Raw genomic sequence first — 113,877 nt, 5'->3', positions numbered from 1 at the left:
CCGGCGCGGACCTCACCGGCGCGCTGTTCCTCACCCAGCCCCAGCTGAACGCGGCCCGCGGCGACGCGACGACCCGCCTCCCGGCCGGCTTCGAGCGGCCGGCCCACTGGGCGCGCCCCTGAAGCCTGGCCGCTCACTCGGCGATCCGCTCGCCGGGGCGGCCCGTCAGTCCTCCGGTCCCGCCGGCGTCCTTGCGCAGAGGTAAGGGCGCGCGAGCAGCAGGCCGGCGCCGGTCGTCATGATGCCGAAGTAGACCGGCGCGAGGTGGAGGAAGTCGGTGTAGTGGATCGCGCCGTGCACGACGACCGCCGGGAGGAAGCCCGCGGCCGCGGCCACGGCCAGGGTCCAGAACACCCAGGCCTCGCCCCGCCTCCAGCCCCACGCGCTGAGCAGAGTGATCGCCACGGCGGCGGCCATCAGGGCGCCGCCGAACCCCGCGCGGTCGTGGGCGACGAAGGGCACGAGCCGGGGGTTCACGGCTTCCAGCGTCTGCGCGCTGGTGCCCAGGAAGACCAGGTCGGTCGGCACGAAGACACCGGTCAGGCCGACCACCGAGATGACCGCCCCACCGACGAACAGCCCCGCTCCCGTGACGATCAGCAGGAGTTGGCCTGCCAGAGCCCTCCGGCGTTCCCGCTCCGGCCCCTCGGGCGCCAGGCGCCACCGCGGGGCGTGCGGGGCACGGCGGACCCCGGCCACGAACATGGGGAACAGCACGATGGTGGTGGCCGTGTGCAGGGGTTCCACGAATCCGGTGACCAGGAAGTAGAACAAGGTGGGGAAGCCGATCGCCCCCGACAGCAGATACACCTCGCGGGCCCAAGGCCAGCCGCGTCTGATGCCGCCCACGGCGAGGCCGGTGTAGAGGGCGCCGATCGACACCATGGTGCCGGCCATGGTGATGCGGTCGTGCTGGAGGAAGTGCACGAGGTGGTGGTTGGCGGCATGCAGCTCATGCAGCGTCATGCCGAGGTAGTCCCGGTCGTACCAGAGCAGCACGGGCCCGAGCGTGATCGCCGCGGCGCCGAGTCCGGCACCCGTCATACCGAGCCCGACGAGCAGCGCCCACCACCAGGCGGGCCAGCGGCGGGGATCGCGGCCGACGTCCCGGAGCACCGGAGCGGGCGCGGTGGGCGTGGCCGCCTCGGCGACCCGTGCGAACCAGCCGGGTCCGGCCGCGACGAGCACCCCGGGACGGGCGAGCACGACGGTGTCCGGGTCCTCGAGCGCGGCGGCCGCGGCGGTGACCGACGGGTCGGACACATGGACCACATGCGAGTCGTCGCTGCTGGTGAAGCCGTCGACATGGGGCTTGAGGGCGGCCACGGCCTCCGGGTCGCAGGTGCGGACCACGAGCGGGATCGAGCGGTCGGCAGCGGCCTCGCGTACGGTCTCCACGTCGGCGGCCGAGACGGGCGCCACCTCGACGACACCGGCCCCGAGCGGGGCCATGGCACGTATCGCCTCGCGGGCGAGCGAGGGTGGGACGGATATGCCGAGCCGGACGGTCACGGGTACGCCGGCGATATGACCGGCGAGTCGCTTCGGTGGATGGCGGTGGCCGAACCCCCGGGCGATCAGCCGCGCGCCGGTGGGACGGGAGCCGACGGAGGCGAGCAGCCGCAGTGCGGTGCGCTGCGAACGGCGCAGACCGAGGACGGCGGCGGCCGCCCCGCGCAGCGGGTGATACGTCCAGTCCGGCATCAGTGGCTCTCGCTCTCCGTCGGGGTCACCGGGTCACCGGGCGCCGTCCAGCCGAGCACCGGCGTCATGGAACGCAGCGTCGCCCGCGTCGGCGTCAGCCGGGCGGCCGTGTCGCGCAGCAGCGCCGCGGGCTGCCACGCCAACTGGCCGACCGCGCCGAGCCGGGCGGAGCGGCGCACGATGGCCTGGGTCCGGGGTCGGCGCAGCAGGTCGTACGAGCGGAGCGCGGCGGCCACGTCCGGAGTGGCGTCCAGGCAGGCGGCGAGGGTGACCGCGTCCTCCAGCGCCTGGCACGCGCCCTGGCCCAGGTTGGGGGTCATGGCGTGGGCCGCGTCGCCCAGCAGCGCGACCCGGCCACGGACGAAGGTGGGCAGCGGCGGCAGGTCGTACAGGTCGTGCCGGAGGACGGCGTCAGGGGGGACGGCGGCGAGCAGGACGGGGATGGGATCCGGCCAGGAACCGTACCGGCGCTGCAGTTCGGCGTACTCGGTCTCGGACGAGCCCGAGGCCTCTCCCTCCGGCAGTGTCGCGGTCGCGAAGCAGTACATCCGCCCGCCCGGCAGCGCCGTGTAGCCGAACCTCTCGCCGCGCCCCCAGGTCGCGGCGCCCTCGGAGGGTGGCTCGTCGAGGGGCCCGGTGACCATGCGCCAGGCGCTGTAACCGGCGTACCGGGGGCCGGCCGCATCGGGCCACAGGGCGCGGCGGACCGTGCTGCGCAGCCCGTCGGCGCCGATCACGAGGTCGGTCCGGGACTCGCCGCCGCGGTGCTCGACGACCGGGCACCGGCCGTCGTCGCGGACCGCGGACACCTCACTGCCCGAGCGCAGGCTGTCCGCCGGCAGCGCCTCGGTGAGCACCCGCAACAGATCCGCGCGGTGCAGGACGGTCAGGGGATGGCCGAAGCGGCGTGCCAGCTCGGCGTTCTCCGTACGCGACAGCCAGCGGCCCCGGCGGTCCCGTACTCCGCCCATGGCCTCGACGGCGCCGAGTGCCCGTACGGCGTCGGCCTGCCCCAGCGCCTCGAGCGCGCGCAGCGCGTTCGGCCACAAGGAGATGCCGGCGCCGATCTCGGTGAACTCCGGTGCGCGTTCCAGCACTTCGACGCGCCAGCCCCGACGGTGCAGGGCGATGGCCGCCGCAAGCCCCCCGATCCCGCCGCCGACGATGGTCGCGGCGCGCTGCGGCATGGGTCCTCGCTCTGGATTTCGGGGCACCGCTCGGAAGGCGGTATCGGTGAGCCGCCCCGACCACGTGGTCACCGTTCCGGTGCCGCTCCTGTCGAGCGACATGGGACGCGGCGCAGGTCAGGCTGGGCGGCGCCCCATAGCAACATGTCGGCCGGAACCTGTCAACGTGCTCCGGCAGGCCCGGGCCGTGTCCCCCTGCGGACGGCTCGGGGCAGGTCGCGCCCGAGGCCGCCGCACGGGTCAAGTGGTCCTAGGGGACGTACACGTAGGGGGTCGTCGTGGTGAGGGGGGCGAAGCCCAGGCGCTGGAGGATCGGGCGGCTGGTGTCGGCCGCGTCGACCTGGACGAAGCGGTGGCCGCGCTCGACGGCGATCCGGGTCCGGAAGGCGACCAGGGCCCGGTAGAGGCCCTTGCCCCGCCAGGGTTCGACCGTGCCGCCGCCCCAGAGGCCGGCGAAGTCCGTGCCGGGGTACAGCTCGAGGCGCGCGGCGCTGACGGGCTCGTCGCCGGCCATGGCGAGGACGGCGGCGACGGTGTCGGGCGTGGTGGCCAGCTGGTCGAGGAGCTGACGGCCGATGTGGGAGCTGTCGCCGCCGAACGCCCGGTCGTGGACCTCGGTCACCAGCTTCACCCCCGCCGCGTCGGTGACCGGGACCAGTTCGACGCCCTCGGGCAGCGCGACGTCCGTGGGGAGCGTGGCCGCCTCGGCGACCATCAGGGTCTCCTGGTCCTCGGCGGTGAACCCGGCCGCGAGAAGCCTCGCCGCGAGGTCGGCCGGGCCGTCGTGCCCGTACACCTTCCACTCGAAGGGCAGGCCGAGGGCGGTGAAGTGGCGGATCTGTTCGGCGATGGCCGCGTCGGCGCCCGTCTCGTCGAGGCCGGACCAGAGGATGCCGTTCCAGGCGTGGGCCGGGCCGGTCTGCCGTACGACCGGGCCGTCGCGCTCGACCCGGGTGCCGGGCCCGTCGGGGCGGGCGCCGAGGCGGAGCTGGCGGTCGTACCGGGTGCGTATCGCTGCGTGATCCATGCGGTCACTCCAGCACCGGCCGTCGGAGTGCGGCAAGCGGATTTCCCCGCTCCGACGGCGCGGTCCGGGAGTCCACCCGGGGCCCCACATGGCGTCGAAAGGTCAGACTCGATCGGCGACGATCATCAGGTAGTGGAAGCTGCCTTCCTTGTACGCCATGAGGAAGGGATCCTCGATGCCGGTGGCCACCGAAGACTTGGCCCGCAGCTCCCAGTACGGAATCGTCGCCGCCGTCAGGTCGACGACCTCGATGGGGACGAGGTTGTTCTCGGCGAGCGCGCGGAAGTACGCGCTGCGCGGGTGGATGTTGCAGGTGTAGTGCTCGTCGATCCGGCTGACGGCCTTGGAGCGCAGGCCGGTGACGTCGTTGGAGCAGCCGGTGATGCAGACGTAGCGGCCGCCGTGCTCCAGGAGCCGGGAGAACTCGTCGAAGAGCTCGAAGAGGTCCACGTACATCGTGGTCTCGTTGGTCCAGACGGCCTGGCGGGAACCCGTCGCGAAGCCGGTGTCCAGCATGTTCCGGAAGTGGAACTTCACGCGGTCGGCGACCCCGCGCTTCTCGGCCTGCGCGTTGGCGAAACCGACCTGGTACTCGGAGATCGAGACTCCGTCGACATGGCAGCCGAAGCGCTGCTCGGCCATGATGCTGGTGCCGCCGCGGCCCGAGCCCGCGTCGAGGAGGTGGTCGTCGGGCGTGCGCTTGCCCAGACGGTCGAGGAGCAGGTCGGCCTGGGCGGTCTCCAGTCGGTGCAGCTCCTGGATGATGCGGGCGTCACGGGCGTTCTCGGGGCCGGCGAGGACGGCGGGATCGTAGTCGCCGATGCCGTAGTGGTGGTGGTACAGCCCGTCGATCTCGCCGAGCCGCAGGTTCACTGGGTCCTGCTGGTTGGTGTTCCAGTAGCGGGCCACGGACTCCTGATACGGAGTACGCAGCACGGCGGACTGCGTGGACGCGGTCATGCGTGTGGTTCCTTACCTGGTTCTTGTGGGGGGACAGAGGGGAACACGGGGCCTGCCGCGGCGGCCATGCGGGAGGGCACGGACATGCCTCAGCCCCCCCTGCCCGCGCGGTCCGCCGCCCACCCGGAGGTGTGGGTCAGGCACGCGGACGCACCTCGACGTTCTCCAGGATGCCGATGGCGTCCGGGACGAGGACGGCGGCCGAGTAGTAGGTGGAGACGAGGTAGGAGATGATCGCCTTCTCGTCGATCCCCATGAAGCGGCAGTTGAGGCCGGGTTCGATCTCGTCGGGGATGCCGGTCTGGTACAGCCCGATGACGCCCTCGTTGTTCTCGCCGGTCCGCATCGCGATGATCGAGGAGGTCTGGTGCTTGCTGATGCCGATCTTGCCGCAGGGCAGGATCGGGACACCGCGCCAGGCCGGGATGGCGTGCCCGTCCACCTCGACGGAACGGAGCATGAGCCCGCGCTTGTTGCACTCCTTGCCGAAGGCGGCGATGGCCCGGGGGTGGGCGAAGAGGTACTGGGTGCCGCGGCGCATGCTCAGCAGGTCGTCGAGGTCGTCCGGAGTGGGCGGGCCCGAGTGGGTCTGGATGCGCTGGTCGAAGTCCGTGTTGTTGAGCAGTCCGAACTCCGGGTTGTTGACCAGCTCGTACTCCTGTCGTTCGCGCAGCTCCTGGATGGTCAGGCGCAACTGCTGCTGCGTCTGGTTCATCGGCTGGTTGTAGAGGTCGGCGACCCGGCTGTGCACCTTCAGGACGGTCTGGGCGACGCTCAGCTCGTACTCGCGCGGCTTGAGTTCGTAGTCCGCGAAGGCGCCGGGCAGCCGGGCCTCGCCGACGTGGCCGGCGCTGAGTTCGATGGCCGCCTCGCCCGCCTTGTTGGTGCGCCGCTGGTGGCCGTTGGAGCTGATGTCCCGGACGTGGGCGCTCAGATTCTCGTACTGGTCCGCGACGGCCTTGTATGCCGTCTGGGGCAGGGCCAGGATCGTTACCCCGGTCGTCGCCTTGGCCGTGAACTCCCACTTGCCGTCCCCGGCGAGGACGTGGCCGCCGAACGTGTCGCCGTCGCCGAGCCGGCCGAGCAGGGTCTCGTCGCCGTACTTGCCGGTCCCGAGCTTCTCGACCTTGCCATGGGCGATCAGATAGACGTGGTCGGCCTTCTTGCCGGAGTGCACGATGACCTGACCGGGCTCGTACTCCTTCTGCACGAACCGGTCGGCGAGCGCGCCGAGCGCGGTCGGGTCGTCGAAGCCGCGCAGCAGGGGCAGCTCGGCCAGCTCGGCCGGGATGACCTCGACCTTGGAGCCGTTCTTGACGAAGGTCACGCGGCCGTCGCCGACCGTGTACGAGAGGCGCCGGTTGACGCGGTACGTGCCGCCGGGCGTGTGGACCCAGGGCAGCTTGCGCATGAGCCAGCGGGAGCTGATGCCCTGCATCTGGGGTTCGGACTTGGTGGTGGTCGCGAGGTTGCGCGCCGCCGCGGTGCTGAGGCTGAGCTGGACCTGGCGTACCTCGGCGGTGGGGGCGGGCGCGGGCGCCGCCGGCTCTGTGTCGACCGACATGGACTGACTCCGTTTCCTGGGACTCTCTGCGTTCGTCACTCTCCGCATTCAGATGTAACGCATCGTTGCCGACGTCATATGCGGGCGGCGCGCCCGTGCCGCAGCACTCGGCGGCGTGGGGCGCCCCTCGAGCGCCGTGCGCGCTCCGCCGTCCGGGCACCGCCGGGCCCGGGGGTCGCCCACAGGATCAGAAAGTCGCCGCCGCCCCCTTGCCACGGGCCGGGTCCGGCCGGATTTACTGGCTTCGAAAGGATCTACCGAATGATCGGTAGTCCGTTTTCGGATGTTCAGGACGGTCGGACGGGAGTGGGCGGCACATGACGGATCTGCTGGACAGCGGCGAACGGCTCGGACGCGCGGAGCTGGAGGCGCTCCAGCTGGAGCGGCTGCGGGCCACCCTGCGTCACGCGTACGAGAACGTGGGCTTCTACCGGCAGTCCTTCGACAAGGCGGGGATCCGTCCCGAGGACTGCCGCTCGCTCGCCGACCTCGCCCGCTTCCCCTTCACCGCCAAGACCGATCTGCGGGACCACTACCCCTTCGGCATGTTCGCCGTCGACCAGTCGGAGATCCGGCGCATCCACGCCTCCAGCGGCACCACCGGCCGGCCGACCGTCGTCGGCTACACCCAGCGCGACCTGGACACCTGGGCCGACGTCGTCGCCCGCTCCCTCCGCGCGGCCGGCGCCCGGCCCGGTCACAAGGTCCATGTGGCCTACGGATACGGCCTCTTCACGGGCGGACTCGGCGCGCACTACGGCGCGGAGCGGCTCGGCTGCACGGTCATCCCGGCCTCCGGCGGCATGACGGCCCGCCAGGTCCAGCTGATCCAGGACTTCAGGCCCGAGATCATCATGGTGACGCCCTCGTACATGCTGACGCTGCTCGACGAGTTCGAGCGCCAGGGCGTCGATCCGCGGACCACGTCGCTCAAGGTCGGCGTCTTCGGCGCCGAGCCGTGGACGGAGGCGATGCGGCGGGAGATCGAGGAGCGGTGCGCCCTCGACGCCGTCGACATCTATGGGCTCTCGGAGGTGATGGGGCCGGGCGTCGCGCAGGAGTGCGTGGAGACCAAGGACGGGCTGCACATCTGGGAGGACCACTTCTACCCGGAGATCGTGGACCCGTTCACGGGTGAGGTGCTGCCGGACGGCGAGGAGGGCGAGCTGGTCTTCACCTCGCTCACCAAGGAGGCCATGCCCGTCATCCGCTACCGCACGCGCGATCTGACACGACTGCTGCCGGGTACGGCCCGGGTGTTCCGGCGGATGGAGAAGGTCACCGGCCGCAGTGACGACATGGTGATCCTGCGCGGGGTGAACCTCTTCCCCACCCAGATCGAGGAGATCGTGCTGCGCACGGCGGGGGTCGCCCCGCACTTCCAGCTGAGGCTGACGCGCGAGGGGCGGCTCGACGCGATGACGGTACGGGCCGAGGCGCGACCGGAGGCGACGCCCGAGCAGCGCGCGGAGGCGGCCCGGGCGATCGCGCAGTCGGTCAAGGACGGGATCGGGGTCTCGGTCGGGGTCGAGGTGGTCGACCCCGAGACGCTGGAGCGGTCGGTGGGCAAGATCAAGCGGATCGTGGACCTGCGCGGCGAGCGCTGAGCACCCGCTCCCGGGGGTCTGTGCCCGCTCCCGGGGTCTGGGCCAGCCCCGGGTCGGGGCCCGCTCTCGGGGGTCTGGGCCGGCCCCGGGTCTGGGCCCGCTCTCGGGGAACTGGGCCCGCTCGGTCACCCCGGGTCGCGGTCCGGTCACCCACACGGCGTGCCCGGCCCGCTCGACCTGTGGCCCGGCAGGCCGCTGCGTAGCCTGGATGGAGGAGGTGGTTTCGATGCTGTCCGACTCACCCGTTGTCGCGATCATTCCGGTCAACGACCTTGCCCGGGCGAAGCGCTTCTACACCGAGACCCTCGGCCTCACCATGACGAAGGAGACGGCCGAGGACACCAGGTTCGACTGCGGCGGTACGACGATAGGCGTCTATGAGACGCCCTACGGCGGCCAGGCCGCGCACACCCTGGCGAGCTGGAAGGTCGCCGACCTCGACGCCGAGATGAAGGAGCTGCGGTCCAAGGGCGTGGCGTTCGAGGACTACGATCTGCCCGGCCTCAAGACGGTCGACGGCGTCGCCGAGACGGAGACCATGCGGGGTTGCTGGTTCAAGGACAGCGAGGGCAACATCCTCTGCCTGACGGAGGAACGTACGAGCTGACATCGGTCATCGGTGCGGCGGGGCCGGGCCGTGCGGCACGGCCCCACCGTAGTCGGCCGGGACCCGGGGAGCGCTCCGACGAGGTCATGAAGCGGCGAAGCGGTCCCTCAGTTCGCGCTTGAGGATCTTCCCGCTGGCGTTGCGGGGCAGCTCGTCCACGAACAGGACCTTCTTCGGGGCCTTGAAGTGGGCGAGCTTCTCGCGTGCGTGGGCGAGGAGTTCGTCCTCGGTGACCTCGTTCCTGGGGACGACGACGGCCGTGACCGCCTCGATCCAGCGCTCGTCGGGCAGGCCGACGACGGCGACCTCGGCGACGCCCGGATGGGTGTACAGGGCGTCCTCCACCTGGCGGGAGGCCACCAGCACTCCCCCGGAGTTGATGACGTCCTTCACCCGGTCCACGACGGTGTAGTAGCCCTCGGCGTCGCGCACCGCGAGATCGCCGGAGCGGAACCACTCGCCCCGGAAAGCCTGCCTGGTCTCCTCCGGCTTGTCCCAGTAGCCGTCGCACAACTGCGGTGAGCGGTAGACGATTTCCCCCGGGGTGCCGTCCGGGACCTCCTCGCCGTCCTCGTCGACGACCTTGGCCTCGACGAAACGGACCGGCTTGCCGCAGGAGTCCATCCGGCCCTCGTGCTCGTCGGGACCGAGGACGGTGGCGAGCGGACCGATCTCGCTCTGCCCGAAGCAGTTGTAGAAGCGAAGCCCTGGCAGCCGGCCGCGCAGCCGCTCCAGGACGGGCACCGGCATGATCGAGGCGCCGTAGTACGCCTTGCGCAGGCCGGACAGGTCGCGGTCGGCGAACTCGGGGTGGTTGGACAGGCCGATCCAGACGGTAGGCGGCGCGAAGAGACTGTCGGCGCGGCCCGCCTCGACGAGGTCGAAGAGCACCTTCGGATCGGGCCCGTCGACGATGGTGTTCTCGGCGCCGACGGCCAGGTACGGCAGCAGGAAGACGTGCATCTGCGCGGAGTGGTAGAGCGGCAGCGAGTGGACCGGCTTGTCGTCCTCGTGGAGGTCGAGGGCCTCGATGGCACTGGCGTACTCGTGGACCAGGGCGCGGTGGGTCATCCGGGCGCCCTTGGGCAGCGCGGTCGTCCCGGAGGTGTAGAGCAGCTGGACGTACTCGCGGGCGTCGCGGTCGGTGTCGTACGTGTCGGGCTCGGCGAGCGCCGCGAGGAACGAGTCGTCGGTGTCCCGCAGGGCACGGACGGGCAGGTCGGCGGGGACCCGGTCGGCGAGCGCGGGGTCGGCGAGGACGAGTGAACTGCCGGACTGGCGCAGGATGTAGGCGAGGTCCTCGCCGGTGAGGTGGTGGTTGACCGGGACGTGGATCAGATCCGCGCGGGAGCAGGCGAGGAAGGCGATCAGATAGGCGTCGGAGTTGTGCCCGTAGGTCGCGACGCGGGCGCGCTCCTCCAGCCCGTACCGCTCCCGCAGCACGGCGGCCGCGGTGGTCACGGCCGCGTCCAGCTCCGCGTAGGTCCAGGTCCGGTCGGCGTACCGTACGGCGATCCGCTCGGGGGTGCGCTGCGCGCTCATCCGCAGGACACCGTCGACGGTCCGGGTGAGGAGTCGTTCCATGGCTGGATCCTCGGTGGGCCCGGAGGGGCGGGTCAAGTACCGCGACGCACCGCATGGCGCCGGACCTCGGATACCGAACGGCATGTTGACAAAGCAAGCGCTCAGCTGCGTGCATGGTCCAACCCGCAATCACCACCCCTCTGTTGGGAGGCACGTTGCACTTCCGCACCCGCCTGAGACACCTCGTGCTCGCCGGCGCGGCCCTCGCCACCGTCACCGCGTCGCTGCCCGCCGCAGCCGCCGCCGACTCCGGCGAGCGCCACCACCACCCTTCCGACCGGGGCCTGTCGGCCGTCATCCGGTACACCGAGTACGGCATCCCCCACATCGTCGCCAAGGACTACGCCAACCTGGGCTTCGGCACCGGCTGGGCACAGGCCGCCGACCAGATATGCACGCTCGCCGACGGCTTCGTGACCGTGAACGGCGAGCGCTCCCGCTGGTTCGGCCCGGACGGGGCGCCGGACGGCTCGCTCTCCTCGGCCACCAAGAACCTCTCCAGCGACCTGTACTTCCGTGGGGTACGGGACGCGGGCACGGTCGAGGGCCTGCTGCGCACCCCCGCTCCGGCCGGTCCGAGCGCACGGCTCAAGGAGCTGATGCGGGGGTGGGCGGCCGGCTACAACGCCTGGCTGAAGCAGAACCGGATCACCGACCCCGCCTGCAAGGACGCCGCCTGGGTCCGGCCGGTGACCGGGCTCGACGTCGCCCGGCGCGGGTTCGCGGTCTCCGTGCTCGGCGGGCAGGGTCGCGGCATCGACGGCATCACCGCCGCCCGGCCACCGGCCTCCCCCGCGGCCGTGAACGCGCCCGATTCCGGGATCACAAGCGCTCCCGATCCCGCCCGCACGGCCGCCGCGGCCCGCGAGCTGTTCGCGGCGGAGAACGCGACGATGGGTTCCAACGCCGTCGCCTTCCACGGCAGTACGACGGCGAACGGACGCGGGCTGCTGCTCGGCAATCCGCACTACCCCTGGCAGGGCGGCCGCCGCTTCTGGCAGTCGCAGCAGACCATCCCGGGCGAACTCAACGTCTCCGGCGCCTCGTTGCTCGGTACGACCGTGGTCAACATCGGCTTCAACGACAAGGTCGCCTGGAGCCACACGGTCGCGACCGGCGTCACTCTCAATCTGCACCAGCTCACGCTGGACCCGGCCGACCCGACCACCTATCTCGTCGACGGGAAGCCGGAGCGGATGACCCGGCGGACCGTCACCGTGCCGGTGCAGGACGGCGCGCCTGTGACGCGCACCCAGTACTGGACCCGGTACGGCCCGGTGATCACCGGCCTGGGAAGCCAGCTGCCGCTGCCCTGGACGGCGACGACGGCCTACGCCCTCAACGATCCCAACGCCGCCAACCTGCGCGGCTCGGACACCGCGCTCGGCTTCGGCAGGGCGCGCTCCACGCAGGACGTCCTCGACACCCTGCGCCGTACGCAGGGCCTCCCGTGGGTGAACACCGTCGCCGCGGACTCGGCCGGCAACTCGCTGTTCACCCAGTCGCAGGTGCTTCCCCGGATCACCGACGAGCTCGCGCAGCGCTGCTCCACCCCGCTGGGCAGGGCGACGTACCCGGCCTCGGGGGTGGCGGTCCTGGACGGCTCGCGGGGTGACTGCGCACTCGGCTCCGACCCCGACGCGGTGCAGCCGGGTGTCTTCGGGCCCTCGAAGATGCCGGTGATACAGAACGCCCCGTACGTGGAGAACTCCAACGACAGCGCGTGGCTGACGAACGCGGACCGGCCCATCACCGGCTACGAGCGGATCTTCGGCAATGTGAACACCCCGCGCTCGCTGCGTACCCGCGGCGGCATCGAGGACGTGGCGGCCATGGCCGGCAGGGGGCGGCTGACGGTGGCTGACCTCCAGACCCAGCAGTTCGCGAACCGCGCCCCGGCCGGTGACCTGGCCGCCGCCGACGCGGCGAAGGCGTGCCCGACGGCGCTCCCTGACGACCAGGAGGCGTGCCGGGTGATCGGCGCCTGGGACCGGACGGTGAACTCCGACAGTGAGGGAGCGCTGCTCTTCGACCGGTTCTGGCGGAAGTTCGTCGGGTCGGTCCCGCTCGCCGAGCAGTGGAAGGTGCCGTTCTCGGCCGCCGACCCGGTCCGCACGCCGAACACCCTGAACACCGCCTCGCCCGGCTTCGCCAAGGCACTGAAGGACGCGGTGACCGAGCTGCGGGCGGCCGGCATCCCGCTGGACGCGCCGCTCGGCGCGCACCAGTTCGTGGTACGGAACGGGGCGCGCATTCCGGTCAGCGGCGGCACGGAGTCGCTGGGCATCTGGAACAAGACCGAGCCCGTGTGGAACCCGGCGGGCGGCGGCTACACGGAGGTGGCGCACGGAACGAGCCATGTCCAGGCGGTGGGCTGGGACGGCAGCAGATGCCCGGTGGCCCGCACTCTGCTGACGTACTCCCAGTCCTCGAACTCCCAGTCCGCGCACTACAGCGATCAGACCCGGCTCTACGCGGGCGAGCGCTGGGTGACGTCCCGGTTCTGCGAGAAGGACATCCTGCGCTCGCCCGCCCTGAAGGTGGTGCGCGTCAGGGACTGAGCCGGCTCATGGGCTGAACGACAGGAACACGAAGGCGGCGAAGATCGAGAGATGGACGCCGCCCTGGAGGAGCGTGGCCCGTCCGGGCACCACGGTCAGTGCGCTCACCACCGCGGTGAGCACGAGCAGGACCATGTGGACGGGCCCGACGCCCAGGACCAGGGGCCCGGACAGCCAGATGGAGGCGAGCGCGATCGCCGGAATCGTCAGGCCGATGCTGGCGATCGCGGAGCCGTAGGCGAGGTTGAGGCTGGTCTGCATCCGGTCCCGGCGGGCGGCACGTACGGCGGCGAGCGTCTCCGGGAGCAGCACCATCAGGGCGATGATCACGCCGACGACGGCCTTGGGCAGACCGGCCGACTCGACGCCGTCCTCGATGGTCGGCGAGATGAGCTTGGCCAGGCCCACGACGGCGACGAGCGCCAGGACGAGGAGGCCGAGGCTCGCCCACGTCTGCCGGTCGGTCGGCGGATCGGCGTGGTCCTCCTCCGACTCCTGGCCCTCGCGCGCGACCGGAAGGAAGTAGTCGCGGTGCCGGAAGGTCTGGACGGTGACGAACACGCCGTACAGACAGAGTGAGGCGACGGCGGCGAAGGCGAGCTGCGCCCCCGAGAACTCCGGGCCGGGCTGGCTCGTCGTGAAGGTCGGCAGGACGAGGGTCATGGTCGCGAGGGTGCAGACCGTGGCGATCGCGCCGCCGGACCCCTCGGCGTTGAAGACGGCGACGCGGGTGCGCAGGGCGCCCACGAGCAGGGAGAGTCCGACGATCCCGTTGCAGGTGATCATGACGGCCGCGAAGACGGTGTCGCGGGCATAGGTGGAGGTCTTCTCGCCGCCGCCCGCCATCAGGGTGACGATCAGTCCGACCTCGATGACCGTGACGGCGACGGCGAGGACGAGCGAGCCGAAGGGCTCGCCGACGCGGTGGGCGACGACCTCGGCGTGGTGGACGGCGGCGAGCACCGCACCCATCAGGCAGACCGCGATGAGCCCGACGACGAAGCCGGGCAGTCCATGGCCCCACGCGAGCCCGAGAACGACGGCCGCCACGACCGGTCCCCACGTCGTCCACCGCCGGGTCAGGCCTGCCGTGCTCGAACTCATGATCAGCATGCTGCCACAGGCGGGCGGGATTCTTCATACCTGTGCGTCATGTCATTGCGCCGGGCTGCCCCTCGCTGCTGTCACGCTGCCAAAGCACCGTTGATGCACCCAGACAGTCAGGGAGTACGAGCGTCGATGCAGGATCGAACGGAGAAGGCGGGGGCCACATCGCAGCCGCCCGGCAGGGAGGCCCCGGGGATGTACCGCTCACGAGCAGTACCGTGCGCGCTGGCCGTCGCCCTGCTGGCCGTGGCCGGTTGCTCGCTGCCGGAACCCTATGTCCCGCCCCGCAAGAACACCGCCGCGGGATACACGTTCTATGTGAGTCCCGACGGCAACGACGACAACGACGGGCTCGCCCCGGACCGGGCCTGGCGGACACTGCGCAAGGCCGACAAGGTCAGTTACAAGCCCGGCGACCGGCTGCGTCTGCGCGGTGGCGCGCGCCATCGGGGCACTCTCACCCTCGGCCCGAAGGAGGCGGGTGACGCGCGCAGGCCCGTCGTGATCGACTCGTACGGCGGCGGGCGTGCGACCATCGCGGCCGCCGGCACGGCGGGCATCTCCGTCTACAACACGGCGGGGGTCGAATTCCGCGACCTCGCCGTGGTCGGTGACGACCGCTCCTACGCCTGGAGCCCGGGAATCCGGTTCCTCAGCAACCTTCCGGACGACCGGAAGCTGCCGCATGTCGTGCTGACCGGCGTCGACGTCTCGCACTTCCGCAACGGCCTCGTTCTCGCCGGTGAGCGGGGCGGGACCGGCTTCCTCGATGTCCGGGTCAGTGAGTCCAGGTTCCACGGGAACAAGGACGCGGGTATCTCCACCGTGGGCCCCGAGTTCGACGCGGACGATCCGCAGTACGCGCACGAGCGGCTGTCCCTCACCCGTGTCCAGGCGTACGAGAACGCCGGCGACCCGGAGGTGAGCTGGCGCAACACCGGCAGCGGCATCATGCTGGGCAGCGTCCGGGACGCGAAGGTGCAGCGGTCGACGGCGCATCACAACGGGCTGAAGTCGTCGAGCCGGGCCGAGGAAGGGCCCGAGGGGATCTGGACCTTCGACTCCACCCGTGTGGTCATCGAGCACAACGTCTCCTACGCCAACCGATCGGGCTCCCACGTGGACGGCGGCGGCTTCGGCCTGGACAACAACGTCTCCTCGTCGGTCCTGCAGTACAACCTGGCCTACGGCAACGACGGACCGGGCTATCTCGTCTACACGCGCGACGCGAACGGCGCGCACCGCGACAACGTCGTCCGGTTCAACCTCAGCCACGACGACTCGCGCAAGCACCCGCTGTACGGCGGGATCGTCGCGTACGGCGGGCTCGTCAGCGACCTGGACATCTACCACAACACGGTGGTGATGAAGGCGTCGGACCGGGCCTCGCAGGACGCCCCCGCCCTGCGCCTCGAGAGGGGACTGACGCGGGCCAGGATCCGGAACAACATCTTCGTCACGGAGGGCGCGCCCCTCGTGTACTCGAACAAGGCCTTCAGGTCGGACGACGTGGTGCTGCAGGGCAACGACTACTTCAGCACGAGCAGGTGGAAGGTGTTCTGGGGCGACGAAAGCTACCCGACGCTCCAGGCCTGGCGGACCGCGGGCGGCCAGGAGCAGAACGCCTCAGGGCCGACCGGCACGGACGCCGATCCGTGCATGGAGAGCACGACGACCCCCGTCAGAAGTGTGAAGGGGGCCGCCATGATGGTGCCGGGTTGCTCGGAGGAACTCACGGATGCGGCGCTGACTCTCAAGGAGCTGGGCGTCGATCCCGGGGCCGTCGACTACTTCGGCGAGCGCCTCGCCCCGACGGCCGCCGCCGGGGCCGCTCAGCCCGGTCAGGACGAGTAGACCGCCGCCGTGGGGGCCGCCGCCTGCTGGTTCGGCAGAGCCGGGGGCGTCGGCCTCCCGAGCGCGCGCACGGTCCAGCCGGCGGAGCGCCAGAGTGCGGCGTCCAGGGCGTTGCGCGCGTCGAGGATCCTCGGGTGTGACGTCGACACCGCGAGCACCGCGGGGTCGATCCGGCGGAACTCGGACCACTCCGTGAGGTGCAGGACGAGGTCGGCGTCCTCGCACGCCTTCGCCACGTCGTGGACGTACTCGAGCTGCGGCAGCACGGACCGGGCGTTCTCGATCCCCTCCGGGTCGTACAGCCGCACCGCCGCGCCCTCCCGGTGGACGGCGGCGGCGACGGCGAGCGCCGGCGAGTCGCGCACGTCGTCGCTGTCCGGCTTGAACGTGGCGCCGAGGACGGCGATCCGCCGGCCGGCGAAGTCCCCACCGACCATGTCCCGGGCGATGTCGACCGTGCGGCGCCGCTGGCGCCCATTGATCTCGTCGACCTGCCGCAGGAACGCCACGGAATCGCCGACACCGAGGTCCCCTGCGCAGGCCATGAAGGCGCGGATGTCCTTGGGCAGACAGCCGCCGCCGAATCCGAGCCCCGCGGAGAGGAAGCGGCGGCCGATGCGGTTGTCGTGCCCGAGGGCGTCGGCGAGCGTGGTCACGTCCGCGCCGGCCGCGTCGCACACCTCGGCCATCGCGTTGATGAACGAGATCTTGGTGGCCAGGAAGGAGTTCGCCGCCACCTTCACCAGCTCCGCGGTCGCCGGATCGGTGCTGATGTACGGGACGCCTGCCCGCAGCATCGGTGCGTACACCGACCGCAGGACGGCGTCGGCCCGCGGGGACGAGACGCCCGCAACCAGCCGGTCGGGCCGCAGGGTGTCCTCGACGGCGAAACCCTCCCGCAGGAACTCGGGGTTCCAGGCGACCTCGACGTCGGCGCCCTCCGGGGCGAGCGCGGTGACCCGCTCCGCGACTCGGGCCGTCGTGCCGGCTGGCACGGTCGACTTACCCACGATCAGGCAGGGGCGGCGCAGATGGGGTGCGAGGCCGTCGACGACGGCGTCGAGGTGACGCAGGTCCGCGGCCTGCGAGTCGGGCCGCTGTGGGGTGCCCACACAGATGAAGTGGACCTCCCCGAAATCGGCGGCCTCCCTGAGAGAGGTGGTGAAGCGCAGCCGTCCGGAGCCGAGCGCCCGGGTGAGCGTCTCCTGGAGGCCGGGCTCGTAGAACGGGGTCGTGCCCGCGCCGAGCGCCGCGATCTTCCGGGCGTCGATGTCGACGCCCAGGACCTCGTGTCCGATGTCGGCCATGCACACGGCGTGCACGGCGCCCAGGTATCCCGTGCCGATGACGGTCAGCCGCATGTCGATTGCTCCTGTCTTGGTGTCAGTTCGGGTAGCCGGACGGGTTCATCTGCTGGAAGCGCCAGGCGTCCTCGACCATGGCCGTCAGGTTCCGGGTGGTGGTCCAGTCCCAGGCCAGGGCCACGGCCGTGGGGTCGGCGACCAGCTCGGCCACGTCGCCGGGGCGCCGGCCGGTGATCTCGTACGGGATCGGTGTCCCGGAGGCGCCCGAGAACGCCGAGACCAGTTCGAGCACGGAGGTGCCGCGCCCCGTACCGAGGTTGAAGACCCTCATGCCGGGCTCGTCGTCGAGGTGGTCCAGGGCGATGCGGTGGCCTTCGGCGACGTCCATCACATGGACGTAGTCACGGACACCGGTGCCGTCCGGGGTGGGGTAGTCGTCACCGAAGACCTGGAGCCGGTCGAGGCGGCCGTCGGCGACCTGGGCGATGTAGGGCATCACATTGTTCGGGACTCCGTTCGGCACTTCGCCGAGCAGCCCGGAAGGGTGCGCGCCGACCGGGTTGAAGTAGCGCAGGGCCAGCACGGACAGCTCGGGGACGTACTGGCAGACGTCCGCGAGGATCCGCTCGCACAACCACTTCGTGGTGGCGTACGGGTTGGTGGGGCGCGCCGGGTCCCGCTCGGTCAGGGGCACCTTGGTGGTGTCGCCGTAGATCGAGCAGGAGGAGGAGAACACCATTCGGTGCACCCCGTGTTCGCGCATCGCGCCCAGCAGCGCGGTGGTGCCTCCGACGTTGATGTCGTAGTACTCGACGGGCAGTTGCACCGATTCGCCGACGGCCTTCTTCGCGGCGAAGTGGACGACGGCGTCGAAGGAGTGGCGGTCGAACACCTCGGTGAGCGCCCGCCGGTCGCGCAGGTCGGCCCGGTAGACGGCGGCCGGGGGGCGGCCCGCGACCTTGGCGATGCGTTCCACGGCGCCCGGTGAGCTGTTGGAGTGGTCGTCGACGATCACGACCTCATGTCCGTGGTCGAGGAGTTCGACGGCGGTGTGGCTGCCGATGAAGCCGGCACCGCCGGTCACGAGAACGGTGGAGGGCATGGAGCACCTTTCCTGGGCGGTGGGAACCGGGAGGGGATGTCGCCGGTGTGTGGGGCGGGCCGGGTCACCAGTCCACGAATCCGGCCAGGTAGACCGGGTACAGGGCGACGGCCAAGGAGAGCGGGAGGAGCGAGACCGCCCCCGCGAGCAGCGGCGGCCAGGCGGTCACCAGGGCGCGGTGGACCCGGACGCCCGCTCCCCTGGCCGCTTCGACGATGTGGAGGAACGACACGGCGAACGTGACCAGGGTGTACGCCAGGGCGCCGAGGATGCAGAGGAAGACATAGCCCGCCGCGGGGCCGGTGAGCTCGCCGACGACCGCCGCCGACGAGAGCGTGCAGCTGATCAGGGCGTGCGGGAGGAGCAGGCGCAGCGGCAGCGGTTCGAGGCCGTTGCGGGACTTGGGGGTGACCTTGAAGGTGACCGGGCGGGGTCGTAGCCGTTGCACGAGCGCCGCCGTGATGCCCCAGACGGCGAAGGGCCAGCGGGCCAGTCCGAAGAGCCAGTTCTCCCAGCTGAGGGCGGGGGCGTTGTGCGGGCGCAACAGACCGCGGCGGCGGGCGAGCAGCATGAGGAGGATCAGCCAGACCGACGTCCCCCAGAAGCATGCGAGGAAGGCGAAGTAGTTGACGTCGATCCAGGAGTCTCCTGTGACGGCCGCGATGGGCGGGAGGGCCGTGCCGATGACGGTCGTCGTCGCGAGGAGGGGGTAGTACGTGGCGATGACCCCGAACCGCAGGTGGAGCCGGAGGCGCATCCGGCCCAGGTGCTTGGGGAGCATGCCGAAGAGCAGGACGACGAGACTGCGCGACCACTGGAACTCCTGGGTGGCCATCGCCGCGAAGGTGAGCGGTCCTTCTCCGTGGGCCTCGGCGTCGATCGCGAACGCCCCTTGCCAGCCTGCCGAGGTGAGCAGGAAGGTCGTGGAGAAGTCCTCGGCGAGTTCGGGTCCGAGGCCGCCGATGTCACGCAGGGCCTGGGTGCGTACGGCGTAGTGGGAGCCGATGCACAGCGGGGCATACCCGTCGGAGTGACCGAGCTGGAACGGACCGTGGAAGCTCGCCTCGCGGTAGAGCCGGCCGCGGGCCGACCAGGAGGTGCCGGCGTTGGAGTCGCAGATGCTGGGTGCGGCGACATAGCCGACGGCCGGGTCGGCGAAGGGCCGTACGATCTCGGTCAGATAGTCCGGGCGGGGGACGTGGTCGCAGTCGAGCTGGGCGACGACGTCGTAGTGCTCGTATCCCCAATGGTCGTAGAAGTAGGCGAGGTTGCCCTCCTTGCACCGGGTCCGGCGGGGCCAGGTGGCGCGATGGTACGCGGCCACCCCGCGCCGGCAGGACAGCCGGACGCCGTGCTCCCGACACCAGGCGGCGATCTCCTCGGTGGGGTCCTCGTCGCAGAGCCAGACGTCGTACGGATACGGGAACCTCTGGTCCAGCATGGCGCACAGCGTCGTCCGGGCCACGTCCCAGTGCTCCGACGGGGCGCGCGTGACGACGAAGGCGGTCCGCAGGTCGGGGACGGCGACCGTCGGGTTGAAGCGGCGCATCCGCAAGAAGGCGAGGGCGAAGTGGAAGGGCAGGACGGTCAGATAGAGCAGCAGGGCGCTGTTGACCACGAGGCCCACCCAGCCGACGCGGTGCTCGGGCCGCAGCCACCAGACCCAGAACCAGACGATGCCGGCCAGCCAGCCGGCGCTGAGCAACGCCACCCTGAACCGGTCGGCCCGGGAGAACTGGCAGACGAAGCTGTCGGCTCGTGTCGGGACCGTGCGGGGAGGGGCGCCGAACACGGGCCCGTCGGCGGAGATCCGCACCACGTTCCCGGCGGAGATCGCGTGGATCTCGCCGGGAAGCGTCCCGGACGACGGGCGGGTGATCGTGTCGCTCTTGGGGGCAGGGCCTGGCGCGGCCTGCGTCATGGGTGTGCTCCAGGGAGGAGGTCGCCGGGGGGGACTGTCGGGCGGGGCGGGGCTCAGGGAACGGGGACCGTGTCCTGCTGTCCGCCGCGGATCGCCGCGGCCCCCACAGCGATGTCCTCGGGCCGGCTCAGGAACCAGTCGACGGTCCTGCGCAGCCCTTGCTCGACCGTCACCTCCGGGTCCCAGCCGAGCTGTTCCTGGGCCCGGGTGATCACCGGTCGCCGGCGGGTCGGGTCGTCCGTGGGAAGCGGGTGGTACTGAACGTCCGACATCGACCCGGTGAGTTCGAGTACGAGCTCCGCGAGTTCGAGGACCGTGCGCTCCTCGGGATTTCCCAGGTTCACGGGCCCGGTGGCGGACGAGTCGAGCATGGCGACAATTCCGCGGATCAGGTCGTCGACATAGCAGAAGCTGCGTGTCTGCTTTCCGTCTCCGTAAATGGTGAGCGGTTCGCCGGCGAGTGCCTGGGTGATGAAACTGGATACGACGCGGCCGTCGTGCGGGCGCATACGGGGACCGTAGGTGTTGAAGATGCGCACGATCCCCACGTCGACGCCGTGGCTGCGGTGATAGGCCATCGTGACGGCTTCCGCGTAGCGCTTGGCCTCGTCGTAGACGCTGCGGGGGCCGACGGGGTTGACGTTCCCCCAGTAGTCCTCGTCCTGCGGGTGGATCACCGGGTCGCCGTAGACCTCGCTGGTCGAGGCGAGCAGGAAGCGCGCGCCGTTGCGCTGCGCCACGCGCAGCATGTTCTCGGTACCGCGGCTGCCCACCGCGAGGGTCTGCAGCGGTTGGCGCAGGTAGTCGGGCGGTGAGGCGGGGCTGGCGAGATGGGCGACCGCGTCGATCGGTCCGGGCACATGGACGGCTTCGCTCACGTCGGCGAGAATGAATTCGAACGCCGGGAACTCATGCAGATGTGCGATGTTCTCGGGCTTTCCCGTGGCGAAGTTGTCGAGGCAGACAACGGCGTCCCCACGCCGCAGCAACGCCTCGCACAGATGCGAACCCAGGAATCCCCCACCGCCGGTCACGGCAACGCGCATGCTTTTCTCCAGGAGGAGGTGAAGACGGAAAGCGGCTCTTGGAAACCGCGAGAAAAGCATATGGGTGGATAGAAGGAAGACCCGGATGTACTGCCGGGAAATGCGCTGTTCGGTCGCCACGCGAAAGGAGCCTCCGCCGAACCTCCCCACGCGGCCGGACCCAGCCCCGCCGCAGGTCACACCGCGACCGACACCTCGGGCATGCGCACCTGGCCTTCACTCGCGCGTGTGAACGACCGCCGCGCGCGTCGGCGCGGACGGGGCTCCGGGCGAGCGGCCCTCTGGGCGGGCGTGGAACGCGCGCCGGGCATGGAACGCGCGGCCAGGCGTGGAACGCGCGGCAGGGCATGGAACGCGCGCCGGGCTCCCCATGCGGGGCAGTCCCGGCGCGCGGGGTCACAGCTGCCTGTCCCGGCCCTCCCAGTACGGCTCGCGCAGCCGCCGCTTGTAGAGCTTGCCGTTGGGGTCGCGGGGCATGGCGGCGATGAAGTCGACAGACTTGGGGCGCTTGTAGCCGGCGAGGCGCTCCTCGCAGTGCGCCAGGATGTCCGCGGCGAGCGCCTCGCCCGGCTCATGGCCCTCGGCCGCTTCGACGACCGCCTTGACCTCCTCGCCCCAGTCGGCGTGCGGGATGCCGAAGGCCGCGGCGTCGGCGACCGCGGGGTGGGTGAGGAGCGCCGACTCGATCTCGGCGGGATAGATGTTGACCCCGCCCGAGATGATCATGTCGATCTTGCGGTCGCGGAGGAAGAGGTAGCCGTCCTCGTCGAGCACGCCCAGGTCGCCGACGGTGAAGAAATCGCCGATGCGGTTCTTCGCGGTCTTCGCCTCGTCCTTGTGGTACGAGAATCCGCCCGTGGTCATCTTCATGTAGACGGTGCCGAGTTCACCGGGCGCCAGGCGGTTGCCGTCGTCGTCGAAGACGGCGAGTTCACTGATGGGCCAGGCCTTGCCGACCGTGCCCGGCTTCTTCAGCCAGTCCTCGGCGGTGGCGAAGGCCCCGCCGCCCTCGCTCGCCGCGTAGTACTCCTCCACACAACTCCCCCACCAGTCGATCATCGCCCGCTTGACGTGGTCCGGGCAGGGGGCGGCGCCGTGGATGGCATGGCGCATCGACGAGACGTCGTACCGGCTCCGTACCTCCTCGGGAAGCGCGAGCAGCCGGTGGAACTGGGTCGGGACCATGTGGGTGTGGGTGCACGCGTGGGTGTCGATGAGGCGCAGCATCTGCTCGGGGGTCCACTTGTCCATGAGGACGAGCGGATGGCCGATGTGCAGGGCGGCGCCCGCGAATTGGAGCACGGCCGTGTGGTAGAGCGGCGAGCAGACGAGGTGGACGTTGCCGTCGAAGGGCCGGATCCCGAAGATGCCGAGGAAGCCGCCGAGGTACGTCTCCTCGGGGAGCTTGCCGGGCAGGGGGCGGCGGATGCCGCGTGGCCGGCCCGTGGTGCCGGAGGTGTAGTTCATGACCCAGCCGAGGGTGCGGCCCTCGGGCGGGGACTCCGGGAAGCCGTCGAGGAGTTCGGCGTAGGGGCGGAAACCTTCCACGGTGCCCACGGCGTAGCGGTGGGTCTCCTGCAGCCCGGCCTCGTCGGCGGCGGCCGTAGCCGCGGCCCCGAACCGCTCGTGGGCGATGAGGACCTTGGCGCCGGAGTCGGCGACGATCCAGGCGATCTCGGGACCGACGAGGTGATGGTTCACGGGGACGAGGTAGAGGCCCGCCTGGGAGGCGGCGAGGTACGCGGTGAGGAACTCCACCCCGTTGGGCAGGACGACGGCGAAGGCGTCGCCGCGCTCCAGGCCGGCCGCGCGCAGTCCGTGGACGAGACGGTTGACGTCGGCGTGGAGCCGGCCGGCGGTCCACCCCTCGCCGTCGGGCGCGATGAGGACCGTACGGGACGGGTCTGCGGCGGCCTGGGACCAGAAACCGTTGGGCTGCTCGCTCACACCTGGCTCCTTCCGGCGATGCGGTTCAGACGGTCCATGGCGCGTTCGAAACCGCGCGTGAGTTCGTCGAAGACCTGCTGCACGCTGCGCTCGGAGTTCATCCGGCCGACGATCTGCCCGACGGGCGTGCCGAGCAGCGGCTCGACCTCGTACTTCTGGATACGGGAGACGGCCTCGGCGACCAGCAGTCCCTGAAGGGGCATGGGCAGGGTGCCGGGGCCGGCCGGGTCGTCCCAGGCGTCGGTCCACTCGGTGCGCAGTTGCCGGGCGGGCTTGCCGGTCAGCGCGCGGGAGCGGACGGTGTCGCCGGAGCCGGCGGCGAGGAGTTTGGCGGTCAGGGCGCGCGAGTGGAGTTCGGCCTCGGTCGTGGTGAGCCAGAGGGAGCCGAGCCACACGCCCTGGGCGCCGAGCGCGAGCCCGGCGGCGATCTGTTCGCCGCTGCCGATGCCGCCTGCGGCGAGGACGGGCAGCGGGGAGACGGCGTCGACGACCTCGGGGGTCAGGACCATGGAGGCGATCTCGCCGGTGTGGCCGCCGGCCTCGTAGCCCTGGGCGACGACGATGTCGATGCCGGCCTCGGCGTGGTGGCGGGCGTGCCGGGCGCTGCCGGCGAGCGCGGCGACGAGGACGTCGTGGTCGTGGGCGCGCTGGACGACGTCGGCGGGCGGGGAGCCGAGGGCGTTGGCGAGGAGCTTGATGGGGTAGTCGAAGGCGACGTCGAGCTGGTTGCGGGCGACCTGCTCCATCCAGCCGGTGATGCGCCAGCCGGAGGCCTCTCCCTCGGCGAGTTCGGGGACACCATGCTTGGCGAGGGTCGCGCGGACGAACTCCCGGTGGCCTTCGGGGATCATCGCCTCGACGTCGGCCTCGCTCACCCCTTCGACCTTCTTGGCGGGCATGACGACGTCGAGTCCGTAGGGCAGTCCGTCGGTGTGGTCCTGCATCCAGTCGAGGTCACGGGCGAGATCGTCGGGGGCGGTGTAGCGCACCGCGCCGAGCACGCCGAATCCGCCGGCTCTGGTGATGGCGGCGGCCACCGCGGGGAAGGGCGTGAAGCCGAAGATGGCGTGCTCGATCCCCAGTATTTGGCTCAGCTCCGTCTTCATGGGCGGCAGGATGCCGCAGCGGGTCGGCCGAGGGAAGAGATTTTCTGATGCAGTGTCAGATTCTTTGCCCTGTCGCCCGCTTCCTTGACCCACCCCCGCCCCGGTAAGAAAGTTTCAGTCGTGCGCGTGTGACCGAAGGATTCTTTCAGAGGCGTGGGAGAGGGTAGGGATGACGGAGGAATCGGCAGGGAGAGCGGTGGGCCGGGGATTCGGTCGCCGCGCGTTCGGCGGCCGGCTTCTCGCCCTGGGAGGTGCGTTGATGGTCGGCTCGATTCCGGGGGCCGCCGCGGCCTCCGCGCCCGAAGGCGGGCGGACGACTCTGCGGCACGGGTCCGCCGAGCGGGCCGGGCTGCTGCCCGGGCATCTCGACCGGCTGGTCGCCGATACCGAGGCCTTCCTCGCCCCCTCCCCGAAGCATCCCTGGTACGCGGGCGCGGTGCTGCTCGCCGGGCGGGGCGGAACGGTCGCGCTGCACCGTCCGATCGGGATGGCGGTGCGGTACGCCGGATACGACGAGAAGACGGACACCGGCATCGAGCTGTCGCCGGACCGGCAGATCCCGATGGCCGAGGACACGGTCTTCGACCTGGCGTCCGTCTCGAAGCTCTTCACGTCGATCCTGGCGGTCCAGCAGATCGAGCGCGGGGCCCTGGAGCTGGAGGCCAAGGTCACGGCGTATCTGCCGGAGCTCGGGGGCGGCGGGAAGCAGGACATCACGGTCCGTCAGCTGCTCACCCACACCTCCGGGTTCCGCTCCTGGATCCCGCTGTACAAGGAGCCGACGCGGGAGGGGAAGCTGCGGCTGCTGTGGAACGAGGCCCCGGCGAACGCGCCCGGGACCCGCTATCTGTACTCCGATCTGAATCTGATCTCGCTTCAGCTGATCCTGGAGCAGATCACCGGTGACCCTCTGGATGCACTGCTCCGGAGCGAGATCACCGCTCCACTCGGGATGCACCGCACGCGTTTCAATCCCCCGCTCTCCTGGAAACCGAAGATCGCGGCGACGGAGGACGCCCGGCTCCCCTGGTCCGGTCTCGACCGGGGCATGGTGTGGGGCGAGGTCCACGACGAGAACGCGTACAGCCTCGGCGGTGTGGCCGGCCACGCCGGGGTCTTCTCCTGCGCCTGGGACCTCGCGGTGCTCGCCCGGACGCTGCTCAACGGCGGGGCGTACGGCGGCGCCCGGATCCTCTCCCCCGAGTCCGTGGACCTGATGTTCACCGACTTCAACACGGCCTTTCCCGGCGACGAGCACGGCCTCGGCTTCGAGCTCTACCAGCACTGGTACATGGGCGCGATGGCCACCCCGCGCTCGGCGGGCCACACCGGCTTCACCGGCACGAGTCTGGTCCTGGACCCGACCACCGACGCGTTCCTCGTCGTCCTCGGCAACTCCGTCCACCCCGTCCGCACCTGGCGCTCCGGCTCCGCCCCCCGGGTCGCCGCGGCGAACAACCTGGCCCGCGCCGTCCCCGTCCGCCCGGCTCGCGGCCGGACCTCCTGGTTCTCGGGCATGGCGAGCGCGGCCACGGCCACCCTCACCCTGCCCCCGCTCGACGGGGCCCGTCGGCTGGAGTGCGCCCTGTGGTGGGACACCGAGCCGGGCGCGGACGCGGCGGTCCTGGAGTCCTCGGCGGACGGGGGCGGGACCTGGACGCCGGTCCCGTTCACCACCGCTCGACGGGGCTGGGAGCCGCTGGAGCACCCGGGCGGCTCGGTGAGCGGCTGGTCGGGGCGGGTATGGCACAGGCTTGCGGCGGACCTGTCGGGGCGCGAACTCGAATCCGTACGACTGCGCTGGCGGTACACGACCGACCAGCGGTACGTCGGACGGGGCGTGTACGTGGACGCGCTGCGGGTTCTCGACGGGACGGGGCGACCTGTGTTCGACGAGGCCCGGCCGGTGGACGGGGCGAGGATCGAGGCGGTGGGCTGGACAAGATCGGAGGACTGACCCGTCGGCCTGGCGGACCGTCAGGTTCCAGATGCGAACTGGTGATCGACTGAGGTAGCGTCGCCGCATCCACCGCGACCATGCCGGCCGCCCCCGTGGTGGCGGGGACCGAGCCGGTCGACGACACGAACCTCACTCCACCCGGGCAGTTCAACATCCACGTCGGCGCACGGCCGGACTTCCCCAACCAGCCGGCCGGGGTCGAGGACCGCTTCCGCGGCACCCTCGACGACGTCCGCCTCTGCACGACCGCACTGACCACGGACGAGGCCGTCGCCGTCAAGAACGGCGCCCTGGACGTCGCGACGGACAAGGAGAAGCTCCGGCTCGGATTCAGCACCATCTGGTAGCGGCCGAAAGGCCGTAGGGGCGGACTGAGCACGGACCCCCTCAGTCCGCCTCCACCTCGGACAGGAAGCCCGCCACGACCTGGCGGTAGTGCTCAGGTTCCTCGATCGAGGGGAGATGGGCGCTCTTCTCGAAGAGCACCCACTCCGCGCCGGGGATGCCCTCGACGATCGGGCGCACCACGGCTGGTGTGGTGACGTCGTACCGGCCGGAGGTCACCAGCACCGGCACGTCCAGTTCGCCGAGTCGGTCGGTGACGTCCCAGTCCTTCAGGTTGCCGGTGATGTTCCACTCCGAGCCCCACATGGTCGCGTAGACGTCCTCGCGCACCTGGGCCAGGGAGCGCACGAGGTGGTGGGGCCACGGGTCGGTACGGCACAGGAACCGGCGGTAGTAGGCCATGGTGGCCCCGACGTACTCCTCGTCGTCGACGGTGCCCGCCGCCTCGTGCCGGTCGAGGGTCTCCTGTACCTCTGCCGGCAACGTGGCCTTCAGCCGCCGTGCCTCCTCCTGGTAGAGCGGCGCGCTGGAGAGCGGCCCGGCCAGCACCAGTGAAGCCACTCCGGTCGGCTTGCCGAGCATGTACTCGAGGGCCACCTGGGTGCCGAAGGAGTGCCCGTACAGGTGGACGGGGTCGAGTCCGAGCGTCTCGCGGACGGCGGCGATCTCGTCGACGAAGGTGTCCATCACCCACAGGGCCGGGGCGTCCTGGTGCGCGGACCTGCCGCAGCCGAACTGGTCGTAGAAGACGACGGTGCGCCCACCGCCCTCGGCCAGGAGCGCGAGGTCCTGCAGGTAGTCGTGCGGGCAGCCCGGCCCTCCGTTCACCACGAGCAGCGGCGGCTTCCCTCCCCGGCCGGGCGATCCGCCCACGGCCTGGTACCAGGTGTGGAATCCGCGGAACGGCACAGTGCCTTCGGTGACGGCCATGGCTCGACTCCCGACGAGAGCAGCGTCCCCTTCCATCATGGGCGGGACGCCCGAACCTCCGCCAGGGCGGCCGGCCGCGCTCAGATGCCGGGCTCCGCCGCCGCCCGCAGGGCCGCGAGGACCGGGCTGATCAGGGGGTGCTCCTCGGCACCCCGGCGCACCGCCGCGAACACGCGGCGCGTCGGGGCTACGCCGTCGACCGGACGTATCACCACCGCGTCGAGTGCCATGCCGCGCAGCGCGGAGCGCGGGACAAGGGCGACGCCCGCCCCCGCGGAGGCGAGGGCGACCACGGCCCGGAAGTCGTCGGAGGAGTGTTCGAGGCGCGGCGCGAATCCCGCGTACTCGCAGGCCAGGACCGTCACGTCATGGCAGGGATTGCCCGCGGACTGCCCGATCCAGGCGTCTTTGGCCAGGTCGGCGAGGGCGACCCGGTCGCCGTCAGCCAGCGGATGTCCTGGGGGCAGGACGGCGTCGAAGGGTTCCGCGTAGAGCGGTACGCGGGTGAGCCGGGCGTCGTCCTCGCCGGGCGCGCCGCGGTACTCCACCGCCACGGCCACGTCGACCTGCCGGTCCAGGACCATGAGCAGGCTCTCGTCGCCCTCCGCGTCCCGCACGCGCACCCGGATGCCGGGCGAGGTCCGGGCCAGGCCGGTGATCGCCGGGGCGACGACCAGGCCGATGCCGGTGGCGAAGGCTGCCACCGTGACCGTGCCGGCCTCGCCGGAGCCGTAGGCGGCGAGCTCCGACTCGGCGCGCTCCAGCTGGGCGAGCACGGCGTTGGCGTGGCTGAGCAGGATCTCGCCGGCCGGTGTGAGCCGGGCACCGCGGGCGCTGCGCTCGACCAGCCGGTGGCCGGTCTCCTGCTCCAGCGCGGCGAGCTGCTGGGAGACCGCGGAGGGGGTGAGGTAGAGCGCGGCGGCAGCGGCCGTGACCGTGCGGTGGTCGGCCACCGCACGGAGGATGTGCAGCCGCCGCGCTTCGATCATTCCCCTAGTCTCGCAGGGCGGCGCGGGCGTCGACGAACGCGTCCACAGCCCGGTTCACATCATCGGACGAATGGGCCGCCGAGAGCTGGACGCGGATGCGGGCCTGGCCCTGCGGAACGACGGGGTACGAGAAGCCGATCACGTACACGCCGCGCTCCAGGAGCAGCTCCGCCATCCGACCGGCCTCGGACGCGTCGCCGATCATGACGGGCGCGATGGCGTGGTCGCCGGGGAGGATGTCGAAGCCCTCCGCCGTCATGCGGGTCCGGAACAGCTCGGTGTTGGCGCGCAGCCGCTCGCGCAGGTCGCCGGCCGACTCCAGCAGGTCGAGGACCTTGAGCGAGGCGGCCGCGATGACCGGGGCGAGGGTGTTGGAGAAGAGGTACGGGCGGGAGCGCTGGCGCAGCAGGGCGACGATCTCGGCGCGGGCGGCGACGTAACCGCCGGACGCGCCGCCGAGGGCCTTGCCGAGGGTGCCGGTGATGATGTCGACGCGGTCCATGACGCCGTGCAGCTCGGGGGTGCCGCGGCCGCCGGGGCCGACGAAGCCGACGGCGTGCGAGTCGTCGACCATCACCATGGCGTCGTAGCGCTCCGCGAGGTCGCAGATCTCGTCGAGCGGGGCGACGTAGCCGTCCATCGAGAACACGCCGTCGGTGACGATCAGCTTGCGGCGGGCGCCGCCCTCCGTGGCCTCCTTGAGCTGCTGCTCCAGGTCGGCCATGTCGCGGTTGGCGTAGCGGAAGCGGCGGGCCTTGGAGAGGCGGATGCCGTCGATGATGGAGGCGTGGTTGAGGGCGTCGGAGATGACGGCGTCCTCGGAGCCGAGGAGCGTCTCGAACACGCCGCCGTTGGCGTCGAAGCAGGAGGAGTAGAGGATCGTGTCCTCCTGGCCGAGGAAGGAGGACAGTCGCGCCTCCAGCTCCTTGTGCACCTCCTGCGTACCGCAGATGAACCGCACGGACGCCATGCCGTAGCCCCAGCGGTCGAGCGCCTCGTGGGCGGAGGCGATCACCTCGGGGTGGTCGGCGAGGCCGAGGTAGTTGTTGGCACAGAAGTTGAGCACCTCACCGGGCTGCCCACCGGCGGTGACGGCGACGGTGGCGGACTGGGGGGTGCCGATGACGCGCTCGGGCTTGTGCAGCCCTGCGGCGCGGATCTCGTCGAGGGTGGTACGGAGGTCGTCGCGTACGGAGTCGAACATGGTGGGTTCCTTTGAGGAGATCAGCCGAGTGAGGAGATCAGCCGAGGGAGATCAGCCGAGGGAGATCAGCCGAGGGAGATCAGCCGAGAGGAGGTCGGACGCGTGAGGGGCGGACGCGTGGAGATCAGACGGTCCAGTCGAGGATGATCTTGCCGCCCTTGCCGGACGCGGCGTCGTCGAAGGCGGCCTCGAAGTCGGTGTACGCGTAACGGCCGGTGATCACCGGGGCGAGGTCGAGCCCACCCTCCAGGAGGACGGACATGGCGTACCAGGTCTCGAACATCTCGCGGCCGTAGATGCCCTTGATGGTGATCATGGAGGTGACGATCTTCGCCCAGTCGACGGAGAAGTCCTCGCTGGGCAGACCCAGCATCGCGATCTTGCCGCCGTTGGTCATGTTCGCGACCATGTCGCGCATCGCGTGCGGGTTGCCGGACATCTCCAGGCCGACGTCGAAGCCCTCCTTGAGGCCCAGCGTGCGCTGGCCGTCGGCGATCGTCTGCTCGGCGACGTTGAGGGCGAGCGAGACGCCCGCCTTGCGGGCCAGGTCGAGGCGCTCCTCGCTCACGTCCGTGATGACCACGTTGCGCGCGCCGGCGTGCTTGGCGACCGCGGCCGCCATGATGCCGATCGGGCCCGCGCCCGTGACGAGGACGTCCTCGCCGACCAGCGGGAAGGACAGCGCGGTGTGCACGGCGTTGCCGAACGGGTCGAAGATCGCGGCGACGTCGAGGTCGACGGGGACGCGGTGGACCCACACGTTCGAGGCCGGCAGGGCGACGTACTCGGCGAACGCGCCGTCGCGGCCGACGCCGAGGCCGACGGTGGCGCGGCACAGGTGACGGCGGCCGGCCAGACAGTTGCGGCACTTGCCGCAGACGAGGTGGCCCTCGCCGCTGACCAGGTCGCCGACGGCGATGTCCACGACGTCACGGCCGGTCTCGACGACCTCGCCGACGAACTCGTGGCCGAGGGTCAGCGGCGTGGCGATGGTCTTCTGGGCCCAGCCGTCCCAGGACCGGATGTGGAGGTCCGTACCGCAGATTCCGGTGCGCTTGACCTTGATCAGTACGTCTCCGCTGCCGATCTCCGGCTCCGGCACGTCCGTCAGCCAGAGTCCCGGCTCCGCCTTCTGCTTGACCAGCGCCTTCAATGCCATGGCTCCTGACGTACGTGTCCTGTGACCTACGGGGTTCGGGCACGATTTCGCGCCCAAGATCCTTGAAGAGAATCTTCCGTATGACGTGCATCGGGGTCCATCGAGGTTTTCTTAAGCGCTGCCACAGGTGAGCTTCACGCCACTGGCGGGACCTCTAGTTACGTCAACGTCTGAGCGCCGCCATCGCCGCGTTGTGGCCGGGGATCCCGCTCACTCCACCGCCCCTTACGGCGCCCGCGCCGCAGAGCAGGACGTTGGCGTGCGCGGTCTCCACGCCCCAGCGGCCGGTGCCTTCTTCCCCGTAGGGGAAGGAGAGGTCGCTGTGGAAGATGTGACCGCCGGGCAGCCGCAGATCGCGTTCGAGGTCGAGCGGGGTCTTCGCCTCGATGCAGGGCCGGCCCTCGGCGTCGAGGGCGAGGCAGTCGGCGATCGGCTCGTCCAGGACGGCGTCGAGCTCGGCCAGGGTCGCCTTGAGGAGCGTGGAGCGGGCGGTGTCGTTGTCGGCGGCGAACAGCCGGGCGGGGGTGTGCAGGCCGAAGAGCGTGAGGGTCTGGTAGCCGCGCTCGGCGAGGTCGGGGCCGAGGATGCTCGGGTCGGTCAGCGAGTGGCAGTAGATCTCGGAGGGCGGCGCGCTCGGCAGCCGGCCGGCGGCGGCTTCGGCGAACGCGGTCGCCAACTGCCCGTACCCCTCCGCGATGTGGAAGGTGCCGGCGAAGGCCTCGCGCGGGTCGACGGAGCGGTCGCGCAGCCGGGGCAGCCGGGTGAGCAGCATGTTGACCTTGAGCTGGGCTCCTTCGGCGGGCGGTGGGGGTGTGTCGCCGAGCAGGCCGGCGAGGGCCTGCGGGGAGGCGTTCACCAGGACCTGCTCTGCCGCGACCACGCCTTCGCCGTCCGCCGTGCGGTAGGTGATCTCGGCGCGGGTGCCGTCGGTCTCGATCCGGGTGGCCTCGTGCCCGGTGCGGATCTCCGCGCCCGCGGTGCGGGCCGCGTCCGCGAGGGCGTCGGTGAGGGCGCCCATGCCTCCGACGGGGACGTCCCAGTCCCCCGTGCCGCCGCCGATGACGTGGTAGAGGAAGCAGCGGTTCTGGAGCAGGCCGGGATCGTGGGCGTCGGCGAAGGTGCCGATGAGCGCGTCGGTGAGGACGACTCCGCGGACGAGGTCGTCGGTGAAGCTCTCCTCCACCGCGACGCCGATGGGCTGCTCGAAGAGCATCCGCCAGGCGGTCTCGTCGGCCACGCGGGCGCGGAGCTCCTCGCGGGTGGGCAGCGGCTCCGTGAGGGTGGGGAAGACACGCTCGGCCACCTCTCCCGTACGGCCGTAGAACGCCTGCCACGCCTCGTACTCCCGGTCGGAGCCGGTGAGCGCCGCGAAGGAGGCACGGGTCCGGTCGGGGCCGCCGCCGACGAGCAGCCCGCCGTCGCCCTTCGGGGTGTACGAGGAGATGGACCGTTTCCGTACGGAGAAGCGGAGTCCCAGCTCGCGCACGATCTTCCGCGGCAGGAGCGAGACCAGATAGGAGTACCGGGAGAGCCGGGCGTCGACCCCGTCGAAGGGCCGCGTGGACACGGCTGCGCCACCGGTGGTGCCGAGCCGTTCCAGGACGAGGACGGTGCGTCCGGCGCGGGCCAGGTAAGCGGCGGCGACGAGTCCGTTGTGGCCACCGCCGACGATGACGGCGTCGTACGAGCGCTGTGGGGTCATGTCTCTTGCTAACACGCGAAGATCGCCTGCGGAACCCCGCATTCACCCCGCGGTCGGGGTGAAGGCGAGTTCCCTTTCGAATCCGGACAACAGCGCGTCGAGTGCGAAGGCGAAGCGCGCCTGGGCCGCGTCCTCGCCCGCCTCCCTGGCGGCGCCGACCAGCAACGGGTACGCCTCCGGGTCCAACGCGGCCATGCTGCCGGTCCCGCCGACGTCGCCCGCCTGCGCGGCGGCGTGCCCGACGACGAAACTGGTCAGCGAGTAGAGGACGTCCAGGGTTCTGGGCAGGGGGAAGCCCGCCTCGTACAGCATCCCCACCACGGCCTCCAGCGTCCGCAGATTGCGGGGGGTCATGGCGGGCCGGGACAGCAGCAGCGGCACGGCGTGCGGATGCGCGCCGAGCGCGGCGATCAGCGCGTGGGCGTAGGCGCTCAGGTCGTCCCGCCAGGTGGCAGCGCCGAACTCCGGGGGTACGGCCTCGGCGACGACCTGCTCGATCACCCCGTCCAGCAGGGCGATCTTGTTCGGCACATGGTGGTAGAGGGTCATCGCCTCCACGCCCAGTTCGGCGCCGAGCCGCCGCATCGACAGGGCCTTCAGCCCTTCCCTGTCGACGAGTTGCAGGGCCGCCTCCAGCACGGCCTGCCGAGTGAGCCCCGCACGCTGCCCGCGAGCCCTGTTGGCCGCCATGGCGCCTCACCTTCCGCACCGGATGTCTCACGATCCGATTGACGATTCTTACGGCGTAAGTATAACGTCCGTCGGCGCAGCCTTACATCGTAAGAATCCCTGGGTGCCCAGCGGCCGACGAGAACGAGAGGGCGATGACCACCACCGAACTCGCCGAGGCGAGGAATCAGTCCCCACGACCACCGGATGACGCCGGTCCCGCGAAGCAGCAGCACCCGGAGGGGCAGGGCGTGGCAGGGCTGCTACGGCCGTACGTGGCGGGCTTCGCCGCCGTGATCGTCCTGCAGGTCGTCGGCGCGGTGGCGGGGCTGGCGCCGCTGCTCGCGGTCGTCGAGCTGGCCCGCGCCCTGCTCGCGCCCGGCACGGTCGACCATGGCCATGTCTGGTTCGTCGTGGTCGCGGGCGCGGTCGGCCTTTTCATCAAGTTGCTGTTGACGGCCGCCGCGGCGGGAATCGGGCATCTGCTCGACGGTCGGGTGCAGTTGGCGTTACGCCGGCAGCTGGCAGCGCGGCTCGGTCGGGTGCCGATCGGCTGGCTCTCCCGGCGCCGCAGCGGTGAGCTGGCCAAGCTGGTGGGCGAGGACGTCGGCGCCGTGCACCCGTTCATCGCCCACACTCCGGGCGAGCTGGCCTCGGCCTTCGTCGTGCCGCTGGTGTCGCTGGTCTACCTGTTCACCGTCGACTGGCGGCTGACGCTGATCACCCTGATTCCGGTGGTCGCGGCGGTATCGCTGGTGCCGCTGATGATGACCCCGGCCCGGCTGCGCGAACAGGCCGACTTCGACGCGGCGATGGCGCGGATAGCGAGCTCCGTCGTGGAGTTCGTCCAGGGCATCGCCGTGGTCAAGGCCTTCGGCGGGGGCGAGCGCGCCCACCGCGAGTTCCGTGTCGCTGCCGACGACTTCGTCGCCGTCTTCCGCCGCTGGGTGCACGGAATCTCCCCGATCGCCGCGGGGATGCAGCTGGCGCTCTCGCCCCCGTTCGTGCTGCTGGCCGTGCTGATCGGCGGCGCGGGGCTGATCAGCAGCGGAGGGATGGCCCCGGCCGATCTGCTGCCGTTCCTGCTCCTCGGCCTCGGACTGACCGCCCCGGTGGCGGCGCTCGGGCACGGCTTCGACGAGCTGCAGGCCGCCCGCCGCGCGGTCGGCCGGATCCGCGACGTGCTCGCCGTGCCGCCGCTGCCGGAGCCGGCGAACCCCGTCGCGCCGCACGGCCACCGGGTGGAGCTGCGCGGCGTCCGCTTCGCCTACGAACCCGGCCGCGACGTGCTGCGCGGGATCGACCTCACGCTGGAGCCGGGGACGGTCACCGCGCTCGTCGGACCGTCGGGAAGCGGCAAGTCCACACTGGTCCAACTGCTGCCACGGTTCGTCGACCCGACGAGAGGTTCGGTCCGCCTGGGCGGCGTCGACCTGCGCGAGCTGGGCAGCCGGGAGCTGTACCGACAGGTGTCCTTCGTCTTCCAGGACGTCCGCCTGCTGCGCGCCTCGGTCGCGGACAACATCGCGCTGGCGGTGCCGGACGCCGGTCCGGACGACGTGGTGCGCGCCGCCCGGCTGGCGAACGTCCACGACCGCATTCTCGAACTGCCGCGCGGATACGAGACGGTGATCGGCGAGGACGCCCGGCTGTCGGGCGGTGAGGCCCAACGGGTCGCGCTCGCCCGCGCGCTGCTGGCCGACACCCCCGTCCTGGTGCTCGACGAGGCGACATCCTTCGCCGACCCGCACACCGAGCAGGCGGTGCGCCGCGCCCTGGACACGCTGCGGGGCGACCGGACGGTCCTGGTCATCGCGCATCGTCTGGAGACCGTCGTCGGCGCCGACGTCGTCGCGGTCCTGGAGGACGGAGTGATCGTCGAGCACGGCAGGCCCGCGGAACTACTCGACGCGGATGGCAAGTTCGCCGCGCTGTGGCGCTCCCGGCAGGCGACGGGCTCCGCAGAAGGGGGTGAGCGGCTGTGACGACGCACCGCCCGACCGATCCACCGGAGTCGTGTCCGCGGACCCGCATCGAACAGCAAGGAGACGACCCCCGATGATCCGTATGCTGCTGCGCGTACTGGGCCACCAGTACTCCCGCCCGATGCGCCGCACCCTCGCCCTGATGACGACGACCGCGGTCGTCGAGGGTCTGTCGTACGCCCTGCTGGCGCCCGTGCTGCACGCGCTGCTCGGGGGCACACCGGACCATGCCTGGCCCTGGCTGGGCGCGTTCGGGGCCGCGCTTGCGGCCTATGCGGTGCTGCGCTACCTCAGCGACCTGTCGGGGTTCCGTGTCGGCACCGCGCTGCTGCGCGGCGTGTACCACCGCCTCGGCGACCATCTGGCCCGGCTGCCACTCGGCTGGTACGGCGCGGCCCGGGTGGGAGAACTGTCCGTCCTGGCCGGTCACGGCGTTCTGCAGGCGATGAGCGTGATCGCGCACCTGCTGGCGCCGTTCGTCTCCGCGGCCGTGACGCCCCTGACGATCGTCGCGGTGATCCTCTCCCTCGACTGGCAGTTGGGCCTGGCCGCGCTGACCGCCGTCCCTGTCGTGACGGCGATCCAGCTGCTGACCGGACGTTCGACGGCGGCCGAGGACGCGGAACGCGCCACGCGCGACCGCGAAGCCACCGGCAGGGTCGTCGAATACATCCAGGCCCAACCGGTACTGCGCGCCGGCGGCCGGACCGCCGAACGGTTCCGGCTGCTCGACGACGCCCTGCGGCAGGTCCAGCGCGCCTCCCGCCGTTCGACGCTGTCGACGCTGCCCGGTGCGTTGGGCCTGACTCTGACGGTGCAGGCGGTGTTCACCGCGGTGCTGGTCCTGGGCGCGTACCAAGCGCTCGGTGGGGACGTCGGAGCGGCGGGGTTGCTGACGATCCTGGTGCTGGCCGCCCGCTGCGCGGATCCGCTGCTGTCGCTGGCCGACCTCGGCGGCAAACTGCGCGCCGCGCGCGGCGAACTGGCCAGGCTCGACGCGGTGCTGCGCACCGAACCGCTGCCGCAGGCCCCCGACCCGGTCGAACCGGTCGGCCACGGGGTGGAGTTGGAGTCGGTCGCCCTCCGGCACGACGGGCACACGGTGTTCGACAACCTGTCCCTGTCCGTCCCCGAGGGGCAGCGGCTGGCCGTGGTGGGGCCGTCAGGGGCGGGCAAGAGCACCCTGTTGCAGTTGCTCGCGCGGTTCTACGACGTGGACGCCGGCGCCGTGCGCGTCGGCGGTGCGGACGTGCGCGCGATCGGCACCGAGGCGCTGATGGCGCGGTTCGCCATCGTCTTCCAGGACGTCTATCTCTTCGACGGCACGATCGAGGACAACGTGCGCCTGGGCCGCCCCGACGCCACCGTCGCCGAGGTGCGGGCAGCGGCGGCCGCGGCGCGTCTGGACCAGGTGGTCGAGCGCCTGCCCGACGGATGGGCGACCACCGTCGGCGAGGGCGGCGCCCGGCTGTCGGGCGGCGAGCGCCAGCGTGTCTCGATCGCCCGGGCGCTCTTGAAGGACGCGCCGATCGTGCTGCTGGACGAGGTCACCTCCGCGCTGGACCCCGTCAACGAGGCGGCCGTCCACGCCGGCATCGAGCGCCTGATGGCGGGTCGGACCGTGGTGATGGTGGCCCACCGGTTGCGCACCGTCCGACACGCCGACCGCATCGTCTTCCTCGACGCCGGCAGGATCGTCGAAGAAGGCGGCCACGACGAACTACTGCGCCGCGGGAGCCGCTACGCCGATTTCTGGAACCTGTCCCTGGCGCCCGCGGCGACGAGGCCGACGACGCCGGACAGGCCCTAGGGCCTGTTCCTCTCCCCCTCGGCGCGGCGGAGGGAGGCCACGCGGCGGTAGAGATCGACGGCCTCCGCGTGGTGGCCGAGCTGTTCCAGGCAGTGGGCCTCGTCGTGGCGGCTGGCCAGGGTGTCGGGGTGGTCGGCGCCGAGGACCCGCTCGCGGGCGTCGGCGACCTGGCGGTAGACGGCGAGCGCGTCCGACCAGCGGGCGAGCCAGCCGAGGCCGACGGCGATCTCCCGGCGGCTGACGAGGGTGTCGGGGTGGTCTCCGCCGAGGACCCGCTCGCGGATCGCGCACACGTCCCGGGCCTCCTCCACGGCCTCCTCCCAGCGGGAGAGGCGGCCCAGGTTGACGCCGAGACCGTGGCGGGCGCGCAGCGTCTCGGGGTCGTCGGGGCCGTGCACACGGGTGCGGGCGTCGACCAGGTCGCGGTAGAGCTCCAGGGCCTCGGCGCTCCGGCCGAGCCGGCCCAGACAGATGCCGACCTCGTAGCGGGCCGCGAGCGTGTCGGGATGGTCGGGGCCCAGGACGGCGCCGCGTGCGGATGCGACGTCCCTGTACGTGGCGAGTGCCTCCGGCCAGCGGTCCAACTGCCCGAGGGTGTACGCCACTTCGTAGCGCGTCACGAGCGTGTCGGGGTGCTCGTCGCCGAGCAGCCGGGTGCGTGCCTCGGCCACCTCTCGGGCCATCCGGTACGACTCGTCCAGGCGTCCGAGCCGGCCCAGGTTGAACGCCAGGTTGTGGCGGCAGCGCAGGGTGTCGGGGTGGTCCGGGCCCATCGTGCGCTCGCGGGAGGCGAGCACCGCCGCGTACACCTGGTGCGCCTCGAAGTGCCGTCCGAGGCGGCCGAGTACGTACGCCGTCTCCTGGCGTGCGGCCAGGGTGTCGGCGTGGTCGGGGCCGAGGACCCGCTCGCGGGCCTCGGTGACCCGGGCGAACGCGCGCAGGGCGTCGGCCGGGCGCCCCAGTCTGCTGAGCGTGAAGCCGACTTCGTACCGGCTGGTGAGGGTGTCGGGGTGGTCGGGGCCGAGGACCCGCTCGCGGTCCTCGGCGACGGAGCTGTGCACGTCCGCCGCCTCCTCCCAGCGGCCGAGCCGCCCGAGGCTGAGGCCGGCCTTGTGCCGGCTGGCGAGCACGGCGAGGAGTTCGGGCGGCGGTGTGGCCCGCTCCACGCGGGCGGCGGGCTGCTGGGGGAGGGCCCGGACCGGCGACGTCCACTCCCCCGTGAGCCCGGCGGTCGGGTCGTGCGCCACGGTCCGCAGTGCGAGGGATCCCGCGGTGGCCCGGTGGCCGCTGGTCATCCGCCTGGCCCAGGAGGGGAGCCGGGCCGGGGCCGGCTCCCGTACCCGTACGTGGCCGAAGACCCGGTCCGGAGCAGCCGGACCGATCGAACCGGCCGGACCGGTCCGGGCCGAGACGATACGGCGGCGCAGGTCGGTCGCGTCGGTGGGCCGTTCCTCCGGCGTCTTGGCGAGCAGGTCGAGGACGATCCGGTCCAGGTAGTCGGGGAGTTCGGCGCGGTGGGTCCGCAGCGGCTCGGGCGGGGTGTCGCGGTGGCCGACGAGGATGGCCCACGCGTCGTCGAGGTCGAAGGGCGGGGCTCCGGTGGCGATCTCGTACAGCACGCAGCCCAGCGAGTACAGGTCGCTGCGGTGGTCGACCTCGCCGCCGCTGATCTGCTCGGGCGACATGTAGTGCGGGGTGCCCATCGCGATGCCGGTGCCGGTGAGCCGGGAGGTGAAGCCGATGTCGGCGCCGAGGCGCGCTATCCCGAAGTCGCAGATCTTCACTGCGCCGTCGCCGAGCCGCATGATGTTGGCCGGCTTGAGGTCGCGGTGCACGATCCCCTGGCGGTGGGTGTAGGCGAGCGCGTCGGCGACCTGCTCGGCGATGTCGACGACGTCCTGCACCGGCAGCGGGTGCTGCTTGTTCTCCTCCAGGAGCTGGCTGAGGTTGTGGCCCTCCAGGAGCTCCATGACGAGGAAGAGAACTCCCTCGGACTCGCCGAAGTCGTGGACGACGGTGACGCCGCGGTGCTGGAGCGAGGCGGCGACGCGCGCCTCGCGCCGGAACCGCTCCCGCAGCACCGTCACGAAGTTCGCGTCCTGCTGAGGTCCCAGCGGCTTGAGGCATTTGACCGCGACGCGGCGGCCGAGCGACTCGTCGGTGGCGCGCCACACCTCGCCCATGCCCCCGCGTCCGATCACGTCGTGCAGCCGGTACCGGCCCTGGATCAGCCTGGTTTCCCCCATCGCGTGCTGTCGCCCCCGTCGATTCGCTGCGCCCTCCCCGGCCCGTCCAGTATGGCCGTCTGGCTGCGGAGTTTGTACGGGGCGGGGCGCGTGGCGGGGCCCAGACGGGCCATCGCGTTCAAGATGTGACCTGGGGGAAGCCGCCACCGCAGCCGGGCCGGGATGCAGCGCAGCAGATTGCCCACCGCGGTGAGCTGATACGTGACGGTGTCCGTCGGCGGTGCGGGGCGGCCGTACAGCGCGTGGGCGTAAGGGGGCAGTGAGTTGTACGCGAGTGCGGCCACGCGCCGCCAGACGATCTCGCGCGCCGGGCGCAGCGCGGGTTGGATCGGAGGACGGCGGAGGAACGCGTCGACGGTGTGCGCGTCCTCGCCGACGGCGAGCCGGGGCCGTACGGCGTCGAAGTAGTCGGCGAGTTCGCCGGCGGTGGCGGGCACATCGCGTGGGTCGAGCCCGACGAGCCGGGCGGACACCCGGTGTTCGTCGATGTAGCGGTCGGCCTGGGCGTCGGTGAGGGGGACGCCGGACCGGCGGACGACGGAGAGGTACGAGTCGACCTCGGCGCAGTGCACCCAGAGGAGGAGTTCGGGGTCGTCGACCCCGAGGAGCCGGTGGATCTTCCGCACGCGGGCGCCGGCTGCCTCGGCGGCGTCGGTCGTGCCGTAGCTGATCGTGCCCACGAAGCTCGCCGTCCGCAGGAGCCGGCCCCAGGCGTCCTTCCTGAAGTCGCTGTTGATCATGACGCCGCGCACCGCGACGGGATGCAGCGCCTGTAGATAGAGGGCGCGGACGCCCGCGATCCACATCACCGGGTCGCCGTGCAGGTGCCAGGTGACGGAGTCGGGGCCGAAGAGCCCGGGGTCGGCGTCCTGCCTCATGCCGGTCAGGCTACGCCGGACGCCGCCACCGGCGCCGGTGCTTCACCGCTCTTCGGCTGTCGTGACGACGCGCGTGGTCGGCGTTCCGGCCAGGGCCGAGGACCCAGGTGTGGGTGGACCACACCTGGGCCGCGCACCGCGGAGGGATCGGCGATCCGGCGTTCTCAGCCGTGGAGCTCGGGATCGTCGGTCCAGGTGAGGGACTGGATGAGCCACTCGCCGGAGGCGTCGGTGGCGAGCTCGACGTGCCGGCGCCCCCACCCGGCGAAGGGCACGCCGTCGCGGACGCCGTGCTTGTGGAGCAGCGAGCTGCGCAGCGCCCGACCTGCGGTGACCATGGTCGAGAACGAGACCTCGAACTCGTGGAACTCGGTCAACTCAGGGCCGTTCAGCGGAGTGTGACGTGCCGCCAGGTAGTCGTCGACCCCCATGCGGTCGACACCGCCGTCCTCCCGTACGCGCTCGATCACGGCGTCGGGCGCGAGGACCGCGCGGGCGGCTTCCAGGCCGACCGGCTCTCCGGCCCGGCGGGTGAACGCGGAGTGGAACGTGGCGACCGCCCTGTCGACGGCCCGCTCCTCGGCCGAGGGCGGCGGGGTCCGTCGCCACTCGCCGGCCAGCACCGCGAACACCGAGTCGCTGCACCAGGCGCCCTTGAGGAAGGTGCCGTCGCGCAGGACGGACTCGTGGCGCATGCCGATGCGCCGCATCAGGGCAGCGGACGCGACGTTGCGCACGTCGCAGATCCCGATCACGCGGTGCCAGCCGAAGTGGTCGAAGGCGATGTCGAGTCCCGCCGTGACCGCCTCGGTGGCGATGCCGGTGCCGTGCACGTCCGGGTGGAAGGCGAACCCGATCTGGCCGGTGGCCGGTTCGTCGGGTTCCCGCCGGAGGAACACCTCGCCGACGACCCGGCCCGACTCGTTCTCCACGGCCATGCCGAACCAGTCGCCGGGAGTGGCGAGCGCCTCCCCGGCCATCAGGCGAGCCAGCGTCTGCCGGGTCACCTCCCTGGTGTGCGGCTCGTGCGGCAGGTAGAGCGCGACCTCGGGCAACGAGCGGTGGGCGTAGATCGCTTCGAGGTCGTCCGCGCGCACGGGTCGCAGACGCAGCCGCTTCGTCCGAACCGGGTACTCCGGATGCGTCGGGGCGCCGAGGGTTGTCGGGTCGGTCGGGTCGGACATCGAATCTCCGTTCGCGCGGTGGACCCGCACAATATGACGCATCACGACCCGCCCGAGCGATCGTGTTCTTTCAGACCCGGCGCAGGACATGGAGCAGGTACTCCTTCCTGTTCAGCGGGTTGTGGTCCGTACGGGCCCGGGTCGGGGCGGGGCCGGCGACCGGGCGGTAGTGGGAGAAGGAGCTCTCCAGGAGGCCTTCCCCCTGGGTGAGCGAGGGCAGGCGTTGCTGCAGGTCGTGCACGCGGGCCGCCGGGATGTCGCCCTCCAGGGCGAGGGAGCGGCCGTGCTGGGTCGTCGCGCCCGGCAGTGCGCCGAGCCGGGTCAGGAGGGGCAGCATCGTGTCGAGGGTCTCCTCGGGGAGCTCCAGCCGGAACCGGTGGACCGGTTCGTGCACCCGCGTCCCGGCGTCGAGCAGGGCGCTCATCAGGACGAGTGGGGTCAGGTTGCGGAAGTCCCCCGCGGTGCTCGACATGCTCTTGTCGAAGGTGCCGTGGGCGTGACTCTGGCGGGCGAGGTAGCGGGAGCGGGTCAGGGTGACGGTGCAGTCGGGGATACGCCAGCCGTGGACGCCCTGGCGGAGCGTCGCGTCGACGGTCTCGCGGACGGCCTTGAGGAAGGCGAGCGGGAGCGAGCCGAGTTCGATGCCGAGGCGGAACTCCACGCCGGCGCCGTCCGGTGCCGGTTCGACCCGCAGTCCGATCGCGGCGAGGAAGGGGTTGGCGCTCTCGCCGATCGCCTCGAACGCCGAACCGGTGCCGGTCAGTCGCTCGATGCAGAGCGTGGTGGTCTCACGGAAGGCGACACCGATGCCGTAGTCGTCGGCGAGGGTCGCCTGGATCACCTCCTTCTGCACCTCGCCGTAGAGCGAGATGTGGGTCTCCTGCCGGAGTTCGTCGCGGCGGAGGTCGATCAGCGGATCCTGCTCGGCGAGTTGGGTGAGGGCGACATGGAGTCGTCCTCGGTCGGAAGCCCGCTCGGGAACGACGACCGTCTCCAGGGTCGGCGGGGAGAAGTGGCCTTGTGCGTCCTCGTGGATCGGGGCGGGCGCTCCCGGGGCGCTGATGGTGTCCCCGATACGGATGCCGGTGAGGCCGCGCAGTCGCGCGATCCGGCCGGCGGACACCGCGTCGCGACCGACCGCGGCACCACGGTCGAAGACGTCGAGGGCGGTGACCTTTCCCTCGGCCGACCGGTCGTCGGCCTTCCCCCGGCCGAACCGCACGGTCTCCCGGGTCCGTACGGTCCCGGAGAGCATGCGGACGTACGCGATCCGCTCGCCGGCCGTGCCGCGTTCCATCTTGAAGACCGTGCCGAGGAGCGGCCCTTCACCGTCTCCCCGGACGGCGGGCAGGAACTCCCTGACGCCCGCCATCAGGCTCGTCACTCCCGCGCCGGTCGTGACGGAGCCGAAGAAGACGGGGTGGGCCAGCACGTGCGCGGTCTGGTGCGCGAGTTCCGCCCTCAGCCGCTCGTACGGGATGGGCTGCGGGTTCTCCAGGCAGTGGGCGAGAAACGCGTCGTCCTGCGTGGTGAGGAGGTCGAGCAGCCCGGCGGTGAAGGTGCTGTCGGTCTCGCCGGAGGGCAGGAAGGCGGCCGTGCTCGTGCCCTGGGAACGCGTCGAACCCATGGGGACGACGGCGGGGGTGAGCTTCTCCCTGATGGCGCGGAGGGTGCCGTCGTGGTCGGCGCCACGGCGGTCGATCTTGTTGACGAAGATCAGGGTCGGAATGCGCAGCCGCCTCAACGTCCGCATCAGGACACGGGTCTGCGCCTGAACGCCTTCGACGGCGGACACGACGAGCACCGCCCCGTCCAGCACGCTCAGGACGCGCTCCACCTCGGCGATGAAGTCCGGGTGACCGGGGGTGTCGATCAGATTGACGGTGACGTCGTCGACGGCGAAGGACACGACGGCGGATTTGATCGTGATTCCGCGCTGTCGTTCCAGGTCCAGGGAATCGGTCTGCGTACTCCCCGCGTCGACGCTGCCGATCTCGTCGATGACGCCGGCGGTGTGCAGCAGCCGCTCGGTGAGACTGGTCTTGCCCGCGTCAATGTGCGCGAGAATGCCCAGGTTCAGGGTCTTCGGGTCGAGCGATGAGCTCATCAAGCCTCAGGTCCTCTTCGTGGATGGTGACTCCTTCCTCGTGGGCGGGCTTGGCAGGCACGCGCATGGTGGTACTCCTTGCCGATGTGTGCGGTTCTCGGGCCGTGACGCGCGCGACGCTACCCCGGGGGCGCCGGGCGGTCATGTCGTTTTCCTCCTCGCCACCGAGGGACAGGTCACCGGCACCCCATGTCACCTGCGACTTCGAGGACGAGGCCGGCTGCGGCTTCGAGCACGACCCGATCACCTGGGTGACAGCCTCTGTTCACCTGCGCTCCACCCAACCCTCCCGCGTGTCCATGAACATCTGTGTCTCGGGCCGGCGGTGTACGGCGGCCGTCCATCCGTGTGGCCCCTAGGGAGATCAGCGTGCGAAACCAACCTGCGTCGCAGGATGGCCGGTGGAAGAGGGCGGCGGTTCTGGCCCTCGGGGCAGGGCTGCTGGTCAGCTGCGGAGCGGGGGGCACGAGCGACGAGGCGAAGCCGGCCGTCTCGGCGGCCGTGCCCGACATCGAGTGCCCGGCCGGCGGCGGCCAGGTGCGTGGCTCGGGGTCGAGCGCCCAGCAGAACGCGATGAAGCGGTGGATGCAGCAGTACCAGTTGGCATGCGGCGAGGTCCGACTCGCTTACAACCCCCTCGGGTCGGGCGCCGGAGTCGCTCAGTTCCAGAGGGGCGCCACCAATTTCGGCGGGACCGACCAGGCCCTGACGAGTGAGGACCGGAGCGTCCCCGAGGATGTCTGCCGCGGAGGACGGGCCATCGACCTTCCCATGGTCGGCGGACCGATAGCCATCGGCTTCAACATCCCCGGCGTGACCGACCTGGTGCTCGACGCTCCGACCCTGGCCCGCATCCTCGACGCGCGGATCACGAAGTGGAACCACCCGGCGATCCAACGGCTCAACCCGGACGTGAAGCTGCCGGACCTCCCCGTGGTCCCCGTGCATCGCGCGGACGACTCCGGCACCACCCAGAACCTCAACGCCTACCTCAAGGGTGCGGCCGGCGACCGATGGCCGTACCCGGCAGACAAGAAGTGGCAGGCGAGAGGCGGTCATTCGGCCAACGGATCGGACGCGGTCTCCACCGCGGTCACGCAGACCGAGGGCGCCATCGGCTACTTCGAGCTGTCGTTCGCGGTGAAGCGGAAGATCGACACCGTGGCCATCGCGACGGGCGCGGCCGAACCGGTGGCGCCGAGCACGAAGAGCGCCTCGGCCGGCATCGCCGCCGCGAAGGTGGCGGGCGAGGGCAAGGACCTGCGGCTGAAGTTCGACTACAAGACCTCCGCCGAGGGGGCGTACCCCCTCGTCCTGGTGACGTACGAGATCGTGTGCGACACCGGAAACAAGCCGGAGAGCCTGCCGGCGCTGAAGTCCTTCCTCGCCTACACGGCCAGCGAGGAGGGACAGCAGGAGCTGCACTCCATCCACTACGCGCCGCTGCCCGACTCCGTCGCGGCGCAGGTGCGCGAGGTCATCAGCACGTTGTCGTGACCGTGCCGCCCCTTCGCCGCAGGTCGGTGGAGGGGCCCCGGTCCGTCAGTCCTTGGGCCGGGCGAAGACGACCGCCACCATCGCGAGGCCCACGACCGCGCCGATCAGCTGCACGCCGACGAAGCCCGGGACGGAGGCGGGGGCGATGCCGGCGAAGGTGTCGGTGAAGGCGCGGCCGATGGTCACCGCCGGGTTCGCGAAGGAGGTGGAGGAGGTGAACCAGTAGGCGGCGCCGATGTACGAGGCGACCGCGACGGGGGCGAACCGCAGCCGGTCGGTACGGGCCAGGCCGAAGATCAGCAGGATCAGACCGGCCGTCGCCACGACCTCGCCGAGGAGCAGGTTCCCTGCCGAGCGGTCGTGGGTGGACCACTTCACCAGCGGCTCGCCGAACATCGCGTCCGCGAGCACCGCGCCCGCGATCGCGCCCAGGATCTGGGCGGGGACGTACGCGCCGAGCTCGCGGGCGTTCACGCCGGCGCCGCCACGGCGGGCGGTCCACCATTCGGCCAGCGTGACGGCAGGGTTGAAGTGCGCGCCGGAGACGGGGCCGAGGAGGGCGATCAGGACGCCGAGGCCGAAGACCGTGGCGGTGGAGTTGGCGAGCAGCTGCAGCGCGACATCGTCCGTGAGCCGGGTCGCCTGGATACCGGACCCGACGACGATCGCGACCAGTGCGGCGGTGCCGATGAGCTCGGCGGCGGCGCGGGCGGCGAGCGGGGTACGGGGCGGGGTGGCGCCGGGCGCGGGCTGCGGCGACGTGTCGGCGGCTATGGCGTCGCTCGCGGCGGGCTCGGTGACGGTCACGGGCAGGTTCTCCTCGGGCAGGTGAAACGAGAGACTACGGGCAGGCTCTCTTGGTGTCGGCGTTGGCGCGCGCGGTCTCGGCCAGGGCGGCGAACTGACCGGCGAGCGCTTCGATGACGTCCGGCCTGAGCCGGTAGTAGGTGAACCGGCCGCAGGGCTCGGTGTCCACGACCCCAGCCTCGCGCAGCACTCTCAGGTGATTGGAGAGGTTGGTCTGCCTGGCACCAGTCTCCTCCACGAGGTGGGTGGTGCAGAGCGTCTCGCGGGCGAGCAGGGTCACGATCCGGAGGCGCAGGGGATCACCCAGAACCCGGATCAGATCAGCATCGACTGACGTCATCATGGACTGATACTGTCACATCATCTGACGCTGATGCCAGACCGACGGCGTCTGCCCCCCAGTCCTTCCCGTCCCTGCCGCAAGGAAGAAACGATGACCACCGCTCCGCTCGCGTCCGTGCTCTTCGTCTGTGTGCACAACGCCGGCCGCTCGCAGATGGCCGCCGGTTTCCTGCACCATCTGGCAGGCGACCGCATCGAGGTCCGGTCCGCCGGTTCCGTCCCGGGCGACCAGGTCAACCCGGCCGCCGTCGAGGCGATGCGGGAGGCCGGCGTCGACATCTCCGACCAGAGGCCGAAGGTGCTCACCACCGAGGCCGTCCAGGCGTCCGACTACGTCATCACCATGGGCTGCGGCGACGCCTGCCCGATCTTCCCCGGCAAGAAGTACCTGGACTGGGCCCTGGAGGACCCGGCCGGCCAGGGCGTGGAGGCGGTCCGCCCGATCCGCGACGAGATCAAGGGCCTCATCGAGGGCCTCATCGCGGAGATCGACGCGACGCGGGGCGCGTAACCGGCCTCGGCCCGTCGCCGGAACGGCGACGTCAGGGAGGCAGCGCAGCTCCGACCACCGCGCCCTCGGCCACACCACCGCGCGCCTTCCCCCGCCGCAACCGTCACCGTGCGAGGGACCCGGCAGCCGCGCATGCTCGAAGCATGTCCCAGGTGACCACCACCGACCTGTACGAGGTCACGATGGCGCTCTCGTACCTGCGGGAGGACATGCGGGCCCCGGCCACCTTCAGCCTCTTCGTACGCGACCTGCCACCGGGCCGGGGGTTCCTCGTCGCCGCCGGGCTCGAAGCGGGGCTCGACTACCTCTCCCGGTTCCGGGTGGGACGCTCCGAGGTCCAGGAGTTCGCCGAGGCGATGCGGCGACCCGTCGAGGACCTCGAACCACTCCGCGGCATGTCCTTCGACGGACAGGTCCGCGCCGTGCCCGAAGGACGGCTCGTCTTCGCCGGCGAGCCGCTCCTGGAGGTCACCGCGCCGCTGCCGCAGGCGCAGCTCGTGGAGACGTACCTGTTGTCCCTCTTCTGCCACCAGACGGCGGTCGCCTCCAAGGCGGCACGCTGTGTGCTCGCCGCCGCCGGGCGGCCCCTGGTGGACTTCTCGCTGCGCCGGACCCACGGACCCGAGGCCGGCCTGCAGGCGGCGCGCCTCTGCGCCCTGGTCGGCTTCACCGGTACCAGCAACGTCGCCGCCGCGACCCGGTACGGCATCCCGGCCGTCGGCACGATGGCCCACTCGTACATCGAGGCTTTCGCCTCGGAGGAGGACGCGTTCAGGGCCTTCGCCCGCACCCATCCGGGCCCCGTGACCTTCCTTGTCGACACCTACGACACCGAGCGCGGCGTCGCTACCGCCGCACGCGTCCTCGCTGACCTCGGGCTCGGTCGTGGCTGCGGGATCCGCCTGGACAGCGGCGACCTGGGCGCGCTCGCCCGCCGGGCCCGTACCGCACTCGACGAGGCCGGGCTGAGGGACGTGCAGATCGTCGCGAGCGGCGGACTGGACGAGTACGGCGTCGCCTCACTCGTACGGGAGGGGGCGCCGATCGACACGTTCGCCGTGGGAACGAAGGTCGGCGTGGCCGCCGACGCCCCGTTCCTGGACGCGGCGTACAAGCTGGTCGAGTACGACGGGCGGCCTGTCATGAAGCTCTCGTCTGCGAAGGCGACGGCTCCGGGCCCGAAGCAGGTCTTCCGCGGCCCCGGCATCCGTGACGTCGTCGGCCTGGCGAACGAGGAGCCGCCCGAGGGCACGGAGACGCTCCTGCGGACCGTGATGCGCGGCGGGCTGCGTACGGAGCCGCCCGACACCCTGACCGCCGCCCGCGCCCGCTTCGAGGCGGATCTCGCCGCGCTGCCGGACGAGGCACGGCGTATCGATGACCCGGTGGCACCGGCGCCCACGATGTCGACGCGGCTGACGGTCCTGACGACCGTCGTACGACACCGGATCGAGGCGCGGACGGCCGCCGGGCAGGAGACATAGAGCGCCGCCCGCGCCCGGCTGCACCCGGGGAGCAGCCCGCCTCTCGCAGACGGGCCGACCTCGGCGCGCCCCCGGCCGCCGACCGCCTCCCGCCGACCGCCTCCCGCCGTCCGCCACCGGGCTGAGATCGGCGGCCGACGGCGGGCGTGCGTCGCCGCCGGGGGAAGAGTGCCGGAATGACGTGGCTTCCGATGCTCGCGGGCGCTGTCCTGGTGCTGTTCATCCTCCGGGACCTCTTCCACACCCTCTGGCACCCGACCCGCCACGGCGGTCTGAGCAGGCTGGTGATGAGGTCCGTGTGGTGGCTGTCGGCCCATCCCGGCGCGCGGTGGAGGCCGGCCGGCCTCGCCGGCCCGATGGGCATGGTGACGGTCCTCGCCGTCTGGGCGCTCACCGTGGCCGTGGGATGGGGGCTCATCTACTGGCCCCACATGCCCGGGGACTTCTCGTACGCCGCGGGACTCGCCCCCGCCCAGCACGCGGGTCCGCTCGACGCTCTCTACGTCTCCCTGGTCACCCTGGCCACGCTCGGTCTGGGGGACATCGCGCCGGCCTCGGGCTGGCTGCGTGTGCTCGCCCCCATGGAGGCCCTGGTGGGCTTCGTCCTGCTGTCGGCGACCGTCGCCTGGATCCTCGGCATCTACCCGGCGCTGGCCCGCCGCAGGGCGCTCGCCCTGCGGCTGTCCCACGTGCGGCGCAGCCGGGTCACCGCCGAGGCCCTGGACTCCGACGGGGGCGCCGCGCTCCTGGACGGTCTCGCCTCGGCCCTCTCCACCATCACCGTCGACTTCCTGCAGTACGCCGAGTCGTACTACTTCTACGACGGGGACGAGAACACGTCCCTGGCCGGACAGCTCGGCCACGCCCTCGGCCTGGCGAACCAGGCGGCCGAGGCCCGTCACCCGGACGTCCGGCTCTCCGCGTCGGTGCTGCGCACGGCACTGGAGGACCTGGCCACCGTGCTCGACGAGCGCTTCCTGCGCACGGGAGAGGCCCCTGAGCACGTCTTCAGGGCCTACGCCGACGACCACGGACGCTCCCCGGAGCCGGCCCGACCTGCGCCGGGCGGCGGAAGCGGGTGATCCTGAGAGGTGGGGGGCGCCACGGGCGGCGTACGCACGGGAAGATCTGGCGAGGAAGTGACGACCATGGACATACAGCACGCCCCTCAGCCTCCGGTGGCCGTGACCGCCGAGCTGGAGACCCCGCTGTCCCGCTGGCTGTGGCTGGTCAAATGGATCCTGGTGATCCCCCACTGGATCGTGCTGTTCTTCCTCTGGATCGCCTTCCTCGTCGTGACGGTGATCGCGTTCTTCGCCATCCTGTTCACCGAGCGCTTCCCACGGGGCCTGTTCGACTTCAACCTCGGCGTGCTCCGCTGGTCCTGGCGCGTGTCCTACTACTCGTACGGCGCCCTCGGCACCGACCGCTACCCGCCCTTCAGCCTGGGACCCGAACCCGACTACCCCGCCCGGCTCGACATCGCCTACCCGGAGCGGCTCTCCCGCTCACTGGTCCTGGTCAAGTGGTGGCTGCTCGCCATCCCCCAGTACCTGGTGATCGCCTTCTTCACCGGCGGCATGCGCGCCGGCTGGTGGAGCGGCGGCCTGATCACGCTGCTCACGCTCATCGCGGGCTTCGCCGTGGCCTTCACCGACCGGTATCCGCGCGACCTGTTCGCCCTGATCGTCGGCCTGAACCGCTGGGTCCTGCGCGTCGCCGCCTACGCGAGCCTCATGACGGACGCCTACCCGCCCTTCCGCCTCGACCAGGGCGGTACGGAGCCGGCCGGGACCGAGCGCGTCACCGACGGCCGCTGACAGCCGCTGACGGTCAGGCCCTGGGGACTGTTCCGAAAGTCTTCGCGGGCGTGGCCTGCTTGACCGGCCGGGCCGCCGCCTGCAGAGTCGGGATGCGGCACCGTAGGGCCTGTCCGGCGGATCAGGGTCGGATAGGTCGCGGCGTCTGGTGCGGTGCATCGCAAGGCGCCGGAGCGCCTCGATAGCGGAGCTATTGGGGCGTTTCGGCAACGCGGCGAGGTGCCGTGCCAGGCGTCGCGGACCCGGCCATGATCCGCCGGACAGGCCCTAGCAGCGCCGCCTCCCTCCGCGGCCGGTCCCTCGTCCAGAGGTGGCGAGCGGCCCTGACACCCAGGAGCGACTGACCCGATGGTCCTCGACCTGGTGCTGATCGGCACGGCCATCACCCTGGGGCCTTTGCACAACAGCGCCTTCATCCTGCTGCTCTCCTCGCGGCGCGGCGTTCGTCAGGGGCTGGCGTTCCTGCTGTCATGGCTGGCCAACCTGGTGGCGGTGATCGCCGTCGTGGTGCTGCTGACCGGCGGTCAGCCCCCGGCCCGTCACACCGCGCCCTCGACCGCCGCGATCGCCGCGAAACTCGCCATCGGCCTGGCGCTGGTGCTGTACGGCGCGTACCGGCACCGCCGACCGCCCCGCCCGCACGGCCCGCCACGCTGGACCGCCCGGATCGACAACGCATCCCTGGGTACGGCAGCCGGTTTGGCATGGCTGTTGCAGCCCTGGGCACTGGTGGGCGCCGGCGCCGCGACCGCCCTCGACGCGAACCTCTCCACCCTCACCGACTGGCTCGTACTGACCGGCTACTGCCTGCTGGCCACGCTCAGCCTCATCGTCATGGAGATGTACGCGGTCTGGGCGCCCGCGGCCGCGAACGCCCGCTTGAACGCCCTGCGGAGCTGGCTGGAGCAGCACCAGGATCAGCTGGTGGTCACGCTCTCCTTGCTGATCGGCCTGTGGCTGACGGCCCGGAGCATCTACGAGCTGGTCGCCTGACGCCGGCGGGCCGCGGGGCGATCGTCCTCGCCCTCCACGCCGCGCGCGCTCAGCGCAGAATTTCGAGCCGCACCCTCTCGTTCGGCGTCGCGATGTCCCAGAAGCGGGCGATGCCCCGCGCGTTACGGTAAGCGCCCGTACCGCCGGTGATGGCCATGTCGAGGGAAGCTGCTCCCTTCGTCCACAAGGACTGCATCGTCAGAGAACCCTGCTCGACCTCCATCGTGATCAGGCACTGCGACGTGAGTTCTTCGCCTTTCACATGAATGACCTGACAGGACCCACCCCCACGTCCGACATTGTGCCCATCTTTTATGGCAGTGCCGGAGTACACGTCCATATCACCCAAGCTCGGCCCCGCGGGCCCGAGATCGGCAGCCGTGTACTGATCGTTCTGAACCTTGAGTTCGAGAACTTCGACACGCCCCGTTTTCGGAGTTCCGGCATGTGCGCTGTCAACAGCCCACACCCCGACGGCAACTGCAGCGAGCGATGCCGCGGCGAACCTCATGACCGTCGCTCGTCCGCGCGGATTCCATCGTTTCCCCCGATGCATGGCAGTGGCTCCCGAATCGCTGGTGATCATGGTGGTGCTCCTCACTGTGAATTCCATGTGCGAACGCCTTCGACGCCGGCCGAGGGTCAGGCGAGCTGGTTCTTGTCGGAGGGGAGCCAGACCGTCATGGTCGCCGGGTCGATCGGAATCGAGATGTGCTCGTGCGTGATCGACCACGTGCCGTTCGACCGCTGGAGGCAGACACTCTCCCGTACCCATATCGAGGCCTGGAGCCCGCCCTTGCGCTCCCCCGAGTCCAGGTGGAGCATGTGCGCGAACGCGGTGTCCCCGCTGGTCGCGAGGGTGAGGTCGTGCGTCTCCAGGCTGATGGGCCCGACGTATCCGTCGAACCAGCGCAGGAAGTTGCGCCGGATCTCGTCAGGGCCCGTGAACCGCAGCGGGGGGACGACGTCGTAGTAGACGGCGTCGGCGGCGTAGAAGGACATGAGCCGGTCGATGTCCTTGGTCTGCTGGGCGTCGGCGCGGCTCGCCAGAAGCGCCCGGATCTCGGACTCATGGGTGGTCATCGCGTACTCCTTCGGTTGTGGTGTGCTGCGGAATGTCATCAGGCGGCGCGGCCGGCCTTGAGCGCGGCGGCGACTTCGACGACACGGCGGGCCTGGTGGCGAGCTGCCTCCAGGCTCACCTCGCCGGGTTCCCCGTCGCCGACCACGTGTGAAGTTCCGTAGGGATTACCCGACTTGAACTGGATCGGGTCGGTGTAGCCAGGGGGCACGATGACGCCGCCCCAGTGATAGAAGGTGTTGCCGAGCGCCAGGAGGGTCGATTCCTGGCCTCCGTGGGCGCTGTTGGAGGCGGTGAAAGCGGAGTACACCTTGTCCGCGAGCTTGCCCTCGAACCACAGAGGTCCGGTGGTGTCGATGAACTGCCGCAACTGGGCGGCAGGGTTGCCGAAGCGGGTCGGGGTGCCGAACAGCACCGCGTCCGCCCACTCCAGGTCGCGGTGCCCGGCCTCGGTGACATCGGCGGTGTCCTGGTGGTGGCGGGCCCAGGCCGGATGGGCGTCGATCGCCTCGGGCGGGGCCGTCTCGGCCACCTTGCGGAGCCGGACGTACGCGCCGGCCTTCTCGGCGCCCTCGACGGCGGCTCGCGCCAGGGCGTGCACATTGCCGCTGGTGCTGTAGTAGATGACTGCGACGTTCACGGGCTCCATGCCGGTGTACCTCCGTTTGCTTCCGTCGCGTTCCGTTGTCGGGTACGACGAGACGGCCCGGCGGAATGTGAGGCGGGGTGCCGATCTCACATTTCGGGGCGCTGCCTCGTCATAGAGGGGAGGGAAGATCCGACCGAGGGAGCCTCAAGACCATGACGCCCAGTTCGACACCACCGCAGGACGGCCGACTCGACCCGATGTCGAGCGCGCTCACGGGTGAACGCCGTCGGCTGATCAACCTCGCCTACCGGATGCTGGGCTCCCTGGCCGAGGCCGAGGACGTCGTGCAGGAGACGTACGCCCGCTGGTACGCGCTGTCCCGGCGGCAGCAGGAGGCCGTCGCCTCCCCCGGGGGGTGGTTGACCAAGGTCGCCGGCCGTATCTGCCTCGACGTGCTTCGCTCGGCCCGGGTCCGCCGCGAGAGGTACGTGGGGGAATGGGTCCCCGAGCCGCTGCCCGCACGCACCGAGTGGCCCACCGGCGCGATGGACGACAGCACGGCCGATCCCGCCGATCGCGTCACGCTCGACGAGTCGGTCAGCATGGCCTTCCTCGTCGTGCTGGAGGCGATGACCCCGGCGGAGCGCGTGGCGTTCGTCCTCCACGACGTCTTCCGCTACCCCTTCGCCGATGTGGCCGACATCGTCGGCCGCACCCCGGCGGCCTGCCGCCAGTTGGCGACCTCGGCCCGCCGCCGCGTCGACGCCTCGCGGGCTCCCGTGTCGCCGACGGCCCAACGGGCCCGTGTCGTCAGGGAGTTCAGGCTGGCGTGGCAGGCCAAGGACATCAACGCCCTCATCGGCCTGCTCGACCCCGACGCCACCGCCGTCGGAGACGGAGGCGGAATCGTCACGGCGCAGCTCCGCCCGATCGAGGGCGCCGAGCAAATCGCCCGCTTCTTCGCCGACCGGACCCGCCCGGGTCGGCTGGCGGTCCGGGAGTGCACGGTCAACGGTCAGCCTGGTCTGGCAGCCCACCTGGACGGCGCCCTCGTGTCGGTGTACGCGTTCGACATCGCGGACGACAGGATCCGACGGATCTGGGCCGTGCTCAACCCCGAGAAGCTCCGGCCATGGAAGAGGGAATGACGCCCGCCCCGCCGGCGGGCCGGCGTCTCCAGCCTCTTTCGCACACAGGCCCTAGGCGTCCCGGTACAGGTCCCGGACCTCGGGGCGTGGCTCGTAGCCGGCTGACTTGTAGGTGGCGACGGCGCCGACGTTGGAGCTCGGGGTGCAGACGTTCGCGCTCGACGAGCCCAGCTCCTTGAGTGCGGCGGCCGCGGCGACGGTGATCGCCTCGCCGTGGCCGCGGCGGCGATGTTCCGGGTGCACGCCCATCGGTTCGAGCAGCCCGGGCCTGCCCGGACCGGCCGACCACACCGTCACCGCCGCCACCGCGTCGCCCCGGCCGTCGTACGCGACCAGACACCGGGCGTCGGCGTACGGCAGTCCGGCCGCCATCGCGTGCCAGCGCTCGTCCGTGAAGCTCGACCCGTCGAACGCCGACCGATGTACGGCGGCGAACACGTGCGCCTGCTCCGGCCCGACCACCTCGATCCGCACGCCCGGGTCCTGCACCGGCTCCGTGAGGTCGCGGCGCAGCGGCGTCCACGGCTCGTCGGCTCTCCATCCGTCCTCGGACAGCAGATCGTGGACCAGCGCACCTGTCGGCGCCTCGATGTTCACCTTCCCCTGGGGCAGCACACCGCGCTCCGGCTCGGTCACGTCTTCGACCAGCTGCTGCGCCAGTTCCTCGTCCCGCCGAGCGTCCGGAGCGAGCGTCAGCCGCAACAGCCCGGGGCCGTCCAGCAGCCCGACGGCGAGGATCTGTCCGTCCCGGCTCCACGTCCTGACCGCCGCGGCGGTCGCTTCCGCACCCGACCGCCAGAACCAGCCGAGGTCCCCCGGATGCAGTTGCATCGGCGCCCCGTCGTACTGCCACTCCCGCAGCACGCCCACAACCTCGGTCAGCCCGTCGACTCCCGGCTTGCCCAATGCGATCGCCATACCCCCGATCACACCTCACCGCACCGAGAGTCCGCACCCGGTTTCCGAGAGCACTGCGGATCAGGCCTCACCCTGATCCACAAACCCTTGACAATGGGTCATATTCCTGACAGCTGTTGCACTGCACCATGAACGGCACCACGAACCGAAGGGGGCGATCAAGGCATGACCAGGCCTGAGAGCGCGGGGCACGACTACGACGTCGTCATCAGCGGAGCCAGCCTCGCCGGCAGCGCCGCGGCGATCCTGCTCGCTCGGCGCGGCGTCCGCGTCGCACTGCTGGAACGCCGCTCGGACCCCGAGGCGTACAAGGTGCTGTGCACCCACTCCATCACGGCCAACGCCTACCCGGTGCTGGAGGAACTCGGTCTCATCCCCGCTCTCGAGAAGGCGGGAGCCGTCCGCAACCATGCCCGCTGGTACACCCGCTGGGGATGGATCGAGCCGAGGGCGGCGCCGACGGGCCCCGAGCTGCCGTACGGGTACAACATCCGGCGCAGCACCCTCGACCCGTTGATCAGGTCCCATGCGGCGGAGACCCCCGGCGTCGATCTGCTCCTCGGTCACCAGGTGACCGGGCTGGTCCAGGAGGCCGGGCACACCGTGGGGGTGCGCGTGTCGACTCCGGACGGCGAACGTGAGATCCGGGCCCGCCTGGTGGTCGGCGCCGACGGCAAGGACTCGGACGTGGCGAAGTCGGCCGGGGTGCCTGCTCGGCAGTACGAGAACACACGGTTCGGCTATCTCGCGCACTTCCGCAACCTTCCGCTGCCCGGCGGGGTCGCTCACGCCTGGTTCCTCGAGCCCCACATGGCGTACGCGTTTCCGAACGACGACGGGGTGACGGTCCTCGCGGTGCTCCCGGACAAGAAACGGCTGCCGGCCTTCCGGGAAGACCTGGAGGGCAGCTTCCTCGAATTCGTCCGCGCGCTGCCCGAGGGCCCGCCCATCGACTCCGCCGAACGCATCACGAAGCTGATCGGAACGGTCAACTACCCGCTCCACAGCCGCAAGCCGACCGCACCGGGAGTCGCGCTCATCGGCGACGCCGCCCTGACCGGCGATCCCCTCTGGGGGGTGGGATGCGGGTGGGCTCTGCAGTCCGCGCAATGGCTGGCGGACGCGGTCGCCTCGGCCGCGACCGGTCGGGGCGACCTCGACAAGTCGCTCGCGGCGTACGCACGCATCCACCAGCGCCGCCTGCGCGGTCACCAGCAGCTGGCCGCCGACTTCGCCAAGGCCCGTCCGTTCAACCCCGGGGAGCGGCTGATGTTCTCGGCAGCGGCGCGCGATGAATCGATGGCGCGGCACATGTATCTGTTCGCATCCCGCCTGATCGGTCCGCTGCGATTCCTGAACCCCGTGGCAGTGGCCAAGGCGTCGATCGTCAACCTCAAGCATCGCGGGGAGGCCGTGCCACCCGCACCCCTGTCACACACAAGGTCATGACCCGCTCCGTCCAGCACGTGAGACCGGCTGCGGGGGCCGCCCGCCGACGGCCTCCGCCCCGTTAAGGTGCCCGTACCCGTGGCCGGTACGCGATGACCCGGCCACCTCTTATGCACGATTCGTACGAGGATGCCCATGTTTACGGTCAATGAGTATTTCGACGGCACGGTCAAGTCGATCGCGTTCACCCAGGAGCAAGGCTCGGCGACCATCGGCGTCATGGCTCCGGGGGAATACGAGTTCGGCACCGCCGCTCCGGAGATCATGCACGTGGTCAGCGGCGCTCTGACGGTCAAGCTGCCCGGCGCCGGCGACTGGGAGATCTTCGCCGCCGGGGACCACTTCAAGGTCCCCGGCGACAGCAGCTTCCAGCTCAAGGTCGCGGTGGAGACCGCCTACCTCTGCGAATACCGCTGACCTGACCTGACCGGGCCGGCAGGGCTTCCAGTTCTGCCTGCCGGTCAAGCACGACCCAGTGCGGAGCGGCCCGCGAAGCGCGCCGAGTCGCCCAACTCCTCCTCGATCCGGATCAGTTGGTTGTACTTCGCCGTGCGGTCGGAGCGGGAGAGCGAGCCGGTCTTGATCTGACCGCAACCGGTCGCCACCGCCAGATCCGCGATGGTGGTGTCCTCCGTCTCGCCCGAGCGGTGCGACATGACGGCCGTCCAGCCCGCCTGCTGGGCCGTGGCCACCGCGGACAGCGCCTCGGTCAGGGTCCCGATCTGATTGACCTTGACCAGGATCGAGTTGCCGACGCCGGTGCGGATGCCCTCGCGCAGCAGCGTCTCGTTGGTGCAGAACACGTCGTCACCGGTGAGCTGACAGCGGTCGCCGACGCGGGCGGTGAGCTCGCGCCAACCGTCCAGGTCGTTCTCCGCCATCGGGTCCTCGATGGAGACGACCGGGTAGGCGTCGATGAGCTTGGCCAGGTAGTCGGCGTTCTCGGAGGGGGTGCGGCGCACCCCCTCCCCGGCGTAGTCGTACACCCCGTCGCGGAAGAACTCCGACGACGCCGGATCCATGACCAGGCCGATGTCCGCACCGGGGCGATAGCCGGTGCGCTCGATGGCGGTCATCACGAAGTCGAGCGCCTCCTCTGCGGTACGGAGCTCGGGCGCGAAGCCACCCTCGTCGCCGACGCCCGTGGAGTGCCCGGCGGCCAGCAGATCGCGGCGCAGGGTGTGGAAGACCTCGCTGCCCATGCGCACGGCTTCGGCGAAGGTGTCCGCACCCACGGGCACGATCATGAACTCCTGGAAATCCAGCGGATTGTCGGCGTGGGCGCCGCCGTTGACGATGTTCATCATCGGCAGCGGCAGGAGGTGGGCGTCGGCGCCGCCCAGGTAGCGGTAGAGGGGCTGCCGGTGGGCCGCCGCGGCGGCCTTGGCGGCGGCGAGGGAGACGCCGAGGATCGCGTTGGCGCCGAGCCGAGACTTCGTGGCGGTGCCGTCGAGGGCGACCAGCGCGGCGTCGAGACCCGCCTGGTCCGCCGCGTCCCGGCCGCGCACGGACGCCGCGATCTCCCCGTTGACGTGGGCCACCGCGCGGTCGACGCCCTTGCCGTGCCAGCGCGCGGAGTCTCCGTCGCGCAGTTCCACGGCCTCCCGGGCACCGGTGGAGGCGCCGGAGGGTACAGCCGCGCGCCCCAGGGAACCGTCCGCCAGGACGACGTCGACCTCGACCGTGGGGTTGCCCCGGCTGTCGATGATCCGGCGGGCGGTGACGGTCTCGATGGCGGCGTCGACGGTTCCGTCTGCCGTTGTGGACATGGGAGGCCCTTCCCGTTGTCGTGTGCCGTGGCCCCGGCTGCGACAGCGCTGGCGCTGAGCCCGACAACGCCAAACCATACAGCAATGCTGTTCAGTTTCGCTGTACAGCATTGCTGTACAGGTCAGGTGCACAGCTTTGCTGACCAACGGGGTAAAGTGCCCTATGCCCACCTCGGAAGCCGCCGCCATCGCCGCCGAACTGCGCACCGCGATGGGCAAGCTCACCCGACGCGTCAAACACGAGGACCGCATCCCTCTGGGCCAGGCCGCCGTGCTCGGCGCGCTCGACCGCAACGGCGCCATGACCACCAGCGACCTCGCTGCCGATCAGCGCGTACGCCCCCAGTCGATGGCCCGGTCGGTGGGGCTTCTCATGGAACAGAACCTGATCACGCGCCGGGCGCACCCCACGGACGGCCGCAAGTCGCTGGTCGAGCTGTCGGACGCGGGCCGGGCCGCGCTCGAAGCGGAGCGCGGCCGAAGAGCCGGTTGGCTCGCGCAGGCCATCGAGGCCGAACTCACGGATGAGGAGCGGGCGCTGCTGGCACGGAGCGCCGCCCTGCTGGAGCGGCTCGCCACGCGCTAGAGCCGTCCGCCGCGCTACCGAAGCCCAACTACTGGTCGGCACGCAGAGAGTTGTCGCGCCAGGATCGGTTTCTTGATCCCGTCACACGAGCTCAGCGCCGGACGCGGGGCATTCCGAGGCCGATCCAGGAGATGATCTCGCGCTGGATCTCGTTGTTGCCGCCGCCGAAGGTGAAGATGACCGCCGAGCGGTAGCCCCGTTCGAGCTCGCCGTGGAGGACCGTTCCGGCCGAACCCTCCTTGAGGGCTCCGGCGGCTCCCACGACCTCCATGAGCCAGGCGTAGGCGTCGCGGCGCGCCTCGGAGCCGTAGACCTTCACGGCCGAGGCGTCCTGGGGGGTGAGGGTGCCCTGCTGGACGGCGTTCACCATCTGCCAGTTGAGGAGTTTCATCGCGTCGAGCCGGGTGTGCGTACGGGCGAGGCTGCGGCGCACCCAGCCGAGGTCGATCACCCGCCGGCCGTCGGCGAGCTTGGTGTCGGCGGCCCAGCGCTGCACGTCGTGCAGGGCGCGGATCGCCATGGTGCCGTGCGCGGCGAGGGTCACGCGCTCGTGGTTGAGTTGGTTGGTGATCAGCCGCCAGCCCTTGTTCTCCTCGCCGACGCGGTGGGAGACCGGGACGCGCACGTTCTCGTAGTAGCTGGCCGTGGTGTCGTGCGAGGCCAGGGTGTTGATGAGCGTGCAGGAGTAGCCGGGGTCGCTCGTGGGGACGAGCAGCATCGTGATGCCCTTGTGGGCGGGGGCGTCCGGGTCGGTGCGGACGGCGAGCCAGACCCAGTCGGCCGTGTCGCCGTTGGTCGTCCAGATCTTCTGTCCGTTCACGACGTACGCGTCGCCGTCCCGGACCGCTCGGGTCTTGAGCGCCGCGAGGTCGGTGCCCGCGTCGGGCTCGCTGTATCCGATGGCGAAGTCGATCTCTCCGGAGAGGATCTTCGGCAGGAAGAACGCCTTCTGCTCGTCGGTGCCGAACTGCATGATCGTGGGGCCGACCGTGTTCAGGGCCATCAGCGGCAGCGGGACACCGGCCTGGGCGGCCTCGTCGAAGAAGATGAACTGCTCCATGGGGCTCAGCCCGCGCCCGCCGTACTCGGTGGGCCACCCCACCCCGAGCCAGCCGTCGGTGCCGAGCCTGCGTACGGTCTCGCGGTAGAACCGCTTCTGGGCGGCCGGGTCGGCGTACCGGGCGTGGACGTCGTCGGGGACGAGCTCGGCGAAGTACGCACGCAGCTCCGCGCGCAAGCGGTGCTGGGCGGGCGTGTACTCGAGGTGCATGGGGCCTCCCGTGGCAGCGTCCTGGGTACCGTGCGCGCGACGGCGGCCACGGTAGAACGTGTTTCACAAATGGGGAAGCCCCACGACGGGCCTGGCCCACGGGCACGCACCACCGCCCGGGCCCGGCCGGGTGGTCGGACCGAGGCGGTGGTGCGTGGTCCGGGGGTGCAGGTGTCAGGGCAGGAGCTCGTCCAGGGAGGCGCGTCCCTTCTCCGCCATACGGCGCTCCGCCCACGCGAGGTTCTTCGGATTCACATCACGCCCGGAAGCGAGGACCAGGTCCTCCGGCGTGTACTCGCCCTCCGACCCGGCATGCAAGAGGCGGTCGGGCGTCGGGCGCTCCCCCGGAGATGTCTTGTCGGACTCAGCGTTCATGCCGCCTCCTACTAGTTCTTCCGGCTCTCGCCATTCTCGTTTCCCGCCACCGGTCCCGCATCCCGGCCGTGCCGCCGCGTCGGTTCCGTGTCGGCGGCGTGTCGGCGGGGGCGGGGAGGGTGGGTGGCCGAGCCACGACACACGGGAGCCCTTGATGCCTCAGCCCACGACGTCCACGACCTTTCCCCTGCGCCGAATCCGGGTGGCCGCCGTCCGGCCGATCACCCCTCGCATGATGAGGGTCACCTTCGGTGGTGACGCCCTCTCGGGCCTCCGACTCACCGGGCCCGACCAGCAGGTGAAGCTGTACTTCCCCCGGCGCGAGCGGACCGAGCCCGTGCTGCCCGCCCCGGACCCGGACGGTGACGTGATGCGCTGGTACACGGCGTACGCCGCGATTCCGGAGGCCGAGCGCCCGTGGATGCGCAGCTACACCGTCCGGGCGCATGATCCGGGCGCGGCCACGGTGGACATCGACTTCTTCCTCCACGGCGAGGACGGGGAGGGCGAGGAGGGCGGGGAGGGTCCCGCGACACGCTGGGCGCGGGCTGCGCGGCCCGGCGACACGCTGGGCATGTTCGGGCCGTCGGATCACTTCGCCCAGCCGGTCACCGTCGGGACGGCCGACTGGACGCTGCTGGTCGCCGACGGGTGCTCGCTCCCCGCGCTCGCCACCATCGCCGAGGCGCTCCCGCCCGGCCACCGCGCCCTCGCCTTCGTCCAGGTCCCGGACGCTGCGGAGCAGCAGCCGCCGGCGACGGCGGGCGAGCTGACCGTGCACTGGCTGCACGGGGACGCGTCGGTCGAGGACGCGGTGCGGGCGGCCGCGCTCCCGTCCGGCAGGCCGTACGTCTGGCTGGCCGGCGAGGCCGGGGCCGTACGGGCGCTGCGGCGGCACCTGGTCGAGGAGCGCGGTTACGACAAGCGTGCGGTCGACTTCACGGGGTACTGGCGCCGGCGCCTCACCCAGGACGACGCGCCCACACCGGAGGATCTCGCGGAGGCGAGGGAGCGACTGGAGGCGGCGGGCGGGGGCGGCGGGGCGGCCTGAGGTCCGGCGACGGCCCGGTGGCGCGTGGCATCGCACAACCGGCCCGGGACCTCGGGGCCCGGCACTCGAACCTGGCCCTCAGGCACGGTGGCTCGTGGTGTCGGCCCACCCGCCCGGGACCTCGGGCCCGGAACCCGAGGCTGGTTCCTCAGGCACGGTGGCTCGGCGGCGTCGGGCAACCCGCCCGGGAGCTCGGGACCGGCCCGTCGGGCCCCGAAACTCAACCGGGGGCCTCAGGGCCGAGACCTCACGTCCGGGAGGCCACACCGCGCCGGACGAGCGCGGCGGCCTCCTGGACCGAGAGGCCGCTGCCCTCCTCGTACCGCCGGGTGTACGTCTCCGGGTCCAGGGCCGCCCGCAGGGCCCGCTCGGCGTGTTCCCGCATCGACGCCTCCGTCTGGCCGGTGAACGGGCGGAAGCCGGCCCCTCCGGCGTGTCCACGGTGGGCGTCGTACGCGCCCAGGAGACGGGCTCCGTCCTCGGCGTCGCCCGCCGTGCCGAGTCCGGCCCTGGCCCAGGCCGCCGTCACGAACTGGCCGACGACGAGGTACGGCGCCACGAGGTATGCGAGGGTCTCGACGTCCCGCACGGCATGGGCCAGGTGTCCGACGGCCTCGGCGTAGGCCCCGTCGAGGCAGTCGAGCCAGCCCCGCAGGCCGCCGGTCAGACCGGCGAAGAGGTCGGGCGTGTCGCCTCGGAACTCACCCTCGATGCGCCGGAGTTGCTCTCGCGCGAGGGCCGTTCGCCCGGTGTGTCCGTAGTGCTGGGCGAGCAGCAGCCGGGCCGTGCTGACCGGCTCACCGGTCGGCTCCCCGGTGTGCTCGGCGGCTTCGACCAGCAGGCGTTCGGCATCCGCCCATGCCGCCGGGTCGGCGGCCGGAAAACGGAGCCGTACGGCGGCGAGGCGGGCCGTGAAGACGGGGACCTGAGAGCGGGCACCGAGCCGGGCGGAGGCCTGCGCGGCGCGCTCGAAGTCGGCGGCGGCCTCGGCGAGACGGCCGGCCCGCTCGTACGCCTCTCCGCGCGCTGAGAGGGACTCGGCGATCGCCCAAGAGTCCTGGGCCCGCTCGAAGAGGGCGAGCGCCTGTTCGGCGTCGTCGAGGCGGTCACCGAGGAGCTTGGCCCGCAGGAGGAAGGCGAAGGCGAGCTCCCAGTGGGCGCCCTCGGCGCGGCAGGCGGCGGCCATGGCCTCCAGCGTGTCGTCGAGGCCGGTGAACTCGCCGGTCATCAGGCGGGCGAAGAACCACATCGAGCCGGGTTGGCGGCAGTTCTGCGGCATGCCGGGGCGGTAGGCGGTGACGACGGCGTCCAGCCGGGCGCGGGTCTCGGGCCGCTCCAGAGCCGTCGCACCCTCGCCGCCCTCGGCCGAGAGGACGAGCAGCCGGCAGCCGCGCCGGGCCTCCCATAGCTGCTCCTCGCTCCACGGTGGCGGCGTGTCGGTGCAGCGCTCGGCGAGGGGGACGGCGCGCCGTACGGGCGGGGCGAACGGGTCGGGGCCGAGGGCGGCCGCCGCCAGGGACCAGACGCGGGCGTCGGACTGCCGGGCACGGAGCTGCCAGAACCAGCTCATGGACAGGACGAGGCAGAGCGCCTCCTGCTCCTCGCGACGGTCGACGGCGGTCCGCAAAGCGGCCGTCAGGTTGTCGTGCTCGCTCTCGAAACGGCGCAGCCAGACGTCCTGACCCGGCCCCCGGAGTGCGGGGTCTCCGGTGCGGGCGAGTTCCCGGTAGTGGACGAGGTGACGCCGCTCGGCGGCGGCGCGGTCCCCGGCTTCGTCGAGACGCTCGGCGGCGTACTCGGCGACGGTCTCCAGGAGCCGGTAACGCATGGCCCCTTCGCCGTCGGGCACCGCGACGACGAGCGACTTGTCGACGAGCGCGCCGAGAAGGCCGAGGACGCGATCGGCGGGCACGGCCGCCGTCGCATCCCGGCCTGTGCCGTCGGCCGCGCCGTCGGCCGCACCGTGAGCCGCGCCATCGGCCACGCCGTGAGCCGCACCGTCGGCCGCACGGTGAGCCACGCCGTGGACCTCGCCATCGGCCACCCCGTCATCCGCACCGTGGACCCCACCACCGGCCGCGTCCCCGCCCGCGCCGTCGGTCGCGCCGGGGGCGGCCGTCGTGCAGACGGCCTCCGCTGCCTCCAGGTCGCAGCCGCCCGAGAAGACCGACAGTCGGCGCAGAACTGTCCGTTCGCTCTCGTCCAGGAGGTCCCAGGACCAGTCGACCACCGCGCGCAGGGTCTGCTGTCGGGGCAGCACGGTCCTGGCCCCGGATGTCAGCAACGGGAAGCGGTCGTCGAGCCGGTCCGCGATCTGGCGCGGGGCCAGCAGCCGCAGGCGCGCCGCCGCCAGCTCGATCGCCAGCGGCAGACCGTCGAGGCGGCGGCAGATCTCCGCGCACGCCTCGGGGTCGTCCGCCGGGTCGAATCCGGCCCGCGCGGCCGCCCCTCGCTCGGCCAGCAGACGCAGCGCGCCGTCCGGCGGCAGCGGCTCCACCGGACGTACGAACTCCCCCGGCACGCCCAGCCGCTCGCGGCTGGTGGCGAGGACGGTGACGCCGGGACAGCGGACCAGCAGCTGCTCCACCAGCTCCGCCGCCGCGCCCACCACGTGCTCGCAGTTGTCCAGGACCAGCAGCAGGCGACGTGACGCGCAGTGCTCCACGAGCCGGGTGAGCGCGTCACGCTCGCCCGGCTCGACGGCCGACGTCCCGCTCCACAGCTGCGTCTCCCGGGCACCGAGTGCGGTGAGGACGGCGGAGGGGACGTCGGACTCCGCGCGTACGGAGGCGAGTTCGGCGACCCGTACTCCTTCCGGCCAGTGCGGCGAGCCCCGTTCGGCGGCCTCCAGGGCGAGCCGGGTCTTGCCGACCCCGCCGGTCCCGAGCAGCGTGACGAGACGCCGTTCGCGCAACTCGGCAACGAGGGCGTCGAGTTCGGTATCGCGTCCGACGAAGGACGTGAGCCGGGCGGGGACGCGAGGACGTTCCGCCACCGGGGCCACGGCGGCCGCGGGCGTCGCAGGAGCCAAGGGGGCTGGGGCGTCGCCCGTCAGCAACTCGGCGTGGAGACCCTTCAGTTCCGGCCCCGGATCCGTGCCCAGGCGGTCCGCGAGGACCGTGCGGACCTCGCCGTACGCCTGCAGGGCCTGGGCGGGCCTGCCCGCCGCCCGCAGAGCCCGGATGCGGAGCGCCTGGAGGGGCTCGTCCAGCGGATGTTCGGCGGCCAGGGCAGTCAGTGGGTCCAGCGCGCTCGCCGCCCGGCCGAGGGCCACGTCGGCTGCGAGGCGGTCCCGCTGGGCCTGGGCGTGGCGCCGGTCCACCCGTACGACGAGGGGGTCGGTCTCCCGGCCCGGGAGGTCGGCGAGCGCGGGTCCGCCCCACAGCCCGAGCGCCTCGTCGAGGAGTCGGGCCGCTCGTCCCGGATCCCCCGCCGTGAGCGCGTCGGCCCCCTCGGCGGCCAGCCGCTCGAACACATGGAGGTCGACGTCCTCGGGGCCGGCGCCGAGCCGGTATCCGCCGGCCGTGGAGGCGACGGCCTCCCGGCCGAGCGTCCGGCGCAGGCGCCCGACCAGCGCCTGCAGCGCCCCGGTGGGATCCTCGGGCGGGCCGTCCTGCCAGATCCGGTCGATCAGCTCGCCCACCCCGACGCCGCGTCCGCCCGCGGCGGCCAGCGCGGCGAGGAGGGCCCGGAGCCGGGCGCCGCTGAGCACGGCCTCGCGGCCGTCGGCCCGGAGGGCCCGGCTGGGGCCGAGGACGCGGTAGCGGGGGATCACCGGCCCATTCTGCCCCGGCGCGAGAAATCTCCGGCACGACGCGTGTCGCCGCCATGGCGTCGGAGGGGTGCGGGTTCGACAATGGTGAGGATGACCGATGACGACCGGGGCACGCGCAGTGGCGAGATCGGGCCCAACGAGCGGCTCGCCATGAATCGGACCGGCAGCTTCGACTGGGACCTCGACACGGGCACCATCGACGTCGACGAGGCCGGGCTGCTGGTGTTCGGGCTGGGGCCGAGCGGGTTCGACGGGCGCCCCGCCTCGCTCGTCCAGCGCCTCGACGCCGAGGAGCGGGCCCGGCTCGACGCGGTGGTCCGCCGTGCGATCACCAGTGGCGAGACCTCGTACTCCGCGCACTTCCGGACCGAGGAGGAGAACGGCACACCTCAGTGGACGCATGTGCAGGCACGTATTCTGCGCTCGGCCGACGGCAGGGCCCACCGGATCGTCGGCGTCGTCCGGGACACCACCGCCGAGGTGGCGCACTCCGCGTTCGTCCTGGACCTGGAGAAGCGCCGTGAGGTGCAGACCAGCATCGTGGAGCGGACCACGCACGCGCTCTCGCGGGCGGTGACGGTCGACGACGTGACGGCCGCGATGACGGGCCCCGGCGGACTCGCCCGGCTCGGCGCCGACGGTCTCGCGCTCGGCCTGGTCGAGAACGGCTCGCTGAACGTCATCGCGCTGAGCGGGGAGTCCCTGGACGCCCTGAACGACTTCCGTTCGCGCCGGCTGGACCGGGGGCTGCCGCTCGCCGAGGCGGTACTGAGCGGGCGGCCCCGGTTCGTGCCCGCGTTCCCCACGCTCGGACGGGACTTCCCGGAGCTGGCCCCGTACGTCGAGCGGCTGAGGTTCAAGTCCGCCTGCTATCTGCCCCTGGTCGCCCAGGCGCGCTCGCTCGGCGGCATGGCGCTCTTCTACCGGCGCCGTTCGTCGTTCAACGCCGACGAGCGCAATCTGCTGCTCGGCCTCGCCGCGATCGTCGCGCAGTCCCTCCAGCGCGCGATCCTCTTCGACGAGGAGCGCGAGCTGGCCACCGGGCTTCAGGAGACGATGCTCCCGCGCCGGATTCCGGCGATCTCCGGCGGCGAGATCGCCGTCCGCTACCACGCGGCGTGGAGCGGCCGGCAGGTCGGCGGCGACTGGTACGACGTGATCCCGTTGCCCCGCAGCCGGGTCGGCATCGTGGTCGGCGACGTCCAGGGCCACGACACCCACGCCGCCGCGATCATGGGCCAGTTGAGGATCGCGCTCCGGGCGTACGCGGGTGAGGGCCACGCGCCTTCGACCGTACTGGCCCGGGCTTCTCGCTTCCTCGCCGAGCTCGACACGAACCGCTTCGCGACCTGCACCTACGCCCAGGTGGACCTGGGCACCGGCACCGTGCGCGCGGTGCGCGCCGGGCATCTGGGGCCGATGATCCGGCACACGGACGGCCGGGTCGGACGGCCCAAGCTCCGCGGAGGCCTTCCGCTCGGTCTGGCGACGGTGTTCGGGGACGAGGAGTTCCCGGAGACACGGCTCGACCTCGTGCCGGGCGAGACTCTGGTGCTGTGCACGGACGGGCTGGTCGAACAGCCGGGCTCGGACATCGAGTCCGGTCTGGACGCGCTGTCGGGGGCGATGAGCAGCGGTCCGCCTCAGGCGGAGGCGCTCGCGGACCATCTGTCGGACCAGCTGTGGGAGCGGTGGGGCGCGGGGGACGACGTGGCTCTGCTGGTGCTGCGGCGCAGCCCGGACCCGGGGACTCCGCGGGCTCCGCGCATCCACCAGTACATCCACCAGGCGGATCCGCAGGGGCTCTCCGACGCGCGGGCGGCGGTGGGCCAGGCGCTGCGGGACTGGAACATGCCCGAACTGGCGGACGACGCCGAGCTGTTGACGGGCGAGCTGCTGGTGAACGTGCTGCTGCACACCGAGGGCGGGGCGGTGCTCACGCTGGAGGTGCTGCCCGAGCCGGTACGACGGGTACGGCTCTCGGTGCAGGACCGGTCGAGCGCATGGCCCCGCAGGCGCACACCGGGTGAGGCGGCGACCTCTGGGCGCGGACTGCTGCTCCTCGACGCGCTGGCGTCCCGGTGGGGTGTGGAGCCGCGTGGCGAAGGCAAGGCGGTGTGGTGCGAGATCGGCCCGGCGCACGTGCCGGCCGCGGCCGAGGCACCCGTCCGACGGTGAGGTGAGCCCATGGATCCCGTGGCGGCGCTGGACCGCATCGCCTTCCTCCTCGAACGCTCGCAGGCGCCCACGTACCGGGTCCGGGCGTTCCGTACCGCGTCCGCGGCCGTCGCCGCCATGGCGGACGGCGAGGTGGAGCGGCGAGTGGCGGCCGGCACTCTGGAGTCGGTCAAGGGCATCGGGCCGAAGACGGCCGCGGTGATCCGCGAGGCCCTGGAGGGCCGGGTGCCGGAGTATCTGGAACGCCTGGAGGCCGAGATCTCGGTGCCGGTGGTGAACGGCGGCGAGACGCTGCGAGCGGCGTTGCGCGGCGACTGTCATCTGCACTCCGAGTGGTCGGACGGTGGGAGCACGATCGAGGACATGGGCCGCACGGCGGCGGGACTCGGCCACGAGTGGGCGGTCCTGACCGACCACTCGCCCAGCCTGAAGGTCGCCCGCGGGCTGTCGCCGGAGCGGCTGCGCGAGCAACTGGACGTGGTGGAGCGGCTGAACGAGGAGTGGGCGCCGTTCCGGCTGCTGACCGGGATCGAGTGCGACATCCTGGAGGACGGTTCGCTCGACCAGGAGCCGGAGCTGCTCGACCGGCTCGACGTGGTGGTCGGTTCGGTGCACTCGAAGCTGCGGATGGACGCGCCGGCGATGACCCGGCGGATGGAGAAGGCGGTACGCAATCCCCTGATGGACATCCTCGGGCACTGCACGGGACGACTGGTGAGCGGAGGGCGGCTGCGGCCCGAGTCGACCTTCGACGCGGACCGCGTCTTCGCGGCGTGCGCCGAGGCGGGGACCGCGGTGGAGATCAACAGCCGCCCGGAGCGGCTCGATCCGCCACGCCGGCTGCTGCGGAAGGCGGTGGCGGCCGGGGTGTGGTTCGCGGTGGACACGGACGCGCACGCGCCGGGGCAGTTGGAGTGGCAGATCTTCGGCTGCGCGCGGGCGGAGGAGTGCGGGGTGCCGGTGGAACGCGTGATCAACGCGTGGTCGGCGGAGGAGCTGTTGCGGTGGACGCGGGACCGCTAGGTCCTGTCTTTCGGATCGGGTAGGACCTGTCTTTCGGATCAGGCGAGGGAGTGGTCAGGCGCGCTGCCAGACCGTGGTCGCGTTGCAGAACTCGCGGATGCCGTGGCCGGAGAGTTCGCGGCCGTAGCCGGAGCGCTTCACGCCGCCGAACGGGAGCGCCGGGTGGGATGCGGTCATGCCGTTGACGAAGACGCCGCCGGCCTCGAGGTCCCGTACGAAGAAGGCGATGTCCTCGTCGCTTCGGGTCCACACGTTGGAACTGAGGCCGAAGGGCGAGTCGTTGGCGACGGCCACCGCCTCCTCGATGTCGGACACCGGGTAGACGGTGGCGACGGGGCCGAACGCCTCTTCCTGGTGGATGCGCATCTGCGGGGTGATGCCGGTCAGCACGGTGGGCTGGTAGAACCAGCCGCGGGGGCGGTTCTCGGGACGGGCTCCGCCGCACAGGACCGTTGCACCCTTGTTCACCGCGTCGTCGACCAGTTCCTCCAGGTCGGTACGGCCCTGCTCGGTGGCGAGCGGGCCGACGTCGGTGGACTCGTCGAGGGGGTCACCGACGGTCAGCGCGTTCATGGCGGCGGTGAAGCGCTCGGCGAAGTCGTCGTAGACGTCGGTGTGGACGATGAACCGCTTGGCCGCGATACAGGACTGGCCGTTGTTCTGGACGCGTGCGGTGACGGCGGTCTTGACGGCGCGCGGGAGGTCGGCGGAGGGCATGACGATGTACGGGTCGCTGCCGCCGAGTTCCAGGACCGTCTTCTTGACCTCGTCTCCCGCGATGGCGGCGACCGAACGCCCGGCGGGCTCGCTCCCGGTCAGCGTGGCCGCGGCGATCCGGCGGTCGCGCAGCACGGCCTCGACGGCTCCGGAGCCGATGAGGAGGGTCTGGAAGCAGCCTTCGGGGAATCCGGCGCGACGGAAGAGATCACCCAGGTAGAGGGCGGTCCTCGGCACGTTGGAGGCGTGCTTGAGAAGCCCGGTGTTGCCGGCCATGAGGGCGGGCGCGGCGAACCGGACGACCTGCCAGAGCGGGAAGTTCCAGGGCATGACGGCGAGGATCGGACCGAGGGGACGGTAGTGGACCCGGGCGGTCTCGGCCCCGGAGTCGTGGACGTCGGCCTCGGCGGGGTGCTCGTCGGCGAGCAGGGACTCGGCGTGATCGGCGTACCAGCGCATGGCCTTGGCGCACTTGGCCGCCTCGGCTCGGGCCGCGGTGATCGGCTTGCCCATCTCGGTGGTCATCGTGCGGGCGATGTCCTCGGCGTCCTCGTCGAGAAGGTCGGCGGCACGGCGCATGAGGCGGGCGCGTTCGGCGAAGGAGGTGGTGCGGTACTGCCGGAAGGTCTCGTGGGCGGCGGCGATCCGCCGCTCGACCTCGTCGTGCCCGTGGGCGTCGTAGGTCCGCAGCGTCTCACCGGTCGCCGGGTTGACCGTGGCGATGCCCATGTCGTCTCCTCCTGCCCGTCCGCCCCACAGGCACCCTCCCGCGCGGCGTCCCGCACCGCAATCGGGGAGGGGCGCCGGGGTGACGCGCCGCCCCCAGGGCCCGTCAGGGGGCCGGGGGGTGAGGTGAGGCCGGTCCCCCGCCCGAGACCCAGCGCAGCGCCCCCGCCAGATGGCCGCGGAACGTCTCGTCCCGGTACGCCTCCTCGGCATGGCCCAGCGCTGTGAAGAAGACACGCCCGCGGCCGGTCTCGCGGCACCACACCAGGGGGTGGTCCGCGCCCAGCGTTCCGCCCCGGTACGTCGACTCGTCGGCGCGGGCCAGCACCCGCACGCCCGTCCCCCGGGGGTTCGACGTGAAGTTGTACCACTCGTCCGTCCACTCCCATCGCGCCGGCAGCGGGGCCGTACCGGGGTGGTCGTGGGCGTCCACGCACACCACGCCCGGCTGGATCTCCGGGTGTCCGTCGAAGCGGGTGCCGAGAAGTTCTCCGTAGAAGGGCCAGTCCGGCTCAGCGTTGGCCGCCGCGTGGATCGCGAGGAAGCCCCCGCCGCCACGGACGTACGCCTCGAAGGCCGCCCGCCCGGACGGCGTCAGGACCGTGCCGGTCGTCGACAGGAAGACCACCGCCGCGCACCGCTCCAGCGTCTCGGGGGTGAACGCCTCCGGGTCCTCGGTCGTCCCGGCCGTGAGCCCCGCCGACGCAGCCAGCTCCGCGAGCGCCTCCGCGCCGGACGGAATCGAGGCGTGGCGGTAGCCCGCGGTGCGGGTGTAGATCAGGACGTCCGAGTTCGGCACGAGGTCAGCTCCCTGGGGCGAGCGCCCGTCCGTAAGCGCTTTCTACGCGACCGTAGCCAGCGATGCCCGCACGCCGCAAGGCCGTTCCGCCGACGGACCCTGCGCGATCCATTGGCGCATCGGATACATCTCTGTATCTTTTGGCGGGCACCGCGTCACGCCGTCGTGAGGAGCACCCATGAGCACTCTCCCGCCCGCCCTGGCCGCCGCCGTCGGCCCGATGCCCGAGGGCGTCACCCTCCCCCTGCCGCCCACCTTCGAGACCGTCGAGGAGGAGCGCCGCCACCGAAAGGAGCAACTCGCCGCCGGATTCCGGCTCTTCGCCAGGTTCGGGTTCTCCGAGGGGGTCGCCGGGCACATCACCGTGCGCGATCCGGAGAACCCTGAGGCCTTCTGGGTCAATCCGTTCGGGATGAGCTTCAGCCAGATCAAGGCATCCGATCTGATCCTCGTGGACCAGGACGGCACCCTGCTCTCCGGCGACCGCCCCGTGAACCGCGCCGCGTTCGTCATCCACTCGCGGGTCCACGCGGCCCGCCCCGACGCGGTCGCCGCCGCGCACTCGCACTCGCTGCACGGCAAGGCGTTCTCCAGCCTGGGCATCCCGCTGGATCCGATCACCCAGGACGCCTGCGCCTTCTTCGAGGACCACGGCATCTACGACGACTACCGGGGCGTGGTCAACGAGCTGGACGAGGGCGAGCGGGTCGCGAAGGCGCTCGGCGAGCACAAGGCGGTCATCCTCAAGAACCACGGGCTGCTCACGGTCGGGCACTCGGTGGCCGAGGCCGTCTGGTGGTTCATCACCATGGAACGCTCCTGCCAGGCCCAGCTGTTGGCGATGGCGGCGGGTACACCGCAGCTGATCGACCGCGAGACGGCGCTGATCACCCGGGGGCAGGTGGGAACCCACCTCGCCGGCTGGTTCCAGGCCCGCCCGCTGTGGGATCAGATCACGGCGTCGGACCCGGATCTGTTCGACTGACCGGGTCTCCGGCCGGGATCTCCCGCGTCGACGCCGCCAACAGCGGGGCGAGGAACTCCCGTTCGAGGCTGCCCGGTGGAAGCTCCGCCGGTTCGACGTAGCTCTGCGCGAGTCCGCCCTCGCGCAGAGCGATCAGCACCCGGGCGAACCGGTCGGCGTCCACGGTCAGTTCCCGTCCGGCCCGGCGCAGTACGGCCGTGAGTCCGCGGGCGATCTCGGCCCGCAGCCGGGCGTCGTGCCGGGCGAGCACCCACGCCGCCTGAGGGTCACGGATGGCGTGCAGGGTGAACTCGGTGGTGACGAGGTACCAGTCCCGTTCGTCCGGCTCGACTCGGGAGGCGAGTTCGGCCAGCCGCTCCAGGGTGTACTCCTCGGCGGTCAGTGCGTCGATCGCCTCCGCCAGCCGGCGCACGGTCCGCTCGCTGTGCTCGTCGAAGAGGGCGAGGAACAGCTCTTCCTTGCTGGCGAAGTTCGAGTAGTAGGCGCCACGCGTGTACCCGGCCCGCTCGCAGATCTGCTCGATCGAGGTGGCGTGGAAGCCGTGCTCGGCGAAGGTCTCCAGAGCGGCCTTCAGCAGAGCGGCCCGGGTCCGGGGCCGACGCTTGGTGACACCTTTCGGCACGGGTGGGCCCTCCTTCGTCCACGATCGCGCGTCGTCCGCGATCGAGCCGCCCACGATACCGGCGCCTCTCCCAGGCACGGATCCGCCCCGGACGATAAAATTCACGCATGGGAGAGCGGCCCGTCGCGCCCGCCGCACCCGAGCTCGTCCTCGAGATCGACGGGGACGCAACCGTCATGAGTCCGAGCCGGGTTTACCGCATCGGGCGCGACCCCACCAGCGACATCGTGCTCGCGGACGACCGGACGTCCTGGCACCACGCGGTCCTGCGGGCCGTAGGCGGCCACTGGACGCTGGAGGACGAGGGCAGCACGAACGGCACCTTCGCGGACAGCCACCGCGTGGCTCTGCGCGACGTCGGCCCCGGCACGGTCATCCGGTTCGGGCATCCCGGGGACGGCCCGTGCGCCGTCCTCTCCGACCCGGTGGCGGCGCCCCCGGTCGAGCCCGGGCCCCCGACACCGGCGCCACCACCCGTACCGCCCCCCGAGCCACCGACACCCGTCCCTCCCCCGGTGCCCGCCCCGGAGCCGCCGGCTCCCGCGCCGCCGCGGACCCCGCCACGGCCCTCCTCGGTCTCCCATCCGGCCGCCACCGGCACCTTCCGGCAGCCCACCTCCGTCCGCCCGCTCCCCACCCGGACCGTGCGCATCGGCCGTGGGCCGGACAACGACCTGGTCGTCGACGACCTCGTGGTCTCACGCCGCCATGCCGAACTGCGGGCACAGCCGGACGGGACGTACTGGATCCACGACCTCGGCAGCCACAACGGCACCTTCCTCAACGGCCGTCCCGTGGCCAGCGCCCGCGTGACCCCGGACGACATCGTCGGCATCGGACACTCCGCGTTCTGCCTCATCGGCGGCCAGCTCGTCGAGTTCACCGACACCGGTGAGGTCTCGCTCGACGTGCAGGATCTGGCGGTCACCGTCGACCGCGGCCGCAAGACGCTCCTCGAGGACGTCTCGTTCCCCGTCGGGCAGAAGTGTCTGCTCGCCGTCGTCGGGCCGTCCGGCGCGGGCAAGTCCACCCTGCTCGGCGCACTCACGGGTCAGCGCCCCGCCGACCGCGGCACGGTGCTGTACGACGGGCGGGACCTCTACCGGGACTACGCGGAGTTGCGCCAGCGCATCGGGCTCGTCCCGCAGGACGACATCCTGCACCTCCAGCTCACGGTACGGCGGGCCCTCGGATACGCCGCCGAGCTGCGTTTCCCCGAGGACACCGCGGACGCCGAACGCCGGGCCCGGGTCGACGAGGTCATCGGCGAACTCGGCCTCCACGAGCGGGCGAACCAGCCCATCCACAGTCTCTCCGGCGGTCAGCGCAAGCGGGTCAGCGTGGCCCTCGAGCTGCTCACCAAGCCGTCGCTGCTCTTCCTCGACGAGCCGACCTCCGGCCTCGACCCCGGCATGGACCGCTCGGTGATGCACATGCTGCGCGGGCTCGCCGACGACGGCCGTACGGTCATCGTCGTCACCCACAGCGTGCTGAGCCTGGACGTCTGCGACCGGCTGCTGGTGCTCGCGCCGGGCGGTCGGATCGCCTACTACGGGCCGCCGAACGACTCCCTCGGCTACTTCGGGTACGCGCAGTGGCCGGAGGCGTTCGAGGCCTTCGAGAACGAGCGCGACCGCGACTGGGCGGGCCAGTACAGCTCCTCCCGCTTCCACCGGCAGTACATCGCCGACGCGATGGCCCGGCCGGGCCCGCCCCGCTCCGGAGCGGTGCCGGAACCCGGGCCCCCGCCCAAGGCGCAGAGCTGGGGCTCCCAGCTCCGTACGCTGGTGCGCCGCTACACCGCCGCCCTGGCCGCCGACCGGATGTTCCTGGCCATCATGGTCGCCCTGCCGTTCATCATGGGGGCGATGGCCCGGGCTCTGTCGGAGGGCAGCCTCAACCCCGAGTCGACGCTGAACGTCCTGCTCATCCTCTGTGTCGGCGGTGTCCTGACGGGAGCCGCCAACGCGGTGCGCGAGCTGGTCAAGGAGCGCACGATCTACCGGCGGGAGAGAGCCGTCGGCCTGTCGCGCTCCGCGTATCTCATGTCGAAGGTCGTGGTGCTCGGTCTGATCACCATCGTCCAGGCGATCGTCCTGACCCTGGTCGCGCTGATCGGCGTGCCGCTGAACGTGCCGGACGGCAAGGGCGTGCTCTTCCCGCCGCTCGTGGAGCTCACGCTCGCGGTCGCGCTGCTCTCCTTCACCGCGATGATGCTCGGTCTGTTCGTCTCCGCCCTGGTGCGCAAGGAGGAGGTGACCATGCCGCTGCTCGTCCTCCTCGCCATCGTCCAGGTGGTGTTCTGCGGGGCGCTGCTCACGGTCCACGGCGCACCGGTCCTCGAGCAGCTGGCGTGGCTGGTGCCGTCGCGGTGGGCGTTCGCGGCGATGGGCGCGACCATCGACATCGGGAAGACGGCTCCGAGCGAAAAGACGACGGATCCGCTCATGGACCACACCCTGGAAGCGTGGCTGTTCGACATGGGGATGCTGGTCGTGCTCTGTCTCGTCCTCGGCTTCGCCGTCGCGCGGCTGCTGCGGCGGCACGAGCCGGTGATCATGCGCAAGTGAGCAGAGAGGCAGGCGCCGATGGGTATCCCGGTCACTCCCCCGGTACCGGAGTACGTGCCGGACTTCCGGCCGACGCATGTCGTGCCGCGCGACGGTCTGCCCGCCTGGGAGGCGCCGGATCCGGGCATGCCCACGGTGCCGCTCGACGCGTTCCTGCCCGTGGAGCTCATGCAGCGGGTCGGCGACTGGGGGCAGATCCTCTGCTCGAACGGCTGGGCCGCCTGGGTCGACGCACGGCTGCTCGTCTCCGTCCCCGTGGATCCGCCGGAGGCCCGTCAGCCGCTCGCAAGGACCGCCGACCCGCGGCCGCTGATCGCCCGGGCGGAGGAGTCGCTGGGCCGTTTCCGGCGGGCCGCGGAAGAGCTGGCGACGGGCCGGGCGGACCGGGACACGTTCCGGCGGCGCACGTTCGGGCTGCGGGTCGGGATGGTGGTCGACGGCGAGTCGCTGTGGCTGTACGACGGGGAGCACGAGCGCTGGGTGTACTGCGACGGGGTCGGGCTCAGTACGTACGCGGCCTCGGCCGGGCCGTCGGCGGCCGCCGCCGTACCGATGGGTGAGGAGACCGGCGCCGGGCACCAGCCGACCCGGGTGGTGCCACGGTTCGACGAGCCCGAGGGGCCTCAGCGGCACGAGGAGGACGCACCGCCGAGCGAACCGGCCGGTCCACCGCCCACCCGGGTCGTGGACATGGAGGACGCACCGCCGAGCGAACCGGCCGGTCCGCCGCCCACTCAGGTCGTGAACATGGAGGACGCACCGCCGAGCGAACCGGCCGGTCCGCCGCCCACTCAGGTCGTGGACACGGAGGACGCACCGCCGAGCGAACCGGCGGGACCGCCACCCACCCGGGTCGTGGACGTGACGAACCTGCCGGGTGAGGACTGATGGCCGGCGCGACCCGGGACACGGATCTCCCCGTCGGCCGGGAATCGGGGCTCGTCGGCAAGCAGATCGCGAGCTACGTGGTGGAGGCCGAGATCGGCCGCGGCGGGATGGCGGTCGTGTACCGGGCGCGCGATCTGCGCCTCGACCGGACGGTGGCCCTGAAGCTCCTCGCCCCCGAACTGGCCCGCAACGACACCTTCCGCAAGCGGTTCGCGCACGAGTCGCGGGTGGCGGCGGCTATCGACCATCCGCACATCGTGCCGGTCTTCGAGGCGGGCGAGACGGAGGGTGTGCTCTACATCGCGATGCGGTACGTCCCGGGGCAGGACCTGAGGGCGCTCCTGGACCGTGAGGGCGCGCTGCCGCCGGTGAAGGCGGGGCGGATCGCCGTCCAGGTGGCGTCCGCGCTGGACGCGGCGCACGCGCACGATCTGGTGCACCGGGATGTGAAGCCGGGCAACATCCTGGTCGCCGAGGGCACGGACCGCGACCATCCGGAACATGTGTATCTCACGGACTTCGGGCTCACGAAGAAGTCGCTGTCGCTGACCGGCCTGACGACGGTGGGGCAGTTCGTGGGCACGCTCGACTATGTGGCGCCGGAGCAGATCTCGGGGAAGCCCGTGGACGGCCGGTGTGATGTGTACAGCCTGGCGTGCGTGGTCTACGAGACGCTCTGCGGGGTGCCGCCGTTCCGTCGTGACGACGACATGGCGCTGCTCTGGGCGCATCAGTACGATCCGCCGCCACCGCTCTCCTCGGAGCGGCCGGAACTGCCGGAGGCCGGGGACGAGGTGCTCGCGAAGGCGCTGGCCAAGGCACCGGAGGAGCGGTACGGGACGTGCCTGGAGTTCGTCACCGCGCTGCGGGCGGCGCTGGAGCGGGGTGCCACCGGTCCGGGCGGCGGTGGCGGCGGGGTCGGCCTGGAGCCGCCGACCGCTCCGCTCCCGCCGCCGGCATGGGCACGACCGGTGTTCCGCGAGCCGTCCTGACGCCGGGTCTTACCGTCCTCACGCCGGGGAGCGGGCACGGGCGGGGCCTCAGCGCCTGCGGGGGTCCACCTTGCCGGTGGCCGTCTCGCGGGTCTCCACCTCGCCGCGGCGGTGGACGGGGGAGGCGAGCAGGCCGCCGAGGAAGCCCGCGACGAGACCCCAGAGCAGGGCGAGGCCGGCCGTCAGCCAGACGTGGGGCCGGAGCACGACCTGGCCGCCGAGGGATTCGAGCTCGCCGATTCCGAGGATGGAGAGCCCGAACCGCGCCTCGACGAGCGTGACGGGGGCGATGACCAGCATGGTCAGGCCGAAGGCGATCCCCATGCGGAGGGCGTGCTGCCAGAGCCGCGTGCGGGCGGGCGAGCGGACGGCCGCGAGGAAGGACACGGCCAGCACCAGGACGGCGGCCACGGGGAGCAGCCACCAGGCCCGGGAGTCGTACGAGGTGAGGGAGGAGAGGTCCACGGTGGAGAGGCCTGCGGTGTCGGTGCGCAGCACGGCGTCGAGGATCGGGGGCATGGGTAGCCCGAACGGCCCGTCGACCGTGCCCTCCCAGGAGCCTCCGATGCCGACGCCGAGGGCGAGCCAGCTGACGTTGGGCAGGCCGAGCAGGATCACGGCCCAGGTCTCGGCTGCGTGCCCCCTGGTGGTGGCCACGACGATGCCGATGACCAGACCGACGACGACGTACGCGAGCACCAGGAGCAGCATGGAGTGCGCGGCCGGGCGTACGGCTTCCTGATAGCGGACGAGGCGGGGCGGCAGCGGGCTGCGCGAGACCAGCAGGGCGATCAGAAGAACGCCGAGGATCCACAGGAGCCCGAAGCCGAGGGTGGCTCCGATGTCGGTGCGAAAGCCGACGGTGGGGTCCGCCGCGTCGAGGAGTTCGCCGAAGAGGTCGGACATCGTGTCCTGACTCTCGCCGCCGCCGATCGAGACGGGGAAGTCGTGCTGGGCGACGGCCGATACGCAGGCCAGGGCGGCCAGCCAGAGCACGACGGTACGGCCGACCCGGGCGAGGAGATCTCGGGTGCCGGCGACGGCGTGGTGGCGGAGCGGGAGCAGGAAGCAGATTCCGGTGACCAGTGCGCCCACCAGGGTGACGGTGAGCGGCATGGCGGTGAGATCGGCGTTGGTACCGGCGAGCGCGCCTGCGTCGCCGGAGAGGTCGATCTGTCCGCCCGCGGCCATGACGACGACCGCGGCGACAACGCCGGCGAAGCCCCCGGGGAGGTCGGCGGCGCCCGCGGCCCAGAGGCCGAGTGCGGCCACGACGGCCATCGCGAGGAGACCGGCGAGCACGGCGCCCAGGGCCTCGCCCCAATGGCGGGCGAGTTGCTGGGCGCCGTGCGCCGGTCGGGACGTGGTGGGGAGCTGGCTGCTCACGCTGTCCACGCTAGTACCGGCGGGTGCCGTCCGCTTGCGGGCGGAACGGGTGCGCCGCACACAATGGGCGCGGAACGGAAGAAAGGGAAACAACGTGACTTCCCACCCGCCGTCCGGCCGCCCCTCGGTTCCCCCTTCAGGTCCGCCTTCGGGTCCCCTCTCGGGCCCGAGCACCAGTCCGGGGGCGGCCGGCCCCCCGCCACCCCCCGATCGGCCGCACGACGGCTCGGGGGGCGGTCCCGGCGGCCCTGGCGGCCCTGGCGGCCCCGGTGGCGGCGGCACGAGCGGGGGCGGCGAGGGCGGTGGTGCGGGCGGCGGTCCCTGGTGGCGGTCCGTCCCCAAGGTCGCCTCGATCACGGCCGTCCTGGTCGCCGCCGTCGCGCTGGTCGTCGTCCTCACCCGCCCCGACGGCAACGGCGGCGACACCGGTGCGGGCGGCGGTGAGGTGTTCCTGCAGAACGCCTCCGCCTCGGGACCCGACCCGTTCACCAAGTCCACGGCGCGCGCTGACGCCGCCTCCCAGTCGGCGGAGCCACTGCCCAGCCCGACCAAGTCCGTGGACGCGAACACCACGCGCAGCGTGAACGGTTCCTCGGCGGGCCTGTACGGCGGTTCACGGAACACGTCGAGCTGCAACGTCGAGCAACAGGTCCGCTACCTGGCCGAAGAACCCGCCAAGAACGCCGCCTTCGCCTCGGTTCTCAAGATCGGGGCCGAGGAGGTCCCGGGCTATCTGCGCTCCCTGACGCCGCTTCAGCTCCGGGTCGACACCCGTGTGACCAACCACGGCTACCGGAGCGGCTCCCCCACCTCGTACCAGGCGGTGCTCCAGGCCGGCACGGCGGTGCTGGTCGACGACCGAGGCGTGCCACGGGTGCGCTGCGCCTGCGGCAACCCGCTGACGGAGCCGATCGCGCAGAAGTCACCGAAGACGACCGGTACCGCCTGGTCGGGCTATCAGCCCACCCAGGTGATCGTCGTGGCGCCCTCCGTGACCGTGGTGAACATCTTCATCGTCTACGACCCCGAGGACGACGGCTGGTTCGCGCGCGAGCCGGGCGACACGGGGAGGCAGGACAAGCCGACCACCCCGCCGACGGCTCCCCCGTCGCCCTCGATCTCGGACTTGACCGGTTCCCCCACGACCACACCGCCGTCGCCCGTGCCGTGCGTGACGGTGACGGGTGGGGAGACTCCGACGCCGAGTGGCACCGTCACGCCGACACCGTGCCCCTCCGACTCCGCCTCCACGTCCTCGCCGGCCCCGCAGTCACCCGATTCGCCGAGCCCGCCGTCGGAGCCGGCGACGAACGGGACGACCGACGGCACGACGGACGGCACGACCGACCAGTCGGCCTCGGTGGAGGGTCCTCAGACCTCCGTCAGCGCCCCGCTCGCCCCCGGCTCGGTGCCGGGGTCGCGACCGCGGCCCGAGCCCGGGGCTCAGCCGGTCATGTGACCGACCGGGCCCCGCGGCCGACGCCCGCCCTCCGGGATGACCAGCGGCGTGCCGGCCACCGGGCAGGTGATGACGGCGGCGGGCAGGTCGAACACGTCGCGGACCAGCTCGGGAGTGACGATCTCGGTGGGCGGTCCGGCGGCCACGACCCGCCCGTCCCGCATGGCGACGAGGTGGTCGGCGTAGCGGCAGGCCAGGTTGAGCTCGTGCAGCACCATGACGACCGTACGGCCGTCGGCGCGGTTGAGTTCGGCGACGAGTTCGAGGACGTCGACCTGGTGGGCGAGGTCGAGATAGGTCGTGGGCTCGTCCAGGAGCAGGACGGCGGTGTCCTGGGCCAGTGCCATGGCGATCCACACGCGCTGGCGCTGGCCCCCGGAGAGCTCGTCCAGGCTCCGGGCGGCCAGTTCGGCGGTGCCGGTGGCCTCCAGGGCACGGTCCACGACGGCGTCGTCGGCGGAGGACCACTGCCGCCACCAGCGCTGGTGTGGAGTGCGGCCGCGGGCGACGAGATCGCGGACGGTGATGCCCTCGGGGGCGGACGGGCTCTGCGGCAGGAGGGCCAACTTCAGGGCGAGTTCGCGCGCGGGCAGACCTGCGATGTCCTCGGCGTCGAGGTGGACCGCGCCCGCGGTGGGCTTGAGCAGCCGGGCCAGGGCACGCAGGGCGGTGGACTTGCCGCAGGCGTTGGGGCCGACGAGGGCGGTGACCTTGCCGGCGGGGAGGTCGAGGTCGAGGTTCTCGGCGACGACGCGGTCGCCGTAGCCGAGGTGGAGGCCGGTGCCCGTCAGGGCCGTGGCTCCGGTCGCGGTGGTCGTGGCGGTCATGTCAGCCTCCCTGTCCCGCGCGGTTGGCGCGGGCGAGCAACAGCAGCAGGTACGGGGCGCCGACGGCGCCGGTGACGATGCCGACGGGCAGTTCCACGGGCGAGAACAGCAGCCGTCCGGCGAGGTCGGCGAGGAGGAGCAGGGCGGCGCCGGTCAGTCCGCTGAGGACGAGCGGGACGCCCGCGGTGCCGGCGATCCTGCGGGCGATCTGCGGGGCGCCGAGGGCGATGAAGGCGATCGGCCCGGCGGCGGCGGTGGCGAGCGCGGCGAGGCAGGTGGCGAGGATCAGCAGGCCGATCCGGGCGCGGTGCAGCGGGATGCCGAGTCCCATGGCCGTGTCGTCGTCGAACTGGAGGAGTTGGTACGGCCTGGCCAGGGCGAACGTGAGGGGGAGGAGGACGAGCAGGGCGAGTCCGGCCCATTGGACGTGTTCGTAGCCGCGGCCGTTGAGGCTGCCGGTGAGCCAGACCATGGCGCGGGAGGCCTGGTCGATGTCGGCGCGGGCGAGCATCCAGCGGGTGAGGGCGACCAGGGCTCCGTTGGCGGCGATGCCGACGAGGACGAAGCGGTAGCCGGTGATGGTGCCACCGCGGTAGGCGAGGGCGTAGATCACGGCGGCGGTGGCCAGTGCGCCGGCGAGCGCGCCGAGGGGGACGGCCCCGAAACTGCTCGCCCCTGCGGCGGTCACGCCGCCGAGGAGGATGGCGCCGACGGCTCCCGCGCCTGCTCCGGCGGAGATGCCGATGAGGTCGGGGCTGGCGAGCTGGTTGCGGGTGATCGCCTGGTAGACGGCGCCGGCGACGCCGAAGGCGATGCCCACGAGGAGGGCGGTCAGGGCGCGGGGCAGCCGGAGTTCACGGACGATCAGGTCGGCGTCGCCTGAGCCGGTGCCCAGGAGGGCGCCGATGACGTCGGGGACGGGGATCGCGAACGTACCGAGGGAGACGGAGGCGACGAGTCCGGCGAAGGCGGCCAGCGCGAGGGCGGTGGCGGTGAGGGCGATCCGGGGCCGTATCCGTACGCCGACGGGCCCGAGTTCGAGGCGCGTCATCGGGTGTGCTCCTTGAGCTTGCCGCGCTTGACCAGAAGCGCCAGGAACGGGGCGCCGATCAGGGCGGTGACGACACCGGCCTGAAGCTCTCCGGGGCGGGCGACGATGCGGCCGACGACATCGGCGCCGAGCAGCAGGATCGCTCCGCCGAGGGCCGAACAGGGCACGAGGCGGCGGGCGTCGGGGCCGGTGAAGGCGCGGACGACATGGGGCACGACGAGTCCGACGAAGGTGACGGGGCCGCAGGCGGCGACGGCCGCGCCGGTGAGCACGATGACGGCGACGGCGCCGAGCGCGCGGGTGACGACGACCTTGGTGCCGAGCGTCGCGGCGAGGTCGTCGCCCAGTGCGAGGGCGTTGAGCCGTCCGCCGAGTGCGAGGGCGAGGAGGAGGCCGGCGGCGACGAACGGCAGGATCTGGACGCCGAGTCCGGCGTCGCGCCCGGCGAGCGAGCCGACGGCCCAGGAGCGGTACTGGTCGAGGGTCCGGACGTCCAGCAGCACGAGGGCGTTGGTGAACGCTTCGAGCAGGACGGTCACCGCCGCGCCGGCGAGGGCCAGTTTGGCGGGGGTCGCGCCGCCGTGGCCGGTGCCGCCGACCGCGTACGCGAGGAGTCCGGCGAGCGCGCCGCCGACGAAGGCGAACCAGACGTACTGGTAGGAGCTGGTGAGCCCGAACATGCCGATGCCGGCGGCGACGGCGAAGGCCGCTCCGGCGCTGACGCCGATGAGTCCGGGGTCGCCGAGCGGGTTGCGGGTGATGTCCTGGGCGACGGCGCCCGCGGCGCCGAGCGCGAGACCGGCGAGCAGCCCGAGCAGGGTGCGCGGCATCCGCAACTCCCGTACGACGACGGCATCTCCGTCCGTCGATCCGCCGAGTGCGGCGAGCACGTCGCCGAGGGGCACGGATTTGGTGCCGATGGCGAGCGAGGCGCAGACGGCGAGGGCGAGGAGGAGAGTCAGGGCGAGCGGCGCGAGGACCCCGCCCCGGCGCGCGGGTGCGGAGCGGGGCGGCGGACCCGGCGGGGGTGTGGTGGCGGCGGCCGCCGCGGAGGACTTCACAGGCACGCGCCTCAAGCTAAGTGACGCCTTACCTGGCAGGCACCCCCACCCCCCGTGTTCGGCCGGTGGCAGTCTGCCGCTATTCTCGCCCATGACTTACAAAGGCAAGGCTTCCCTAAGCTTTGTTTGATCTTGGAGGAACCCCGTGACCACCCTCAACAGGCGTCGCTGGACCCAGCGGTTCGGCGCTTTCGCCCTCGCGGCAGCCCTGACCGCGGGTCTCACCGCGTGCGGCGGCGAGAGCGGCGACAAGCCGTCCAACTCCGCCTCCTCCGACGCCAAGGCGGACGCGGGCTTCCCCCGCACGATCGAGCACGACAAGGGCAAGACCGAGCTCAAGGCCAAGCCGAAGCGGATCGTCGCGCTCGACAACAGCCTCGTCGAGGCCGTCGTGGCCCTCGACCGGCCGCTGGTCGGCGGCATCGGCTCGTACCGCGACCAGAAGGGCTTCCCGGCCTACCTGGGCGACGCCGTCAAGGACACCAAGGACGTCGGCCCGCTCGACAGCCCGAACCTGGAGCAGATCGCCCTGCTCAAGCCGGACTTGATCGTCTCGGCCACCGTCCGCCACGACGAGCTGTACGAGAAGCTCAGCCAGATCGCGCCGACCGTCTTCGTAAAGACCACCGGCCCGATCTGGAAGGAGAACGTCGGCCTGCTCGGCAAGACGCTGGGTGAGGAGAAGGCGGCGACCGAGAAGATCGCCGCGTACGAGACCCGCGCCAAGAAGATCGGTGACGCGATCAACGCCAAGGCGGGCAAGCCCACCGCCTCCGTCGTCCGCTTCCTCGACGGCCCGACCCGGATCTATCTGCCGGCCACCTTCACCGGCATCATCCTCTCGGACATGGGCATCGCCCGGCCTGCCAACCAGCAGGACCCGAAGGAGTTCAACATCGAGATCAGCGAGGAGCAGATCGCCCAGGCGGACGCCGACGTGATCTTCTACACGACGTTCTCGGGCGGCGAGGAGCGCAAGGCGAAGTTCCTCGCGAACCCGCTGTGGAAGCGGCTGAAGGCCGTCAAGTCCGGCCAGGTGTACGAGGTCAAGGACGAGGTCTGGATGACCTCGGTCTCGCTCCAGGGCGCGCACATGGTCCTCGACGACATGGCCCGCCTCTTCAAGGTCGACCCCGCCAAGGCGTAACCGGCCGCTCCGGCACCGCCCCCAGCTCCATATCCGACCCCGTACCGGCTCCGTCCGGTACGGGGTTTTCGGCGCTCCGCCGCAGCGCCCGCGCCTCGCCCGGCAGCAGCACGGGCCCCGGAACGATCAGGACCGGACAGCGTCCCCGGTGCAGCACGGAGCGCAGTACGGAACGCAGCACCGGCCTCGGACGCCACCGTCCGAGCCGGCCCCTGCCGGAGGACCTGCCGAGCACCAGCAGGTCGCCCGACAGGACGGCGGCGGCGCACAGTGCCGCGACCGGGGCGTCCCTGACGACGCGTCGTACGACACGGAGATCGCCGGGTACGGCCCCGAGGGCCTCTTCGAAGGCGCGGTCGAGCCGCAGCCGCGCCGCCTCGCCCCACATCCGCTCCCAGGCCCGGTCGGGGGCGCGGGCGAACAGCGCCTCGCCCTCGGGCGGCTCCCACGCCAGGACCGCGAGCAGTTCGGCCTCCTCACGCCGGGCGAGGGCGGTCGCGTGGCGCAGCGCGGCCAGCGAGGCGAGCGAGCCGCTCACCCCGACGACGATCCTGCGGCCGTCGCTCCGGGTGTCGCCGACGCTCACGCCGGCTCGCAGGGACGCGGCCGGGCCGCGGCCATCGGGGCGCGCCGAACGCTCTCCGGGCTTTCAGTTCCCCTGCGGTGGGCCACCGCCGCCGCCAGTCGACGGATCCAGGTGCCGATCGGCAGGGGCTCCGCCGCCCGCTCCTCGGCCCTGCGCTGGAACATCCTCTCGTCACGGTCGGTCAGTTCTCGGGACATCTGCCGTCTCCTCTCAGGCACCGGGTGGTACGACCACCAGGCCACTGAGAAGGAGTCTGTAGGCTTATTGGCCTGGACAGCAGAGCCAATGAGGAGTGATTGGCATGGCAGAGGGTCGAGTGGTCCGCACTGTGGTCCACACCGCGGACCGCACACTGACGGGCCGCCAGCTGGCAGCGCTGCTCACCCGGCCGCCGGAGGGCAGGTTCGGCTACCGGGAGCTGGCCCGGGCCATCCGGGAGACCCTCCTCGACGGACGGGTCGCGCTGCGCATGCGGCTGCCCGCCGAGCGCGAGCTCGCCACCGCGCTCACGGTGAGCCGTACGACCGTCACCGGCGCCTACGACCTGCTGCGGGAGAGCGGGTACGCGCACAGCCGACGGGGCGCGGGCACCTGGACGGCGCTGCCGGACAGTCAGGCGCCGATCAGCCTCGCCACGTTCCACGGCCACTCCGACGCCTCGATCGATCTGGCGCTCGCCGCCCCGGAGGCCCCGGTCGACGAACTCGCCGATGCGCTCGCCGTGGCCTCGGCCGAACTGACGCGCTACGCGCGGGCCCAGGGGTACCACCCCTTCGGACTGCCGGAACTGCGCGGCGCCATCGCCGACCGCTACACGCGGCGCGGGCTGCCGACCCGGCCCGAGCAGATCCTCGTCACGACCGGGGCCCAGCAGGCCGTGTCCCTCGCCCTGGCGCTGCTCGGCGGCCCCGGCGACCGGGCGCTCGCCGAGAACCCCTCGTACACCAACGCCCTGGACGCGATGCGCGGCCGGCGGCTGCGCATCACCCCCGTACCGGTCACCGAGTCCGGCTGGGACAGCGGGCTGATCGAGGCGGCGCTGCGTCAGACGGCGCCCCGACTCGCCTATCTGATCCCCGACTTCCACAATCCGACCGGGCATCTGATGCCGGACGCGCAGCGCCGTGAGGTGGCGCGCTCTGCGCACGCCACCGGTACGTGGCTCGTGGTCGACGAGACGCTCGCCGACATCGCCCTGGACGTGCCGGCGCCGCGGCCCTTCGCGGCCGCCGCTGGGCCGGGGCACGGCGAGCAGATCATCAGCGTCGGCTCGCTGAGCAAGGGCTGCTGGGGCGGGCTGCGGGTCGGCTGGGCCCGGGCGTCGGCGCGGGTGATCACCGAGCTGGCGCGGGTCCGGATCACCGCCGATCTGGCGGGGTCGGTCCTCGACCAGCTGGTCGCCGCCGAGCTGATCTGCCGTCTGGACACCATCCTGCCGCGCCGCGCGGAGGAGCTGCGGCTGCGCCGCGAGGCGCTGGCGACGGCGTTGGCGCGCCATGTCCCGGAGTGGCACTGGACCCTGCCGCCCGGCGGGCTGTGCCTCTGGATCGACCTGGGCCGTCCGATCGCCTCCTCGCTGGCGGGCCGGGCGCTGCGTCATGGGGTACGGGTCGAGGGCGGCGCCCGGTTCGGGGTGGACCCGGGCACCCACGAGCACCGGCTGCGCATCCCCTTCGCGCTCCCGGTGGACGTGTACGACACGGCGGCGGAACGTCTGGCGGCGGCCCTGGCGGGTGCTCCGGCGCGGATCTCGGACCCGGATCTCCCGGACTGGGTGGCCTGAGGCGACCGGCCGGTGGGCCGGCCGCGGGGGCGGCGGGACCAGGCGGCCTCGCCCGGGGCCGGGCTGCTCGGCACGGCGGCCGGGAAGCCTGGCCCCGGTCCGGCCCGGGGAGAAATCCGGATGCCCGGGTCCCATAGTGCGTGTACGGTCCACCGAGTGGAACCTCTCACCGACCAACAGATCCGCTCGTCGTTCGTGAACTGCACGAAGGGCGAGGCGAGCAGGCTCAAGCTGCCGCTGGACTTCGCCGAACTCCCCTGGCAGGACCTCGACTTCCTCGGCTGGGTCGACCCGGGCGCGCCGCTGCGCGCCCACCTCGTCGTCCCCCGCGAGGAGGGTCCGCTCGGCATCACCCTGCGGGTGCCCGCGACGAGCCGCACCAGCGCGGTCAAGTCCAGCCTCTGCCAGGTCTGCCTCACGGGGCACGCCTCTTCAGGTGTGACCCTGCTCGCGGCGCCCCTCGCCGGCAGCCGCGGGCGCGAGGGGAACACGGTCGGCATCTACGTCTGCGCCGACCTGGCGTGTTCCCTCTACATCCGCGGCAAGCGGCAGCCCAAGCTGCGGGCCGGACGCCAGGAGGAGTCCCTGACCGTCGACGAGCGGATCCGTCGGACGACCGCCAACCTCGACGCCTTCCTCGCCAAGGTGACGGCGGGCTAGCGCCTGCCGCTCGGATCGGGTCGGATCAGCGGAAGGCCTGTTCGCCCGTGAGCGCCTTGCCGATGACCAGGGAGTGGACCTCGCTGGTGCCCTCGTAGGTGAGCACCGACTCCAGGTTGTTGGCGTGGCGCATCACCGGGTACTCCAGGGTGATGCCGTTCGCGCCCAGGATCGTGCGGCACTCGCGGGCGATGGCGATGGCCTCGCGTACGTTGTTCAGCTTGCCGAGGCTGACCTGCTCGGGCGTGAGGGTCCCCGCGTCCTTGAGGCGTCCCAGGTGGAGCGCGAGCAGCATGCCCTTGCCCAGTTCCAGGGACATGTCCGCGAGCTTCGCCTGCGTCAGCTGGTAGGAGGCGAGGGAGCGTTCGAAGACGATACGGTCGCCGGCGTACGAGATGGCCGTCTCCAGGCAGTCGCGGGCGGCGCCGAGGGCGCCGAAGACGATCCCGAACCGGGCTTCGTTGAGACAGCCGAGCGGTCCGGACAGGCCGCGCGCCGCCGGGAGCATCGCGTCCGCCGGAAGTCGGACGTCCTCCAGGACCAACTCGCTGGTCACGCTCGCGCGCAGCGACAGCTTCTGCTTGATCTCGGGGGCGCTGAAGCCGGGGGTGCCGGCGGGCACCAGGAAGCCGCGGACCCCTTCGTCGGTCCGGGCCCAGACGACGGCGACATCGGCGACCGAGCCGTTCGTGATCCACATCTTGGTGCCGTTGAGCACCCAGTCGCCGCCGTCCCGCTTGGCGCGGGTGCGCATGGATCCGGGATCCGAGCCCGCGTCCGGCTCGGTGAGCCCGAAGCATCCGATGTACTCGCCGGCCGCCATGCCCGGCAGCCACTGCTGCTTCTGCTCCTCCGAGCCGTACTTCCAGATCGCGTACATGGCGAGCGAGCCCTGGACGGAGACCAGGCTGCGCAGACCCGAGTCGACGGCTTCCAGCTCAAGACACGCCAGGCCGTACGCGACGGCGTTGGTGCCCGCGCAGCCGTAGCCCTCCAGGTGCATGCCGAGCACACCGATGCCGCCCAGCTGCCGCGCGAGCTCGCGGGCCGGGATCGCGCCCTCCTCGAACCAGTCGGCCACGTGGGGGCGCAGCTCACGGTCCGCCATGGCCCGGACGGTCCGACGGATCTCCCGCTCCTCGTCGGTCAGCAGTCCGTCGATCGCGAACAGATCGAAGGGGTGGACGGCGGACGACTTCGACGCGTTCGGCGACTGCGGCGACTGCGGCGACTGCTTCACGGACGGCCTCCAGGCTGGTGCGGCTACTCGGCGTGCCGAAGCGTAGCGGGAGATCGGATTTTGGATCCAGTATTGAATATCTGATCTCCGATGCGTACGTTCCCCCTGGATCCGATCGCCGGGCGGAGGAGAGCGGTATGCACGCAGGTCACCAGGGGACGCCCGGCCCGGGCGCCCTGTCCGGGATCGTCGTCGCCGACTTCGGCCGGGTGCTGGCCGGCCCGTACATGACGATGCTCCTGGCCGACCTCGGCGCCGACGTGATCAAGATCGAGCGGCCCGAGTCCGGGGACGACACGCGCGCGTGGGGCCCGCCCTTCGCGGACGGCGAGGCCACCTACTTCCTCGGGGTGAACCGGAACAAGCGCTCCGTCGCCCTCGACCTGACCGACCCGGCGGACCGGGAGACGGCCCGCGCGATCGTCGACCGCGCCGATGTCCTGGTGGAGAATTTCCGGCCCGGCACGATGGAGAAGCTCGGTCTCGGATACGAGGACGTGCGGGGCTCGAACCCCGGGCTCGTCTACTGCTCCGTGACCGGTTTCGGCGCCGCCGAGGGCGCTCACCTGCCCGGCTACGACCTGCTCGTCCAGGCCATGGGCGGCCTGATGAGCGTCACCGGCGAGGCCGGCGGCCAGGGTACGAAGGCGGGGGTGGCGCTCGTCGACGTGATCACCGGACTCCACGCGGGCCTCGGTGTCCTCGCCGCCCTGCGCCACCGGGAACGCACCGGGGAGGGCCAGCGGGTCGAGGTCTCGCTGCTCACCTCACTGCTGTCCGCGCTCACCAATCAGTCGGCCGCCTACCTCGGCGCGGGAGTCGTCCCCCGTGCGATGGGCAACCGGCACCCGAGCATCGCTCCCTACGAGGTGTTCGAGGCCAAGGACCGGCCGCTCGTCCTCGCCGTCGGCAACGACCGTCAGTTCCGGACGCTCTGCGCCCGGCTCGGGCTCTCCGGGCTCGCCGAGGACCCCCGTTTCGCCACCAACACCGCCCGCGTCGCCCACCGCGAGGAGCTGCTCCAAGCCCTGGCCGCTCCGCTCGCCGAGCGGACGGCCGACAGCTGGTTCGAGGAGCTCACCGCCGCCGGGGTGCCCTGCGGACCGATCAACGATCTCGCCGCCGCCTTCGACCTCGCCGACCGCCTCGGCCTGGAACCTCGCGTCCCCACCGAGGCCGCGGGCCCAGGCCAGGTCGTCCACCCGATCGCGTTCGGCGCCACGCCGCCCGCCTACCGCGCCGCTCCACCGCGCCTGGGCGAGCACACCGCGTCCCTGCTCACCGAGCTGGGACTGCTCCCCCGCAAGCCGTAGGAAGATGTACGGATCCGGCGCCGCGGGACCGCGCGCGCCGGCCAAGGAACCGAAAGAAGGTCACAGGCGATGAGCAGCGCTGTGCAGAAGCGGCGGCCGCCGACCGCCCAGCAGTTCGTCCTGGAGGAGCTGCGGCGCGCCATCACCACCGGTGAGCTGCGGCCCGGCGGCCAGATCCGCCAGGACGCGCTCGCCGCCCGGCTCGACGTCAGCCGGGTTCCGCTGCGCGAGGCCCTGAAGACCCTGGAGGCCGAGGGTCTCGTCGTGCACCACATCCACCGGGGCTACTTCGTCGCGGAGCTGTCCCTCGCGGATCTGGAGGAGATCTACCGGATCCGGGAGCTCCTCGAGACGGAGGCGGTCCGCCTGGCCGTCGCCCGCGGCGAGGACGGACTGGTCGCCACGCTGGAGAACATCCAGCGCGAGGTGGAACGGGCCGCCGACGCCGGGGACGTGACGGCGATGGCCGCGGCCAACCGTCGCTTCCACTTCACCCTGATCGAGGCGTCGCGGATGCCCCGGCTGGTCCGGCTCATCGGCACGCTGTGGGACGCCACCGACGCCTACCGCTCGCTCTACTACACCGAGGTACCGAACCGGGAGCTGGCCGTGCGCGAGCACCGGGCGGTCATCTCGGCGGTGCGCCACGGCGACGAGCACGCCGCCGTGCGCGAGCTGAGCGCGCACCGGGCCCACGCGGTCGCGGCGTTGCGAGAGGTCCTGGACCTGGAGTGAGCCTGAGGGGGTCGGGGGAGCCCGGAGTCAGCCGGGAGCGAGCCCGGAGCGACGCGGAAAACCGGATGCCCGGCCCGTACCGATTCCCTAGCCTCGACGCCATGGATCACGGACGCCTGCTGAACATCGTCGACGTCGAGGCGACCTGCTGGGAGGGGAAGCGACCGCCGGGAGCGGTGAGCGAGATCATCGAGATCGGCCTCACCGTCGTCGACCTGGACGCGGGCGAGCGGATCGCCCGCCACCGCGTGCTGGTCAAGCCCGCGCGTTCGACGGTCAGTTCGTTCTGTACGGAGCTGACCGGACTCACCCAGGCCGAGGTGGACACCGGTCTGGATTTCGCCGCCGCGTGTCGCCTGCTCGCCGTCGAGCACGCCACCGGGGTCCACCCGTGGGCCAGTTGGGGCGACTACGACCGCAATCAGTTCACACACCAGTGCCGGGTGACGGGTACGGCGTACCCCTTCGGACATCGCCACACCAACGCCAAGGCCGTCTTCACCGAGGCGAACGGCCTGCTCAAGCGCCCTGGCATGGCACGCGCGCTGGAGATCGCGGGGCTGCCGCTGGAGGGCCGGCACCACCGGGGCGAGGACGACGCGTGGAACATCGCCGCGCTGGTCCTGCAGCTGAACCGGCGCGGCGCCTGGCCCGCGTAACCGGCTCGAAGGATTGACAGGGTCATCACATCTCACCATTCTGAGAGCGCTCTCAGCTTCCTCACGACCCCCACCCCGAGGAGCCCTCCGCCATGCCTTCCCGCCATCGACGCAGGCTCACCCTGCTCGCCCCGGTCACCGCCGCCGCCCTGATCGGCACCGCCGTCACCGTCGCGGGCCCCTCCCCCGCGGTCCGGGCGGCCACCACCCCGGCAGCCGTGCCGGCCGCCGTCCCCGCAACGATCCCGCTCACCTTCAGGAACAATTCGGGCCGCGCCGAGCAGGTGTACGTCTACAACCTCGGCACCGAACTGTCCACCGGCCGGCAGGGCTGGGCGGACGCGAACGGCACGTTCCACCCCTGGCCCGCCGGGGGCTCCGTCCCCGTCCCCGCCCCCGACGCCGCCATCACCGGCCCGGCGAACGGCGGTTCGATGACGATCCGTCTGCCGAAGTTCTCCGGGCGGATCTACTTCAGCTACGGCCAGAAGCTCGTCTTCAAGCTCGCGACGGGCGGCCTCGTACAGCCCGCCGTGCAGAACCCGAGCGACCCCAACCGGAACATCCTCTTCAACTGGTCCGAGTACACGCTCAACGACGCGGGCCTCTGGATCAACAGCACCCAGGTCGACATGGTCTCGGCCCCGTACGCCGTCGGCGTCAAGCGTCCCGACGGGACCATCGCCACCACGGGCAGGCTCAAGCCCGGTGGCTACAAAGGCTTCTTCGCCGCGCTCCGGGGCCAGCCGGGCGGCTGGGCGGGCCTCGTCCAGACCCGGAGTGACGGCACCGTACTGCGTGCCCTCGCGCCGGGCCACGGCATCGAGGCCGGCGCGCTCCCGGCAAGCGTCATGGACGACTACATCAACCGCGTCTGGGCCAAGTACGCCGGCTCGACCCTGACCGTCACCCCCTTCGCGAACCAGCCGTCGGTGAAGTACTACGGCCGGGTCTCCGGCGACGTCATGAACTTCACGAACAGCGCGGGGGCCGTCGTCACGTCCTTCCAGAAGCCCGACTCGGACAGCGTCTTCGGCTGCTACAAGCGGCTCGACGCCCCGAACGACCAGGTCCGGGGCCCCATCTCCCGTACCCTCTGCGCCGGCTACAACCGCTCCACCCTGCTCTCCAACCCCAACCAGCCGGACGCCTCGTCGGCCGGCTTCTACCAGGACACGGTGACCAACCACTATTCGCGCAAGATCCACGCTCAGATGGCGGACGGCAAGGCGTACGGCTTCGCCTTCGACGACGTCGGCGCACACGAGTCCCTGGTGCACGACGGCGATCCCCGGCAGGCGTACGTGACCCTCGACCCGTTCGACTAGTCGCCCGCCGCCCGACCCCCCGCGTTCCGCGGCCGTCACCCGGCTCCGTGTGAGGGATCATGGACGAAGGAGCGGAGAAGGGACGGAACCGACGATGCGGAACCGCAGTGTGGCCGACCTGATGACGCCGACCGCGGTCGCCGTGCAGCCGGGGACGTCGTTCAAGGAGATCGCGCGACTGCTCGACGAGTACGGGATCACCGCGGTGCCGGTGGTCGACGAGGCCAACCGGCCGGTCGGCGTGGTGTCCGAGGCGGATCTGCTGCACCGCCACACCGCCAAGGGCGGGCCCAGCACCGCCGGTGCCATGATGTCCAGCCCCGTGGTGGTGGCCCGCCCGTCCTGGACGGCGATCGAGGCGGCCCGGCTCATGGAGCGGCACCGGGTGAAGCGGCTGCCGGTGGTGGACGCGGGCGGGCAGCTCATCGGGGTGCTCAGCCGGAGCGATCTGCTCCAGCTGTTCCTGCGGCGCGACCGCGCGATCCAGGAGGAGATCCTGGAGGACGTGGTCATGCGCATCCTCGGGCTCTCCCCCGCCGCGCTCCACATCGACGTGGACGAGGGCCGGGTGACGCTCAGCGGCACGCTGGAGCGCCGGAGCCTCGCGCCGGTCTTCGTCCGGCTCTGCGAGAGCGTGGACGGCGTCGTCGAGGTCGTGGACCGGCTGACGTACGACGACGATGCCGAGGACGAGGAAACGGCCTCGGCCACGGACGCTGACACGGCCGAGCACACGGACGACGAGGGCAGCGGCTACCGCCAGGAGGAGGCTCCGCCCCGGCCGTGAGCGCGGACCGGGCCCGCCGGCGGGAGGCCGGCGGGCCCGGTGCGGCCGGCGGTCCCGCTAGGAGACCGCCTCCGGCCAGCCGTATCCGGGACCGGTGTGCTGGGGTACGGTCCCCGCGCCCACCGCCTCCATCTCACGGTTGGCCTCTCGCATCAACTGGGCGGCCAGGTCCTTCATGGCCCGGCTGGCGGCGAGCTCGTCACCGATGGCCGGAACATCCACGTCCGACGGGTTGCAGCGTGCGCTGCCGTGGCCGGTGAGGGTCGACGTCCCGGTGTTCAGATGCGCCTCGGCCTTGGTCCTGCCGTCCTCTTCGACCAGTTCCAGACCGACCGTCCACTCGAGGGTCCGTGTCATGGTCTGCCTCCTCGCGCCGTCGGGACGCGTGCTACCGCCGAGCGTCCCTCTCTGCTTCCAGGATCCATCCACGCGCGCGTGAGCGCGCGGCGACGGCAAGGTCGGCATGCCCGCGTCAGCTCTTGACGCGGACGCGGTTCAGGGGCGCCGGGGTGATCTTCTTGTGGGTCCTGAGGTAGTCCACGAAGCTCTCGTGATCGGCCCCGTTGCGGACGGGGGCGGTGAAGCCGGCGAAGGCGCTGTAGCCGTCGGCTCCGATGACCGTGTACGCGAGCGCGGCCACCCGGTAGGTGCGCTCGGGGTCCAGCGGCCGGCCGTCGATCAGCACGTCGCGGGGCGCGACGCGATCGCCGACCGGACGCGCCGGGTCGTAGCGGTACGAGACATTGCGTGAGACGGCGAGAGGGGCGGACTTCACCGTGCCGTCGGCCTGCTTCTGCCACTGCTGCTCGAGGATCGCGTCCAGCTGACGCCCCTTCACGCCCACGGTGAGGACCGGATTTCCGTAGCCGTAGGCGTTCCAGGACTCGCCGAACAGAATGCGGCCGTCCGCGTCGGCGGCGTGGCTCCCCTTGGCGTACGGCAGGTCGCCGCGTACGGCGGTGCTGCCCTTGGCGGGCTGTGCGGCGATCAGTGCCAGATCGGCCCGCCCGTCGCGCGTGCGGTTGGCGTTCCAGTACTGGACGTCGGCGTACAGGTCGGCAGCGGTGCTCTCGCCCGCGGCGTTCGGCGTACGCGTGAAGGAGCCGGTCTGGGTCGCGAGCGGCTCGGCGAAGCGCGCGGCTCCGCGCGCGGCCCAGAAGTCGACGATCTTCTGCATCTCGCGGTCCGGTGCCACGTCGCGCGTCACCGCGTGATTGACCGAGCGGGTGCGGTCCCTGAGGACCTCACCGGTGTTCGCATCGAGGGACAGGTTGATCTCGCTGATCAGTGCGCCGTGATTGCCCGCTTCGACGACCGGGCGCGGCACGCCGGCCGGGTCGGGCACCATGCAGTTGAAGCGCGAGTGCCAGTCTCCCGTGACGACCGCGTCGATCTCGGGTGTGACCCTCTTCGCCAACTCGATCACCGGCCCGTAGGCGGAGTCGCACACGTTGTAGCCGGAGGTCGCGGCGGACTTCGGCGAGCCGCCCTCGTGCACGTTGAGGACGATGGCCTCGACCCCGCGGCGCTTGAGCTCCTGGGTCGAACGCTCGATGGTCCGCGCCTGGTCGAGTGCGCGCAGTCCCGGCTGGTAGGAGGTCGAACCGGTGACGGCGGCTTCCAGGGTGGTGGTGATGAAGCCGACCGGGACGCGTCGGCCGTCGGCGGCGCGGAACCACTCGATGCGGTACGGATCCACGACCGGGCGACCGGTCCGTGAGTAGACGATGTTGCCGGACTGGAAGTCGAAGTCCGCGCCGTGGAAGCGGCGTCCGGTGGAGTCCGTGAAGCAGCTGTCCACGCCGACCGTGCCGAAGCACTGCCCCTGCTCCATGTGCTTGACGAGGAAGTCCGGGGACACGTCCAGCTCGTGGTTGCCCACGGCCGAGAAGCGCAGGCCCAGCTTGTTGAGGACCTCGATCGTCGGCTCGTCCTGGAAGGCGTCCACCTCGAAGGGCCAGCCTGCGAAGTTGTCACCGGTGGAGAAGAAGACGGAGTTGGGGTGCCCGGCGCGCAACTGCTTGAGGTGGGTCGCGAGATAGGCGGCCCCGCCGACGGTGACCGAGGCGCCGCCGCCCGCGGGTATGCGTCCGCCCTGCCCGGGGGTGGGCGGCTGCAGATAGCCGTGGAAGTCGGTGATGCTGAGGAGTTGGACATCGAGGGTGTCGTCTGCGGCGGCCGGTGTGACGGAGAGCGCGCCGCCGACGAGGGCGGCGCTCGCGGCGATGACGCCGATCCGGCGAAGGACGTTTCTCAAGGCGATGACTCCTTCGGAGTGGGACGAGCAGACTCATCTCAACTCCCGCTGGTGTCATGGCCATGAACGTCGGACTGCGCTCCAAGGCATGGGGAATGACCGGCTTCATCGCAGCGCGGCACGATGGGCCGGACGGCCGGACCGCAGGTGGCCCGGTGGCCCGACTGACGCGCCCTCACGTCCGGATTCGGGCCTCGCCGACCGAAGGTCCGTCCACGCGCACGTGAACACGTGGTGGTGGCAGGGGTGGCAGCGCCGACTCGACGTCGTCCAGGGCACGCCGGGCCGCCGCGATCCGCTCGCGCAGCCGCGCCTCGTCGGCCGCATTGTCGTCAGCCGCACCTTTGTCGACCGGTCCCTTGTCGGCCGCTCTCCTGTCGACCGCACTCTTGTCGACACGGACGCCGGAGGCCGTCCCTTCCGCCTCCGCCTTCTCGATCTCCCGGGCCTCCTCCAGTGAGTTGAGGACGGTGCCGATCAGAGGAAGACCGCGGTGGCGAACCAGCGGGCCTCGGTGATCTCACGGCACCGTTCTGCCACCCGGACCCGGTGGCTGGGGCCCGCCACGGCGGACTGATCGGGCATGTCGGCGCTCCTCGATTCGTTGAACCATGCTCATGTGTTCCAACGGTGAGGATGCGTAAGGGTTCTGGGTGCGACGGTGCCTTGAGGGAGGTCCACACGACCGGCCGGTGGAGGTCCCGTGACCATCGTTCAAATGTTTGAAGGTGGCCCCGTTCCCCCTTGTTAGCGTGAGGACCAGGTGTGACTGATGAGCCGTCAGTCGTGCCGTGATCTGCATGTTTTCCATTGAAAGGCCTCACATGAGACTACGGACCCGCCCGACGCGTCTGGCCGCCGGAGCCGTACTGGCCGCTGCGATGCTGTCCGGGCTCCTGCCTGCCGCGGGTGCGTCCGCCGCCCCGGGCGCGTCGACGTCGGCGGTGACGGCCGTCGAGCCGGTGGAAGGAATGCCGGACGACGGCTTCGCCGACGAACCCGACGGCGAGCAGGACGACTTCGCCGGGTCGACCGGGACGGCCTCGCCGGCCGGTGCGCAGACGCAAGCGCGGACGGGAGCGCAGCCGCAGTCGGGGGCGCTGTCCGAGGCTCTGGCGGCGGACCCGATACCGGGCCGCGCCGGGGACTTTCAACTGGTGGCCGGCTCCTCCCTCACCGGTCTGGTGAACCAGCTCGACGCCGCGCTGCCCAAGCAGAGCCTCACCGATCTGATGGAGCAGGCCAACCGCGATGCCGGCTGGGAGGGCGCCGGCTGCGGTACCACCGGCATCTACGGCCCCGATCTCGCGGCCAACCACCGCATCTGCTGGCAGACCGACGACAACACGTCCTCGGAGTGGGTCCCACAGGCCATCACCGGCGTCTCGGACGCTCAGGAGGACGAGGACTGGGGCACGTCCAACGCCGATCCGATCCTCGTGGGCTCCTACGACAACGAGAACCCGGGCCGGAGCAACTACAAGGCGCAGAGCGACAACTGCGTCCAGGAGGCAGCGTCCGACGCCTGCAACGAGAAGGGCATCCGGGTCAGCTTCTTCAACCAGGCGACCCAGAAGTACCGCCACGTCCTGCTGGTCTGGCCGTACATCAACTCCAAGAACCACATCTCCTTCGACGCGCTGCACGCGCGCGAGGGCACGTGCACGACCGAGGTGACGACGGCCTGCAAGGCGCAGAACGGCATCCACGCCGGCGGCATGGTCTGGTACGGGAACTACCTGTACGTCGCCGACACCGCGAACGGCATGCGGGTCTTCGACATGCGCCGGATCATGGACCTCAACCCGGACAACAACGCGGATGTCAACGACCCGACGCCGGACGGCCTGGTCAGCGACGTCATCGACAAGAAGCGGATCGGGCGCCAGAGCAACGTCTGGTACGGCTTCGGCTACCGCTACGTCATGCCTCAGGTCGCCTCGCTGAAGTTCACCGCGGCGAAGCCGACCGGGCCCACCGGCGGCAACCAGTGCTACGCGTCCACCCGTCCGAAGGCCTCGTACGTCTCCCTGGACCGGGGCGCGACGGACCACCTGGTCCTCGGTGAGTACTGCAATCTCAACAATGGCGGCAACAGCCCGGGCCGGGTCGGCACGTATCCGATGACCGCACTGACGGCCGCGGTCGAGGGGGCGGCCGGGACGGTCGCCAACGCGGATCTGGCCTACGGACTGCCGGCCGACGGGACCTTCAACGGCGAGCCCCTGTGGCACAAGATCCAGGGCGCCACGCGGTACGAGGGCAAGTGGTACTTCCACCGCAGCAACGGCTACGACAACGGGCGTCTGCTCCAGGCCACGCCCGCGATCAACGGCACGATTCAGCTCGTCGGCAACACGAAGGTGCTGCAGTCCTCGTTCGGGCCGGAGGACCTGTACCTGGCGCACGGGCGCGGTGACGGCTTCGCCCCGCAGCTGTGGTCGCTGAGCGAGCACGCCCCGAGCAAGTGCGGAGCGTGCAAGCGTGAGATGTACAGCTACAACATGAGCGCGGTGATCAGCGGATTCGGCTCGTAGAGCCCCGCACCGCGCGAGGGCACCCCAGGGCCGCGCCTTGGGGTGCCCTCGTTTGTCGAGTGCCTCCGCCGTCGAGGTGCTTTGGGTGCGGATCCTTTCCAGGGACGGTTGAGCTGGGGTTTCGCTGATCCGGGTGTGGGTGGGGTGGCGGCTTTTCTACCGTGGCGGTAGAGGAGGCGGTGCCGGATGGGCTCGTTGATCGGTGAGCTGGAGGAACGCCAGGCGGCAGTGCGGTTGCGGGTGGAGGATCTCGAGCGGGAGATCGCTGGGTTGACCGTTCGGCTGGAGGCCGAGCCGGGCCGGCCGGATCGGCTGACGGTGACGCGGGAGACGCGGGGGACGCGGGAGGAACTCGCGGCCGAGGGAGTGGCCCTCGAAGTGGCCCGGCCGCCGGCGGAGACCGAGCCGGTGGGCGGGGGCCGGGTGGTGGGGGTGCAGACCGTGACCGCCTGGCGGGAGGGGATGACCAGCGTGGATCTCCCGCCGGTCTACCGCGGCATCGTGGACGTGGTCGACGATGCGCCGGGGGCGGCGCAGGCGAAGCAGATCGTGCCCAGGACGCGCTCGGTCCGGAGGCCGCGCTGTCGAAGTCGACCCTTGCGGCGGTCTGTACTCGCATCCGGGACGAGTTCGATGCGTGGCGGCGGCGCGACCGGTCCGGCCTCCGGCTGGACTACCTGTTCCTGGACGCCTCGCACTTCAAGATGCACGCCGGGCACACGGCCGAGCCCGTGCTGGCGGCCTGGGGCATCACCACCGATGGCAAGCCCGTGTTCGTCGGCCTGGACTCAGCGAACAGCGAGTCCACCGATGCCTGGCATGGCTTTCTGACCGACCTGGCCGACCGAGGGCTCGTCTCTCGGCTGCTGGTGATCTCCGATGGGGCGAAGGGCCTGATCAGCGCCGCCGAGCAGGTCTTCCCGAAGACGCTGAGCAGAGGTGCACCATTCACAAACTCCGCAACGTCCTGGCGAAGATCAGCGCGGACGACCAGGAGGCCGTCCGCGCCGACTTCTGAGCCTGCTTCGACCGCCGACGAGCAACTGAAGGACATCGAGCCTGGTCAGCGGCTTGTCGAGGCCGTCCAGCGCCGCATCGACGCGTTCATCGAGAAGTGGGCCGGCGCCTACCCCGCCGCCATGCGGGCCATGGCCGCCGACCGGGCCAGCCTGACCGTCTACCTGCGGTTCCCCGCTGAGCACCACAAGCGGATCCGGCGCTCCAACTTCATCGAGCGGACCTTCGGCGAGACCCGCCGCCGCGTGAAGGTCATCGGCCGGTTCCCCGGCGAGACCTCCTGCGTCAGCCTCGTGTGGGCCGTCTTGGACTGCGTTTCACGCGGCTGGCGCGGCTTCACCATGACGCCGCAGGCCTTCCGCACCCTGCAGGACCTCCGCCGAGCACTGCTGGAGCCCCCAACCACCCTCTATAAACTACCGCGTCGAGCCGCTTTTCCACCGCTCCGCGGACGCTGTTGGGGCTCCATGAAAACCAAGAATCCCCATCAACGCGACCCGGAACCCACGGCACCATGCCTGACCAGCTAAAAGTCAGCGATCAAGTGCGGAAAGACAACAGCTTCTAAAGCGGGATCAGCAGTAATAAGGACGACCTTGAGCTGATTGATGGCCTGGGTGCGGGCTTTGACATGGCGCCGCCCACCGGGAGCTGATGCCCTCGGTGGAACACCGCGCTCACAATGACTGAACAACCGGGCCGAGAACTCCCACCAACCCACCCGGCAGCGCGAACGTGCCATGAAGGGCTTCCGCAGCGCCGGGGCAGCCCAGAGGTTCCTGTCCGCGTTCAGCAGCATCTCACCCCACTTTCGTACCCGGCGACATCTTCGCACCGCCACCGTGCATCGCTTCGAGATAACCATCCACTTCACCATCTGGGACCAGATCACCGGGTCGGACCGCCAGCGCTTCCTCACCCGGGGCAAATCCGTCAACACCCGGCGGCAAAGGAACCGTAAGCCCGTCGGCGGCCGCGATCGCGCGAGGCACCATCAGTTCTGCCGGCGACATGGCCCAGAGCCGTGGCATCGAATGCAGGTAGGGGAAGCCGAACGTGCCGCCGGAGATCCGCACGATGGTGCCGTCTTCGCCGGGTTGAAGCGGGATGCGGTGGGTCTTCATCGCGCTGATGTCGACGTCGCGGTAGGGCGCCGACGGGTTCTTCGACAAGAGTGCCGAGTAGATCCGCAGCTTCTTGTTGCCGGACTGGTCCCACACGTCCAGGTCGAGCGAATGAGTTCCCTTGGGGATGTAGGAGTACACCGGGGACTGGGTGAGGCCGCTCGCGAGCTTGAAGTAGGTGTGCGGTGAGCGTCCGGTGGAGCTGGATGCATCGATGTCGTATGTCAACGGAGCCAGCCGGGCCAGGTTTCCGGCGTACCCGATACTGAACCGGAAGATGCCGGCCTTCGGTGCCGACATGGCGGCCCGCACGAGACGATACGTGGACATGTCCACCGAGGGCTTCGCGGTGGTCGACTTGTCGAGCACGGCCTCCCACCGGTGTCTCCTGGGGTTCCACCACTCGACTCCGTAGTAGACGTCCCGCGGGGCATAGGGGGACTCGTCGGCCTTGGGCCACCACAGGTTGAAGCCGATGGTCTGACCGGGCTGGTTCGCGTGCGTGAGGAATGCGGCGGGCGTCTGGTAGCCGGCGTTGTAGAAGAATTGGCCGTAGCTCCCCGGCCAGACGAACTCGCGGACAAGGGTGAGATCGTTCTGGTCGATGTCTTTCGCGAGAGTTCCGTCGGCGAGCGTGGCGTCGTCGAACCGGTCGACGTTTACCTCGGGCCAGTGCGCCCGCACCTGCTGCCACCAGGACGCGGTCTCGGCAGCGGTGTAGTGCGCGGGCCCCGATGAGGTCGCCGGACCGGCGACGGCCGCGGGGTCGGTCGAGCCGTACACGTGCCTCATGAGCGCGTACATCGCGTTCATGTACGCCATCTGGCCCTTCCACACGAATTCCCGGGTCTCGGGCGCGGTGTCGTTCAACTTGCCGGTGTCGTAGAGGAAGTAGTAATACCAGTACTGTTTCAGGTCGTCGATGCGGCGCTTGACGGCGGGCTCGGTAGCCGGGATCTGGTCGTCGGCGTCGGTGATGAGCTGGATCGCGTGGCCCCAGGAGGACGTGGAGTTCACCGGGTAGTTCGGGGCGAGCAGGAAGTCGTAGTACTGCTTCATAGTGCGCCAGGCATTGCCGAAGGAGCGTTGCAGCCACTGGTCGCGGATCGCGTCCAGTTGACGGGCCGACATCGCCGGGTTCCACAGTTTCGTGGCCGTCAGGTAGTAGCCGAGGCCGAACTTGCCGAAGTTGAAGTCGGTCTCTATGACCTGGGCTCGCACGCCTGCGTCGTGGTGGGTCGAGTAGTGGTCGCTGATTGCGGTGGGGGAGAAGTCGGCGAGCGCGGGAAGCCCGGACATCGCCCAGTCGTTGTAGTAGGCGTTGCTGAGGATGCCGTAGTCCGCGAGGGGCTCGGGGAGCCAGACGTGGAGCGCCTTGGCTACGTCGAGGCGCGTCCGGAAGGCTTTCCATTTCCCGAGGCCGCGGTGCTTGGCGAATCCGGCCACCATCACCCGGAGGCGGGGATCGCCGAGATTGAACCCCGGCGGCACGTCGTGGTAATTGTACGAGTAGAACGTGGCCCGGGCGAGCGATTTCTTCGACGCTCCGCTGGAGGTCACCTGCTGCTCGGCGGGCAACGTGTCGATCCACCGGTCGTACTCGCGCTGTATCCACAGGGCGAATGCGTACATCGCGTCGCTCTGGGACGCTGGGTCCCATTGTTCGTTGGGTTGGTCGAGGCCGTAGGACCCGTTCAGCGCGTACGGTGCGCCGAACGGCAATCCGTTTTCCTTGAGATATTCGGGATACCAGTTGGGGTTCTTCCGGTATTTCACGAATGCTGCGTCCGAGGCGCCGCCGTCCTCCGGTTCGATCGCCATTGGTGTGATCTTGTCTGGTTCGGTTTTGAACGCGACCTCGGTCATCTCCTCCACGCCCGCGAGCACGATGGAACGTACGGCCCGCACCGACACGTCCAGGACGGCGGCGAACCCTACTTTTTCATGGGCGCTTTGTTCGACCCAGGTTGTTCCGTTGGAGAAGTAGACCTTGCCGGCCTCGGGTGCGTCCGGGGCGTCGCTGTTGATCCAGAGGTGTGCCGGAACGGTGGATGGGGGGGTGACCAGCCGCTGCGCATCGAGGCCGAGATCTGTGGGCGCGAGGAAACCGGCGGTGTCACCGGTGTCACGGATGTGCCTCGCCACCGCATGGTGATAAGCCTGCAGCGAGTGGCCGGTGAACACTGGCATGGACTGGCTGGTCAGCCGGGCACCGACCCGCCAGCGCTGGTAGCTGCGGTCTACGGTCTCGTCGGCGGGGTCGCTGAGCGACCGGTTGTAGATCGTCCCTACCCCGTAGGACTGGCCGCTGGTCGGCCAGAGCCGACGCAGGTAGTAGCCGGGACGGCCGCCGTGTTCGGTGTCGAACACCAGCGAGCGCGAATGGTCGGGTGCGTCGACCCAGTTTGGGCCCATGCCGAGGACCACGTAGCCGGCCGATTCGGCGAGATCCGCGGCCGCGTCGACGAGCCCGTCGTTGGTGTTGGCGACGAGGACCGTCCGGTCGGCCTCGGTTCGGATGTAGTAGGCCTCGTTGGCGTTGTAGGCGCCGGAGCCGTCGTCGGCCAGGGCCTTGCGGACCTTGGGGTCGTTCTTGATGTCCGGGGTCGCCCCGGCCAGGGTCGTGAACACGATCCCGTGCGACAGGTCCGCCGAGCTTCGCACCGGCAGCGTTCGTCCGGTCATCTTCTTGACCGCGTCCTGCAGGAACTGGACCGCGTCGCGCAGCTTGCCGGCGTCATACACGTACGACGCCTCCGGCATCTTGAGCAGGGCTGACCAGTCGGCCCCGGTGCCATTCGCCGGGTTGTATTGGACCACGATGTTCGGTACGACGAATGCGGGAGCATCGCTCCACACGACAAATGGTTTCGGCATGGCCTAGTCCCTGAGCTCGGACACTCACGCAAGCTTGCCAGGCGGAGCTCAGCGGTTCCGCTCGCGCGGGCTTACCTGATCTTGAATTGGTGGGCGGCGGCTGCTCAATCTCCCGCGACGCGGCCCTTTTCTGGCGTATTCGGTTCCCATCCCCTTGAACGCGTTCCAGGGGAGCGTCGTTCAGGGGGCTTCAGGAGCTAGGGCCGACGCCCCGCCGCACGTCCTGCCCCGGCTCGGTGGCCCATGCCGGAAGCCGGACCGCGACCCCGTCGCCCCGGGCCAAGACCACCGTGCGCCGTATCCTCCGGCGCATCGACGGCGACACACTGGATACCACCGTCGGAAGCTGCTCGCCGGGCGCGAACGCGCCGCCGGCCAGGAGTACGTAATGGTCTCTCTTTCAGTAGACGCCTGCTGGCCGCACGCGGCAACATCACGCTGAGCGTCTGGGACCAGATCACCAGCGTCGCGGGCCAACCCACCACGGCCTGAGCACAGGCCCGGACCACGGGCCACCACGCCCCGACGCACCATCAGGCATTGAGAGCACCCGACAACTTGACAGTGCCGGGACGCGGCCGACGGCGGCGCAGCCCGTCGGCGTAGGCCTGGCCGAACTTCACACACCAGCGGCGGATCGTCTCGTAGGAGACGATCACGCCCCGCTGCAGCATCAGTTCCTCGACCTCGCGGTAGCTGAGCGGGAACCGGAAGTACAGCCACACGCAGTGGGAGATGACCTCCACCGGGTAGCGGTGCCCCTTGTACGACGGCGCCGGGTTCACCATGACGATTTCCCTCCAGCGTGATCAATCCGAAGATCCAACCACGTCATCCGCCAACGTGACAGCGCCTCATGGAGGCATACTTGCAGGGCGTGTCCACCCGAAGTGTGGACGACCTGGTCAAGGCCCTCGGTGGCGACACCGGGATCTCCAAGAGCGAAGTGTCCAGGATCTGCGGCGACCTCGACCCGGAACTGACGGTGTTCCGCACCCGGCCCCTGGGCCACTCCCGCTTTCCCTACGTTTACCTCGACGCGACGTACTGCAAGGCCCGGGTGAACCACCAAATCGTCTCCCAGGCCGTGGTCATCGCCACCGGCATCACCGAGGACGGCGGACGCGAGTCCTCGGGCTACGGTGGGCGACAGCGAGACCGAGGTGTTCTGGAGCGAGTTCCTGCGCTCGCTGCGCGAGCGGGGTCTGACCAGGGTCCGCTTGGTCATCGCCGACCACCACTCCGGCCTGGTCAAGGCCGTTCGCAAGGTCATGCTCGGGGCCGCCTATCAGAGGTGTCGCGTTCATTGAAGCCGTCAAGAATCAACCTGTTGCTTCGCGATCAGCAACTCGTTGGCTTGGTATGGCGATCACGGAGGAGATGCTGTCCCAACTGTCGCGGCCGAGGGAGTGGCCCTCGAAGTGGCCCGGCCGCCGGCGGAGACCGAGCCGGTGGGCGGGGGCCGGGTGGTGGGGGTGCAGACCGTGACCGCCTGGCGGGAGGGGATGACCAGCGTGGATCTCCCGCCGGTCTATCGCGGCATCGTGGACGTGGTCGACGATGCGCCGGGGGCGGTGCAGGCGAAGCAGATCGTGCCCAGGATCGGGCTGCCCGCCCAGACCTCGAACATCGAGGCGACGTGTCGAAGCTGAAGCGACTGGTCGAGCGAGGCTGGCCGGCCGAACAGACGCCGGGGCAGTTCACCGTCTAGGCCCACCGGGCGGCGGCCGGCTCGGTGAGGTAAGTCAACTCCCGGTGTTCAAGGGGCTCTTCTCCCTACATTCGTAGGTGCGAACCGAAACGAACATCAGGAAGAAGAGCCCGGATGGAACGCTACGGCACCAGCGATGTCCCCGACCCGTTTGCCTGCACGATGGAGGGGGTTAAGTCGCTGGCAGCACGGCTGTCGGCGCGTGAGACCGCCGAGCTGGACCACGCCGCGGTGGAGCATCTGATCGAGGTCGACGGCCGGGAGATCCTGCGCCGCTTCTTCCAGGACCACCTCGATCTGCGCGCGGTCCGCGAAGAACAGCACCCGCCATCGGAGCCGGTCCTCGGTGCGGCCGGAGAGAAGCGACCGTACCGCGAGCGGGGACACGAACGGCAGCTGACCTGCCTGTTCGGCAAGGTGACCGTGACCCGGTGCCCCTGGCGGCGCCGCGGGCGGGCCAATGTGCACCCGGCGGACGCTCAGTTGTCGCTGCCGCGCGGCCGGCACAGCCACGGCATCAAGCGCCTTGCGGTACGCGCACGGCGGCGCAAGGCGACGATCCACATCCTGATCGACTTCGTGCATGTCGCGGAATATGTCTGGACGGCCGCCCACGCCTTCCACCGGGTCGGCAGCGAGGCGGCAGAGACCTTCGCCGCGGAGAAACTCACCGCGATCCTGCACGGACACGCCGCCCGCATCACCCGCGAGATGACCACGCAAGCCGAGAAAGAACAGCTCACCGGCTCCAAGCGCGAGGCCGTCGACACCTGTGTGCGCTACCTGACCGGGCACCTCGCCCGGCTCCGTTACCACATCGCACTGAAGAACGGGTGGCCGATCGCGACCGGCTCCGTCGAGGGAGCCTGCCGCCACCTCGTGGGCGACCGCCTCGATGTCACCGGCGCCCACTGGGGCCTCGACAGCGCCGAAGCCGTACTCAAACTCCGCGCCGTCCACGCCAACGGTGACCTCGACGACTACCTCACCTACCACCACACCCGCGAGCACCAGCGCACCTACCCCGACCAGCGGGACTACCAACTCGGCGCCTGAACAACGACCTTCCCCCAGAAAGATCCGCACCCAGGTGCTTTTGCTGTCAGGGGGTCTTCGATGTCGCGGCGTCTTCGCTGTCAGGGGGCCGTGAAGAGGCGGGGGAAGCGGGGGCCGAGCCAGGGCTTGCGTCCCCAGCTGAGCGCCCGGCCGCGGGCGATGGCCCCCCACGGTTCGATCCGGCCGAGGCCGAGCAGCAGGAAGGCGACCGGCTCGGTGAGGACGGTGCAGTCCGGCCGTTCCGGGGGCTCGGCCGTGGCCCGTACCGCGTTCTCGGCGATGGTCACGCCGAAGTGGGCACCGCCCCACAGGCGCACCGTGTAGCGGGCGGTAAAACCGGCGACGGCGGCGGGGTCGGCGACCCGGGGCATCGCGGTGATCATGAACGGCAGTGTCAGTTCGACCCGGGCCCGGTCGATCATGTGGGGTCTGCCCAGGGCCAGCGCGAGGTCGTAGCCGTGTCCCAGCATGTGGGTGAGCAGGTACGAGCCGAACACGGCGGGCCCCATCGGGCCCAGGGGCGTGGCGAGGACGTCCTCGGGGGCGCGCGCCTCGATCGCCGTGAGGAAGGCGTCCGCCTGTTCGGTGATCATCTCGGCGAGAGGCCGGGCCGCCCGCTCGCCGAAGGCGGCGAGGGCTTCTTCGTTGGCCGCGGCCAGGCTCTGCGGCGTCCCGTCGCCGTGGGTGCGCGCGCCTCCCGCGGCGACGTCGGCCATCAGCTCGTTGGCCTGCGCGAGGTGGGCGGCGGCCTCCCCCACGGTCCAGGAGGACCGGGGCACGGGCAGCCCCGTGTCGGTGGCGTCGCGCAGCACGCCTGCGATGTCCGCGGCGGTGCCGCGTATCGCCTCGCCGAGCCCTTCGGGCAGCACGCCCCGCGACGGTCCGTCGGGCACACTCACCATGCTCGTCTCCCCCTCGGCTCAGGACTCCTTCGGCCCTGTGGCGCGCCGTTCGGCGACAAGGTACGCGATTCCCGGCAGCGTCAGCAGGGCGCTGCCCCACAAGGGCAGGAGGAACAGCGGTTCGTCACCGGCCAGCTTCTCGGTGAGGACCAGGACCGGCAGTCCGACGACGAGCGCCACGATCCAGCCCCTGCCGAGGCCGAGCGAACCGCGGCGCAGTTCGAGGAGGACGGTGGCGACACCGATGCTCAGCCAGAAGGCCAGCCGCCCCGCGGTGACGTCCACGGTCGCCGTCCGGTGGACGAGGTGCGAGATCAGCAGCAGCATGCCCACGACGAAGGGAATCAGCGCCGCCATGCGCAGCACGCGCCGGTGCAGCGGCATCCGTGCCCTGGCCCAGGAGGCGGCGAATGCCTTGACGTCGCGGCCGACGACGTCCTGCGGGGTGCGGCCGGCCGCCGCCGCATCATCGAGGTGGGCAGTGAGTTCGGCGAGCATCTCGCGGACGGATGCGTCGTCGATGCCCCGGTACTCCCAGTTGCTGCGGCAGACCGCGAGCACGCGCTCGTTCGTCATGGTGTCGTTCCCCCTGTGGGTGGTGCGTCTTCCGTCTTCTCGGCCAGAATCCGGCCGGCCTGGGTGGCGAACTCCCGCCACACCGCCCGTCCGTGGTCCAGCTCGGCCCGGCCGGCCCCGGACAGCCGGTAGTACTTGCGCGGCGCCCCACCGGTCGACGACGGGGCGCGGAACGACTCGACGAGCCCCGCGCGCTCCATCCTGGCCAGGAGGGGATAGATACTCCCCTCGCTCACCAGCTCCAGGCCGCTCTCCGTGAGCGCCTCCACGAACTCGTAGCCGTAACGGGGCCGTTCGGCGATCAGCGAGAGCAGGCACAGGTCGAGCACACCGCGCAGAAGCTGGCTACGCCGTTGGTCGCCGGCGGTCGACAGCCCCTTTGTCATGCGGTGCATGGTAGTCGCGCACTGTCTTGCGCCGCAAGGCATTGAAACTCGACATGCTCGGCGGCGCGGCTGCCGGGTCAGGCCTCCATCGTGCTGAGCACGACGAACGCCCAGACGACCACGCCGACCGGCACCACGACGGCCACGGCGCCCAGGACGGTCCCGGCCCACGCCCGGCGACGGGCGGCGGCGCCCGTGCCGCGCGTGGCACGCAGCACACCGATGCCGGACACGAGCGCGCAGATGCCGACCGGGACGATCAGATACACCGGGAAGAACCGGAGCCACGGCGGGACGGCCTCGGGCAGCCAGGGCAGGCCGCCCATGACCACGGCGCCGAGGCCCAGGAGCCGTACGGGCCGCCCTCGGTCTCCGTGCCTGTTCGAGCACCGCTAGGGTTTCGGCCTGTCACCACGGCAGGCAGCTGAGCACCACGGGGAGTCGGGAACGTGCAGACGCGTACGGGAACGGGTGCGGAGACGTTCCAGCCGCTCGGGGACGACGATCCGCGCACGGTCGGGGCGTACCGTCTCGTGGCGCGGCTCGGAGCCGGCGGGATGGGGCGGGTCTACCTCTCGTACACGCCCGGCGGACGGCCCGTCGCCGTGAAGGTCATCCGTCCCGAGCTGGCCGACGACCCCGACTTCCGCGAGCGGTTCCGCCAGGAGGTCACCAACGCCCGTCGCGTACAGGGCGTGTACACGGCGCCCGTTCTCGACAGCGACACCGACGGCCGTACGCCCTGGCTCGCCACGGCCTACGTTCCCGGGCCCTCCCTCGCCGACGCCGTCAAGAAGCACGGGCCGCTGCCCATGTCGACGGTGCTCCTGCTGACCGCGGGGGTGGCCGAGGCCCTCCAGGACATCCATCGGGCCGGGATCGTGCACCGCGACCTCAAGCCGTCGAACGTGCTGCTCGCCCTGGACGGACCCCGCGTCATCGACTTCGGCGTGGCACGAGCCGCGGATGCCACCGCCCTCACCCACAGCGGGTCCGCCATCGGGACACCCGCTTTCATGGCGCCCGAGCAGGCGCTGGGCGGGGAGATCACCGGGGCGGCCGATGTGTTCGCGCTCGGCCAGATCGCGGCGTTCGCCGCGACCGGCGTGGGCGCCTTCGGCGACGGCCCCTCGCACGGGGTGCTGTACCGGATCGTGCACGAGGAGCCTCAGCTCGGTGAACTCCCCGCCGAGATAACCGAGTTGGTGGCCGGCTGCCTGCGCAAGGTCGCCACGGAGAGGCTCACCCCGGCCGACGTCATCCGTCTGTGCGCCGCAGCCGACCCGGAGCGTGGCCTGCGACGCTCCGAGAGCTGGCTCCCGGCGCCGGTGGCCGGGCAACTCGCCCAGCACGCCGCCGTCCGCGAGCCTGAGCCGGAGTCTCAGCCGGAGCCGCGGCCGGCTCCGCAGGACACGATGGCCCTGCGCCTCCCCCACCAGAGCGCGGGGCACCGGGCGGGCGCGGTCCCACCGTCCGGATCCTCCGCGGTATCGCCCCCAGCACCGGGCGCCGCACCGTCCGCCGCACCCGGCGGCGCGCCGGGCGGCATGACCCCCGCGCCAGGCGTGTACGGTCCGCCCGCCGCCGGTGTTCCGGCGCCGGGCCCCGCCGGCGGCCTTCCCGCCGGCGCGTTCGGCGCACCGCCCTCCCCCGGCGGCTCGCCGTACTCCGCTCCGACCGGTCCGGGCCACCTGGGCCCCGGGCCGCGGCGCCGCACCAAGCGGCGGGGGCTGGTCGCGGCCGGGGCGGTCGTCCTGACCGCGGCCACGGTCACCGGGGCGCTGTTCCTGTCCGGCGTCCTGCGCCCCGGCGAGCGCGCCGACGAGGCGAACGGGCAGGCGGGGCAGACCTCGACGCCGCCGGCCGAGCAGCACCCGACCCGTACCGGCCTGCCGTCCGCACCGCCCTCGAAGGCGCCGGGGGCGAGCGCGTCGGCGTCCCCGTCCTCGTCCGACACGCCCACCGCGCCGCCCGCGTCCGCCGGACCGACGGCGTCCCCGACACCTTCCGCCTCCTCCAAGCCCTCGGCCTCGACGGCGCCGCAGCCGCCCTCCACCACGTACGGCGGCATTCGCATGACGGCCAAGCACGACCTGTACCTGGCCGACCGTCCCGTACGGTCCAAGGCCGACACCGGCGCCTACGACGAGGACCTCACGTACGCCGTGTACTCCTCCGGCGCCGTCGTGGCCCCCGGATCCACGAGCCGGAGCCAGCTGACCCGGCTGGCGCCCCGCGCCGCGGGGACGCTGGACTCCTGCCTCGCGCAGACGGGCAGCGAGAAGTACGTGTGGGTCAGGGACCTCGCCGTCGGCGACCGGCTGTGCCTGATCAGCGGCACCGGCCACGTCGGCCTCATCACCTTCCGGGGCACGGCGCCCGCGCCGGGCACGACGGACCACATCACCGTGGACGTCAAGGTCTGGCGCGACGCGGTGAAGCCGGTGGGCGGCTGACCCGTGGGTGGCTCAAAGCCGGTCCTTCACGCGATGCCGAGCCGGGACACCAGCCCCCGCCGCACGAGTGCCGCCCCGTCGGCGGGCCGGACCGCGGTCCAGGAGGCTCCGGCGGCCAGCACGGTGGCGGCGCTCGCCACGCCGAGGACCGCTCCCGCGGCCACGTCGCCGGGATAGTGCACGCCGGTGTGGACACGGGAGTAGCCGACCGCGCCCGCTAGGACCCCGAGCGGGACCGAGACCACGGGCAGGACGACCCCCACGGCGGTGGCGAACGCGACGGCCGAGGCGGTGTGTCCGGAGGGGAACGAGGCCGAGGCCGGCATGGGCACATGCCGGGCCACGGCGACCCGGGCCGCCTCCCGGTCGGGGCGCCGCCGGCGGACCAACCGCTTGCCGATCAGATTGGCCGAGGCGGAGGCCACGGCGACCGCTCCCACGCCCGCGAGGGCCGCTCGCCGGGGCCGGCCGGGGAACACGGCGAGCGCGCCGGCGACGACGAACGAGATCTTGGAGTGGTCGGCCGCTCTGGACAGCCGCCGCAGCCCCCTGTCCAGCGTGGGGGTGGGCGTGCCGGCCACCGCCGCGTACACGGCGCCGTCGACGACCCGCAGGTCGTGGAACGCGGCGGCGATGTTCTGCCGCAGCGCCCGAGGTGCGCGCCGCCCGTCGGCGTCCTCCTTGGCACCGTCCGTGTCCCGCTCCCGCGGCGGCCTCACCGTGCACGTCCCAGGGCGAGTGCGGTGATCCACCGCCAGTTCAGGGGCGAGCTCGGTGCTACGGTGCCGGGCCGGTGGCGTGGGACGAGGACGCGCAGGGCACGCGGGCGGACGGTGCAGACGACGGGCGTGGGCAGGGTCAGTGCCTCACCGTCCACCGCGACGGGGATGGTGTCCATTCCTGCCGAGACCTCCACTGTGCGTGCCGTCAAAAGGCTGAGCCCCTGCGATCGTCCTCCCCGCACGGCGAGTTCCGCCGCCTGGGCCGCGCTCTCCACACGAAGGCCGATCACTCCGAGTTTGCCGCGATCGAGCCGGGCCCGCAGGCCCGTGGCCATCAGATCGGGTGTGGCGTAGGGGTTGTTGCTGACGAGGATCGCCTGCTGTCCGGTGAGCCGCTTCTCACCGGCGGTCGCGTCGAGGCGCGGTCCGCTCCCCCCGAGCAGGTCGGGCAGGAGGTTGAGGGCGGTTCCCGCCTTCGCGTCGCGGTACTCGGGGCGCTGGACGATGTCCGCGTACACCCCGAACGAGACGGTGTTGACGAAGGGCCGTCCGCTGACCGTGCCCAGGTCCACCCGGAGTTGCTCGCCGTCGGTCAGGGCGTCGAGACAGCGGGCCGGGTCCGCACGGTCGAGGCCGAGGTCCATGGCGAAGTGGTTGCGGGTACCGGCGGAGATCACCAGGAAGGGCAGGTCGTGCTCGGCGGCCACCCCGGCGACCAGCGCCTGGGTGCCGTCGCCGCCCGCCACCCCGAGCAGATCGGCCCCGTCGGCGACGGCCTTGCGCGCCAGCGCCTCCACGTCGGTTGCGCCCTCTGTGTCGAGCAGGTGCACCCGGGCACCCAACTTCTCGGCGCGCTCCACGAGCCCGAAGCGGCCGACCTTCCCGCCGCCCGACTTCGGGTTCATGATCAGGACGGGCCGCCGGGGCCGCGGCCGGGTCTTGCCGCGCATCACGTACGCCTTCCCGGTCGCGCGCAGGGCGGCCCGCGCGCAGATCAGGGCCAGGACGTAGAGCCCGAGGGCCAGGAGCGCGTTGCCCCACACGCCTTCGTCGATGTAGTGGATCAGAACGCCCACGGGCGCGGCGACCGCGAGGAGCGCGCCGAGCAGCCGGAGCGGTCCGCGACGGGCGAGCAGCCACCACACTCCCGCGGCGGAGAGGACGATGCCGCCGAGTCCGCTCAGGAGGACCAGCGGCCCGGCCTCGCCCAGCGCCAGGAACAGCACGACGACCGCGGCCGCGATCGCGAGGAGCGCGCAGCGGGCCAGGAGCCGGGCCGCTGCCCTCGTTCGTCCGGAACCACCCACCGGTACCACCTCCGGTCCCAGCCTCCCCCACTCGGCCCTGTCAGGCGCCCCGGACGGCGCCGTTCGGGAGATGTTTTCGCGCCAAAGTCCAAGTCCCACCGTGGTTGCGTCCATGGGCGCGACCGGGAGCGCGGTGCAGGCTGCCGTACCCCAGGGGCAGGAGAAGGAGGACTCGTGTCAGGTCGAAGAGCAGGTCTGCTCGCGGCGGTTGCCGTCGCGGCTCTCACCGTGACCGGCGCCGGTACGCCGGCAGCGTCGGTGGCTCCGGCGACGCCGGTGGCGATGGCGGCACCGGCAGCGATGGCCATACCGGCAGCGTCGGAGTCGTCGGCGTCGGCGGAGAGCGCCGCCGCCGGCTACACCGTCACCGTCGGCTCGAAGGGTTCGTGGACGCACCCGGACGACACCCCCGCGGCCACCTACATCGACAAGGACGGCACCTTCTACTTCCAGCAGGCACATGCCCTGTACGGCGCGACGCAGCCCCGCAAGTGGACCTTCTTCACCGGCACGAACTTCGACACCGCGACCCGGTCCAGCGCGATCAGCGATGCCGTGAACCCCACCAACGGGAACGACAGGAACAACGACACGACCTGGCGGTGCAACAACAGCCCGACCGGCCTGGAGTCCACCGCTCCGCCCGCCGGTTCGGGCTACTCCCAGAAGAACTTCTGCGATCTGGCGGGTGTGTGGGTCGATCCGGACACCGGCGACTGGTACGGCCTGGTGCACAACGAGTTCACCCCGCAGCCCTTCGGCGACGGTGTCCACTACGACGGGATCGACTACGCGGTCTCCACGGACCAGGGCCGGACATGGACCATCAAGGGCCACGTCCTCACCTCTCCGTACAGCACCAAGAGGGGTGACACCGCCGCTTTCCCGCAGCAGACGTACCACTACGGTGACGGCGACCCGCGTCTGTTCGTGGACACCGCCTCGGGCTACTTCTACGTCTACTACGGCTCACGGATCGTGGAGAAGGGCGGTGGCTGGAAAGCCTTCCACGGGCATGTGGCCCGCGCCCCCATCTCCGGCAAGATGGCGCCCGGTTCCTGGCGGAAGTGGTACGACGGAGCCTGGACCGAGCCCGGCGTGGGCGGCCGCGAGAGCAACATGGTGCCGGTCGGCGCCTCCAGTGCCACCGGCTACACACCCGTCGCGGATGAGTACGACCCGGCGAACGCCGGCACGGTCAGCCAGCAGGTCGCGGCCGGCATGATGCCCCCGACCTCGCCGCTGTTCGTCATGGACATCACGTACAACGCGTATCTGGGCCTGTACATCGGCGAGCCGCAGGCCGTGGACCAGAGCGGCAACGCGCCGCAGCAGTTCTATGCCACCGACGACCTCTCGAAGCAGCAGTGGCGGCTGATCGGCGACACCGGCGGTCACACCAACGCCTCCTGGTACCGCTGGTTCCTCGACAGCGTGAACAGGACCGGCTCGTCGATCGTCGGCAAGTCCTTCCGCTCCTACTGCTCCTTCGGGTGCTCGGGCGGTTCCTCCGGCGAGTACGTGAACCTCACCATCGGTACGTCGGCGCCGGCCGCCCCCGTCGACCCGAGCAGGACCTACCGCATCGCCTCCGGGACCGGGCGTGTCCTCGCCCAGGCCACGAGCGGCTCCGCCACCACCTCCCTGCCCGCCGCCACCGGATCCGCCCGCGAGACATGGATCTTCACCGCCAACGGCGACGGCTCCTACCGCGTCGCCAACGCCGCCACCGGCGGGCTCCTGGGGGTGGACTCCGCCGTCACGGGCAGCCGGGCGTGGGGCACGCGGCCCACGGTCACCACGGCGGGGGCGAGCGGTACGACCGTCGGGCAGCAGTGGTTCGTCGTCCCCGGCACCTCCGCCGGCGGCGCGGCCACCGGCGCGTACCGGCTGGTCAACCGCTACAGCGGTCTGGTGATCGGCATGTCCGCCGACTCCGGCCGACCGGCCGAGACCACACCCGCCCGCTTCTGGAGCGACACCACGGGCGGCGGTGTCGGGGGATCCCGTACCGCGGCGGAGCAGACCCTGACGCTCACGCCGGTGGGCACGGCGCCCGACACCCTCGACGGCGTCCGCACCCTCGTCACCGGGGGCAAGGCCCTCGACAACCCCAACCACAGCACCACCCCGGGCACCCAGCTGATCACCTGGACCGCCAACGGCGGCGCCAATCAGCAGTGGAGGTTCACCCAGCAGCCGGACGGCTCGTACGAGCTCGTCAACGCCGAGTCGGGGCTGTGCGCCGATGTCGACGGCGGCTCCATCACCGCCGGAGCCCGGGTCATCCAGTGGACCTGCACGGGCGGCACGAACCAGCGTTGGCGGGTCACCCGGCCGACGGGTGGCACGGGTGACCCGTACACGGTCGCCTCGGTGAAGAGTGGCCTGCTGCTCAGCACCGCCTCGTCGTCCGACGGCGCCCTGGTCACCCAGCGGCCCGACTCCGGGTCCGGCCTGCAGCGGTGGACGATCACCTGACGCGGGCGCGCGGCCGGCGTCGGCCTCGGCCGGTCGTCACTCGGCCGACCGTTCCAGCTTGCGCCATCCCGGGCGCACGTTCCCGGGGCAACGACCCCGGAGGACGCTCAGGGAAGCGCGACCGC

General features: G+C 71.5%; 94 protein-coding genes and 3 pseudogenes (1 of these 97 only partly in view). 44 read left to right on the top strand and 53 right to left on the bottom strand.

What is annotated here, in order from left to right:
• Positions 1 to 122, top strand: partial view of a pentapeptide repeat-containing protein gene (locus ABZ939_RS25825; protein ID WP_361859632.1) — the final stretch only. Its footprint begins 685 nt before the window's first position; 122 of the gene's 807 nt are visible here — the last part of the coding sequence; its start codon lies beyond the left edge, outside the window; it ends in the stop codon at positions 120 to 122.
• A 43-nt stretch (positions 123 to 165) separates the two neighbouring features.
• Here ABZ939_RS25825 and ABZ939_RS25820 read toward each other — a convergent pair whose 3' ends face one another.
• The 5 genes from ABZ939_RS25820 to ABZ939_RS25800 all read right to left on the bottom strand — a co-directional run bounded on the left by ABZ939_RS25820 (position 166) and on the right by ABZ939_RS25800 (position 6,442).
• Positions 166 to 1,704 (bottom strand): hypothetical protein, encoded by a 1,539-nt coding sequence (locus ABZ939_RS25820; RefSeq protein ID WP_361859630.1) that lies wholly within the window; start codon positions 1,702 to 1,704, stop codon positions 166 to 168.
• Complete coding sequence (locus ABZ939_RS25815; protein WP_361859627.1) at positions 1,704 to 2,891, bottom strand: FAD-dependent monooxygenase; 1,188 nt, start codon at positions 2,889 to 2,891, stop codon at positions 1,704 to 1,706. Before ABZ939_RS25815 ends, ABZ939_RS25820 begins: the two co-directional genes overlap by 1 nt.
• Positions 2,892 to 3,141: 250 nt before the next feature.
• Positions 3,142 to 3,918: a GNAT family N-acetyltransferase gene (locus ABZ939_RS25810; protein ID WP_361859625.1), complete on the bottom strand. Its 777-nt coding sequence runs from the start codon at positions 3,916 to 3,918 to the stop codon at positions 3,142 to 3,144.
• Between the two features lie 102 nt (positions 3,919 to 4,020).
• Positions 4,021 to 4,878: a geranyl diphosphate 2-C-methyltransferase gene (locus ABZ939_RS25805; protein WP_361859622.1), complete on the bottom strand. Its 858-nt coding sequence runs from the start codon at positions 4,876 to 4,878 to the stop codon at positions 4,021 to 4,023.
• 136 nt (positions 4,879 to 5,014) lie between these two features.
• Positions 5,015 to 6,442, bottom strand: coding sequence for a family 2B encapsulin nanocompartment shell protein (locus ABZ939_RS25800; protein ID WP_361859620.1), 1,428 nt, complete (start codon positions 6,440 to 6,442; stop codon positions 5,015 to 5,017).
• Positions 6,443 to 6,759: 317 nt separating this feature from the next.
• On the opposite strand from ABZ939_RS25800, the gene paaK reads away from it, so the two are divergent.
• Both paaK and ABZ939_RS25790 read left to right on the top strand, forming a co-directional pair.
• Complete coding sequence (gene paaK, locus ABZ939_RS25795; RefSeq protein WP_361859618.1) at positions 6,760 to 8,049, top strand: phenylacetate--CoA ligase PaaK; 1,290 nt, start codon at positions 6,760 to 6,762, stop codon at positions 8,047 to 8,049.
• Positions 8,050 to 8,275: 226 nt separating this feature from the next.
• Positions 8,276 to 8,656, top strand: coding sequence for a VOC family protein (locus tag ABZ939_RS25790; protein WP_361859615.1), 381 nt, complete (start codon positions 8,276 to 8,278; stop codon positions 8,654 to 8,656).
• Between the two features lie 84 nt (positions 8,657 to 8,740).
• Here ABZ939_RS25790 and ABZ939_RS25785 read toward each other — a convergent pair whose 3' ends face one another.
• Positions 8,741 to 10,240, bottom strand: coding sequence for a fatty acyl-CoA synthetase (locus ABZ939_RS25785; protein ID WP_361859612.1), 1,500 nt, complete (start codon positions 10,238 to 10,240; stop codon positions 8,741 to 8,743).
• Between the two features lie 155 nt (positions 10,241 to 10,395).
• On the opposite strand from ABZ939_RS25785, the gene ABZ939_RS25780 reads away from it, so the two are divergent.
• The gene (locus tag ABZ939_RS25780; RefSeq protein ID WP_361859697.1) at positions 10,396 to 12,801 is read left to right on the top strand and encodes a penicillin acylase family protein; all 2,406 of its coding nucleotides are present in this window, start codon (positions 10,396 to 10,398) and stop codon (positions 12,799 to 12,801) included.
• Positions 12,802 to 12,807: 6 nt separating this feature from the next.
• Here the strand turns inward: ABZ939_RS25780 and ABZ939_RS25775 are convergent, their stop codons facing one another.
• A complete protein-coding gene (locus ABZ939_RS25775; RefSeq protein WP_361859609.1) occupies positions 12,808 to 13,905 on the bottom strand; it encodes an ionic transporter y4hA in 1,098 nt (365 codons plus the stop codon).
• A gap of 198 nt (positions 13,906 to 14,103) precedes the next feature.
• Between ABZ939_RS25775 and ABZ939_RS25770 the strand changes: the two genes are divergently transcribed.
• A complete protein-coding gene (locus ABZ939_RS25770; protein WP_361859606.1) occupies positions 14,104 to 15,762 on the top strand; it encodes a right-handed parallel beta-helix repeat-containing protein in 1,659 nt (552 codons plus the stop codon).
• On the opposite strand, the gene ABZ939_RS25765 is transcribed toward ABZ939_RS25770, so the two are convergent.
• The 6 genes from ABZ939_RS25765 to ABZ939_RS25740 form a co-directional block, all read right to left on the bottom strand.
• The gene (locus tag ABZ939_RS25765; protein WP_361859604.1) at positions 15,750 to 17,123 is read right to left on the bottom strand and encodes a UDP-glucose/GDP-mannose dehydrogenase family protein; all 1,374 of its coding nucleotides are present in this window, start codon (positions 17,121 to 17,123) and stop codon (positions 15,750 to 15,752) included. The genes ABZ939_RS25770 and ABZ939_RS25765 overlap by 13 nt on opposite strands.
• A gap of 22 nt (positions 17,124 to 17,145) precedes the next feature.
• The gene (gene galE, locus ABZ939_RS25760) at positions 17,146 to 18,168 is read right to left on the bottom strand and encodes a UDP-glucose 4-epimerase GalE (protein WP_361859601.1); all 1,023 of its coding nucleotides are present in this window, start codon (positions 18,166 to 18,168) and stop codon (positions 17,146 to 17,148) included.
• Between the two features lie 64 nt (positions 18,169 to 18,232).
• Complete coding sequence (locus ABZ939_RS25755) at positions 18,233 to 20,089, bottom strand: glycosyltransferase family 2 protein (protein WP_361859599.1); 1,857 nt, start codon at positions 20,087 to 20,089, stop codon at positions 18,233 to 18,235.
• Positions 20,090 to 20,142: 53 nt separating this feature from the next.
• Positions 20,143 to 21,135: a UDP-glucuronic acid decarboxylase family protein gene (locus tag ABZ939_RS25750; RefSeq protein WP_361859694.1), complete on the bottom strand. Its 993-nt coding sequence runs from the start codon at positions 21,133 to 21,135 to the stop codon at positions 20,143 to 20,145.
• 396 nt (positions 21,136 to 21,531) lie between these two features.
• Positions 21,532 to 23,082, bottom strand: coding sequence for an acyl-CoA synthetase (locus ABZ939_RS25745; protein ID WP_361859597.1), 1,551 nt, complete (start codon positions 23,080 to 23,082; stop codon positions 21,532 to 21,534).
• A complete protein-coding gene (locus ABZ939_RS25740) occupies positions 23,079 to 24,188 on the bottom strand; it encodes a nitronate monooxygenase family protein (RefSeq protein WP_361859594.1) in 1,110 nt (369 codons plus the stop codon). Before ABZ939_RS25740 ends, ABZ939_RS25745 begins: the two co-directional genes overlap by 4 nt.
• Positions 24,189 to 24,357: 169 nt before the next feature.
• Between ABZ939_RS25740 and ABZ939_RS25735 the strand changes: the two genes are divergently transcribed.
• Together ABZ939_RS25735 and ABZ939_RS25730 are read left to right on the top strand one after the other, a co-directional pair.
• Positions 24,358 to 26,145, top strand: a complete 1,788-nt coding sequence (locus tag ABZ939_RS25735) for a serine hydrolase (RefSeq protein WP_361859591.1) — start codon at positions 24,358 to 24,360, stop codon at positions 26,143 to 26,145.
• 80 nt (positions 26,146 to 26,225) lie between these two features.
• The gene (locus ABZ939_RS25730; RefSeq protein ID WP_361859588.1) at positions 26,226 to 26,495 is read left to right on the top strand and encodes a hypothetical protein; all 270 of its coding nucleotides are present in this window, start codon (positions 26,226 to 26,228) and stop codon (positions 26,493 to 26,495) included.
• Between the two features lie 40 nt (positions 26,496 to 26,535).
• Here ABZ939_RS25730 and ABZ939_RS25725 read toward each other — a convergent pair whose 3' ends face one another.
• The 6 genes from ABZ939_RS25725 to ABZ939_RS25700 all read right to left on the bottom strand — a co-directional run bounded on the left by ABZ939_RS25725 (position 26,536) and on the right by ABZ939_RS25700 (position 33,167).
• The gene (locus tag ABZ939_RS25725; protein ID WP_361859585.1) at positions 26,536 to 27,423 is read right to left on the bottom strand and encodes a proline iminopeptidase-family hydrolase; all 888 of its coding nucleotides are present in this window, start codon (positions 27,421 to 27,423) and stop codon (positions 26,536 to 26,538) included.
• 80 nt (positions 27,424 to 27,503) lie between these two features.
• The gene (locus ABZ939_RS25720; RefSeq protein WP_361859582.1) at positions 27,504 to 28,412 is read right to left on the bottom strand and encodes a LysR family transcriptional regulator; all 909 of its coding nucleotides are present in this window, start codon (positions 28,410 to 28,412) and stop codon (positions 27,504 to 27,506) included.
• 4 nt (positions 28,413 to 28,416) lie between these two features.
• Complete coding sequence (locus ABZ939_RS25715; RefSeq protein ID WP_361859579.1) at positions 28,417 to 29,616, bottom strand: glycine C-acetyltransferase; 1,200 nt, start codon at positions 29,614 to 29,616, stop codon at positions 28,417 to 28,419.
• 124 nt (positions 29,617 to 29,740) lie between these two features.
• Positions 29,741 to 30,769: an L-threonine 3-dehydrogenase gene (gene tdh / locus ABZ939_RS25710; RefSeq protein WP_361859691.1), complete on the bottom strand. Its 1,029-nt coding sequence runs from the start codon at positions 30,767 to 30,769 to the stop codon at positions 29,741 to 29,743.
• A 169-nt stretch (positions 30,770 to 30,938) separates the two neighbouring features.
• On the bottom strand, positions 30,939 to 32,477 hold the full coding sequence (locus tag ABZ939_RS25705; protein ID WP_361859577.1) for an NAD(P)/FAD-dependent oxidoreductase: 1,539 nt from the start codon (positions 32,475 to 32,477) through the stop codon (positions 30,939 to 30,941).
• Positions 32,478 to 32,519: 42 nt separating this feature from the next.
• The gene (locus ABZ939_RS25700) at positions 32,520 to 33,167 is read right to left on the bottom strand and encodes a TetR/AcrR family transcriptional regulator C-terminal domain-containing protein (protein WP_361859575.1); all 648 of its coding nucleotides are present in this window, start codon (positions 33,165 to 33,167) and stop codon (positions 32,520 to 32,522) included.
• Positions 33,168 to 33,301: 134 nt separating this feature from the next.
• Between ABZ939_RS25700 and ABZ939_RS25695 the strand changes: the two genes are divergently transcribed.
• Together ABZ939_RS25695 and ABZ939_RS25690 are read left to right on the top strand one after the other, a co-directional pair.
• On the top strand, positions 33,302 to 35,131 hold the full coding sequence (locus tag ABZ939_RS25695) for an ABC transporter ATP-binding protein (RefSeq protein ID WP_361859572.1): 1,830 nt from the start codon (positions 33,302 to 33,304) through the stop codon (positions 35,129 to 35,131).
• A gap of 73 nt (positions 35,132 to 35,204) precedes the next feature.
• Positions 35,205 to 36,941, top strand: a complete 1,737-nt coding sequence (locus tag ABZ939_RS25690) for an ABC transporter ATP-binding protein (protein ID WP_361859569.1) — start codon at positions 35,205 to 35,207, stop codon at positions 36,939 to 36,941.
• On the opposite strand, the gene ABZ939_RS25685 is transcribed toward ABZ939_RS25690, so the two are convergent.
• From ABZ939_RS25685 to ABZ939_RS25670, 4 genes are all read right to left on the bottom strand, one after another.
• Positions 36,938 to 39,187 carry a serine/threonine-protein kinase gene (locus ABZ939_RS25685; RefSeq protein ID WP_361859566.1) on the bottom strand — a complete coding sequence of 750 codons (2,250 nt, stop codon included), beginning with the start codon at positions 39,185 to 39,187 and terminating at the stop codon, positions 36,938 to 36,940. The genes ABZ939_RS25690 and ABZ939_RS25685 overlap by 4 nt on opposite strands.
• Positions 39,169 to 40,065 (bottom strand): oxygenase MpaB family protein, encoded by an 897-nt coding sequence (locus ABZ939_RS25680; RefSeq protein WP_361859563.1) that lies wholly within the window; start codon positions 40,063 to 40,065, stop codon positions 39,169 to 39,171. The genes ABZ939_RS25685 and ABZ939_RS25680 overlap by 19 nt, the downstream gene beginning before the upstream one ends.
• Before the next feature lie 164 nt (positions 40,066 to 40,229).
• Positions 40,230 to 41,249, bottom strand: coding sequence for a GNAT family protein (locus ABZ939_RS25675; protein ID WP_361859560.1), 1,020 nt, complete (start codon positions 41,247 to 41,249; stop codon positions 40,230 to 40,232).
• 70 nt (positions 41,250 to 41,319) lie between these two features.
• The gene (locus ABZ939_RS25670) at positions 41,320 to 43,356 is read right to left on the bottom strand and encodes a translation factor GTPase family protein (RefSeq protein WP_361859557.1); all 2,037 of its coding nucleotides are present in this window, start codon (positions 43,354 to 43,356) and stop codon (positions 41,320 to 41,322) included.
• 369 nt (positions 43,357 to 43,725) lie between these two features.
• Between ABZ939_RS25670 and pstS the strand changes: the two genes are divergently transcribed.
• Positions 43,726 to 44,853: a phosphate ABC transporter substrate-binding protein PstS gene (pstS, locus tag ABZ939_RS25665; RefSeq protein WP_361859554.1), complete on the top strand. Its 1,128-nt coding sequence runs from the start codon at positions 43,726 to 43,728 to the stop codon at positions 44,851 to 44,853.
• Positions 44,854 to 44,898: 45 nt separating this feature from the next.
• Here the strand turns inward: pstS and ABZ939_RS25660 are convergent, their stop codons facing one another.
• Both ABZ939_RS25660 and ABZ939_RS25655 read right to left on the bottom strand, forming a co-directional pair.
• Positions 44,899 to 45,660, bottom strand: a complete 762-nt coding sequence (locus ABZ939_RS25660) for an MIP/aquaporin family protein (RefSeq protein WP_361859552.1) — start codon at positions 45,658 to 45,660, stop codon at positions 44,899 to 44,901.
• 34 nt (positions 45,661 to 45,694) lie between these two features.
• Positions 45,695 to 46,003, bottom strand: coding sequence for a metalloregulator ArsR/SmtB family transcription factor (locus ABZ939_RS25655; RefSeq protein WP_361859550.1), 309 nt, complete (start codon positions 46,001 to 46,003; stop codon positions 45,695 to 45,697).
• A gap of 90 nt (positions 46,004 to 46,093) precedes the next feature.
• Between ABZ939_RS25655 and ABZ939_RS25650 the strand changes: the two genes are divergently transcribed.
• The 5 genes from ABZ939_RS25650 to ABZ939_RS25630 all read left to right on the top strand — a co-directional run bounded on the left by ABZ939_RS25650 (position 46,094) and on the right by ABZ939_RS25630 (position 50,810).
• Positions 46,094 to 46,513: an arsenate reductase ArsC gene (locus tag ABZ939_RS25650; RefSeq protein WP_361859547.1), complete on the top strand. Its 420-nt coding sequence runs from the start codon at positions 46,094 to 46,096 to the stop codon at positions 46,511 to 46,513.
• Between the two features lie 143 nt (positions 46,514 to 46,656).
• On the top strand, positions 46,657 to 47,997 hold the full coding sequence (locus ABZ939_RS25645) for a nicotinate phosphoribosyltransferase (RefSeq protein WP_361859545.1): 1,341 nt from the start codon (positions 46,657 to 46,659) through the stop codon (positions 47,995 to 47,997).
• Between the two features lie 176 nt (positions 47,998 to 48,173).
• Positions 48,174 to 49,079, top strand: coding sequence for a potassium channel family protein (locus tag ABZ939_RS25640; RefSeq protein ID WP_361859542.1), 906 nt, complete (start codon positions 48,174 to 48,176; stop codon positions 49,077 to 49,079).
• A 66-nt stretch (positions 49,080 to 49,145) separates the two neighbouring features.
• On the top strand, positions 49,146 to 49,817 hold the full coding sequence (locus tag ABZ939_RS25635; RefSeq protein ID WP_361859539.1) for a DUF4389 domain-containing protein: 672 nt from the start codon (positions 49,146 to 49,148) through the stop codon (positions 49,815 to 49,817).
• 348 nt (positions 49,818 to 50,165) lie between these two features.
• Entirely contained in the window at positions 50,166 to 50,810 is a 645-nt protein-coding gene (locus tag ABZ939_RS25630; RefSeq protein WP_361859536.1) for a GAP family protein, read from the top strand.
• Positions 50,811 to 50,859: 49 nt separating this feature from the next.
• Here the strand turns inward: ABZ939_RS25630 and ABZ939_RS25625 are convergent, their stop codons facing one another.
• Genes ABZ939_RS25625 through wrbA form a run of 3 tightly spaced genes read right to left on the bottom strand, consistent with a single transcriptional unit; the run spans position 50,860 to position 52,540 of the window.
• Positions 50,860 to 51,396, bottom strand: a complete 537-nt coding sequence (locus ABZ939_RS25625) for a hypothetical protein (protein WP_361859533.1) — start codon at positions 51,394 to 51,396, stop codon at positions 50,860 to 50,862.
• Positions 51,397 to 51,452: 56 nt separating this feature from the next.
• Positions 51,453 to 51,893: a nuclear transport factor 2 family protein gene (locus tag ABZ939_RS25620; protein ID WP_361859531.1), complete on the bottom strand. Its 441-nt coding sequence runs from the start codon at positions 51,891 to 51,893 to the stop codon at positions 51,453 to 51,455.
• A 38-nt stretch (positions 51,894 to 51,931) separates the two neighbouring features.
• Complete coding sequence (wrbA, locus tag ABZ939_RS25615) at positions 51,932 to 52,540, bottom strand: NAD(P)H:quinone oxidoreductase (protein WP_361859528.1); 609 nt, start codon at positions 52,538 to 52,540, stop codon at positions 51,932 to 51,934.
• A 152-nt stretch (positions 52,541 to 52,692) separates the two neighbouring features.
• On the opposite strand from wrbA, the gene sigJ reads away from it, so the two are divergent.
• A complete protein-coding gene (gene sigJ, locus ABZ939_RS25610; protein ID WP_361859526.1) occupies positions 52,693 to 53,628 on the top strand; it encodes an RNA polymerase sigma factor SigJ in 936 nt (311 codons plus the stop codon).
• A 51-nt stretch (positions 53,629 to 53,679) separates the two neighbouring features.
• On the opposite strand, the gene ABZ939_RS25605 is transcribed toward sigJ, so the two are convergent.
• The gene (locus tag ABZ939_RS25605) at positions 53,680 to 54,546 is read right to left on the bottom strand and encodes a GNAT family N-acetyltransferase (RefSeq protein WP_361859523.1); all 867 of its coding nucleotides are present in this window, start codon (positions 54,544 to 54,546) and stop codon (positions 53,680 to 53,682) included.
• A 165-nt stretch (positions 54,547 to 54,711) separates the two neighbouring features.
• Here ABZ939_RS25605 and ABZ939_RS25600 point away from each other — a divergent pair, with 165 nt between their 5' ends.
• The gene (locus ABZ939_RS25600; protein WP_361859520.1) at positions 54,712 to 55,995 is read left to right on the top strand and encodes an NAD(P)/FAD-dependent oxidoreductase; all 1,284 of its coding nucleotides are present in this window, start codon (positions 54,712 to 54,714) and stop codon (positions 55,993 to 55,995) included.
• A 135-nt stretch (positions 55,996 to 56,130) separates the two neighbouring features.
• Entirely contained in the window at positions 56,131 to 56,412 is a 282-nt protein-coding gene (locus tag ABZ939_RS25595; RefSeq protein WP_361859517.1) for a pyrimidine/purine nucleoside phosphorylase, read from the top strand.
• A gap of 44 nt (positions 56,413 to 56,456) precedes the next feature.
• Here ABZ939_RS25595 and eno read toward each other — a convergent pair whose 3' ends face one another.
• On the bottom strand, positions 56,457 to 57,764 hold the full coding sequence (gene eno / locus ABZ939_RS25590) for a phosphopyruvate hydratase (protein WP_361859515.1): 1,308 nt from the start codon (positions 57,762 to 57,764) through the stop codon (positions 56,457 to 56,459).
• A gap of 163 nt (positions 57,765 to 57,927) precedes the next feature.
• On the opposite strand from eno, the gene ABZ939_RS25585 reads away from it, so the two are divergent.
• Positions 57,928 to 58,350, top strand: a complete 423-nt coding sequence (locus tag ABZ939_RS25585) for a MarR family transcriptional regulator (protein WP_361859512.1) — start codon at positions 57,928 to 57,930, stop codon at positions 58,348 to 58,350.
• 91 nt (positions 58,351 to 58,441) lie between these two features.
• Here the strand turns inward: ABZ939_RS25585 and ABZ939_RS25580 are convergent, their stop codons facing one another.
• Together ABZ939_RS25580 and ABZ939_RS25575 are read right to left on the bottom strand one after the other, a co-directional pair.
• Positions 58,442 to 59,620, bottom strand: coding sequence for an acyl-CoA dehydrogenase family protein (locus ABZ939_RS25580; protein ID WP_361859509.1), 1,179 nt, complete (start codon positions 59,618 to 59,620; stop codon positions 58,442 to 58,444).
• 174 nt (positions 59,621 to 59,794) lie between these two features.
• Positions 59,795 to 59,995 carry a hypothetical protein gene (locus tag ABZ939_RS25575; protein WP_361859506.1) on the bottom strand — a complete coding sequence of 67 codons (201 nt, stop codon included), beginning with the start codon at positions 59,993 to 59,995 and terminating at the stop codon, positions 59,795 to 59,797.
• Positions 59,996 to 60,149: 154 nt separating this feature from the next.
• Between ABZ939_RS25575 and ABZ939_RS25570 the strand changes: the two genes are divergently transcribed.
• Positions 60,150 to 61,046: a siderophore-interacting protein gene (locus tag ABZ939_RS25570; protein WP_361859503.1), complete on the top strand. Its 897-nt coding sequence runs from the start codon at positions 60,150 to 60,152 to the stop codon at positions 61,044 to 61,046.
• Positions 61,047 to 61,293: 247 nt separating this feature from the next.
• On the opposite strand, the gene ABZ939_RS25565 is transcribed toward ABZ939_RS25570, so the two are convergent.
• Complete coding sequence (locus ABZ939_RS25565; RefSeq protein ID WP_361859500.1) at positions 61,294 to 64,821, bottom strand: BTAD domain-containing putative transcriptional regulator; 3,528 nt, start codon at positions 64,819 to 64,821, stop codon at positions 61,294 to 61,296.
• Positions 64,822 to 64,911: 90 nt separating this feature from the next.
• Here ABZ939_RS25565 and ABZ939_RS25560 point away from each other — a divergent pair, with 90 nt between their 5' ends.
• Positions 64,912 to 66,999 carry a SpoIIE family protein phosphatase gene (locus tag ABZ939_RS25560; protein WP_361859499.1) on the top strand — a complete coding sequence of 696 codons (2,088 nt, stop codon included), beginning with the start codon at positions 64,912 to 64,914 and terminating at the stop codon, positions 66,997 to 66,999.
• Positions 67,000 to 67,008: 9 nt separating this feature from the next.
• Positions 67,009 to 68,022 (top strand): PHP domain-containing protein, encoded by a 1,014-nt coding sequence (locus ABZ939_RS25555; RefSeq protein ID WP_361859496.1) that lies wholly within the window; start codon positions 67,009 to 67,011, stop codon positions 68,020 to 68,022.
• A gap of 54 nt (positions 68,023 to 68,076) precedes the next feature.
• Here the strand turns inward: ABZ939_RS25555 and ABZ939_RS25550 are convergent, their stop codons facing one another.
• Entirely contained in the window at positions 68,077 to 69,468 is a 1,392-nt protein-coding gene (locus ABZ939_RS25550) for an NADP-dependent succinic semialdehyde dehydrogenase (protein WP_361859493.1), read from the bottom strand.
• 103 nt (positions 69,469 to 69,571) lie between these two features.
• Positions 69,572 to 70,264: a ThuA domain-containing protein gene (locus ABZ939_RS25545; RefSeq protein ID WP_361859490.1), complete on the bottom strand. Its 693-nt coding sequence runs from the start codon at positions 70,262 to 70,264 to the stop codon at positions 69,572 to 69,574.
• Between the two features lie 178 nt (positions 70,265 to 70,442).
• Between ABZ939_RS25545 and ABZ939_RS25540 the strand changes: the two genes are divergently transcribed.
• Positions 70,443 to 71,249 (top strand): class II aldolase/adducin family protein, encoded by an 807-nt coding sequence (locus ABZ939_RS25540; protein ID WP_361859488.1) that lies wholly within the window; start codon positions 70,443 to 70,445, stop codon positions 71,247 to 71,249.
• Here the strand turns inward: ABZ939_RS25540 and ABZ939_RS25535 are convergent.
• Complete coding sequence (locus ABZ939_RS25535; protein WP_361859485.1) at positions 71,218 to 71,871, bottom strand: TetR/AcrR family transcriptional regulator; 654 nt, start codon at positions 71,869 to 71,871, stop codon at positions 71,218 to 71,220. The genes ABZ939_RS25540 and ABZ939_RS25535 overlap by 32 nt on opposite strands.
• Positions 71,872 to 71,978: 107 nt before the next feature.
• On the opposite strand from ABZ939_RS25535, the gene ABZ939_RS25530 reads away from it, so the two are divergent.
• The 3 genes from ABZ939_RS25530 to ABZ939_RS25520 are packed head-to-tail and all read left to right on the top strand — an operon-like array spanning position 71,979 to position 76,321.
• Positions 71,979 to 74,441, top strand: coding sequence for an FHA domain-containing protein (locus ABZ939_RS25530; RefSeq protein WP_361859482.1), 2,463 nt, complete (start codon positions 71,979 to 71,981; stop codon positions 74,439 to 74,441).
• Positions 74,442 to 74,459: 18 nt separating this feature from the next.
• Complete coding sequence (locus ABZ939_RS25525; protein ID WP_361859480.1) at positions 74,460 to 75,329, top strand: hypothetical protein; 870 nt, start codon at positions 74,460 to 74,462, stop codon at positions 75,327 to 75,329.
• Positions 75,329 to 76,321 (top strand): serine/threonine-protein kinase, encoded by a 993-nt coding sequence (locus ABZ939_RS25520; protein WP_361859477.1) that lies wholly within the window; start codon positions 75,329 to 75,331, stop codon positions 76,319 to 76,321. The genes ABZ939_RS25525 and ABZ939_RS25520 overlap by 1 nt, the downstream gene beginning before the upstream one ends.
• Before the next feature lie 48 nt (positions 76,322 to 76,369).
• Here the strand turns inward: ABZ939_RS25520 and ABZ939_RS25515 are convergent, their stop codons facing one another.
• Positions 76,370 to 77,716: a streptophobe family protein gene (locus ABZ939_RS25515; RefSeq protein WP_361859475.1), complete on the bottom strand. Its 1,347-nt coding sequence runs from the start codon at positions 77,714 to 77,716 to the stop codon at positions 76,370 to 76,372.
• An 85-nt stretch (positions 77,717 to 77,801) separates the two neighbouring features.
• On the opposite strand from ABZ939_RS25515, the gene ABZ939_RS25510 reads away from it, so the two are divergent.
• A complete protein-coding gene (locus ABZ939_RS25510; protein ID WP_361859472.1) occupies positions 77,802 to 79,166 on the top strand; it encodes a DUF6777 domain-containing protein in 1,365 nt (454 codons plus the stop codon).
• Here ABZ939_RS25510 and ABZ939_RS25505 read toward each other — a convergent pair.
• Genes ABZ939_RS25505 through ABZ939_RS25495 form a run of 3 tightly spaced genes read right to left on the bottom strand, consistent with a single transcriptional unit; the run spans position 79,151 to position 82,105 of the window.
• Positions 79,151 to 79,993 carry an ABC transporter ATP-binding protein gene (locus ABZ939_RS25505; RefSeq protein ID WP_361859469.1) on the bottom strand — a complete coding sequence of 281 codons (843 nt, stop codon included), beginning with the start codon at positions 79,991 to 79,993 and terminating at the stop codon, positions 79,151 to 79,153. The two genes, ABZ939_RS25510 and ABZ939_RS25505, sit on opposite strands and share 16 nt — an antisense overlap.
• 1 nt (position 79,994) lies before the next feature.
• On the bottom strand, positions 79,995 to 81,044 hold the full coding sequence (locus tag ABZ939_RS25500) for an iron chelate uptake ABC transporter family permease subunit (protein ID WP_361859467.1): 1,050 nt from the start codon (positions 81,042 to 81,044) through the stop codon (positions 79,995 to 79,997).
• Positions 81,041 to 82,105, bottom strand: coding sequence for an iron ABC transporter permease (locus ABZ939_RS25495; protein ID WP_361859688.1), 1,065 nt, complete (start codon positions 82,103 to 82,105; stop codon positions 81,041 to 81,043). The genes ABZ939_RS25500 and ABZ939_RS25495 overlap by 4 nt, the downstream gene beginning before the upstream one ends.
• A gap of 145 nt (positions 82,106 to 82,250) precedes the next feature.
• Here ABZ939_RS25495 and ABZ939_RS25490 point away from each other — a divergent pair, with 145 nt between their 5' ends.
• A complete protein-coding gene (locus ABZ939_RS25490) occupies positions 82,251 to 83,252 on the top strand; it encodes an iron-siderophore ABC transporter substrate-binding protein (protein WP_361859464.1) in 1,002 nt (333 codons plus the stop codon).
• On the opposite strand, the gene ABZ939_RS25485 is transcribed toward ABZ939_RS25490, so the two are convergent.
• A complete protein-coding gene (locus tag ABZ939_RS25485; RefSeq protein ID WP_361859461.1) occupies positions 83,227 to 83,838 on the bottom strand; it encodes a universal stress protein in 612 nt (203 codons plus the stop codon). The genes ABZ939_RS25490 and ABZ939_RS25485 overlap by 26 nt on opposite strands.
• On the bottom strand, positions 83,835 to 84,035 hold the full coding sequence (locus ABZ939_RS25480) for a hypothetical protein (protein WP_361859458.1): 201 nt from the start codon (positions 84,033 to 84,035) through the stop codon (positions 83,835 to 83,837). Before ABZ939_RS25480 ends, ABZ939_RS25485 begins: the two co-directional genes overlap by 4 nt.
• A 104-nt stretch (positions 84,036 to 84,139) precedes the next feature.
• Between ABZ939_RS25480 and ABZ939_RS25475 the strand changes: the two genes are divergently transcribed.
• Together ABZ939_RS25475 and ABZ939_RS25470 are read left to right on the top strand one after the other, a co-directional pair.
• Positions 84,140 to 85,621, top strand: coding sequence for a PLP-dependent aminotransferase family protein (locus tag ABZ939_RS25475; protein ID WP_361859455.1), 1,482 nt, complete (start codon positions 84,140 to 84,142; stop codon positions 85,619 to 85,621).
• Positions 85,622 to 85,777: 156 nt separating this feature from the next.
• Positions 85,778 to 86,281, top strand: coding sequence for an FBP domain-containing protein (locus ABZ939_RS25470; RefSeq protein WP_361859453.1), 504 nt, complete (start codon positions 85,778 to 85,780; stop codon positions 86,279 to 86,281).
• A 25-nt stretch (positions 86,282 to 86,306) separates the two neighbouring features.
• Here ABZ939_RS25470 and ABZ939_RS25465 read toward each other — a convergent pair whose 3' ends face one another.
• Positions 86,307 to 87,452 carry an acyl-CoA dehydrogenase family protein gene (locus ABZ939_RS25465; RefSeq protein WP_361859685.1) on the bottom strand — a complete coding sequence of 382 codons (1,146 nt, stop codon included), beginning with the start codon at positions 87,450 to 87,452 and terminating at the stop codon, positions 86,307 to 86,309.
• A gap of 206 nt (positions 87,453 to 87,658) precedes the next feature.
• Between ABZ939_RS25465 and ABZ939_RS25460 the strand changes: the two genes are divergently transcribed.
• From ABZ939_RS25460 to ABZ939_RS25440, 5 genes are all read left to right on the top strand, one after another.
• Positions 87,659 to 88,834, top strand: a complete 1,176-nt coding sequence (locus ABZ939_RS25460; protein WP_361859451.1) for a CoA transferase — start codon at positions 87,659 to 87,661, stop codon at positions 88,832 to 88,834.
• Positions 88,835 to 88,903: 69 nt separating this feature from the next.
• The gene (locus ABZ939_RS25455; RefSeq protein WP_361859448.1) at positions 88,904 to 89,569 is read left to right on the top strand and encodes a GntR family transcriptional regulator; all 666 of its coding nucleotides are present in this window, start codon (positions 88,904 to 88,906) and stop codon (positions 89,567 to 89,569) included.
• Between the two features lie 101 nt (positions 89,570 to 89,670).
• Positions 89,671 to 90,228, top strand: coding sequence for a 3'-5' exonuclease (locus ABZ939_RS25450; protein ID WP_361859445.1), 558 nt, complete (start codon positions 89,671 to 89,673; stop codon positions 90,226 to 90,228).
• A gap of 92 nt (positions 90,229 to 90,320) precedes the next feature.
• Complete coding sequence (locus ABZ939_RS25445; protein ID WP_361859442.1) at positions 90,321 to 91,556, top strand: glycoside hydrolase family 64 protein; 1,236 nt, start codon at positions 90,321 to 90,323, stop codon at positions 91,554 to 91,556.
• Positions 91,557 to 91,650: 94 nt separating this feature from the next.
• Positions 91,651 to 92,343, top strand: a complete 693-nt coding sequence (locus ABZ939_RS25440; RefSeq protein WP_361859439.1) for a CBS domain-containing protein — start codon at positions 91,651 to 91,653, stop codon at positions 92,341 to 92,343.
• A 57-nt stretch (positions 92,344 to 92,400) separates the two neighbouring features.
• Here the strand turns inward: ABZ939_RS25440 and ABZ939_RS25435 are convergent, their stop codons facing one another.
• Positions 92,401 to 92,700 (bottom strand): DUF1876 domain-containing protein, encoded by a 300-nt coding sequence (locus ABZ939_RS25435; RefSeq protein WP_361859436.1) that lies wholly within the window; start codon positions 92,698 to 92,700, stop codon positions 92,401 to 92,403.
• 115 nt (positions 92,701 to 92,815) lie between these two features.
• On the bottom strand, positions 92,816 to 94,600 hold the full coding sequence (locus ABZ939_RS25430; protein ID WP_361859433.1) for a bifunctional metallophosphatase/5'-nucleotidase: 1,785 nt from the start codon (positions 94,598 to 94,600) through the stop codon (positions 92,816 to 92,818).
• A gap of 223 nt (positions 94,601 to 94,823) precedes the next feature.
• On the opposite strand from ABZ939_RS25430, the gene ABZ939_RS25425 reads away from it, so the two are divergent.
• From ABZ939_RS25425 to ABZ939_RS25410, 4 genes and pseudogenes are all read left to right on the top strand, one after another.
• Complete coding sequence (locus ABZ939_RS25425) at positions 94,824 to 95,060, top strand: hypothetical protein (protein WP_361859430.1); 237 nt, start codon at positions 94,824 to 94,826, stop codon at positions 95,058 to 95,060.
• Between the two features lie 364 nt (positions 95,061 to 95,424).
• Complete coding sequence (locus ABZ939_RS25420; protein WP_361859427.1) at positions 95,425 to 97,137, top strand: hypothetical protein; 1,713 nt, start codon at positions 95,425 to 95,427, stop codon at positions 97,135 to 97,137.
• A 449-nt stretch (positions 97,138 to 97,586) separates the two neighbouring features.
• Complete coding sequence (locus tag ABZ939_RS25415) at positions 97,587 to 98,684, top strand: transposase (protein ID WP_361859682.1); 1,098 nt, start codon at positions 97,587 to 97,589, stop codon at positions 98,682 to 98,684.
• 100 nt (positions 98,685 to 98,784) lie between these two features.
• A pseudogene (locus ABZ939_RS25410) lies at positions 98,785 to 98,939 on the top strand (DDE-type integrase/transposase/recombinase); the annotation flags it as partial.
• A 15-nt stretch (positions 98,940 to 98,954) separates the two neighbouring features.
• Here ABZ939_RS25410 and ABZ939_RS25405 read toward each other — a convergent pair.
• On the bottom strand, positions 98,955 to 102,155 hold the full coding sequence (locus ABZ939_RS25405; protein WP_361859424.1) for a hypothetical protein: 3,201 nt from the start codon (positions 102,153 to 102,155) through the stop codon (positions 98,955 to 98,957).
• A gap of 611 nt (positions 102,156 to 102,766) precedes the next feature.
• A pseudogene (locus ABZ939_RS25400) lies at positions 102,767 to 102,943 on the bottom strand (IS6 family transposase); the annotation flags it as partial.
• Between the two features lie 68 nt (positions 102,944 to 103,011).
• Between ABZ939_RS25400 and ABZ939_RS25395 the strand changes: the two are divergent.
• The 3 genes and pseudogenes from ABZ939_RS25395 to ABZ939_RS25385 all read left to right on the top strand — a co-directional run.
• Positions 103,012 to 103,462, top strand: a pseudogene (locus ABZ939_RS25395) (transposase); the annotation flags it as partial.
• A 102-nt stretch (positions 103,463 to 103,564) separates the two neighbouring features.
• Positions 103,565 to 103,807, top strand: a complete 243-nt coding sequence (locus tag ABZ939_RS25390; RefSeq protein ID WP_361859421.1) for a hypothetical protein — start codon at positions 103,565 to 103,567, stop codon at positions 103,805 to 103,807.
• 173 nt (positions 103,808 to 103,980) lie between these two features.
• Entirely contained in the window at positions 103,981 to 104,922 is a 942-nt protein-coding gene (locus ABZ939_RS25385; protein WP_361859418.1) for a hypothetical protein, read from the top strand.
• An 80-nt stretch (positions 104,923 to 105,002) separates the two neighbouring features.
• Here the strand turns inward: ABZ939_RS25385 and ABZ939_RS25380 are convergent, their stop codons facing one another.
• From ABZ939_RS25380 to ABZ939_RS25365, 4 genes are all read right to left on the bottom strand, one after another.
• Positions 105,003 to 105,824: a maleylpyruvate isomerase family mycothiol-dependent enzyme gene (locus ABZ939_RS25380; protein ID WP_361859415.1), complete on the bottom strand. Its 822-nt coding sequence runs from the start codon at positions 105,822 to 105,824 to the stop codon at positions 105,003 to 105,005.
• 18 nt (positions 105,825 to 105,842) lie between these two features.
• Entirely contained in the window at positions 105,843 to 106,400 is a 558-nt protein-coding gene (locus tag ABZ939_RS25375) for a hypothetical protein (RefSeq protein ID WP_361859412.1), read from the bottom strand.
• Positions 106,397 to 106,786, bottom strand: a complete 390-nt coding sequence (locus ABZ939_RS25370; RefSeq protein WP_361859410.1) for a PadR family transcriptional regulator — start codon at positions 106,784 to 106,786, stop codon at positions 106,397 to 106,399. Before ABZ939_RS25370 ends, ABZ939_RS25375 begins: the two co-directional genes overlap by 4 nt.
• Before the next feature lie 77 nt (positions 106,787 to 106,863).
• A complete protein-coding gene (locus tag ABZ939_RS25365) occupies positions 106,864 to 107,112 on the bottom strand; it encodes a hypothetical protein (RefSeq protein WP_361859407.1) in 249 nt (82 codons plus the stop codon).
• 123 nt (positions 107,113 to 107,235) lie between these two features.
• Here ABZ939_RS25365 and ABZ939_RS25360 point away from each other — a divergent pair, with 123 nt between their 5' ends.
• Positions 107,236 to 109,242: a protein kinase gene (locus ABZ939_RS25360; protein ID WP_361859404.1), complete on the top strand. Its 2,007-nt coding sequence runs from the start codon at positions 107,236 to 107,238 to the stop codon at positions 109,240 to 109,242.
• A gap of 26 nt (positions 109,243 to 109,268) precedes the next feature.
• On the opposite strand, the gene ABZ939_RS25355 is transcribed toward ABZ939_RS25360, so the two are convergent.
• Together ABZ939_RS25355 and ABZ939_RS25350 are read right to left on the bottom strand one after the other, a co-directional pair.
• A complete protein-coding gene (locus tag ABZ939_RS25355; RefSeq protein WP_361859679.1) occupies positions 109,269 to 109,889 on the bottom strand; it encodes a phosphatase PAP2 family protein in 621 nt (206 codons plus the stop codon).
• A gap of 68 nt (positions 109,890 to 109,957) precedes the next feature.
• A complete protein-coding gene (locus ABZ939_RS25350; RefSeq protein WP_361859401.1) occupies positions 109,958 to 111,271 on the bottom strand; it encodes a diacylglycerol kinase family protein in 1,314 nt (437 codons plus the stop codon).
• Positions 111,272 to 111,553: 282 nt separating this feature from the next.
• Between ABZ939_RS25350 and ABZ939_RS25345 the strand changes: the two genes are divergently transcribed.
• The gene (locus ABZ939_RS25345; RefSeq protein ID WP_361859676.1) at positions 111,554 to 113,752 is read left to right on the top strand and encodes an RICIN domain-containing protein; all 2,199 of its coding nucleotides are present in this window, start codon (positions 111,554 to 111,556) and stop codon (positions 113,750 to 113,752) included.
• Positions 113,753 to 113,877: the final 125 nt, after the last annotated feature.

The organism is Streptomyces sp. NPDC046712 (genome assembly GCF_040645695.1).
Lineage (GTDB): Bacteria > Actinomycetota > Actinomycetes > Streptomycetales > Streptomycetaceae > Streptomyces.
This window is presented reverse-complemented; position numbering and strand designations above follow the sequence as displayed.

Bases quoted from the DNA above. Each gene is read 5' to 3' on its own strand.
- ABZ939_RS25370 (WP_361859410.1), bottom strand. From the start codon at position 106,786: ATGACAAAGGGGCTGTCGACCGCCGGCGACCAACGGCGTAGCCAGCTT.
- ABZ939_RS25755 (WP_361859599.1), bottom strand. From the start codon at position 20,089: ATGACGCAGGCCGCGCCAGGCCCTGCCCCCAAGAGCGACACGATCACC.
- ABZ939_RS25525 (WP_361859480.1), top strand. From the start codon at position 74,460: ATGGGTATCCCGGTCACTCCCCCGGTACCGGAGTACGTGCCGGACTTC.
- ABZ939_RS25750 (WP_361859694.1), bottom strand. From the start codon at position 21,135: ATGCGCGTTGCCGTGACCGGCGGTGGGGGATTCCTGGGTTCGCATCTG.
- ABZ939_RS25800 (WP_361859620.1), bottom strand. From the start codon at position 6,442: ATGTCGGTCGACACAGAGCCGGCGGCGCCCGCGCCCGCCCCCACCGCC.
- ABZ939_RS25555 (WP_361859496.1), top strand. From the start codon at position 67,009: ATGGATCCCGTGGCGGCGCTGGACCGCATCGCCTTCCTCCTCGAACGC.
- ABZ939_RS25720 (WP_361859582.1), bottom strand. From the start codon at position 28,412: ATGATCGAAGCGCGGCGGCTGCACATCCTCCGTGCGGTGGCCGACCAC.
- ABZ939_RS25655 (WP_361859550.1), bottom strand. From the start codon at position 46,003: ATGATGACGTCAGTCGATGCTGATCTGATCCGGGTTCTGGGTGATCCC.
- ABZ939_RS25475 (WP_361859455.1), top strand. From the start codon at position 84,140: ATGGCAGAGGGTCGAGTGGTCCGCACTGTGGTCCACACCGCGGACCGC.
- ABZ939_RS25630 (WP_361859536.1), top strand. From the start codon at position 50,166: ATGGTCCTCGACCTGGTGCTGATCGGCACGGCCATCACCCTGGGGCCT.
- ABZ939_RS25570 (WP_361859503.1), top strand. From the start codon at position 60,150: ATGCCTCAGCCCACGACGTCCACGACCTTTCCCCTGCGCCGAATCCGG.
- ABZ939_RS25420 (WP_361859427.1), top strand. From the start codon at position 95,425: ATGAGACTACGGACCCGCCCGACGCGTCTGGCCGCCGGAGCCGTACTG.
- ABZ939_RS25580 (WP_361859509.1), bottom strand. From the start codon at position 59,620: ATGCACCTCGAGTACACGCCCGCCCAGCACCGCTTGCGCGCGGAGCTG.
- ABZ939_RS25595 (WP_361859517.1), top strand. From the start codon at position 56,131: ATGTTTACGGTCAATGAGTATTTCGACGGCACGGTCAAGTCGATCGCG.
- ABZ939_RS25675 (WP_361859560.1), bottom strand. From the start codon at position 41,249: ATGTCCGACCCGACCGACCCGACAACCCTCGGCGCCCCGACGCATCCG.
- ABZ939_RS25585 (WP_361859512.1), top strand. From the start codon at position 57,928: ATGCCCACCTCGGAAGCCGCCGCCATCGCCGCCGAACTGCGCACCGCG.
- ABZ939_RS25380 (WP_361859415.1), bottom strand. From the start codon at position 105,824: ATGGTGAGTGTGCCCGACGGACCGTCGCGGGGCGTGCTGCCCGAAGGG.
- ABZ939_RS25735 (WP_361859591.1), top strand. From the start codon at position 24,358: ATGACGGAGGAATCGGCAGGGAGAGCGGTGGGCCGGGGATTCGGTCGC.
- ABZ939_RS25670 (WP_361859557.1), bottom strand. From the start codon at position 43,356: ATGAGCTCATCGCTCGACCCGAAGACCCTGAACCTGGGCATTCTCGCG.
- ABZ939_RS25680 (WP_361859563.1), bottom strand. From the start codon at position 40,065: ATGAGGCAGGACGCCGACCCCGGGCTCTTCGGCCCCGACTCCGTCACC.
- ABZ939_RS25365 (WP_361859407.1), bottom strand. From the start codon at position 107,112: ATGGGCGGCCTGCCCTGGCTGCCCGAGGCCGTCCCGCCGTGGCTCCGG.
- ABZ939_RS25560 (WP_361859499.1), top strand. From the start codon at position 64,912: ATGACCGATGACGACCGGGGCACGCGCAGTGGCGAGATCGGGCCCAAC.
- ABZ939_RS25375 (WP_361859412.1), bottom strand. From the start codon at position 106,400: ATGACGAACGAGCGCGTGCTCGCGGTCTGCCGCAGCAACTGGGAGTAC.
- ABZ939_RS25460 (WP_361859451.1), top strand. From the start codon at position 87,659: ATGCACGCAGGTCACCAGGGGACGCCCGGCCCGGGCGCCCTGTCCGGG.
- ABZ939_RS25705 (WP_361859577.1), bottom strand. From the start codon at position 32,477: ATGACCCCACAGCGCTCGTACGACGCCGTCATCGTCGGCGGTGGCCAC.
- ABZ939_RS25600 (WP_361859520.1), top strand. From the start codon at position 54,712: ATGACCAGGCCTGAGAGCGCGGGGCACGACTACGACGTCGTCATCAGC.
- ABZ939_RS25345 (WP_361859676.1), top strand. From the start codon at position 111,554: ATGGCGGCACCGGCAGCGATGGCCATACCGGCAGCGTCGGAGTCGTCG.
- ABZ939_RS25445 (WP_361859442.1), top strand. From the start codon at position 90,321: ATGCCTTCCCGCCATCGACGCAGGCTCACCCTGCTCGCCCCGGTCACC.
- ABZ939_RS25640 (WP_361859542.1), top strand. From the start codon at position 48,174: ATGACGTGGCTTCCGATGCTCGCGGGCGCTGTCCTGGTGCTGTTCATC.
- ABZ939_RS25725 (WP_361859585.1), bottom strand. From the start codon at position 27,423: ATGGCCGTCACCGAAGGCACTGTGCCGTTCCGCGGATTCCACACCTGG.
- ABZ939_RS25480 (WP_361859458.1), bottom strand. From the start codon at position 84,035: ATGTCCCGAGAACTGACCGACCGTGACGAGAGGATGTTCCAGCGCAGG.
- ABZ939_RS25530 (WP_361859482.1), top strand. From the start codon at position 71,979: ATGGGAGAGCGGCCCGTCGCGCCCGCCGCACCCGAGCTCGTCCTCGAG.
- eno (WP_361859515.1), bottom strand. From the start codon at position 57,764: ATGTCCACAACGGCAGACGGAACCGTCGACGCCGCCATCGAGACCGTC.
- ABZ939_RS25785 (WP_361859612.1), bottom strand. From the start codon at position 10,240: ATGGAACGACTCCTCACCCGGACCGTCGACGGTGTCCTGCGGATGAGC.
- ABZ939_RS25695 (WP_361859572.1), top strand. From the start codon at position 33,302: ATGACCACCACCGAACTCGCCGAGGCGAGGAATCAGTCCCCACGACCA.
- galE (WP_361859601.1), bottom strand. From the start codon at position 18,168: ATGCCCTCCACCGTTCTCGTGACCGGCGGTGCCGGCTTCATCGGCAGC.
- ABZ939_RS25550 (WP_361859493.1), bottom strand. From the start codon at position 69,468: ATGGGCATCGCCACGGTCAACCCGGCGACCGGTGAGACGCTGCGGACC.
- wrbA (WP_361859528.1), bottom strand. From the start codon at position 52,540: ATGGAGCCCGTGAACGTCGCAGTCATCTACTACAGCACCAGCGGCAAT.
- paaK (WP_361859618.1), top strand. From the start codon at position 6,760: ATGACGGATCTGCTGGACAGCGGCGAACGGCTCGGACGCGCGGAGCTG.
- ABZ939_RS25645 (WP_361859545.1), top strand. From the start codon at position 46,657: ATGTCCCAGGTGACCACCACCGACCTGTACGAGGTCACGATGGCGCTC.
- ABZ939_RS25770 (WP_361859606.1), top strand. From the start codon at position 14,104: ATGTACCGCTCACGAGCAGTACCGTGCGCGCTGGCCGTCGCCCTGCTG.
- ABZ939_RS25505 (WP_361859469.1), bottom strand. From the start codon at position 79,993: ATGACCGCCACGACCACCGCGACCGGAGCCACGGCCCTGACGGGCACC.
- ABZ939_RS25500 (WP_361859467.1), bottom strand. From the start codon at position 81,044: ATGACGCGCCTCGAACTCGGGCCCGTCGGCGTACGGATACGGCCCCGG.
- ABZ939_RS25575 (WP_361859506.1), bottom strand. From the start codon at position 59,995: ATGAACGCTGAGTCCGACAAGACATCTCCGGGGGAGCGCCCGACGCCC.
- ABZ939_RS25455 (WP_361859448.1), top strand. From the start codon at position 88,904: ATGAGCAGCGCTGTGCAGAAGCGGCGGCCGCCGACCGCCCAGCAGTTC.
- ABZ939_RS25520 (WP_361859477.1), top strand. From the start codon at position 75,329: ATGGCCGGCGCGACCCGGGACACGGATCTCCCCGTCGGCCGGGAATCG.
- ABZ939_RS25740 (WP_361859594.1), bottom strand. From the start codon at position 24,188: ATGAAGACGGAGCTGAGCCAAATACTGGGGATCGAGCACGCCATCTTC.
- ABZ939_RS25815 (WP_361859627.1), bottom strand. From the start codon at position 2,891: ATGCCGCAGCGCGCCGCGACCATCGTCGGCGGCGGGATCGGGGGGCTT.
- ABZ939_RS25385 (WP_361859418.1), top strand. From the start codon at position 103,981: ATGGAACGCTACGGCACCAGCGATGTCCCCGACCCGTTTGCCTGCACG.
- ABZ939_RS25730 (WP_361859588.1), top strand. From the start codon at position 26,226: ATGCCGGCCGCCCCCGTGGTGGCGGGGACCGAGCCGGTCGACGACACG.
- sigJ (WP_361859526.1), top strand. From the start codon at position 52,693: ATGACGCCCAGTTCGACACCACCGCAGGACGGCCGACTCGACCCGATG.
- ABZ939_RS25700 (WP_361859575.1), bottom strand. From the start codon at position 33,167: ATGGCGGCCAACAGGGCTCGCGGGCAGCGTGCGGGGCTCACTCGGCAG.
- ABZ939_RS25790 (WP_361859615.1), top strand. From the start codon at position 8,276: ATGCTGTCCGACTCACCCGTTGTCGCGATCATTCCGGTCAACGACCTT.
- ABZ939_RS25810 (WP_361859625.1), bottom strand. From the start codon at position 3,918: ATGGATCACGCAGCGATACGCACCCGGTACGACCGCCAGCTCCGCCTC.
- ABZ939_RS25435 (WP_361859436.1), bottom strand. From the start codon at position 92,700: ATGACACGGACCCTCGAGTGGACGGTCGGTCTGGAACTGGTCGAAGAG.
- ABZ939_RS25805 (WP_361859622.1), bottom strand. From the start codon at position 4,878: ATGACCGCGTCCACGCAGTCCGCCGTGCTGCGTACTCCGTATCAGGAG.
- ABZ939_RS25775 (WP_361859609.1), bottom strand. From the start codon at position 13,905: ATGAGTTCGAGCACGGCAGGCCTGACCCGGCGGTGGACGACGTGGGGA.
- ABZ939_RS25540 (WP_361859488.1), top strand. From the start codon at position 70,443: ATGAGCACTCTCCCGCCCGCCCTGGCCGCCGCCGTCGGCCCGATGCCC.
- ABZ939_RS25440 (WP_361859439.1), top strand. From the start codon at position 91,651: ATGCGGAACCGCAGTGTGGCCGACCTGATGACGCCGACCGCGGTCGCC.
- ABZ939_RS25685 (WP_361859566.1), bottom strand. From the start codon at position 39,187: ATGGGGGAAACCAGGCTGATCCAGGGCCGGTACCGGCTGCACGACGTG.
- ABZ939_RS25605 (WP_361859523.1), bottom strand. From the start codon at position 54,546: ATGGCGATCGCATTGGGCAAGCCGGGAGTCGACGGGCTGACCGAGGTT.
- ABZ939_RS25765 (WP_361859604.1), bottom strand. From the start codon at position 17,123: ATGCGGCTGACCGTCATCGGCACGGGATACCTGGGCGCCGTGCACGCC.
- ABZ939_RS25690 (WP_361859569.1), top strand. From the start codon at position 35,205: ATGATCCGTATGCTGCTGCGCGTACTGGGCCACCAGTACTCCCGCCCG.
- ABZ939_RS25650 (WP_361859547.1), top strand. From the start codon at position 46,094: ATGACCACCGCTCCGCTCGCGTCCGTGCTCTTCGTCTGTGTGCACAAC.
- ABZ939_RS25625 (WP_361859533.1), bottom strand. From the start codon at position 51,396: ATGATCACCAGCGATTCGGGAGCCACTGCCATGCATCGGGGGAAACGA.
- ABZ939_RS25820 (WP_361859630.1), bottom strand. From the start codon at position 1,704: ATGCCGGACTGGACGTATCACCCGCTGCGCGGGGCGGCCGCCGCCGTC.
- ABZ939_RS25405 (WP_361859424.1), bottom strand. From the start codon at position 102,155: ATGCCGAAACCATTTGTCGTGTGGAGCGATGCTCCCGCATTCGTCGTA.
- ABZ939_RS25450 (WP_361859445.1), top strand. From the start codon at position 89,671: ATGGATCACGGACGCCTGCTGAACATCGTCGACGTCGAGGCGACCTGC.
- ABZ939_RS25715 (WP_361859579.1), bottom strand. From the start codon at position 29,616: ATGTTCGACTCCGTACGCGACGACCTCCGTACCACCCTCGACGAGATC.
- ABZ939_RS25620 (WP_361859531.1), bottom strand. From the start codon at position 51,893: ATGACCACCCATGAGTCCGAGATCCGGGCGCTTCTGGCGAGCCGCGCC.
- ABZ939_RS25635 (WP_361859539.1), top strand. From the start codon at position 49,146: ATGGACATACAGCACGCCCCTCAGCCTCCGGTGGCCGTGACCGCCGAG.